Genomic DNA, 113541 nt, shown 5'->3' with positions numbered 1-113541 from the left:
GCATTATTACGTGGACAAGGCCGACCTGCTGGAACAGGTGGTGGGCGCGCGCATGGCGCTGCATGGCTGCCGTACCTGCCATGATTATCTTGCCCTGCTTGATGACGGGGCGCGGGGTGACCGGGAATGGAGGGAACTGGAATCCGCCATTACGATAGGGGAGACGTTTTTCTTCCGGTATGCCGAACAGTTTGCGGCCCTTGAACATACCATCCTGCCGCAACTGATCCGCAGGGCTGCCGCCACGCGCCGCCTGCGGATATGGAGTGTCGGCTGTTCCAACGGGGCTGAACCCTATTCCATCGCCATCCTGCTGACGCGCCTGCTGGATGAAGCGGGCATGAACCCCGCTGACTGGCATATCGAAATCCTTGGCACCGATATCAGCACCCGTGCCCTGGAACAGGCGCGCCAGGCCGAATTCAGCGCATGGACCCTGCGTGATATCGCCCCCGCGCAATGTGCCGCGTGGTTTACCCCGGTCAGTCCCCGGATATGGCGGCTGCATGAATGCTATCGCCGCATGGTCCGGTTCCGTTACAGCAATGTCCTTGACCTGCTGCGCCCTGACGGTGGGCCGCCGGGGCCATTCGACCTGATCCTGTGCCGCAACGTGCTGATCTATTTCGCGCAGGTACAGGCGCAGGCGCTGGTCCAGGCCATGGCGAAGCGGCTTGTGCCCGAAGGCTGGATACTGCTGGGGCATTCGGAACCCGTATCCTGTTTCGCGCCCTGCCTTGAAACCGTTCGCCTGCCGGGTACGCTGGCGTTTCGCCCGCCATTGCAGGGCAGGGGCGGGCAGGATGTGTCCGTCGCATCCCCCGCACCCCGGCGCAGGCCCGCACATGCGCTGGTGGCCATGCCTGAAGTGGACAGCGCGCCTGTCGCCGCCGAAATCCGGCAGGTGGCGGATACGGGCCGGGTTCCGCTGGCCATGCGCATGTGCCGTGATCACCTGCTTCGCCATCCCATGGACACCCGCATCCATTTCCTGTTCGCCGTGCTGGCATGGGGGGAAGGCAGCCTGCTTCAGGCCGAGGAATCGTTCCGCCGGGTCATTTACCTGTGCCGCGACCATGTCATGGCGCGCTGCTACCTTGCACGCCTGCTGGAAGATGCGGGTGGAGGGGTGGAGGCAGGCCGTATCCGCCAGCAGATGATGGAACTGGTGCGCCGCTGTCCGCCTGATACCGTGCTGCCGGATGGGGATGGCATGACGGCGGGCGGCCTGCTGCGCCTGGCCCGTCAGGCCAGTGAGGCACCGGCCATCCGCCATGCGCAGGTGACATCGTGATGACGGAAGGGGACACCACGTCGCCTTCGGGCCGGGACGCCTTCGCCCGGCGGGTACTGCATGAACGTGCGCGTATCATGGCCGCGCGCGGGCAGGAGCACGCGGCAGGTGCCGCGGGGCGGCCGCTGGTCATGCTGGACCTTGCGGGACAGGCCTGCGGGGTGGACCTGCATGCGGTGCTGCGGGTGACCGACCCGGTCTGGAGTGATATGCCCCGCAGGCCCGACTGTCCGCCCGGCGTACGCGGTGTGCATGGATATCAGGCCGACCTGTACACCGTATTCGACCTTTCGGTGCTGCTGGGTGGTGTCCCGCTGAAAGATCCGGGCGTGATGCTGCTGCTGCGCTCGGTTTCCAGCATTCCGCTGGGGCGCATAGCCCTTCTGGCCAGTGGGGCGGCGGGCACCGTGGAAATCACGGGCACGCCCACGCCGCTGACCCCTTCGGGTTTTCCACAGGCCAGCCTGCCCGATGGGCGCAGCCTGACCGTCATTGATCCCGCCCGCCTGTTTTCTTCCCGTTATGTCGGAGTGTGAAGTACCGTGACAATCGCCAATCGCCTGCTGTTCGGCTTCATGGTCGGTGTCCTGCTGATGGTATCGCTGGGTATCTACGCGCTGGGACAGATCCGGGAGGTGCGTGATGAGATGACGATCATCGTCACCCGCGACCTGTCAGTCTACCGTGAACTGACGCATATCCGCGCCAATGAAAATGATCTGGTCGCCCGCAGGCTCGCGATCCTTGCGCATTATTACGCACATGATTTTGAAACGGCCCCCACCATGCTGGAAGACGCGATTGCCGGATGGGATGAAAAGGCGCGTGACGCAGACAGGCTGCTGGCGGGCGTGCTGTCGCGCGCGGAAGAAGGCGGCAGGCTGGCCCGCAGCGATGACCAGCGTGAGATGTTCAATACCGTCGCCAGTCAGTTGCGTGAAATTTCCGCGCAGTTCCAGATGGATACGCGTGGCGCCGCCATGCTGTTCCAGGCCATGCGCGCGGGCAATGACGCGGGCGTGCGTGAACAGGCGTCGCGTATCGACAGCCGCGAACAGTCGATAGAACTGCTGGTGGGGCGGGCCGCATCCCTGCTGGACCATGGGGTGCAGGTGGCTGAAACACAGGGGGCGGCATCGTATGACTACAGCCGCCGTTCGCTGGCCATAGGCATGGCGGGCGCGGTTGTCGTGGCCCTGATCGTGACCTTCTGGACGCGGCGGTCGATCATGGAACCGATTTCGTCCATCATGCATGTGATGGAACGCGTGGGACAGGGCGACCTTGCCACCCGCGCCAAGGTGGGCGGCATGGGCGAAGACCGTGACGAGGTCGCCCGCCTTGCCGCCGGGCTGAACCGCATGATCGACGGCCTGCGTGAAATCGCGCGGCAGAGCGGGGAGGTGACGCAGAACCTTGACGCCGCCGTGGCCGAAATCCGCGCCTCCACCCAGCAGCAGGCCGCAAGTGTGGAAGAACAGTTTGCCGCTGTGCAGGAAACGGCGGCCACCGTGGACGAAATAACCCATTCGGGTGCCCAGATCAGCAAGCGCGCGCGTGAAGTCATTTCCTCGGCGGAGGTAATCGTCCACAGTTCCGCAAGCGGGCTGGAAGCGGTGGAGGAAACGGCCCGCGCCATGGCGCATACCCATGACGGGGCCGAAGCCGTGGCGTCGAACATCGTCGCCCTGTCCGAACGGACCGAGGCGATCAGCGAAATCATCGCCTCCGTCAATGATCTGTCCGAACGCTCCCACCTGCTGGCGCTGAACGCCGCGATCGAGGCCGCGGCGGCGGGTGAGCACGGGCGGTCGTTCGCCGTGGTGGCGGCAGAAATGAAGATACTGGCCGATCAGTCGCGGGATGCGACCCAGAACGTGCGCGCCATCCTTGGTGACATCCAGCGCGGCATCAACACGTCCGTCATGCTGACGGAAGAAGCGGTCAAGCGGGTCTCGGCGGGCAAGGAACGGACTGACATCGCCTACCGCACCATCGAACGCATGACTGGCGGGATCGAGGAAGGCGTGCATGCCTTCCAGCAGATCGTGGCATCGACCAACCAGCAGCAGATCGGCATCGAACAGGTCATGACCGCACTGCAGAGCATCCGCCAGGCCAGCCAGCAGACATCGGCGGGCACCCGTAACCTGGAGGTTTCGGCCAGCAATCTTGGCAAGCTGTCAAAACAGCTGCTGACCATCTCCGCCCGTTACCAGACCTGACGACCGGGCCGTGGACACCCTTCGCGATGAACTTCTGGCGGTATTCGACGCGGAATACCGTGATCACCTGCGTGCGATCCGGGGCATCGTGGCCGCAGGCTGCCCCGATGCGCGGGGGCTGGCGGAAATCTTCCGGCGCGTCCACTCGCTCAAGGGGGCGGCGCGCGCGGTGGAACTGCCGGTGGTCGAAGGGGTGGCCCACGCACTGGAAAACCGTCTGTCAGCCCTGCAGGCGGCCCGCGCCCTGCCGGATGCGGCGGACCTGAAGGCGATTACCGACACACTTGATGAGGTGGACCTGCTCATGACATCCGCGCCATCGGGCGGGGATGTCAATGGGGGGGATGAAGATGCGCCCGGCGTGACCGCGACGGGGGAAAACCCGTCCTATGTGCAGGTGCCTGTGGCACGGCTTGATGCACTGGCCTCGGCGGTGCATGACCTCATGTCCGTGGCGGAACGGCATGAAAGGCTATGGGCGCAGGTGATGGACCTGCTGGATGAATCCCGCGCGGTCATGCACGCGCCCGAACGCATGCGCGCTGATCCCGTGGCCGAATTCGCGCGCATGACGCGCAGGCTCATGACGGTGGGTCGTGAACGGGAACTCATGTCCGGTCAGATCGACCGCGCGCTGCTGCGGCTGGGGGAGGAAGTCCATGCCGTGACCCTCGTGCCGGCCGAAAGCGTATTCGGCTCCCTCGCCGCCATGGCCCGGCGCATCGCGCGTGAACATGGCGGGCCGGATGCGGGCGTGGACGTGCACATGTATGGCATGGATGTCCAGACCGAACGCCGCGTGATGCAGGCCCTGCGCGACCCGGTGGTCCATCTTGTGCGCAACGCCATCGTGCACGGGCATGAAACCCGTGCCCAGCGGCTGAAGGAAGGCAAGTCCGAATGCCTGAACATCACCATTGCCGTCACCCTGACCGGCGTGCGGCTGCAGGTCGCGGTCAGTGATGACGGGCGTGGCCCCGACCTGCAGGCAATTGCCGCACGGGCGGCGGGGCAGGGGCTGGTCCATGCCGATGCGCCGCTGGATGCGCGGCAGCTGCTGGCGCGTGTGTTCGAACCGGGTTTTTCCACGCGTGGTCAGGCGGATACGCTGGCCGGGCGCGGGGTTGGCCTGTCGGTGGTGGCCGAAGCCGCACGCGCCCTGCATGGCACCGTGCGCATGGAACAGCGCCAGCCTGCGGGCACGACCGTCACCCTGACCGTGCCGGTGTCACAGCGCCAGCGTACCGTGCTGCTGGTGGAAAATGCGGGGCAGTCCCTCGGCCTGCCCGGGCGCGTGATCCGTCACCTGCTGCGGGTGCGGCGTGATGAGATCCGCCTGCTCAATGGTGCGCCCTTTGCCGTGGTGCCACATCCCGGCGATGGCACGTCGTCCCCCGCCAGCCCGGCCGGGAAGCAGGCCGAGGATCTGGTGCCGCTGGTGCCGCTGCGGGCCTTTGTGGGGGATGAAAACGCGCCATTGCCCGTGCGCGATGGCGCGGTCAGCGTCGTGGTGATGGAAGTGGATGGCGCATGCTGTGGCTTTGCGGTGGAACGCATGGTGGATGTGCGCACGCTGCTGGTGTCGGATGCGACTGCAGTGGGGCTGGATAGTGAACTGGTGCCCGGCATCGCCTGGCAGCGAGAGGACCAGCCAGTCTTCATCCTCAGCCCCGACCGGCTGTTCGCGCGCTGGCGGCTGCGGGGTAATGACGACGGTGTGTGCTTCAGTGACGTGGATGAAGCCGCCCCCGTCGTGCCCGTGCGCCATGCGCCGCTGGTCATGGTGGTGGATGATTCGATCACGACCCGGACACTGCAGAAAACCATCCTCCAGTCCCATGGTTACGATGTCTGCCTCGCAGTGGATGGGGAGGAAGCGCTGACGCTGCTCCAGCAGTCCTCGCGGCATGTGGATGTAGTGGTGACAGATGTTGAAATGCCACGCATGGATGGCTTTGCCCTGCTGGCGGCCATGCATGCCGACCCTCACCTGTCGGGCATACCCGTTGTCCTGATGACATCGCGTGACGAGGGGGATGACGTACGCCGTGGCATGGAAGGCGGGGCGCGCGCCTACCTGACCAAACAGAAATTCGATCAGGGTGAACTGATCGACACGATAAGGGGACTGTTGTGAACGACATGACGCCCCCCGTCCCGCGCCGGGTGCTGATCGTGGAGGATTCGGCGGTCCTGCGTCACCTGCTCATGCGCGTGGTGACGGGCGATCCGCGTCTGGAACTGGTGGAAGCCGTGGAAACGGCGGAGGAAGCGCTGCGCCTTGTCCCGCGCCTGCGTCCCGATGTGATTTCCATGGATATCTGCCTGCCCGGCATGGACGGACTGGAAGCCACCCGGCAGATCATGGCGCATTTCCCCACCCCCATCGTGATCGTCAGTGACACCGTTGGCGCGCAGGCGACGCAGGTTTCCATGAACGCGCTGCGATCGGGAGCGCTGTCGGTGATCGAGAAGCCGCAGGGGCTGTCGGGTGCCGCAGGCGCCGCCGTGGCGCAGGGGATCGCGACACAACTGTATATCATGAGCCAGGTGCCCGTGATCCGCCGTCGCCTGATGCAGGCCGAACCCTTCCGGCACAGGGGCATGTGGGCGCGGCCGCTGGATATCCGCCCGCGCATCCTTGCCCTTGCGGCCTCCACCGGGGGGCCGACGGCCTTTGCCCGGGTGCTGGGGGACCTGCCAGCCGATTTCGCGCTGCCCGTGGTGCTGGTGCAGCATATGGGCCAGCCCTTCATGGAAGGGTTCGCAGCCTGGCTGGACCAGCATGTGGCCCTGCCGGTCATGCTGGCGCAGCATGGCATGCAACTGGAACGCGGCCGGGTGCTGGTCGCACCGGGCAACCGGCACATGACGGTTGGACCGCGCGGCGATGTCCTGTTGCATGATGACGCGCTGGTGCAGGGGCAGCGGCCATCGGCCGATGTGCTGTTTTCTTCCGTGGCAAAGGTATTTGGCGCGGACAGCCTGGGCGTGCTGCTGACCGGCATGGGCGAAGATGGCGTGGAGGGACTGGGCCGCATCCGCAATGCCGGTGGCTATACCATCGTGGAGGACCGCAGCACCGCTGTCATCCACGGCATGCCCGGTGCTGCCGAACGCGCGGGGGCTGCGTGCATAAGCCTGCCTGTGCATGAAATCACCCCGCATATTCTCCGGATCATGGCGGGTGGCCAGATCCCTTCCGATGACCCCCTGGCAGGATGATGACGCCCCGATGCCACTGACCGACCAACAGGACCACGTCGATACCCTGCTGCTGGTGGAGGATTCGGACACGCAGGCCCTGCGTATCCGCCGCATGCTGGAAGGCCACGGCTTTCACGTCCACCGCGTGGCCAGTGGGGAGGCCGCGCTTGATACCCTGGACGAACGCCTGCCGGGGCTGGTGATCGCCGATTATCACCTGCCGGGCATGAATGGCGGACAGCTTGCCCGCCAGCTGCGCATGAACGCGGTCACGCGCACGATCCCCGTCCTGATTCTGACGGAGGGGATCGAGCCGGGGCTGGAACGCGAGGGGCTGGAAAGCGGGGCGGATGCCTATATCCCCAAATCATCCGATCCTGCGCTGATCGTCTTCCGTATCCGCGCGCTGCTGCGTGAACATGCGGTGCACGCGCCATCCCTCCTGCCGCAGCGCGTGTTCCGCCGTGCGCGCATCATGGTCATCGCCCCCGAACCGGCCCACCGGCGCGCGGTGCCCGAACTGATCGACCAGTTGCGGCGTGACGGGCATATCGTAACCCTGTGCCCTGACCCGTCCCGGCTTGAACCCTCCCTGCTGCATGACCCTGATCATGTGCCCGACTGCGTGGTGATCGATCTTGCATGCCGGGAATTCGACGGGCTGGCGGTCTGCCGCAGACTGGACGAATGGCGGCAGGAGGACCTGCTGTCGGGTAACGTGCCGCCGCGCATCCTTGGGGTGGATGACGCGTCACGGCCCGATGCGAAGGAGTTCTCGGCCCGGGTGTTCGAAGCGGGGACAGACGACCTTGTATCGCGCGACGTGGGGCCTGCGGCGCTGGCGCTGCGCATCCGCGTACTGGTGCGCCGCAAGCTTTTGCAGGATGACGTGCGCCGGATCGAGGTGGAACGCCAGGCGCGTGAGATCGCGGTCAAGAGCGCACGCGCGGAAGCCGCGGCCATTGCGTCGAAGGCGTCGCTGGCCGAGGCGCTGGAACAGGCCAACCGTGAACTGGCCGATGCCAACCGCAAGCTGATTGAAACACAGGGCAAGCTGGTGCAGACGGCCAAGATGGCGTCGCTGGGTGAACTGGTGGCTGGCATCGCGCATGAAATCAACAATCCGCTGGCCTTCATCCTTGCGCACAAGGATACGGTGGCGCGTGGGCTGGAGCGCGTGATCAGCATGGAAGCCGCCTGCACCGACCCCGATCATGACAACAGGGCTGCGATCCTGAACAAATGCCGCGACCGGGTGGGGTCCATGAACATGGGATTGCGGCGCATCCAGAACCTTGTGCTGAACCTGCGCAAATTCTCGCGACTGGATGAAGGACTGTTCCAGCTGATCGACGTGCCCGAGGCGCTGGAAACCGTCATGGCGCTGCTGACACAGAAACTGGGCAGCGGCATTGTGGTCAGGCGCCGGTATGAGGCCCCGGACCGGCTGTACTGTCAGGCAGCGCTGCTCAATCAGGTCATCATGAATATTATCAGCAATGCGGCCGATGCAATTCTTGCCGCCCAGCCTGATGATATGTCTGTCCGTGGCGGGATAGCGGAGGGGGAAATCGAGATCCATACGTTCCTGACCCATAACGGGGAGGGGCGGGACAGTTATGTCTTTGTCATTACCGATAGCGGCCCCGGCATTGCGCCTGATGTGCAGGAACGCATTTTCGAGCCGTTTTTCACTACCAAGCCGGTGGGTGCGGGAACCGGGCTGGGCCTTGCGATCGCCTACAGCGTGGTGCAGGCCCACCAGGGTAGCCTGTCGGTTGGCAGCGCGCCGCAGGGGGGCGCGCGCTTCACCATTTCCGTGCCATGGAACCCCGGCCCGGCGACCGAAGACCAGTCGACCACGTCCCGGCCTTTATCCGATCACGCGCGTTGAGATAGCCTGACCTTCGTGCAGGGAGTTGCAGACCAATGAATACCGACCCCGCGACGCAGCCACGCCCTGTTGTCCTGCTGGTGGATGACGAAGCCGAGATCCTTGTGGCGCTTACGGACCTGCTGGAAGATACCTTTACCGTCCTGTCCACCACATCCCCGACCGAGGCGCTGGATATCCTTGCCGCCCGCAACGATGTGGACGTGATCGTATCCGACCAGCGCATGCCCGAAATGGGCGGCGACGTAATGCTGGCGCGCGCGCGTGAATATAGCGACGCGCAGGCCATCCTGCTGACGGGATATGCCGATATCGGGGCCGTGGCGGCGGCGCTGAACCAGGGGCGGATTTCATTCTATTCGCACAAGCCATGGGATCCGGATGCCCTGCGCGCCATGATCGTGCAGGCGGCGGATTACCACCGTCTGGAACGCGAGCTGCGTACTGAGCGCATGCTGCTGCATGGCCTGCTGGACAACCTGCGTTCGGGGCTGGGGTTCATGGATGCGCAGGGCCGCTTCATCCGCATCAACCAGCAGGCCGCCGATTTCTATGGCCGCGACATCGCAGGCTGTCTTGGCCATACGGAGGAGGAACTATGTGATGCGGATCTGCTGCCCCTGATCCGTGCTGCGCATGAACGGCTGCATAATGAAGGACGCGACGAGGAAGTTGTTGAACTGCCCGCACATATCCGTGGCGGTGTGCAGGGGCGATGGCGCGAGATCACGCGCGTCGTGCTGGGGGCGCTGGGGGACGGGTCGGCGTGTTCCGTTGTCATCAACCGTGACATCACCCGCCAGCAGGAAATGGCGGCCCGCCTGCGTCAAGCGGAAAAGATGCAGGCGCTGGGTACGCTGGCCGGTGGCATCGCGCATGATTTCAACAACCTGCTGACCGCCGTCCTCGGCTCCCTTGAACTGGTGCGCGACATGGGGCCGGAAACGGGTCCGGTGGCCCGCCTGCTGGACAACGCATCCGCCGCAGCCCAGCGCGGGGCGTCATTGACGCGCAGGCTGCTCAATTTCAGCCGCCCGCGCGACCTCAGTCTTGAGCCGGTGGACGTGAACGCCCTGCTGCATGGCATGAATGACCTGCTGGCGCAGACGGTGGTGTCGCGGCAGGGGAAAAGTGGCGGTGCGCCATGCGCAATCGTGGTGGATACGGCGGCGTCGGACGGCATGCTGCCTCCGGTCTGCACTGATGCGGGGCAGCTGGAGCTTGCAGTGCTCAATCTGTGCATCAACGCTGTCGACGCCATGCCCGAAGGTGGTCTGATAAAGGTGTCCACGGCGCTGAAGCGGGTAAAGGAAATCGTGGCGGGCACGAATCTGGTGCCGGGTGAATACGTCATGGTTTCGGTAACCGATCAGGGTGTCGGCATGTCGCCCGAGACGCTGGCCCGCGTGTTTGAACCCTTTTTTACGACCAAGGACGTCGGACGCGGCACCGGGCTGGGCCTGTCCATGATCTATGGCTTCATCCGTCACGTGGGCGGGGAGGTACAGGTGCGCAGCAGGCCGGGCGAGGGCACGCGCGTTGACCTGTGCCTGCCGGTGCAGGGCGGTGGCAATGCCACGGACACCCGGGAACCGACCATGGCCACGACCCCGGCGGCGGGCACGGGCCTGCGTGCGCTGCATGTCATGGTGGTGGATGATGAACCGGGCGTGCGTGCGGTGACGGCGGGCTTTCTGCGCGCACGGGGGCATGAGGTGCTGGAATACGCCAGCGGCACCGCCGCCGTGCAGGCCATGGAGAAAGGGTTGGGGCCGATCGATCTTGTCATCGTGGATGTGATGATGCCGGGCATGGGCGGGCTGGAGACGGCCCACCACCTGCAGGCGCTGCGTCCGGGGCTGCGGGTGCTGTACCTGACGGGATACGCCACTGCCGGCGCGCTGCCCGTCGGCAGTGCCGATGTCATGCACAAGCCCTTTACCCGCGCCGATCTGGCCGCCCATATCGAACGGATCATGAACCGCGCCCCGCAGGAGGCATAGCGGAACAGGGTCATGTGTGCGGCCTTGCCCCTTGTGCTGGCGTGAGAACGTTTTATTTCTATTGATATGCAAGAATATCATTCATCACCCCATGACCCTGTCGGGTGGCATGGAACAACCATCTTATGTGTCCGGCGTGATGGCCAGGTTGCCATGGCGGGCGACGGGCAGGTGACGCTGGGCGCCACCGTGATCAAGGGGAATGCCCGCAAGGTGCGTCGCATCGGCCCCACCGGGCAGATCCTTGCCGGTTTCGCGGGGGCAACTGCGGATGCCTTCACCCTGCTGGAACGGCTGGAAAACAAGCTGGAACGCTATCCCAACCAGCTTGAACGCGCCTGCGTCGAACTGGCGAAGGACTGGCGCACGGACCGCTACCTGCGCCGGTTGGAGGCGATGATGGCCGTGGCGGATGCTGAACGTTCCTTCACCCTGACCGGCAATGGCGACGTGCTGGAACCCGAGGACGGCATCATCGCCATCGGTTCGGGCGGGAATTACGCGCTGTCGGCTGCGCGCGCGCTGCTGGGGATCGAAGGGCTACCGGCGGTCGATATCGCACGGCGGTCGATGAAGATCGCCGGTGACATCTGTGTTTACACCAACCATTCCGTCATTGTGGAGACACTGGGCGCGGATGCGCAGGACGGAGCGGCGTAATGGAAATCCCCAATCATTCCCCGCGTGAGATCGTGGCCGAGCTGGATCGCTACATCATCGGCCAGGCCGATGCGAAACGCGCCGTGGCCATTGCGCTGCGCAACCGCTGGCGGCGCGCGCAGCTGACGGATGCGATGCGTGACGAGGTCGTGCCCAAGAACATCCTGATGATCGGGCCGACGGGATGCGGAAAGACCGAAATCGCGCGCCGTCTGGCCAAACTGGCGCAGGCGCCGTTCCTGAAGGTCGAGGCCACGAAGTTTACCGAAGTCGGCTATGTCGGCCGCGATGTGGAAAGCATAGTGCGTGATCTGGTCGAGTCCTCGATCAACATGCTGCGCGACCTGCGCCGCAAGGATGTTGAAAAGAACGCCGAACAGGCGGCCGAGGATATCCTGCTCGATGCGCTGGTGGGCGAGGGGGCGTCGTCCGAGACGCGCAACAAGTTCCGCCGGATGCTGCGCGGGGGTGAGCTGGAAAACAAGGAAGTCGAGATCTCGATTGCTGAAGGGGGCAGCCCGTCACCGTCCGACATGCCAAACATGACGCCCGGCGCGGTCATCAACTTCTCTGACATGATGAAGGGCTTCATGAACCGCATGCCGCAGCAGAAGCGCATGACGGTTGCAGCAGCCCGCGCCGCCCTGATCCGGCAGGAAGCGGACAAGATGCTGGATACCGAAACCCTGACGCGTGAAGCCGTGGCCCATGCGCAGGATCATGGCATCGTCTTTCTTGATGAAATCGACAAGGTCTGTGCGCGTGCGTCCGAAGGGGGATCGCGTGGCGGTGATGTCTCGCGCGAAGGGGTGCAGCGCGACCTGCTGCCCCTGATCGAGGGGACAACCGTTTCCACCAAATATGGTCCCGTGCGCACGGACCATATCCTGTTCATCGCATCCGGTGCGTTCCATATCGCCAAGCCGTCCGACCTGCTGCCCGAACTGCAGGGGCGTCTGCCCATCCGCGTGGAACTGGCTTCGCTGACGCGTGAGGACCTGCGCCGGATACTGACCGAGCCGGAACATTCGCTGCTGCAGCAGTATGTCGCCCTGCTGGGCACGGAAAAGGTCACGCTGTCCTTTACTGATGGGGCGATTGACGCGCTGGCGGAACTGGCAGCCGACATCAATGAACGGGTCGAGAATATCGGTGCGCGGCGTCTGGCCACCGTGCTGGAACGCCTGCTGGAGGACGTATCCTTCACCGCCGCCGACCGGAGCGGGGAAGACGTGGTGATCACAGCCGAGGACGTCCAGAACCGGGTGGCCCCGCTAGCCCGCAAGGGTGATCTGAGCCGCTTTATCCTGTAGGGCAGTACCTGCCGATGCACGGGCCGCGCCAGAAGGGTGCGGCCCTTTGCGTTCCGTCCCGTTTTCCGGCCCAGTATTGAGGCCCTGCGTAACAGGAAAGATGATGACCGACCCCTTCGTAAAGCCCGAGGACGATACCGCCGCTGATGCCATCGCGGAAATTGGTGAGGAACTGGCCCTGTTTGATGACTGGATGCAGCGTTACCAGTATATCATCGAACTGGGGCGCAAGCTGCCACCATTCCCCACTGAATGGCAGGACGATGCCCACCGCGTGCCGGGCTGTCAGAGCCAGGTCTGGATGGAAGTGCAGCCGCATGATGGCCTGCTGTACCTGGCCGGTGCATCGGATGCGGCCATCGTGTCGGGACTGGTGGCGCTGCTGCTGCGGGTTTATTCGGGGCGCAGCCGGGACGAGATCCTGAATACGGACCCCCAATTCCTGCGTGACCTTGGCCTGGTGCAGGCCCTGTCCACTAACCGGGGCAACGGGGTGGAAGCCATGGCGCAGGCCATACGCAAGGCTGCCGCAGCCATGCCTGCCTGAATCTGTTGGCAAAAAAGAATAAAAGTTTTTGGATGCCGCCTTTTTCAAAAAGGCGGCGTTCCCTGAAACTTTCTGAAAAAAAGCTTCACCAGAAACTTCTTATCTTTAGCGCCTGAAGGGGCGGCCGATCAGGCCTGCCCATGCAGGTCAGTAGCCTGCGTCAAAGCCTGCATCGTCAACGGCAGCAAACAGGTCCTCGGGGTTGGTGGTGCGTCCGTCATAGGTGATGAAGGCCTTGCCCTGTTCGAGCGAGACTTCCACCATCGACACGCCGTCCACGGCTTCCAGTGCGCGCACGACTTTGGATGCACATCCATCACAGGTCATGCCGCTTATGTTCAGTGTTATTGTTTCCATGATCTGATCGCCTTTAGCACCTGCTGGCAGCCTGTATGGGTGCCTGTGGTTGAGAACCGGCGCAATTACACCAGATAAGAGCATTTAACGCCATCACCTCAACTTAATAAGGCTGTCTAAAAATAACCAATTGACAAAAAACAATAAAATTTGGGGGGTATCGCCTTTTTTCAAAAATAGCGGCGTTTTCTGAAGTTTTTTGAAAAAAAGCTCATCCAAAACGTCCTTCTGATTGCAGGATGTTTCCCAGGCTGACTTTTCAAACAGTCCCTGTATTCCATGAAGGCAGAACCACAGGCGCATCATGGGCACGATCAATGCTGTCGCATGGCCTGGATGGACAGGGCTGGAACCGTATCGGTTTGGCGCATATTGATGATGTAAGATATTATCGTCTGTAATAAAATTGATATGGATTGTTTTTGAGGCAAACGGCGCATGATCCATGTGCGCCGCAAATCGTTTCATGGCTTTCCGGGGGGCTGCGGAAAGGCTCATGCTGTCCCATTGGCGGCGGTATCTATATGTTCCCAACCGGTCCGCCATCGGCCTGCTGCGGCGGTCCCTGCGTTCTGGCAGGGGCTGTGGCCGCGTGTGTAGGATCATGTGGTGTCAGGGCACAAAAAAGGCCGGTGCATGAAGCAACCGGCCTTTCGGGTTATGGATGCGGTGAGGCGTGGCTGTTCAGTCAACCGTGCTCATGCGGGTTTCATCCACAAACTTTTCCGTATCATCATCCAGCTTGCGCGATTTGCGCCCGGCAGGACCATGAACATACAGCGTCTTGCGATCCACTTTCTGGTCGGTGCCTTCCGGCTTCAGCGGCATTTCATATTCCGGCTTCTGCGCGTGGTCAGCCATCTGCAGGTCGGGATTGAAGACGGAGTTGAACTTCCAGATCATGGTCAGGAAGTTGGTCTGTCCACGCAACGCAAGGCGCAGGGCAATGCCCAGCGTATCCTTGATCGCGCTCCAGCCCAGATGCTTGTTGTTCAGGATCTGCTGGGTCTTGACCAGTTCTTCATAGAACTCACGCAGCGGCAGCGTGGTGGGCATGACCGCGTGCTGGATGTCAAACAGGCGATAGTCACGCGTGGTCAGCTTGCGTGACTCGCTTTCCCAGATTTCCGTGCCAGGGTAGGGGGTGGTGACGGAAATGTTCACGATGTCCGGTATTTCCAGGCACCACTGGCGAATTACCTCGAAACGCTCGCGGTCCCATGACGGGTCGGCGATCAGGTTGATGGCGACGATCAGGTCCAGCGAACGGGCATAGTCCAGTGCTTCGAAGTTGCGGTCCATCGATACGCGCTTGCGGAATCGCTTCAGTCCTTCCGCATCGACCGCTTCCAGCCCCAGGAAGATGTAGCTCAGGCCGATTTCCTTCCAGACCGCGAACACTTCCTTGTTGCGCATAAGCACGTCGGCACGGGTCTCGAGGTAGTATTCCTTCTGGATATTGCGGCGCTTGATCTCATCGGCGATGGCAAGGCCATGCTCGGCATGGACGAAGGCCACGTCATCGACGATGAAAATGCCGGGTTCCTTGATTTCCTGCAGTTCCTCGCCAATTACCTTGGCGCTGGCGGTGCGGTAGGACCGGCCATAGAAGGTCCATGCACTACAGAACGTGCAGTCCCACGGACAGCCACGGGCGAATTCGATCGACGCTGCCGGGTCCAGCGTGCCGATGAAGTACTTGCGGCGGTGGCGCAGCAGGTCACGTGCGGGGCGGACTTCATCAAGGGATTCGATGAAGATCGGCGGCGGGCCGTCGCCTTCCATGGTGACGACACCTGGCACGGTCAGCAGGTCCTTGCCCTGTTCCCAGGCTTCCAGCAGCAGGCCGACGGTTGCGTCGCCCTCCCCCTTCAGCACGCAGTTGATGGCCCCGTCAGACAGTGCCAGCACGTCACGCGCGATGAACGAGATCGAGTGCCCGCCAATGAACAGGAACACGTTGGGCAGGCGCTTGCGCGTTTCCTTGCACAGGTCAATGATCTCGGGGACATTGGCCAGGTAGTTGCCGGAAAAGCAGATGGCGTGGGGGCGGAATCGCTCGATGCGTTCCCAGTAATCGGGATGCTTCTCGACCTGCAGGTCGATGATTTCCACATCATGTCCCTTGTTGCGCGCAGCACCGGCAACCAGTTCAAGCCCCAGCGGTTCAAGACGCAGGAAGACCTTCGTGTACATGAGCGAGCTTGGATGAACGGCCAGTAATCTCATTCTTTTACCTCAGGGCATCGATGGGGACGGTGTCACAGCACGGCAGTGCATACGCAATCCGGTAACAAATTTACAGCCGGACCAACGCTGTATTTGTATTTTTTATATATCAGACACGATTTAGAAAAAATAAGAATAATGACAGAGGGTGGCAATATAAGTGTGATCTGTCATCCAATTCACGGTAATATCACCTATGCATGCAGTTAATGCCTGCGTACCCTTTGCTGTATTTCATGGGCTGGTATGTTTTTCTTTCATGCTCGGCTTCAGGGGTAGGGGACCTATGCGCTGCGAACGCAGCAGCGCGCCGGTGGCCTTCATGTCCCCTATCGCAGGGGGCACTTTCGTGGCAGTGTCGGCTCCGCTTAAGCGACGGGGTCGAAATGAAGCTGAAAATCGTGGAAAAAATGTCCGCCCGCCTCGGGCTTCTGGCATGCGGGCTGGTTATGGTAGGCGGCTGTACCGCTGAAATCGGGCGCAAGCCCTTCGAAAGCGATGTGAAGTGCCTGCGCGAACAGATGGGCACCACCATGCAGCTCAGTTTTCCCATCGCGGCGAATACCTGCCAGCGGATGAGCGACCATAACTTCGTCTTCAGCAGGAATCACAAGCACGCCGAGCCGCTGCCGCTGAAGCTGCGTGGCGCACCTGACCTGCAGAAGATGGCGGACGAATATGGTTACAGCTATACAAAATAACGTGTCGGGGCCTGTGCCCCGGTCCGCTCAGTTTTCCAGTTCGGTATCCCAGTACAGATAGTCGCGCCAGCTTTCATGCAGGTAGTTGGGTGGAAAGGCGCGGCCGTTTTCCTGCAGCCTGCGGCTGGTGGGGCGTGCGGGCGTGCGGTCGGGATACATGCGGATCTGGTGCGGCATGTATGATCCCTTTATCAGGTTGCACGGGCTGCATGCGGTCACAACATTTTCCCAGCTTGTCCGTCCGCCCTTGCTGCGTGGGATGACGTGGTCGAACGTCAGTTCCTGTGTCGGGAAGCGGGTGTTGCAGTACTGGCAGGAAAAATTATCCCGCAAAAAGACGTTGAAGCGGGTGAAGGCGGGCTTGCGGGCGGAAGGGATATAGTCCTTCAGCGCGATGACGCTGGGCAGGCGCAGGCTGTGGGTGGGGGAGCGTACGACGGTGTCATATTCGCTCAGCACCGATACGCGGTCCAGCCAGACGGCGCGGATGGCGTCCTGCCATGACCACAGGGAAAGCGGGAAGTAGGAAAGCGGCCTGAAATCTGCATTCAGGACCAGGGCAGGCAGGTATTGACTGTCACAGGGCACGGACGCATTCCTTTCCGAATGCCGCGCACAATGCTCAGGCGTATTCTGTAGCGAAGCGAACGCCTGTGGTTGTGCGTCGTCGTCAGATAACTGTAGGAATCTATTGCAGACCCCGCATGGCGTGGCAAGTCGCGCGCGTGGGGCCGTTGGGTGCCCTTCATGCATAGAGGAAAGCAGGAAAGTCGCGGATTTTTCCGCTATCTTGCTGTTTTGGTTCGATAATGGCAGTCACGACCCGTTTTGCCCCCAGCCCTACGGGGCACCTGCACCTTGGTCATGTCGCGTCGGCCCTGCATGGCTGGCGCAGGGCTGTGGAGTCGGGTGGCACCTTCCTTCTGCGGGTGGAAGACATCGACACTGTCCGCTGTCGCCCCGAATTCATCACTGACCTGTACGAGGACCTCGGCTGGCTTGGGCTGTCATGGCCACAGCCGGTGCGCAGGCAGTCGCAGCATATGCCGGACTACCGCCGCGTTCTGGACGCCTTGGGCGCACGTGGCCTGCTGTATCCGTGCTTCTGCACCCGGCGTGACATTGCCGAGGCCGCAGGCGCCCCCCACCACGCCCCCGATGGTAACCAGGTCTATCCCGGCACGTGCCGCCACATGGATCCCATGCAGCGGGCGGACTGGCTTGCTGCGGGGGTGCCCCATGCGCTGCGGCTGGATATGGCGGCGGCCATGCTGCTGTCCGGTGCGCGGGACCTGACATGGCATGAACTGGGTCACGGGGATTACCCGTGCCAGCCGCAGCGTTTTGGTGATGTAGTGCTGGCGCGCAAGGACGTGCCCGCGTCCTACCACCTGTGTGTCACGCATGATGATGCATTGCAGGGCGTGACCCTTGTGACGCGGGGGGAAGACCTTATGGCCGCCACCGCGCTGCACCGCCTGCTGCAGCATGTCATGGGCTGGCCCGCGCCGTGTTACAGCCACCACAGGCTGTTATGTGATGACACGGGCAGGCGGCTGGCCAAGCGCGACGGCGCGGTGTCCATCCGGGCCATGCGCGCGGCGGGCATGACGCCACAACAGGTATGCGCCGCAGCAGTGCAGCCCGATCACATATCTGCTGTTTCCACCGCTGCGTGTTCGCACTAGGCTACGCGCCCGTTGCCCGGCAGCGTGCCGGCCTGTCTTTAATTCACTGTTGATGGATCTTGATATCATGGATCTTACCGCCGCCCGGCTGGACCGGATCAGCCCCAGCCAGACGATCGCCATCTCAACCAAGGCGCGTGCGCTCAAGGCGGCGGGAAAGGACATTATCAGCCTTTCCGCCGGTGAGCCGGATTTCGATACCCCGGACACGATCAAGAAGGCGGCCATGCAGGCCATCGCGGCGGGTGAGACCAAATATACCGATGTCGCGGGCACGCCCGCCCTGCGCCGGGCCATTGCCGAGCGGTTCCGCGCCGATAGCGGTCTGGACTATACGTGGGATGAGGTGATCGTCTCCAACGGCGGCAAGCAGATCATCTATAACGCCATGGTGGCGACCATAAATCCGGGGGATGAGGCGATCATTCCCGCGCCGTGCTGGGTGTCGTATCCCGATATCGTCTCGCTGGCCGAAGGCACGCCGGTCATCGTGCCGTGCAGTGCGGAAAACGGCTTCAAGCTGCAGCCTGCCGATCTGGAAGCCGCGATCACCCCGCGCACGCGCTGGCTGCTGCTCAACTCTCCCAACAACCCGACGGGGGCCGCCTATTCCGCCGCGGAAATGCGTGGCCTGTGTGACGTGCTGCTGCGTCATCCCGATGTGTGGATACTGACGGACGACATCTACAACAAGCTGGTGTATGATGGCTTCCACGCGCCGACGGTGGTGGAGGTGGAACCCCGGCTTCGTGACCGTACGGTGACCATGAACGGCGTGTCGAAAGCCTATGCCATGACCGGCTGGCGCATCGGCTATTCCGCAGCCCCCGTGCAGATGACGCGCGCAATGAACAAGCTGCAGAGCCAGTCCACATCCGGCCCCTGTTCGATCAGTCAGGCGGCGGCGGTGGAAGCCCTGACCGGGCCGCAGGATTTCATCGGCACCATGGTCAGCACCTATCAGGCGCGGCGTGACCTTGTGGTGGGCATGCTGAACGAGACCCGCGGCCTGCACTGCCCGGTGCCGGAAGGGGCGTTCTATGTCTTTCCGTCACTGGTCGGCTGTCTTGGCAAGACCAGCGCGGGGGGCACGCTGATTGACACGGATGAGGCCTTTGTCACCGCATTGCTGGATGAGGAAGGTGTAGCCGCCGTGCATGGCAGCGCGTTCATGTTCGCCGGGCATTTCCGCATTTCCTACGCCACCGACACCGACAGCCTGAAGGAAGCCTGCCTGCGCATCCAGCGTTTCTGCGCCGGACTGCGTTAAGGGTGATGGACATGGATGCGGACCGGACCCATCCGCTGTTTGCACAGCGGATGGATCGCCTGACGGTACCAGCCACCATCGCCATGGCCCAGCGTGCACGCAACCTGCGTGCGAAGGGGGAGAAGGTACTGTCCCTTGCATTGGGGGAACCTGATTTCGCCACCCCCGCTGCCGTGATCGAGGCCGCACACCGCGCGGCACTGGACGGGCAGACAAAATATCCGCCCGTGGATGGCACGCCCGCGCTGAAGGCAGCCATTGCACGCAAATTCGCGCGTGAAAACGGGCTGGACTACGCGCCGGCCGAAATCATGGTGTCCAATGGCGGCAAGCAGGTCATTTTCAATGCATTCATGGCGACGGTACAGCCGGGGGATGAAGTGGTCATTCCCCGACCGTACTGGGTCAGTTACCCGCTGATCGTGCAGATGTTCGGTGGCACGCCGGTCTATGCCGACTGTCACGAGGCCGATGGTTTCCGCCTGACCGCACGGGCGCTGGAAGCGGCCATTACCTCACGCACCAAATGGCTTGTCCTCAACTTTCCCAACAACCCGACCGGCGGGACAATGGGACAGGCTGATCTGGAGGCCGTGGCCGAAGTCCTGCGCCGTCATCCCCACGTCCATGTCCTGTCGGACGAGATTTATGAACACCTGCTGTATGACGGGCTGCGGCATCATTCCCTCGCTGCCGTGGCACCTGACCTCAAGGACCGTATCCTGACGTTGAATGGCGTGTCCAAGGCCTATGCCATGACCGGCTGGCGCGTGGGGTACGTGGGTGGTCCCATACCCCTGATCCGCGCCATGACGGCCATACAGGGCAGCGCCACATCGGGCATCTGTTCCATAAGCCAGGCGGCAGCAGTGGCGGCACTTGATGGCCCGGCGGATATTATCGCGCAGATGTGCGCGGTTTATGCAGGCAGGCGGGAAATGGTGGTGTCCACATTGCGCGCCATACCGGGGCTGACCTGCGCCATGCCGCATGGGGCCTTCTATGCCTATCCCGGCATTGCGGGGTGCATGGGGCGTGTTTCGGCTGGTGGCCACAGGCTGGAAACGGATCAGGATTTCGCTATCGCCCTGCTGACGGAACAGCACGTGGCGGTAGTACACGGATCGGCCTTCGGGCACGGGCCTTACCTGCGCCTGTCATATGCCACCAGTGACGATATCCTGAAGGAAAGCTGTGCGCGGATCGCGCGGTTTGTGGACGGGCTGAACTGACGCCCGTCGTCCGGGATCAGTCCGGATCGGGTGAGGGGGGGCAGAGCATGAAAACCCCCTCCGTCACGATGGCGGGCAGCAGCGGCATGGCCAGTGGCAGCCCCGACAGGCCAATCGCCCCGGCCGATGCAACACAGGCCCCCATGTAACCCGTGCGGCCACCCAGCCGTTCGGCAATGACAAACAGGAAAACAGCGACCAGTTCCAGTATGGCGGCCCCACCCAGCCGCAGCGGGTGGGCCTGTGTCTGCATGCCCATATCCGACAGCAGGCGCAACAGGGCGGGGGACTGTCCCCCTTCGCCCCCCAGCCCGAACATGAACGAAAAGGGCAGGATCAGCACGCCCAGGATATCGCGCAGCAGGTTGACCAGCCCGCTGACCAGCGGCAGCAGGACCAGTATGGCCAGACTGGCGGAAGTACATGTCGCGACAATGACAAGTCCAACCTGACGTTGTCGCGCCGCCGGATTATGACGCGGGGCTTCCGGGGTCATGTAGTGCGCCGCCAGTGCCTAGCGCAGCCACCACTTGACGGGTTCGGGTTCATCCGCCGGTGTTTCGTCCTGCGGGTCGGTGGCCCGTGTTGGTGTGGGACGGGATTCTACTGTGCGCTGCCTTGATTTCAGGCGCGTCAGTTCTTCACGCAACTGGCTGTTTTCTTCGCGGGCATTGAACAGGTCCGCACGCACGGCCAGTAATTCCGTATCCCGCGCCGCCAGTTTGCCCTTGTGTTCTGCCGCAATGACATCGGCATGGCCAATGCGTGTGGTCAGGGAACGGATCTGTGCCTGTGCTTCCGACAGGCGCAGTTCGGCCTGTTCGCGCAGTTTCTGTTCGAACTGTACCTTGTGGCGCAGCTGTTCGATTTCGCCACGGTCTTCCTGCTGTGCATGAATGGCGCGCGGGGTGGCGCGGCCCGTGGCGAGCGAATGATGTTCGACCCGGACATCGCCATCCTGCACGAATTTACGTCGGCGCTGCGTGGGGTCGGCCTGACGGGCCGGACGGGCCTTGGGTGCTGGTGTCTTTGCGGCGCCTGCGCCACGGGGCGCGGGCTTGCCCTTGCCCAGTCGTTCAAGCGCCTGCCGGAATGCGGATTCATTTACTTCTTCCCGATGGGTGTTCTGGTCTTCTTCTTTCGGGAAGGAAAGAAAATCATTGTATGATGACACAGCGGAACTCTCGATAATTCAATGCACCATGAACGGTGTGGCTGAAATGATATTTAGGAATCTATTCCTACAACCAGTATACCAATGGTGCCTGTTTTTAGGTGATTGATTGAGTATATAATTCTTTTCCGCCAACTTGTGCAAGGGCATAAGGAACAATATAACACGATAACATATTATTTATTATTTATGACTGTTTTTGAAGTAAAATACTATTCGCTCAGTATAATAAATAATGATGGATAAATATAATTCCGCATATATTTTTAGAAGTCATTTAAATTATGTATAAAAATAACACCTTATATTCTGCCAGTATGTGCCCCTTCACAGCCTGCTCGCTTGCGTTCGGGTGGCCGGTTGGTCCAGATAAGGTCTGGTATGGGTTTTCCTGATAATATCCGACAGGACGCGGAATGTGTAACATCGACCAGCAGACGGTTTCGGTTTCCCTCTCACGCAGGCTCCGGCAGGGCAAGCAGCCACGCGTGCTGATCGTCATGGGGGTCTCGGGCTGCGGCAAGAGTACCGTGGCCCATCTTATGGCCGAACGTCTGGGCTGGCCCGTGATCGAGGGCGATGACCTGCATACCGCGCATAATATCGCCAAGATGAGCAGTGGTATCCCCCTGACGGACGAGGACCGTGCCCCATGGCTGGAGCGCATCGCGCAGCAGGTCCGTGAATGGGGGGCTGCGGGCCAGTGCGGGATCGTGACCTGTTCCTCGCTGAAGCGGAAATACCGCGAGCATATTGGCGGTGGCAGTCAAGATGTCTGTTTCGTCTACCTCAAGGGCAGCAGGGACGATATAGCCCCGCGTCTGGGGCAGCGGATGGGGCATTTCATGCCGGCCGCAATGCTGGACAGCCAGTTTGCCACGCTGGAGGAACCTGACATGGATGATGAGGTCGTCATGGCGCTGGATGTCAATGCGCCACAGGACCATCTGGCGGAACAGGCCTGTGCGCATCTGTCCGGCCTGCCAGCGTAATGCAGGCAGCCCGGCCGTTCAGGTCGGGTCGGGGGGCGGGGAGGCTGGCACCCATGTCAGGTCGGTCATCCCATTGTCATTAAGGTGGCGCCCCAGCACGAACAGATAATCCGACAGGCGGTTCATGCAGGCGGGGATATCGGTGCCGATATCATCCTGTTGCGCCAGTGTTGCCAGCCGCCGTTCCGCCCTGCGCACCACGGTGCGTGCCAGATGGGCGTGGGCGGCGGCTGACGTGCCACCGGGCAGGATGAAGCTGCGTAGCGGCGCAATGTCAGCGCGCAGGCGTTCGACCTCGTTTTCCATGGCCTGAAGGGCGGCAGCCGCATGGGGAAGCGGGCGGGGCGGGCTGACCGGCATGCAGACCGCGCCGCCGATATCGAACAGCAGCCCCTGTATCCATGCAATGAAGGTTGCGTTGCGACCAGCGGGCAGGGTGCCGCGCAGCAGGCCGATGATGGCATTGGCTTCATCCAGCGCGCCAAGGGCCTCGATCCGTGCCGAATTCTTGGGGACCCGTTCCCCATTACCCAGCGAGGTCTGCCCCCTGTCCCCGCCGCGCGTCACGATCCGGTCGATGCGAATGGTCATGAATGCTCCCGCCTGTACATCCGGTATCCTGATCTGGTGGTCATTGTTACCGGGAGGGTTTGCTGGCTCCCAGCTTCATGGCTTCGTTCAGGTGGGCCTGCAGCGTATCAGCCGTGGCGGAAGCGTAGGCTTTCAGGTCCGGGTCACTGGCTGATTCCGCTTCGTTCTGGAACATGGCCAGCGCATCGCTTGCCGCCTGGGCCTGCAGGTCAAGATAGGTGCGGTCGAATTTGGTTCCGTTCTGGGTCTTCAGGTCATCCGCGACCTCTGTTTCGTCCGAACTCATGTCCTGGTGCAGTTCCAGTCCGTGCTTCAGCGTCATGGTGGACAGGGTCTTCTGGTTCGCTGTGTGCATTTTTAGTGATTTTTCGGCGAATTCCTGCACCTTCGGGCGTTTGGCCTGTGTCGTGGCCATTTTTGAAATGGTCATTTCAAATGTATTCAGCGCGGAAACGTTTTCGGCAAAGGTGGAATCTGATTCCGTCAGCGGCGGCAGCGTCGGTTCCGCCGCACCTGCCGCCGCTGGGGCGGGCGCTGGCGCAGGGCGGGCCATGACAACGGCAGGAAGAAGGCTGACGGACGCAAAAAGGAACCAGACTGCGTAACGTTTCATATTGTCATCTTCCTAACGTGTGAAATCCAGGCGGCTTTACTGAATGTCACCCTGTTTTATCAGCTTTGGTGGGCCATACAAAGCGGCCATGCGGTATGGGAAGGGTATTGTATCGTTGGCTCCGGGCAGGGTGTGGGTAATAAACAGGGCTGTGCGTTTGTGGTTGTGGCAATAAAATTTAAGAAAATCCATAATGATGAACAATAAATTATGATTATTCATTCATAATAATAAAAAATATTGTAAATTATATGTATTGTATATCTGATATATGGATATACTTTCATACTAATTTATGAATTTTCGGAAATTTTATAGGTATGTTAAGCCTGATATGAAGTATTTTCGTTTTCTGCGGTAACGGATTCAGGTTCGTCTTAATGTTGGGAACTGACTTTGCCGGTAGGGACCCGTCGCATGCATGAATGGAATTTCATGATACCGACATCTGGCACGACAGCTTCCCGTCGGCGTGACCTATACGATTGACCCATGCGCGGAGTAGGGTGTGCCCGCCCGCGCCCGATGCGGGTTGTCACCCTGTTTTGCGGATAGACCGAATGCCTACTGTTGTCAGGTTCCTCTTGTGTTTTGCGGCGCTGGCCGCGTTTTCCAGTGTCATGGGGGGCGCACTGACCGCTCATCTGCCTGACCGTTTCTTTGCCGAAGGGGGACGGGACATGGCCCGTCAGGCCATACAGATGCAGATGTGGCACGCGCTGGCCATTATCGGCATTTCGGTCCTGATGATCCAGCAGGGATGCAGGGTGCTGGTTTCCGTTTCCGGCTGCATGATGGCGGTGGGAACCGTACTGTTCAGCGTGGGGGTTGCGCTGACGGCGTTCTGGGGCATTCATCCCGGCCCGGTCGCGCCCACGGGGGGCAGCATGCTCATGCTGGCATGGCTGCTTCTGGCCGTCGGGGTCATGCGCTCATGACCGCAACGGATATCACGCAGCCGTCGTGGACAGTGCGCAGCGCCTATCTGGCGCCACCGGGGTTTGAATCCATCATGGAGCAGGAACTGGCCCGCCGGGGGGCGGGTGACCTGTGCTGGCATGGGCGGCTGGCACTGTCCGCCAGGCCGCCGGTGGTCTGCCTGTGGGCGCTGGATATATGGGATGCGCCGGAAGAACATGCGGTCCCGTCCATCAAGGGGGCAGCGCGGATCATGCGTGCGATCCAGCGCAACTGGGCCGGATATGTGCCGACCCTGCACCGGCGCAGTGCGCTGGTGACTGACGCGCTGCCGCCGCTGCGGCCAAAACCGTTTACCTTTCCCGCAGTCGGGCCGGATGCGCATCTGGGGGCATGGACGCTGCTTTCGGCTGACCGGCTGCTGCTGTCGCGCACCAAGTCCTCGCCTTTCGTGAATGGTGAGGTCCCGTTTGTCGAAAACCGCACCGACCCGCCCTCGCGTGCCTATCTCAAGTTGTGGGAAGCATTGCTGCGTCTGGGGCAGTGGCCTGTGGCGGGGGAAAGCTGTATTGACCTTGGGGCCTGTCCCGGCGGGTGGACATGGGTTGCGGCCAGTTGCGGGGCGCATGTCACTGCGATTGACCGTTCACCCCTTGCCGAAAACGTGGCGGGGCTGCCCAACGTGACGTGCCGGTATGAAAGCGCATTCGGGCTGGACCCGGAAAGCTGTGATCCCGTGGACTGGCTGTTTTCCGATATAATCGCCTATCCCACCCGCCTGCTGGCACTGGCGCGGCGGTGGATTGCGTCGGGCAGGGCCGCACGCATCGTCATGACCATCAAGTTTCAGGGTGAAACCGATCATGACACGGCGGATGCCTTTGCCGCCATTCCCGGTGGCCGCGTGCTGCACCTGTGGCATAACAAGCATGAACTGACCTTTTTCTGGCAGCGCGACCCGTCATGATGACGCGCGGCGGCGGCTGATCAGCCTGTCCGCCACTTCCACCACCCCGATCGCCAGCAGGCAGCATATCAGGGCGACAGCCATTACGATCAGCCGTTCCTGCTCGGTCGCATCATTTGCCCCGGCCAGACGGTACAGGGCCAGCCACATGCCGGTCCCGGCCACGCGGTCGACCATGCCCGCCACGGTGGCGCTGAAACGCAGGCTGAGCATGAACAGCCCCGTCAGCACAAGTACCGCCAGTGTCTTGCACACGGTCCGGGTAATGGTGGGCATGGGGGGAGGGTTGGGAGACATGGTTTCCCCTTGGTGATGTCAGACGGTATGGGGCGCGTCAGGCGTTCAGGATATCACGCGCCGTGCGGACTGCATCGGCCAGCGTGCCCGGCTGGAAGGGTGACTTCAGTCCTGCTGAACGGACCAGCCGGGTAAAGGGTTGCGCCCCACCCTGCGCGCATAGCGCGACATAGGCCTGCAACGCGCCATCCATGTCCGTGCGGCTGCGGATCCAGAACTGCATCGCGCAGCACAGCGCCAGCGCGTAATCAATGTAATAGAAAGGCGAGCGGTAGATATGCCCCTGCGCCTGCCACCGTCCCCCCATGGCCGGGTGCGACAGCCCGCCATAGTTGCGCCATGGCAGGTAGTGCTGTTCCAGCCGCTTCCATGTGGCGTGACGTTGTGCTGGCGTCATGTCCGGGCTGGCATAGATCTCGGTCTGGAAGTGATCGACACATACCCCATAAGGCAGGAACGACAGGGAGGAAATCAGGTGCATCCGCCGGAAGCGATCGCCCTGTCCTGCCTCCACCATCAGGTCGATATGCGGCCATGTCAGGAATTCCAGCGCCATGGAATTGATTTCGGCCCCGTCCATGGTCGGCCACAGCAGGTCAACGGCGGGCAGGCTGCGGCTTTTCCAGTTCTGGTAGGCATGGCCCATTTCATGGGTAAACACGTTGATATCGTGCTGCGTGCCGTTGAAATTGGCGAATATGAACGGCATGCCCACCGTGGGGAAGGACGTGCAGAACCCGCCCCCGGCCTTGCCCGGCCGGTTGATCAGGTCCAGATAGCCACCATCGCGCATCTGTCCGAAAAACGGCCCCAGGTCACCGCCCATGCGGTTGAACATGGTCTGCGCGCGGGTCAGTAGCACATCATGGTCGCCTGCCGGGCGGGGATTGCCCTTCGGGTCGATCAGCGGTTCGTCCCATGAATACAGGACGTCCCATCCCATGGTTTCGCACCGCTGGCGCAGGATGTCATGGACCAGTGGTACGACATGTTCATGCACATCATCGCGAAAGCGCGCGACATCCGCGGGTCCGTAATCCACCCGGCGCATGCGGCGGTACGCCAGCGGAATGTAGCTGTCATATCCCAACGTTTCAGCCATGCCGTGGCGCAGGTGGACCATCTGGTCAAACAGGGTATCGAGCCGCGTGGCGTTCCGTTCAAAAAACGCCCACCTGGCCCGTTCCGCTTCGCGGCGCATGGCGCGGTCCGTGCTTTCGGCATAGGGGGCAAGGCCGGACAGGTTGACATGGGTGCCGTCAATTTCTACGCGCGCACTGGCCAGAAGGGCGGTGTATTCGCCGCTCAGCCGGGCTTCCTCCTCCAGCGCATCGGCAATGAGGGGGTCGAAGGTGGTAATGTCGGTCCGCCACAGTTCCAGCGTATGGGGGGTAACCACGTGGGCCACCGCCGCGGGGTCGGGATATTCCAGCAGCCTGCGCTTCAGCGCGACTTCATGCGCGGTGACATGTGGCGTCAGGGCGTCGGCATAATCACGGTCGGCACGGGCTTCGGGGCTGGTGGTGTCCTGTGCGAAGCGCAGGTCGACCAGCGCGGACCAGCTTTCATAATCGCGACGGATCGTATCAAACAGGCGGGCGGCGTCCGCCACGTTGCCCTGGTCCAGCAGGGTCGAGACCTGGCCAAAACGCAGCCCGAGCGCGTCGCGTGTGGGGCGTGGGAAATCAAGGCTGTCAAAATGGCACAACATGCGGGGCAGGGTGCCATGGAAACCTGGCCTGCGTCCATGCCCATGCGGGATTATCTGACGTGCTTACCGATGGTCCTGTCGCAGTTGCCTCATGCAGAACCACGCGCACAGTCCACAGAACGCACCAAGTCCCGTCAGGCTGGTGACTGTTGTATACAGGCCGGGGGGCAGCAGCGAAAGCGGGCTGTCGCGCCCGCTCAGCGCGGACAGGCTGGCCAGCACCACCCCCGTCAGGCTTTCCCCTACAATCAGGCCCGATGCGATCATGGTGCCCTGATGGCTGCCCGCACCCGCGTTCAGGCGGGTGATGACATGACCCAGGATCGCACCAATGGCCAGGGTGACGGAAACGCTCATGGGCAGGTAGATGCCAACGCCTACCGCCAGCGGGGGCAGCGCGCCCCGTCCCTTACGGCGAAGGGCTGCGTCAATCCCGATCAGCACGCAGCCCGTCCCCACGCCCAGCAGCAGCATGTTCCAGTCAAGCTGGTGCAGGAAAATGCCGGATGTAATCAGCAGAAGCAGGGCGGGTTGCGGGGCAGCCAGTGCGTGGCCTGCATCCATGCCCGCGCGTGGCATCGCGCCCACGAAACCATAGGTCTGGTACAGCACGTTCAGCACCGGCGGGATGATGATCGCGCCGGTAATGCAGCCGACCAGCAGGACGGCTTCCTGCTTCCATGGCGTCGCCCCCACCATTCTGCCGGTTTTCAGGTCCTGCAGGTTATCGTTGGCGATTGCGGCCGATGCGGTGATGGCGGTCAGGGCATACAGGCAGAAGCCAATTGCGAAATGCTGTCCTTCCATGCCTGCGAACAGCCCCAGCGCGCGCAGCAGCACGAATACGCAGGACAGACACATCGCGGCAAGGATGATGACGCCGGAAATGGGGGATGATGAAGATCCCACCAGCCCTGCCATGTACCCGCACGCCGCCGCCACGAACAGTCCGACACCCACGCAGCACGCAAGCCCCGCAAGGGTTGCCGCCAGTGCTGGCAGGGTGGCCACATAAGTACGGGCGAATATGAAAAACAGCCCTCCGATCACCATCAGCACGATACCGGCAACGGTGCGCATGGTGTGTGGCGACAGGTCGGTTTCGGTGCGGCTGGCGCAGGAGGCGCCCTGCGTGCGTTCCAGCAGGGCGCGCACGCTGGCCAGAAGCGGGCGGCCCATGCGCAGTACCGTCCATATCGCGGCGATCCCGATCAGCCCCACGCCGATGAAGCGTGCCTTGTCCTTCCACAGGCCAGTGGCGAACGTGCTGGCGGGCAGGCCCGCAGGGTTGGGCTGTACATGCGCCATGACGGGCACGATGATGTCCCATGTCAGCATCGCCCCCATCAGCATCGCGATGCCCCCTTCCAGCCCGACCAGGTAGCCCGCCCCCAGCAGTGCCGGTGAAAACCCCAGCGACAGCCGGAAGGCCGAGACCCCCCATACGGCGGTCGCCGTCATGCCGTCACCCAGCACGCGCAGGCCGGCGGTGGCGAATGTCAGGATCGCTGCCAGCACGCTGCCGTGCATCAGGGCGCGGATGCCGCCCCGGTCCTCGCGTGCCGCACCGGCGCGCAGGATCTCGGCTGCCGCTACTCCTTCGGGAAAGGGCAGGACCGGGTCCACCAGCATGACGCGGCGCAGCGGGATGGTGAACAGCACCCCGGTCATGCCGCCCGCCGCCGTCAGCAGTGCCGTCAGCATAAAGGGAAAATGCTGCCATACCCCGGCCATGATCAGGGCAGGCAGGCTGGCGAACACGCAGGACAGCGTGCCGGCGGCGGAAGCCTGTGTCTGGACCAGATTGTTTTCAAGGATCGTGCCCCCGCCCAGAAGCCGCAGCACCGCCATGGAAATGACGGCGGCGGGGATGGAGGTCGCGACGGTCAGCCCGACCCGCAGCCCCAGATAGACATTAGACGCGGTAAAAACGATGGTGATCAGCGCACCGATCACGATGCCGCGCCATGTCAGTTCGGATGGCTGGGAATGGTTGGCCAAGGCGGCCCCTTACATCTTGTGGAAGGTCGGCATGACAAGATGCGCGCGGTTGAAGTCAAGCTGCGCCTTGGTCAGCTGGAAGCCGATTTCGATATGATACTGGTCGCTGTGAATATGGCGCGACACCGGCAGGGTTATGGGAATGTTGCGCGTATGGGTCAGGTCCTGCATGCGCCCGTCATCAAACGATACATGGGCGACGAATTCCTTTTTGCTCTTGATCTCGCCATTGAACACCACGGCAACAAAATACGGGATGTTGACGAAATTCACGTTCGACGCCGGGCCGCGTTCCACATGCAGCCCGATTTTCATGTTGGTCATGACGGTACGTTTCTGTCCCGCCTCGCACGATCCGACCACGCGGGTCAGGCTGGCGCGTGCGACAAGGTGGGTCACGTCATGGTCGTTGCCGGAGTACTGGTAGTAATCGGCGGCCTCGCCGGGGATTTCCACCACGGGACAGGCCGGGGCGAAATCGATCGAATCGGATTCGCTGGAACAGCCGGCCAGCAGGGACACGACCCCCAGCATGCAGATTGTCAGGGCATTTCGTGACAGGCGTGATGGCACAAGGGCAGGAATCATGCGGGTATTCCGGGTAGGTCAGGTGTGGACGGAGGCCCGCCCCGCGGGGGACGGCCGGGGTGCAGCGCAATGCCGGCAGGGCGACGGGGGAGGACAGACATGGCACAGTACGTTAGGATCAACGGGAAAATGGCTTGCGCCATTGCCGCGGTTTGCGTAGGGCCGGGACCATCGCACGGGAGACCGGCGCCGGAACTGTAGCAGATCGCGGCCCGTATCCTATACCGCCCGCCGGATGTTTGGGGAACACCATGCCCGACCAGATGATTCATACGCCCGATAATACTGCCCCCACCGAGGCACCGCCCCGTGTCCTGAAAGTACTGCTGGCAGGCCCGCGCGGTTTCTGCGCCGGCGTCGATCGCGCCATCCGCGTGGTGGAAGAAGCCATCCGCCGCTATGGCGCGCCGGTCTATGTCCGCCACGAGATCGTCCATAACCGTACCGTGGTCGAGGCGCTGGAAGCCCAGGGCGCGATCTTTGTCGAGGAACTGGACGAAGTTCCCGCCGATGGACAGGTGGTGTTTTCCGCCCACGGCGTGCCCAAGACCGTGCCGGCCGAGGCCATGCGCCGCAACCTGCTGTATCTGGATGCGACGTGCCCGCTGGTGTCCAAGGTTCATCGTGAAGCCGAACGGCACTTTGCCGATGGCGGTCCCGAAAGCCGCCATATCCTGATGATCGGCCATGCGGGCCACCCCGAAGTGGTTGGCACGATGGGCCAGCTGCCGCCCGGCGCCGTCACCCTGATCAATGACGCCGAGGAAGCACGGACCGTCCAGCCGGCCGATCCCTCGCGTCTGGCCTTCATTACCCAGACCACCCTTTCGGTTGATGACACGGCGGAAATCGTGGACATCCTGCGCGACCGCTTCCCCCTGATCGAAGGGCCGCGGCGTGAGGACATCTGCTACGCCACCACCAACCGGCAGGAAGCGGTCAAGGCGATCGCCCCGGGCTGTGACCTGGTGATCGTGATCGGTTCGCCCAATTCGTCCAACTCGCAGCGCCTTCGCGAAGTGGCCGAGCGTTCGGGCGCACCGCGCGCGCTGCTGGTGCCGCGCCTGAACGCGCTGGACTGGTCGGCGCTGGACGGGGTTGCGACACTGGGGATCACGGCCGGTGCATCCGCGCCGGAATCGCTGGTGCAGGAAATGGTCGCGGCCCTGGCCAAGCGTTTCACGCTTGAGATCGAGGAAATCACCGTCAAGGAAGAAAACGTGGCCTTCCGCCTGCCGGCGCCACTGGGCTGAACCGTATTCCCACATGGCAGTCTATACCGAAGTGCCGGAAGATGCGCTGGCTGCGTTTCTGGAAGGCTATGACATCGGCAGGCCCGTCGCCTGCCACGGCATTGCGGAAGGTGTGGAAAACAGCAACTTCCTGCTGAAGACCACACAGGCCACCTTCATCCTGACGTTATACGAGCGTCGGGTGAACCCCGATGAACTGCCATGGTTCCTTGGGCTCATGCAGTATCTGGCGCAGCACGGGCTGTCGTGCCCCCTGCCGGTGGCTGACCGGCAGGGGCGCACGCTGCGCACGCTGTCCGGCCGTCCCGCCGCCATCACCACCTTCCTGCCCGGTCGTGGAGCGCGGGAGGTCGATGTGGACATGTGCGCACAGGTGGGTGCGGCCATGGCGCGGCTGCACCTGCTGGGTGAAGGCTACGTGGCCGAACGTCCCAATTCCATGGGACCGCAGGCATGGACGGACCTGCTGCGGGCCTGCCGGGCACGGGGGGACGAAGTCCGGCCCGGGCTGATGCGTGCGATCGCGGATACGCTGGCGCGCGTGCTGCCCGCATGGCCCGGCACGGGCAACAACCCGTCCCTGCCGCGCGGGCAGATCCATGCCGATCTTTTCCCCGACAATGTCTTTTTCCGTGATGGAAAGCTGTCGGGCATCATCGATTTCTATTTCGCCTGTACCGACTGGTATGCCTACGATCTGGCCATTACCATCAATGCGTGGTGCTTTGATGACGCTGGCCGTTTCGTGCCAACCCGTGCGCGCGCCATGGTGGAAGCCTACCGCCATGTCCGCCCGCTGGAGGATGCGGAGGAGGCGGCCCTTGCCACCCTTGCCACGGGTGCCGCCATCCGTTTCGCGCTCACCCGTCTGTATGACTGGATCAATACGCCCGCGGATGCGCTGGTGACGCGCAAGGACCCGCTGGACTATCTGGCGCGTATGGAATTCTTCGCGTCCCGCATGGATGAAGGTTTCCTGTGATGAACGAGGACGTGGCCCCTGTCGAAAACGTGGCCCCCACCACTGATCTTGTGGAAATCTGGACAGATGGCGGGTGCAAGCCCAATCCCGGCCCCGGTGGCTGGGGGGCATTGCTGTGCTGTCGCGGGCAGGAGCGTGAACTGTCGGGGGGCGAGGCGGAAACCACCAATAACCGCATGGAGCTGACCGCCGCCGCCGAGGCGCTGGAGGCGCTGAAGCGTCCCTGTCGTGTCGTGCTGCATACCGACAGCGAATATGTGCGCAATGGCATTACACGGTGGAGCACGGGCTGGGTGCGGCGCAAATGGCGCAATGCATCGGGCGACCCGGTGGCGAACATGGATCTGTGGCGGCGGCTGCTGGATGTCAGCGCGAAGCATGAAATCGAGTGGAAATGGGTCCGTGGCCATTCCGGTGACGTAAACAATGAACGCGTGGACCAGATGGCCACCGCCGCGCGTGACGCGCTTGGCATTCCCTATCCCAAGCGTGGAAAATGATGCCTGCGCCCCCTGCCATCCAGCTGGAAGGGGTGGGGCTGGATTTTGGGGCCGCACCGCTTTTCCGTAATCTGGACCTGTGCATCGGGGCCGGGATCATGACCGTGCTGCTGGGTGCCAGTGGCGTTGGCAAGACATCGCTACTGCGCATGCTGGGTGGGCTGGTTGCACCTGATCACGGGCGTGTCGCGGCGGCAGACGGGCAGTCGCTTGCCAGGCGGGTCGCGTGGATGGGACAGCAGGACCTGCTGCTGCCCTGGGCCACTGTCATGGACAATGTCATGCTGGGCGCGCGCCTGCGCGGTGACAGGGTGGACCGGGGCAGGGCGGGGCATCTGCTGGACTGTGTGGGTCTGTCGTCGCATGTGGCGGACCTTCCGGCCACGCTGTCGGGTGGCATGCGGCAGCGTGTGGCGCTGGCGCGCGTGCTGTATGAAGACCGTCCCGTTGTGCTGATGGATGAACCCTTTTCCGCGCTGGACAGTGTGACCCGGGCACGCATGCAGGATCTGGCCGGGCGGATGCTGGCAGGCCGGACCGTGGTGCTGATTACCCATGACCCGCTGGAAGCCTGCCGGCTGGCGGACCGTATGCTGCTCATGTCCGGCCATCCCGCACGGCTGGACGCCATGGATGTCCCGGCGGGCGCCGTGCCGCGTGCGGTGGATGACCCGGGCGTTCTGGCAGCGCAGTCCATGCTTCTGCGGCGGATGCTGCAATGACCGTCATGACAGGTTCGTCGGCCATGCGGCTGCTGCGCCCGCTTGTCACGCTGGCCGGCCTGGTGGCCGTGTGGGCCGCACTGGCGCGCTGGGGGCATGTGCCGCCCTATATGCTGCCCGGCCCTGACGCGGTGGCGCGGGCGGTCTGGACGCAGCGCGCGCAGCTGGCGCCAGCCGCCCTGACCACGCTGGAGGAAACGCTGCTGGGCCTTGCGCTGGGCATCGGGGCGGGCAGCGCGCTTGCCATCGGCATGGCGGTCTGGGCACCGCTGCGGCGGTGGGTCATGCCGATGGTGCTGCTCAGTCAGGCGGTGCCGGTGTTCGCGCTGGCTCCCCTGCTGGTGCTGTGGTTCGGATTCGGCATGGCGTCCAAGGTTGTCATGGCGGTACTGGTCATTTTCTTTCCTGTCACGTCGGCACTGGGCGATGGCCTGCGCCAGACCGAACCGGGCTGGATGGACCTTGCCCGCACGATGGGGGCCACGCGCTGGCGGGTGCTGGTGCATGTACGCCTGCCCGCTGCCATGCCATCCTTTGCGTCGGGCGTGCGCATGGCCACGGCCATTGCCCCGATCGGGGCGGTTGTGGGGGAATGGGTGGGCGCGTCCTCCGGCCTCGGATTCCTCATGCAGACGGCCAATACCCGTTTCCAGACGGACCTTATGTTCGCCGCACTCGCGGTGCTGGCGGCCATGACCGTGCTGTTATGGTGGGGCGTGGACAGGCTGCTGGCGCGGGCATTGTACTGGCAGCCCAGGCATGTGGATGTTGACTGAACTGTTGTAACACGCCACCACCACCGATAACCGCGCAACCCAATGCAGGACGGATGCCCATGACTCGCCCCATCATTCTTGACCTGACACCCGGCGCGCAGGGTATGGCGACCCTGCTGGCGGCCCTGCAGGTGCCCGACCATGTGCGCCCGGTGCTGGTGCTGTTCAGCGGCCAGCCTGCCGAGGTTGCTGTGGCGCTGACCCATGCACGCGACCTGCTGCACCAGTACGGGCTGGATGATGTGGGTGTGCATGCGGGATGTCCGGGGCCGCTGACCGGGGGCACGGGTCATGACGTGCCTGCAGGGCAGGATGGTCTGGGCGCGCTGAATCTGGTGCAGGCGGTACGTGCGTGCCCGGCGGACAGCGTGAGCATATGCTGTTCCGGCCCGCTGACCACGCTTGCGCTTGCGCTGGTGCAGGCTCCCGATATTGCTACGCACATGCATGGGGTGATTGTGAACGGCGGCGCGTTTTACGTTCATGGGGACGCCACGGGTGTTGCCGAACATAATATCGCGGCCGACCCGGAAGCCGCAGCTTTGGTGCTGGCGGTGGGCGTGCCGGTGACCCTTGTGCCGCTGGACTGCACGGCGCGCCTGAAGGCGGACGCGGTGTGGATGGAACAGCTTGAACCGATGGGACGTAAGCCTGCCTCCGTCGCGGGGCGGGTGCATGCCGAACTGGTGGCGGCGCGTAATGGGGGCGCGCGGGGCAGTGGCGTGGATATCACGCTGCGGCCCGTGGTTCCGCTGCTGGCGTTGCTCGGCCCCGGTCTGTTCAGTGGCCATCTGGCACATGTCGATGTGGAACGTCGGGGAGAATTTACCCGTGGCATGACCGTGGCGCGGCGCATGGGGCCGCCCGACGTGCAGCCCAACGCGCTGGTGCTGGAGCGCATGTCGGTCGAGGCCGTGCGCGGCGTGTTGCGTGACCTGCTGCTGAGCGTGCGCAAATAAGCGGTCCGGACGGTCGGAATTGCACAAAAATACAACGATCTGGTGCAAACTTGGGCCACAGGCGATCATGACGGTTGCAGAACCGCCGTTCCGTCCAGTATTGGTCCCCGCATTCCGGTGCGTCCGCGGGCGCGAATGTTGAGAACAGTGAAGCGTGTGGCGGCGCGGAGGTCTTCTGTATGGATCGGTCTGCAACATCCCCTTCAGCCCTGATGGGGGTGGCAAGGGGAAACGGTGATGCCGTATTCGCCGCCATCGTGCGTTGCGCCGCCGCCCTGATCCTGCTGGGACTTGGGGGCATGGTGGCCGTCATGGCGTGGGGTGCGCGCGGTGCGTTTGCGACATTTGGCCCTGCCTTTATCATCGACAGGGCCTGGAACCCCGTCACCCAGCATTTTGGCGCCGCCGCTCCCGTGTTCGGCACGCTGGTCACGGCCCTGCTGGCCATAGCACTGGCGGTGCCGCTGGCCTTTGGCATCGCGGTCTGGCTGACTGAAATCGCTTCGGCACGCATTGCAGGGGTCATCGGCACACTCATCCAGCTTCTGGCAGCGGTGCCGTCCATCATCTTCGGCATGTGGGGCTTTGCGGTACTGGTGCCGTTCATGGCGCATTACGTGGAACCCTTCGCCAGTCACACGCTGGGACGCATGCCAGGCATCGGCCCGCTGTTCCGTGGCGCGCCCTATGGCACCGGCTTCCTGACGGGGGGCATGATCCTTGCGGTCATGATCACGCCATTCATTTCAGCCGTCATGCGCGACGTGTTCCTGTCCATGCCCGCAGTGCTGAAGGAAAGCGCCTATGGGCTGGGCATGACGCGGTGGGAGGTGGTGCGCCGCATCATCCTGCCGTGGTCGCGCACATCCGTAGTGGGCGGGATCATGCTGGGGCTGGGCCGCGCACTGGGGGAGACGATGGCGATCACATTTGTTATCGGCAATGCCAACCATATCGGCTGGTCGCTGTTTTCCCCCGGTAACACCATCGCATCGCTGATTGCGCTGGAATTTCCCGAAAGTGCTATGGGAAGCCTGAAATTTTCATCCCTCATGGCTGCGGGTTTCCTGCTTATGCTGATTTCACTTGGAACGCTGGTCTGTTCGCGGCTGCTGCTGCGCACCCGGTCGGCGGGTCGATAAATGGCGGACAGGCAAAACGTGACGCAGGCAGTGGCCATGTCCGCCACGCCATGCACATCAGGGCGGTGGCAGGGCAACAGCCTGTCCGACATGCGCAGGCGTATGGTGGACCGGGTGGCGACGGGCCTGTGCTGGGCTGCCACGGTCCTTGTGCTGCTCATGCTGTTTTCCATCCTGTTCGTGCTGGTGCGCAACGGGGTGGGGGGACTGCGCTGGATCACCTTCGTGCATGTCACCCTGCCGCCGGGGCAGGGGGGCGGTCTTGCCAACGCCATAATGGGCAGCCTGATCCAGACCGGACTGGCCGTGCTGATCGGTGCGCCGGTGGGACTGCTGGTGGGCATTTATCTTGCGGAATTCACTGCCACCGACGGGCGGTTCATCAATCTGGTCCGGTTCATATCCGACCTGCTGCTGTCCGCGCCGTCCATTCTGGTGGGGCTGTTCATCTACATGATCGTTGTGGTGCCGACGGGGCATTTCTCCGGCATGGCTGGGGCGCTGGCGCTGTCCATGCTGGTGGTGCCGGTCGTGGTGCGGACTACGGAAGACATGCTGCGTCTTGTGCCGCTGTCCATGCGCGAAGCCGCGATCGCGCTGGGCGCGCCACGCTGGCGGGTCATCCTGTTTGTCTGCCTGCGGGCCGCGCGTGACGGAGTGGCGACGGGTATCCTGCTTGCCCTGGCCCGTGTGTCGGGCGAGACGGCGCCCCTGCTGTTCACCTCGCTTGGCAACATGAACTGGTCGGTTTCCCCCGCAGCCCCCATGGCCAGCCTGCCGGTCACCATCTACCAGTACGCCGGTGCGGCGTACGAGGACTGGACCGCGCTGGCGTGGACCGGCGCGCTGCTGATTACGGCAGGTATCCTTATGATCAACATAACCGTGCGGCTGGGGCTGGGACGTAACAGGAAATGAACATGACAGTGGCGGAAAAACAGCCGGTGCCAGCCGCGATTTCGGTGCGGAACCTTGATTTCTATTACGGTGCGAATCACGCACTGAAGAATATCTCCATCGATTTCCCGCAGGGGCAGGTGACGGGCATGATCGGCCCGTCAGGGTGTGGCAAGTCCACGCTGCTGCGCGTGCTCAACCGCATGTATGACCTCTATCCCGGGCAGCGCGCGACGGGGGAGGTCATTTTCGATGGCTGCAACATCCTTGGTCCCAGGGTGAACCTGAACGTGCTGCGCGCACGCGTTGGCATGGTGTTCCAGAAGCCCACGCCGTTCCCCATGTCGATCTATGACAACATCGCCTTTGGCGTGCGCCTGCATGAACGCCTTGACCGCGCCGCGATGGAGGCCCGGGTGGAGGATGTGCTCAAGCGCGTCGCCCTGTGGTCGGAAGTGCGCGACAGGCTGCACGATTCGGCGTCGGCACTGTCGGGTGGGCAGCAGCAGCGGCTGTGCATTGCACGTACCATCGCCACCCGGCCCGAAGTGGTGCTGCTGGATGAACCGACCAGCGCGCTTGATCCCGTATCCACCGCCCGGATCGAGGAACTGCTGGATGAACTGAAGGCGGATTTCACCATCGCCATCGTGACCCACAACCTGCAGCAGGCCGCGCGCTGCGCTGATCAGGTGGCCTTTTTCTATATGGGGGAGGTGGTGGAGGTGGACAGCGCCGACCGCATGTTCACCGCGCCGCGTGAAAACCGTACGCAGGACTATATCACGGGCCGTTTCGGTTAGGTCGGCATGCCTTACATTTTGTAGCAAGGTTTGCCCACATTGAACATCCGGGGTGTTGTAGCGTTACGTTTACAGGCCTTGCATGACCAGCCTGCGGCATGCAGGGTAGAAAACAGGTTATAACAGGAGTAGACTTGGTTCCCATGATGAAGAAAATGATTCTGGCCGCCACGATCGTTGGCGGTATGGCTGCAGGTTTCTCCGGGCAGGCGGTTGCTGCGCACCATCAGGCTCCGCCGCCGGGCGGCGGCTGTGGCATGATGGGTGGTCCCGGTGGCCCTGGCGGGTTTGGCATGCCGTTCCTTGGTAACGTGCAGCTGACATCCGCGCAGCACAAGAAGCTGAAGGCCATCCTGCAGGACAGCCATCCCGATTTCCGTGCGGACATGGACAAGGAGCACCAGCTTCACAAGCAGATCCAGGACCTGCTGGCCACGCCGGGCAAGGTTGACGAATCCCAGATCGTTGGCCTGCAGCAGCAGATCACCGCGATGCACCAGCAGCATGAAGCAGCCCGCCTGCAGACCGCCATCCGCATCCATGACATCCTGACCACGGACCAGCTGAACCAGATCCGTGAAACGCAGGACAAGGTCGCCAGCCTGCACGAGCAGCTGCGCGCGCTGACGGCGCCCCCGGCACCGGAAGATGCGAAGAAGTAAGATCGTCCGCCTGCCCTGTTGCAGGCTGAAGGTCAAGGCGGCTGCCCGGCATGGTCGGGCAGCCGTTTTTTTGTGTACGGCCCCGTAATGCTTGACATTGCAGGGGGCAGGGGATAAATCCGGCCAACAATCAGGCACGTCACTTCGCGAGGGTTCGCGCAGTGGCGCGTCCTCTTTTGGGGAAATACGTTGTTCGAGACGCTGTCAGGCAAGCTTTCCGGTGTGTTCGATGGTCTCGCCAAGCGCGGGGCATTGTCGGAAGCCGATGTTACGGAAGCCATGCGCGAAGTGCGTCTGGCCATGCTGGACGCCGACGTGGCGCTGCCTGTCGTCAAGGATTTCGTCAACAAGGTCCGTGAACGCGCCGTAGGGCATGAGGTGCTGGATAGCATCTCGCCCGGTCAGGCCGTCGCCAAGATCGTCAATGACGCGCTGATCGACGCGCTGGGTGGCGCGGGCGCGGTTCCCCTCAATCTGAACGCGGCCCCGCCCGTGCCGATCCTGATGGTCGGCCTGCAGGGTTCGGGCAAGACCACCACATCGGGCAAGATCGCGCGCCGCCTGGCGCAGCGTGAGCGCAAGAAGGTGCTGCTGGCCAGCCTTGATACCCAGCGCCCGGCCGCACAGCTGCAGCTGGCGCAGCTGGCTGAACGCGCGGGTGTCGCGTCCCTTCCGATCATCGCTGGGCAGACCCCGGTCCAGATCGCGCAGCGTGCGATGGATACGGGACGGCGTGAGGGGTATGACATCGTCATCCTCGATACCGCCGGCCGCCTGTCGATCGACGAGGCGCTGATGGAGGAGGTCCGGGCCATCCGGGCCGAAACCGACCCGGCGGAAACCCTGCTGGTGGTCGATGCCATGACCGGGCAGGACGCGGTCAATACCGCCAAGGCGTTCAACGAGGCCGTGGGTGTGACCGGCGTCGTCATGACCCGTATGGATGGTGACGCCCGTGGCGGCGCCGCCCTGTCCATGCGCGCCATTACAGGTGCGCCGATCAAGCTGACCGGCTCGGGCGAAAAGCTGGACGCGCTGGAGGAATTCCACCCCGAGCGTGTCGCGGGTCGTATCCTTGGCCTGGGCGATATCGCAGGGCTTGTGGAAAAGGCCGCCGATACCCTGGATCATGAGGAAAGCGAGAAGCTTGCCCTCAAGATGATGCAGGGCAAGTTCGATCTTGATGATTACGCGGCGCAGATCCGCCAGATCAACAAGATGGGTTCCATTTCCGGCATCCTTGGCATGCTGCCCGGCATGGGCAAGCTGAAGGATGCGCTGGGGGACAAGGAGCTTGATACCTCCGTCCTCAAGCGCCATCAGGCTATCATTTCATCCATGACCCGCAAGGAGCGGCGCACGCCCTCCATCATCAAGGCGTCGCGCAAGAAGCGCATCGCCGCAGGGTCCGGCACGACCGTGCAGGAGATCAACCGTCTGCTCAAGCAGTACGACGCGATGGCCTCCATGATGAAACGGTTCAGCAAATTGGGGGTGAAGGGCCTGATGCGTCAGGGCCTGTCCGCCCTCATGCCCAATGGGGGGCGCCCCCCCGGCGGCGGCGGGCGTCCGCCTTTCGGCTGATCCCATAACGTCGTTTCCGTTTTCTCTTTTGTTTTTTTCTGTCTGGAGAAGTCTTAAATGAGCCTCAAGATCCGTCTCGCCCGCGCTGGTGCGAAGAAGCGTCCTTACTACCACATCGTCGTGGCTGACAGCCGCTCCCCGCGTGATGGCCGCTTCATCGAGCGCGTTGGTTCCTATAACCCGATGCTGCCGTCCGACCACGCCGACCGCGTGCGTCTGGTCGCAGAACGCATCACTCACTGGCTGTCCAACGGCGCGCTGCCGACCGACCGCGTAGCCCGTTTCCTTGGCAACGCCGGCCTGGCGCCGAAGCCGACCTGGAACGAGCAGCCGAAGAAGTCCGCACCCAAGAAGCGTGCGCAGGAACGTGCCGCTGCCGCAGCTGAAGCAGCGGCAGCGTAAGTCTGCTGACGCGATAGACAGGCAGGAAAGGCAGGCAGTCATCCCATGAACCGCGATCATGTCCTGATGGGTGTGGTGGGTCGTCCGCATGGCGTGCGGGGGCTTGTGCACGTGCACAGCTACACCGCCGTGGCGGAAGACCTGGCCACCTATGCCGGACTGGTCGATGACCTTGGTCGTCCATGGCGGCTGTCATGGCATGGCAATGGTGTGGCCCGGCTGCATGACGCGGCAGGCAATGCGATTGACAGCCGTGAGGCTGCTCAGCAGATGGTCAACCGCAAGCTGTACGTGCCCCGCGCCAGCCTGCCCGAACCCGATGCGGACGAATTCTATTTCGCCGATCTGGTCGGGCTGGAAGCGCGCGAACACGGCACGGAGCGTGTGATTGGGCGTGTGGCGGCAGTCCATGACTATGGTGCAGGCACCAGCCTTGAAATTGACGGCGCGGGTGGCAACATCCTGCTGCCATTCACCGAAGCCTGCGTGCCGGTGGTGAATGTCGGCGCGGGATGGATTGCCATCTGCCAGCCCGATGAGATCGAGGTCCCCGTCGAATGCTTTCCCGGCACGGCGGGGCAGAGGGACGCACCATGACGTGGCAGGCAACGGTGTTGACGCTGTTTCCCGACATGTTTCCCGGCACGCTGGGGCATTCGCTGGCCGGGCGCGCGCTGGAACGCGGCATCTGGTCAGTGGATGCGCGCGACATGCGTGAATACGGGCTGGGGCGGCACCGTGTGGTGGATGATACGCCGTTTGGCGGCGGGGCAGGCATGGTCATGCGTCCCGATGTCGTAGCGAGCGCCATTGCCGATATTGACCTGGCGGGACGACCGCTGGTCTATCCCACGCCGCGCGGACGGCGGCTGATGCAGGCGGATATCCGCCGGTATGCGGCGGGTCCGGGTGTCGTGGTGCTGTGTGGGCGGTACGAAGGGGTGGATGAGCGCGTGCTCGAAGCCTCGGGTGCTGAACAGGTCTCGATAGGGGATTATATCCTGTCGGGCGGGGAAGTGGCGGCGACGGTGCTGCTGGATGCCTGCGTGCGGCTGCTGCCGGGCGTAATGGGATCGGGCGAAAGTGCGGTCGAGGAAAGCTTTTCCGACGGTCTGCTTGAATATCCGCTTTATACCAAGCCGGCACAATGGGACGGGCGTGACGTGCCTGAAGTCCTGCTGTCCGGTCATCATGCCGCAATCGCCAAATGGCGGCGCGCGGCATCCGAGACGGTGACGCAGGCGCGTCGGCCGGACCTGTGGGCCGCCTACCGGGCGGATGCAGGTCAAGACATTTCCCGGACCGCTGGCACCCGTGCCGACGCGGACCGGCTGAACTGAACATGAAATCCTATCGAACGAGGACCGGATCATGAACATCATCCAGAAGTACGAGGCGGAAGAGATCGCCCGCCTGACCGCCATCCGCGCCGTGCCGGAATTTGCACCGGGTGACACCGTGCGCGTTGGCGTGGAAGTGGTCGAAGGCACCCGCAAGCGCGTGCAGAACTACGAAGGCGTTGTGATCGCCCGCTCCAACAAGGGCCTGAACAGCAACTTCACCGTGCGCAAGATTTCCAACGGTGAAGGCGTGGAACGTGTGTTCCCGCTGTATTCCCCCACCATTGCGGACATCACCGTTGTCCGTCGCGGTGTGGTCCGTCGCGCGAAGCTGTATTACCTGCGTGGCCGTCGCGGCAAGTCCGCCCGTATTGCCGAGCGCAAGCGTGAAGTTGCGGCACCCGCAGCTACTGCCGCAGCCGAGTAACATGCGACCCTTCGCCCGTTTTTCGCCGTGACTGGTGGAAACGGGCGAACCGTTTTTATGCAAGATTTTGTGGCTGCCTGTTGCGTGCGTATCCTGCGCGTGATGGCGGCCTGTTTCCGTCCGGGAGAGGAATAGCAAGATGGCCCCGCGCACATTGTTCGACAAGATATGGGACAGCCATGTGGTCGAAACCCTCCCGGACAGTACGGCCATCCTCTATATCGACCGTCACCTCGTGCACGAGGTCACAAGCCCGCAGGCGTTCGAGGGGCTGCGCCTGAGCGGCCGCCGTCTGCGCCACCCCGATGCGACGATCGCGGTGGTGGACCATAACGTGCCCACATCCGATCGCACCCTGCCGATCGAGGAAGCGGACAGTCGCAACCAGATCGAGACGCTGGAACGCAACGTGAAGGAATTCGGCGTGCCGTATTTCCCGCTGCTGTCCGCGCGTCAGGGCATCGTGCATGTGGTGGGACCGGAGCAGGGGATTTCCCTGCCGGGCATGACCATCGTGTGCGGTGACAGCCATACCTCCACCCACGGTGCGATGGGTGCGCTGGCATTCGGTATCGGCACGTCCGAAGTCGAGCATGTGATGGCGACCCAGACCATCCTGCAGAAGCCCGCGAAGAACATGAAGGTCGTGGTCGAGGGGCAGGTTGGCCCCGGTGTGACCGCCAAGGACATCATGCTGGCGATCATCGGGCATATCGGCACGGCGGGTGGCACGGGGCATGTGATCGAATTCGCGGGTTCCGCCATCCGTGAACTCGACATGGCGGGCCGCATGACGCTGTGTAACATGTCGATCGAAGCGGGCGCCCGCGCGGGTCTGGTGGCCCCGGACGAGACCACATTCGAATACGTGCGCGGTCGGCCCTTCGCCCCAAAAGGGGAGGCGTTTGACGAAGCTGTCGCCTACTGGAAGACGCTGGCGTCCGACGAGGGTGCGCATTACGACCGCGTGGTGGAACTGCGTGCGGAAGACATCACGCCCGTGCTGACATGGGGCACCAGCCCCGAAACCGTCATTCCCGTGACCGGCAACGTGCCCGACCCGGCAGCCGAGGCCGATCCGGCGCGGCGCAGGCAGATGCAGCGCATGCTGGACTACATGGGACTGGAAGCAGGACAGAAGATCGCGGGTACGCCGGTTGATGTCGTGTTCATAGGCTCTTGCACCAACAGCCGGATCGAGGATCTGCGGGCGGCAGCCAGCATTGCGGCAGGGCGGAAAGTCGCCCCCGGCGTGCGGGCGATGATCGTACCCGGGTCAGGCATCGTAAAGGCGCAGGCGGAAGAGGAAGGACTGGACAAGGTCTTCCTGGAAGCCGGGTTCGAGTGGCGTGAGGCCGGGTGTTCCATGTGTCTGGGCATGAACCCTGACCGGCTGACGCCGGGCCAGCGCTGTGCCTCCACCTCCAACCGTAATTTCGAGGGCAGGCAGGGGCCGGGTGGCCGTACGCACCTGCTGTCCCCCGCCATGGCTGCCGCCGCCGCCGTGACCGGAACCCTGACTGATGTGCGGGAGCTGATCTGACAATGGATAAATTCACCGTTCTCACGGCCGTCGCCGCCCCCCTGCCGGAAGAAAACATTGATACCGACAAGATCATTCCGGCGCGGTTCCTCAAGACCACCAAGCGGTCCGGCCTTGGCGTGCATGCGTTCGACAGCATGCGCTACCGGCCCGATGGCACGGAAAACCCTGATTTCGTGCTGAATCAGGAACCGTACCGCAAGGCCGAAATCCTGATTACGTATGACAACCTTGGCTGCGGTTCGTCGCGTGAACATGCGCCGTGGGCACTGCTGGATTTTGGCATCCGCTGTGTGATCGCGCCGTCATTTGCCGATATTTTCAATAATAACTGCTTCAAGAACGGCATCCTGCCCATCGCGCTGCCGCGTGAAGTGTGCACCCAACTGATGGATGATGCCCGTCAGGGTGCGAATTCCCGCCTTACGGTTGATCTGGCGCGGCAGGTGATTATCCGCCCGGATGGTCAGGAAGTGCCGTTTGATGTTGATCCGCTGCGCAAGCAGCTGCTGCTGGAAGGGCTGGATGATATTGGCCAGACGCTGCAGCATGAAAAGGCGATCACGACATTCGAGCAGCGTCGCGCACAGGCACAGCCGTGGATTCCGCACATCGTCCTTGACTGAGGGCGTGCGCCGTACACCAGCCAATCATTCATAAACAGATTATCCGGATGGGAGACGTCATGTCCGCACCCAAGAAGCTTCTGATCCTGCCTGGCGATGGCATCGGTCCCGAAATCATGCGGGAAGCACAGCGCATCATGGACTGGATGGCGCAGGCGCGCGGCATCCGTTTTGATATCAGCGAGGATCTGGTGGGGGGCGCGTCGCTTGCAGTGCATGGCCAGCCGATCACGCAGCAGGTGATCGACGCGGCGCGGGCGGCGGATGCGGTGCTGTTTGGTTCTGTGGGGGACCCGAAATGGGCGTCGGCGGGGTTTGAGCGTCGGCCTGAAATCGCGATCCTCAAGCTGCGTCAGGAACTGGGGCTGTTTGCCAACCTGCGCCCGGCCAAGGTGTTCGATTCGCTGGTGGACGCCAGCACGCTCAAGCCTGATGTCATCCGCGGCCTGGATATCATGATCGTGCGTGAAACGGTGGGCGGCATCTATTTCGGCACCCCACGCGGGATCGAGACCCTGCCCGACGGGTCGCGTCGTGGCATCAACACCGAGGTTTACACCACGGCGGAAATCGAGCGCGTGGCCCGTGTCGCCTTCGACCTGGCGCGCAAGCGCGACAACCGCGTGTGCTCGGTCGAAAAGTGCAACGTGATGGAAAGTGGCCTGCTGTGGAAAGAGGTCGTGACCGCACTGCATGACAGCGAATACAGGGATGTGGAACTGAGCCACATGCTGGCTGATAACTGTGCCATGCAGATGGTGCGTAACCCGCGTCAGTTTGATGTGATCGTGACGGGTAACCTGTTTGGTGACCTGCTGTCCGACCTCGCTTCCATGCTGACCGGCAGCCTTGGCATGCTGCCTTCGGCAACCCTGGGGGCAAAGGGCGAAGATGGTCGCATGCCTGCGCTGTATGAACCGATCCATGGCAGCGCGCCCGACATTGCAGGGCAGGGCAAGGCGAACCCGCTGGCGCAGATCCTTTCGTTTGCCATGCTGCTGCGGTATTCCTTCGATATGAAGGAAGACGCCGCGATGATTGAACAGGCGGTTTCCAACGTGCTGGACCGTGGCCTGCGTACGCCGGACATCATGAGTGCGGGCAGGACGGAAGTGAACACTGCAGGAATGGGTGAGGCTGTGGTGGCCGAACTGGATCGGCTGAACAGGACACCCTGACCCGTCCGGGTTTATGGCTTCAATGTGAAACGGGCCGGCATGATATCCATGCTGGCCCGTTTTTTGTTCTGGGGAGCGTTGTAAAAGTCCCTTCCGCAATACGCTGCGGATCATAAGAAATTTTTTGGTGAATTTTCAGAAAGTTTCTTTGGAAAAGGTAGCACCCCCAAAACTTTATTTTTTACAGACCCGGCTTCAGCACATAGCCCTTGCCGCGCACTGTCTGCAGGAAGCGTGGTTCACGCGGGTCGGGTTCGATCCGGCGGCGCAGGCGCGTAACCTGCACATCCACCGCGCGTTCCCCGATTTCTTCCATATCCAGCGTGGTGGCGATGTCTGTGCGCGACAGGATTTCGTTGGGATGGCGTGCAAGAACCGATAGCAACGCCGATTCGCCGCCCGTCAGGTGCACGATTCCCTGTGTATTGGACAACAGGCCGCGCACGGGGTCGAATTCCAGATCCCCCAGCCGTACGATCCGCAGGTTGCTGCTGGGTGCGGGGGGAACAAAGCGGCGCAGGTGCGCCTTGAGCCGCAGCAGAAGCTCGCGCGGTTCAAACGGTTTGGCCAGATAGTCATCGGCCCCGGCTTCCAGCCCGATGATCCGGTCTTCCGGCTCACCACGCGCGGTCAGCAGCAAAATGGGGAAATCCAGCTTTTCCCGCCGCAGTTCGCGTGTCAGTTCCAGCCCGTTTTCCCCCGGCATGGTGATGTCCAGTACCAGTGCGTCCGGCTGCATGAAGCCCAGCACCTGACGGGCTTCATGCGCGGATGACGCGGCACTGACACGGAATCCCTGCTCGCTCAGGTAGCGTTGCAGCAGGCGGCGCAGGCGGGGGTCATCATCCACCACGACCACATGTGCATCCACGATCATGCTGTCGCGGGGCAGGGAGGAGTCGCAGGCCGTCTGGATCATGGGGAACTCCGGTCGGGAGGGTGGGGGGCATCGGTGGATACGCCGGACGTATCCGATTCGTCTATCAGCCCGTGCATGACGCGGCGAAAGCCATCAACTGCCTTGCCGCCCGCGTTGCGGTACACACGCAGCAGGACCTCACGTTGCAGGGAAAACAGATGGTTTTCAATCTCGCTCCCACGTACGGTCAGGTGCAGTTCCCGCCGCCGTCTGTCTTCTGCGGCCGTTTCCTGCCGCACAAGGTCCATGGACAGCAGTTCGCCCAGCGCACGGCTCATGCTCTGCTTGGTAATGCCCAGCGTGTCCAGCAGGGTACCCACGGCCATGCCGGGCTGCAGGGCCACAGCCTGCATGATGCGGTAATGGGCATGGCCCAGACCGTAGGCATGCAGGGCGTCGTCTATGATGGCCGTAAACGACCGGCAGGCGAGCATGAGCAGGTCCTGCGCCTGTCGCATGTCCTCATCGCGCAGGAAAAGCAGTTCCACCCCCGCGCCAGCGGGTGCATGGCGGGTGGATGGCGGGCGGGCAGGGGCTGTCACGTCCAGGAAACCGGTCAGGCGATGCGACCGGTCAGGCGGTTGCGCAGGCGGGTGATGCGGCCGACTTCCGACAGGCGGCGATCAAGGAATTCCTCCACCGAGGCGGGGTTGCCCCCACGTGTCAGCCAGAACAGAAGGGTGGAGACATAGACACCACTGAGCGTGATGCGCTTGGTCACATAGGTGAAGCCGGTGGAGGTATCCCCTGCCGCCTGCCATATCGCGTTCACGCTACGCCCCAGCGCGCGGGCAAGGGCGCGGGCATGGGTCGGTACCATCAGCACGGCCAGCGCCTGCCGGATGGCGGCACGGTGCGGGGCGGCATGATCCAGCCTGAACAGAACGGCAGCGCGGATACGGCGGCTGATCTTGCGGCTGCGGAAGCTGTTGGTGGCGGCCAGCATGTCGCGGTCCATGAGGTCGAAACACGACTCGGCCACCTGCGCCATGCCGTCAGGGAACAGCAGATCCGCGTCCTCTCCCACGCATTGTCGCAGCAGGGCCGTCGTCCACGGCTGGCTGCCCGCGCGCGGGTCGGCCAGGAAACGGCGCAGCAGCGCGTCACTTTGCGGTGAATTCTGGAGCGCGGGCGGTTCCAGCGCGGATGTCGCGGCGGCAGCCAGGGCGGAAGGGGTCATGGGCGCTCTCCGTAACGTGCCATTTCGGTATCAAATCCCATCCGGCCAAGGTCGGTCATGCGCATGGGATAGAGGATTCCGTTCAGGTGATCGTATTCATGCTGGAATACATTGGCTAAAAAGCCTGATGCAATGCCGTGGGTTTCCTGCCCGTCCGCATTCAGGCCACGCCAGGCGATGCGGCGGTAACGCGGCACCCAGCCCCGCAGGCCGGGAATGGACAGGCAGCCCTCCATCCGGTCCACCATGTCGTCATCAACCGGTTCCAGCACCGGGTTTATCAGGACGGCGGGCAGGCGGGGGGGATCGTCCTCGCCCATGCTGCGGGTTTCGGGCACGCGATAGACGAACAGCCGCAGGCCCTGGTGCACCTGGGGTGCAGCCAGTCCCACGCCGCCCGCATCCAGCATGGTTTCGATCATGTCGGCCACCAGCGTGCGGATTGCGGGGGCCTGCGGGTCGGTGACCGGTTGCGCTGGCTGCAGCAGCACCGGATGGCCCATGCGGGCGATCTTGAGCAGCGTCATGGACACAAAGACCCTTCCTGTTTCGGGGAACATGTATATGACAGCGTTGGCGCGCAAAGCGGAGCACGAAAATCATCTGTCCCGGATGCGGGAATGATTTGTGTTGCCGTGCGCGAGTGTGATATAGGTGCGGCCCGTTTGGGAATCGCACGAAGGGAATGGCCTCGGGCGGACGTTCCCCAAGTTTCAGTTTCATGGATCATCCATACCGGATGGCAGATCAGGAGTTGACGACCCAGTGCAGGTTCTCGTTCGTGACAACAATGTTGATCAGGCCCTCAAGGCCCTCAAGAAGAAAATGCAGCGCGAAGGCATCTTCCGTGAAATGAAGCTGCGTCGTCATTATGAAAAGCCGTCCGAGCGCAAGGCGCGCGAGGCTGCCGAAGCCGTGCGCCGCGCCCGCAAGATGGAGCGCAAGCGTCTGGAGCGTGAAGGCTTCTAAGCCGACCGTTATCGGAATATGGGTCTGACCCACAAAAAAACCGGCCCCAGAAGGGAGCCGGTTTTTTTGTGTCCGCAGTCAAGGTAAAGCCATGGATATGGAGTCGCATCCCGGCACCGAACGCATGCCCCCCGTACAGGGCTGGCGCAGGGTGCGTGAACGCCTGATCCGGCGGGTCCTGCCACGGTCGCTGCTGGGGCGTATGCTGCTGATTGGGTTCATTCCGCTGCTGGCCACGCAGGCCATCTCGCTGGAACTGTTTTACGGAAATTACCTGCAGATCGTCTCCCGCCGCCTGTCAGGCGACATGGCTACCACCATCGCCATGACGCTGGACCTTCTGGAACGCTATCCATCGCCCGCCGACAGGCAGTGGATACTGGATGATGCCGGGCGGCGCGCCGGCCTGGCCATGACATTGCATGAAGGGGAAAGCCTGGACCGGCGCGGTTCCAACCATGTGCTTGGCCCGATTGACGACGATCTGGTTCGCGACCTGCGGGCGAATGTGCGCTGGCCCAGCTTCGTGGACTGGAAACAGGCGCATCATCGTGTGGTGATCCGTGTGCAGACGCCCAGCGGGGTGCTGCAGGTCGTGACCCTGCGCAAACGGCTGGACGTGGCGCCGGTATGGCTGTTCGTGGCATGGGCGTCGGGCAGCGCGCTGGTGCTGTTCCTGATCGCGGCACTGTTCATGCGCAACCAGGTCCGCGCCATACGCAGGCTGGCGCGCGCGGCGCAACTGTTCGGGCTGGGGCGTGACACCGTACCCATCATGCCCGAGGGCGCGCAGGAGATCCGCAAGGCGGCCATTGCCTTCAACCGCATGCGTGACCGCATCAACCGCTTTGTGGAGCAGCGCACGACCGTCCTGGCCGGTGTATCGCATGACCTGCGCACGCCATTGACGCGGCTGCGGCTGTCGCTGGCCATGCTTCCGCGTACGGGCACGGTCAACGCAGCGGAACTGCAGCCCGATATTGCCGACATGATCGGCGATATCGTGGAAATGGAGCATATGATCGAAGGCTACCTGTCGTTTGCGCGGGGCGAGGGGGCGGAAAAACCCGTTGTCATCCGCGTGGAAGACCTGTTCGAGGAAATCGTCGTCGCCCTGCGTCGCATGGGCGCGCAGGCCAGTATCGGTTCCATTACGCCCGCAGGGCTGAGCGTGACCGGGCGGGGCAATGCCCTGCGTCGCGTCCTGAATAATGTGGTGGAAAATGCCCGCAGGCATGCCACCCGCATCGAACTGTCAGCCGAACGCGGGCGCAGGGAAGTCATCCTGTATATTGATGATAATGGGTGCGGTGTGGATGAAGCGCGGCGTGAAAGCGTGTTCCGCCCGTTCGAAAGTGGCAAGGAGGGCGGAACCGGCCTGGGCCTTGCGATCGCGCGTGACATCATTCACGCCCATGGCGGCCATATCGGACTGGAAGCCGGGCCGCTGGGTGGTGCGCGGGTCAGGATCGTACTGCCGAAATGACAGGTCCGGCAGGTCAGGACATCAGGGCAGGGAGTTGCCCGACCCGCCATGGCCGGGACCGCCGTTCATGCTGTTCATCGGGCCGGTGCTGCCGCCGTAGGTGCTGCTCATCTGGCTGAGCGGGTTGTAGCGGCCCACATTGCCCAGGATCTGCTGCATGATGTTTATCTTGGTGCCTGGCGTGGGGGTCTTGCCGGGTGCCATGGAGACGTAGCGCGCGTCGTCCTTGTGCAGCGTGCGCATGTTGCGCAGGATGCCGTCCTGGTCAAACGTCAGCACCACCATGTCCTGCTTGCGCACGCGGGGGAAGCTTATGGGAACGATGACCTGCTTCATGGACATGTACAGCCATGTATTGTCGTCGAACGTAGCGCGCCCCGTGGGGGAGCCCAGCGCGTCCATCACGTCAGAGCGCGTAGTCTCGCCGATCTTCAGTTTCTTGTAATCATCCTCTTCGACCAGGGAACCACGCTGGATGGTGCTGGGCTTGAACACCGAACATCCCGACAGCGCGATCCCTGCCCCGATGACAGCGCATGAAAACAGGCGTAATGAACGGGAACGGGGCGGGGTGTCCTGTGGTGACCTCATGGTCCGGAAAATATCCTGAAATAAGGGCATGGCGCGAAAACGCGGTTCGTCTTTCCGGTGCCCGATTGGGAAAATGAAGTCAATCACAGATCGCCCCGGCGGTGGAAAAACACGAAAGTCATGGCCATATTTCCACCATGTGGGCATCACGGCGCCGGTCCCGTGAACAGACGCGCAGGAGTAGTACGACATGGATGCAGAATTTTCCCGCCCGCTTGCCGTGGGTCGCATCCCGGCCCGTGGCATGGAAACGGTGGTCGAGGCATCGGATGAGGAATGCCGCAGGCTGGCGCGCCGGTTCGGGATTCCCGGCCTGCGGAACCTGTCCTGCCGTTACCGGCTGGTGCCGGGACAGGATGGGGAAGTGCTGGCCGAAGGCTGGCTGACCGCGCATGTGACACAGGAATGTGTCGTAAGCCTTGAGGCGTTCGAGGACGTGCTGGCGGAATCGTTCACCGTACGCTGCATCCCGGCGGAACGTTTCCGCGAGGATGACGAGATCGATCCCTTTTCCATCGATGAAATTCCCTATGACCGTGACAGCATCGATCTTGGTGAACTGGCGGCGGAGGAACTTTCGCTGGCGCTGGATCCGTATCCGCACAAGCCCGGATGCGAGATTCCGGCCGAATTCGCGGGCAAGGAAGAGGCAGAACCCGAAGAAACCGTGCGCAGGCAGCCTTTTTCCGCTCTGGCCGAGTTGAAAAAAAAGCAGAACTGACGCAAAGGAAGGGGCAGGTAACGGGGGGCGTGGATTGCACGCCTTGCGCATCATCTCTTGCGCAAGTGCGAATGATCTGTTAGAGCGCCCCCCTCAATTATTGATAACTGACCGGTGTATCGCCACGATGGTGTGCCTGCCGGTTGTGATCCAGATCGGAGGGGCCCAGGCCCATGGCTGTACCCAAGAGAAAAACCTCGCCGTCCCGTCGTGGCATGCGTCGCAGCCACGCGGCACTCAGTGTTCCGGCGCACGCGGAATGCTCCAACTGTGGCGAACTCAAGCGTCCGCATCACGTCTGCAGCCACTGCGGGCATTATGACGGTCGCGAAGTCGCTTCCGCCGGCAAGGCGCTGAAGACGGCGGTCCGCGCCTGATAACAGGGCGCTGCTGGCGTCATTAACCCGGTCAGGGGCGCGGTCTGCATGGACCGCGCCTATGGGCGTGCCTGGTGGCCGTCCCGTCCGGGCCGCACGGGAAAGGGGGGTGCCAAAGTTGTACTCCCTGATCTTGCGCGTTCCTTTCTTACCCGGCACAAGACGAGCATGAGCGAGACAGGTTCCTCCTTTTCCGAGACTGGGTCCTATACCCTGGCCATAGATGGCATGGGTGGGGATGGTGGTCCGGAAGTTGTAGTGGCCGGACTGGCAATTGCAGCAGACCGACATCCTTCAGCCAGAATCCTTCTGGTAGGGGATGAGGCAAAGTTGTCCGGCCTTCTGAGCCGCCATCCGCGCGCGGCCGATATCTGCACAATCCTTCCGGCCGGTTCGGCAATCCCGATGGACATGAAGCCCACGGCGGCGTTGCGTGTGCGCGATTCCTCCATGCGGCTGGCCATGGATGCGGTGGCCAAGGGTGCGGCACAGGGCGTTGTATCCGCTGGCAACAGCGGGGCGATGCTGGCGCTGGCCAAGATCGTGGTCAAGACACTTCCCGGCATAAGCCGTCCGGCCATGGCGGCACTCAGCCCCACGACACGTGGCGACGTGGTCATGCTTGACCTTGGCGCGAATGTGTCGTGCGACTGGCGTAACCTGGTGGAATTCGCCATCATGGGCGAAGCCTTCGCCAAGGCGGTGCTGGGCCTGCCCGCGCCCACGATCGGCCTGCTGAATGTCGGGTCGGAGGAGCTGAAGGGCGACGAACGCCTGCGTCAGGCGGCCGAAGTGCTGCGTGGCAGCGCGCTGGCCAGACAGTTCCACGGCTTTGTCGAAGGGCACGACATCACGGCAGGTACGACCGACGTGGTGGTGACAGACGGCTTTACTGGCAATGTGGCCCTGAAAACCGGGGAAGGCGCGCTGAAAATGGCGTTTACCCTTCTGCGGCAGGTCTTTACTTCCAGCCTGCTGGGCCGGATCGGCTATCTTCTGGTGCGCCCGGGACTGGAACGGATGAAGGAATGGCTGGATCCTCGCCGCTACAATGGCGCGGTGTTTGTCGGCCTGAATGGTGTCGTGGTCAAATCGCATGGCGGCACGGATGCCGAAGGGTTTGCCGCTGCGGTCGATGTGGCCATGGACATGGTCACGCACCGCTTTACCGACGGCATACGTGACCGCCTTGCGCATATGGAAAAGCTGACATCCGTCAAGGCGGTTCCGGACCAGCAGCAGGCGGTTCCTGCATCCTGACCCTGTAACATCCGGTGTGGCGGGCAGGCTGTCATGGCTGTTCCCACCCGTGCATGTAAGATGAGATTGGTGGAAAAACAGGTATGACGGCGAAACGCTCGCTTCTGTCCGGGTTTGGCGGTTATCTGCCTGAGCGGATCGTTACCAATGACGAGCTGGCATCCCGGCTCGATACATCCGATGAATGGATTCGTGGTCGTACCGGCATTTGCCAGCGTCATATCGCCGGTGAAAATGATACCGCCGTATCCATGGCGGCGCAGGCCGCACGTCGGGCACTTGAATACGCAGGTGCGACGCCGGCTGATGCCGATGCTGTGATCGTCGCGACCAGCACGCCGGACCAGGCATTTCCTTCCACCGCCGTGCGTGTGCAGGCCGAGCTGGGCATGACATCCGGATTCGGATTCGATCTTGCCGCGGCGTGTTCGGGTTTCATCTATGCCCTGTCGATGGCCGATTCGCTGATTCGCAGCGGACAGGCCCGTTCCGCGCTGGTGATCGGCAGCGAAGTCTATTCGCGTATCCTTGACTGGTCGGACCGGGGGACATGCGTGCTGTTTGGTGATGGGGCTGGGGCCGTGTTCCTGACCGCCGCGGGGCCGCAGGATGGTGATGCCGGCATCCTGTCCACCCACCTGCATTCCGATGGCCAGTACGGTGACCTGCTGTATGTGGATGGCGCCACCGGGCAGCATGATAAACCCGCCCACCTGCGCATGAACGGGCGCGAGGTGTTCCGCCATGCGGTGGGCAAGCTGTCTTCCTCGGTTGATGAGGCGCTGGCGGCCAATAACCTGACACATTCGGATGTGAACTGGCTGGTGCCACACCAGGCCAATCTGCGCATTATCGACGGTGTGGCGCGCAAGCTTGCGCTTCCGGCGGACCGGGTGGTGGTGACGGTGGACCGGCATGCCAATACGTCGGCGGCCTCCATCCCGCTGGCGCTAAACGAAGCGGTCCGGGACGGGCGCATCCGTAAGGGCGATCTGGTGCTGATGGAAGCACTGGGTGGTGGCCTGACATGGGGCTCGGCGCTGGTGCGTCTGTGATGTCGTTTCGGTACCACATTGAAATGGGCGCGCAATAAACCGTCCCTTCATTGAATACATTCAATTGACGATGATGACGCGCATGCATAACGTTTACGCATGAGCACCGTGACGCGCGCCACTCTGGCAGAACAGATATATGATCAGGTCGGGCTGTCCCGCCATGAATCCGCCGATATTCTGGAAGATATTCTGGAACGGATGGCACGGACACTTGAGACCGGCGATACCCTGAAAATAAGCGGGTTTGGCACATTCTCTGTCCGGCAGAAGGGACAGCGTACGGGCCGTAACCCCAAAACAGGCGTGGAAGTTCCGATTCTTCCCCGTTCTGTGCTGGTGTTTCGCCCCAGCCAGCTGCTTCGTGCCCATGTCAATGGACAGTCCGGTGGTGAAATCCCGCCGGAAGGAGACGAGGAATGAGCATGCAGCATGACCTGGCCAGTACCGCGCCCCCCACGCACGACATGACACAGCCGGGCGAGGACAGCCTGCCCATTTATGAAGTCGCGCGTGAACTCGGTCTGGCACAGCATGTCATGCGCATGTGGGAATCCCGCTTTCCGCAACTGCAGCCATTGCGGGGGCAGGTAGGGCGGCGGTACTACCGCCCGCAGGATATTGCCGTGCTGCGGCAGATTGCCGATCTGCTGTATGTCCGCAAGCTGTCAATCGCACAGGCACAGGCCGAAATGGGGCAGGTTGCCCTTGCCTTGGACCCGTCACCTGCAATCGTGGCCACGCCAGCCACGCCAGCCACGCCAGCCACGCCAGCCACGCCCGTGGCGGTAGAAGTTCCTGTTGCACACGCTGCGCCTGACGCAACGGTGGCATCGGTTCCTCCGGTAGCGGATGCGCAGGCTGCGGCTGACGAACCGTTTGACACGTCCGCACCGGAACACACGCAACCGGTCGAGGCCGGCACGGTTATCGAACAGGTCACGATTATCGAGGAGACCATACAGGTCACCGATACGACCCCGGCTGTATCCCCGGAATCCCGGCCGGAGGCTCCGGTCACGGACGATGCCCCGACTACCGCAGCAACGGCGCCAGAAGCCATGGTACCGCCCGAAGATGAGGTGGTGGATGAAGAAGAAATGCCGCTGGAGCAGATCGTGATGATCGAGCTTGAGCGCCTGCAGGCGGAAAATACCGTACTGCGAGACAGCCTGCGTGGCGTGCTGGTGGAACTGCAGGCCCTGCGGGAAATGGTGCCGGTCTGATTTATCCGGTTTTTTTCATTTTTGCGCAGATCGTGGCTTGCCGTCCCCCTATTGGCCTGCTACATCCTGCGCATCGCAGACAGGCGGGCAGTAGCGCAGCCTGGTAGCGCATCAGTCTGGGGGACTGGGGGTCGTGGGTTCGAATCCCGCCTGCCCGATATCCCTGTCTGCGATCGAATATTTTGGGCGGATGCCCCGATGAAAGCACCTCTAACAGGGTGCTTTTTTTGTATCTGCCACAAGCGCGCTAGTAACGCGCGCGGCTCCAGTTCAGCCATAGCATGTGCAGCACCGCCATGATGGCCGGCCCGACAAACAGCCCCAGCAGGCTCCAGCTTTCCGCCCCGCCCAGAATGCCCGTCAGCACCCACAGGAAGGGTAGCTGGGTTGAACCGCCGATCAGGGCAGGGCGTACCAGATGGTCCGCCAGCAGGATCACGGCAATGCCAAACAGAATGATGGCAATGGCCGTCAGCACTGCCCCGGTATTGATGACCAGCAGTATGGCGACGGCGCTGATGGCAATCAGGGCGCAGAAAGGGATCATGGCCGCAATGGCCGTTATCACCCCAAACAGGAACGGGTGGGGCGCGCCTGCGACCAGATAGGCAAGGCCCATCAGCATGCCCTCGCCAATACCGACCAGCACCAGTCCGGATACCGACCCATGGACGGATGCGATGATCTGCAACGCAATCCGCTCCCCCCTTTTGCCAAAGGCGCGGCGGGATACGTTAAGGGACTGGCGGATGACCGCATCCCCATCCTTGAGCAGGAAAAACAGCGTCAGTATGGCGAAGGCGAACAGCAGGACGCGGTGCAGCACCTGCGATCCAAGCTGCTGCGTGACCTTTACGCCCTGTCCAATATTCATGGACCCGAGCAGGGCGGAGACATCGGCGGGATTTTTCAGGTGGTCGTTCCACCATGTTTCAACCGTCTGCTGTCCATAGGGCAGGCGGCTGACCCATGGTGGGATGGGAATGCCGGAATGGCGGGCATCATTCAGCAGCCTGAGCACGCTTTCCGCCTCACGCCCCGCTTCCAGCCCGAACAGCGCCAGTGGCCCGAGGAAGATCAGGGCAATGGCCAGCGTGAACAGGACCGGCAGCAGGGTCTGATGCGCGCGTGAATGCCACCGCCTGCGTGCCCGTGCGTATAGTGGCCACGAGGCAATCGCGAATATGCAGCCCCAGATCAGAGATGGCAGGAAACCGCGCACGGTGTACAGCGCCAGCAGGACAAAAAACAGTGCCAGCCCCGCACGCGCCATGCGCTGCGTACGCTGGGTTTCGCTGAATGACCGGAAGGTGCGCATCGTGGAGGCAGGATCCATGCGGTGGCCCGGCATGGGGGCACCTGCCTGCTCCTGATCCGCGTTGTAGGGATCCGTCATGGTCATTCCTCTGGAAAACGGGCTGTGTCGATACGGGTGCTGGTGTTAACGGGATCGTTCCAGCAAAGACATTAATCCTATGTCGGGGGCGTCGTTTCAACGGCCCACAGGGCAAAAGCATGAATCAGGGCGGCTTCTTTCAGGGAATCGAAGCGTCCCGTCGCCCCCCGGTGCCCCGCTTCCATATTCGTGCGCAGCATGATGGGCCGGTCCGATCGGTTGTGGTCGCGCAGGCGCGCGACCCATTTCGCCGGTTCCCAGTATGTGACGCGCGGGTCGGTCAGGCCGCCCAGGGCCAGAATGGCGGGGTAGGCGCGCGGGGCCACCTGTTCATACGCGGCGTAGCTTGCGATCAGGTCATAGGCATCTGCATCTTCCAGCGGGTTGCCCCATTCGGGCCATTCCGGTGGGGTCAGGGGCAGTGTGTCATCGGACATGGTATTCAGTTCATCCACGAATGGTACCACCGCCACAATGCCCGCGAACAGGTCGGGCCGCATGTTGGCGATCGCTCCCATCACCATGCCACCTGCCGAACGCCCATCCGCCACGATCCGTCCCGGCGCGCCAAAGCCCGCATCGGTCAGGGAGGTGGCGCAGGCGATGAAGTCGCTGAAGGTATTGGGCTTGTTGCGCCCCCGACCGCCAAGGAACCAGTTCCAGCCCTTTTCCGACCCGCCGCGGACATGGGCAATGGCATAGAACCACCCCCGGTCCACAAGGCTGAGCACGCGGGTGGAAAATACCGGGTCGATGGCATGGCCATAGGACCCGTAACCGTAAAGCAGCAGCGGGGCGGAGCCATCTATGGGCGTGTCATGGCGGCCCAGCACGGTTATGGGCACCTGCTCCCCATCCGGGGCCTGCGCCATAAGCCGCCAGCAGCGGTACTGCGCCGGGTCGTGGCCCGAGGGCACGGATTGCCGCTTGAGCACCCGGTCGGCACGCGTCGTCATGTCCTGCGCATGCCACTGCCGTGGCGTGGTGGGGGACTGGTAGATATAGCGCAGTTCGGTCGTGTCGTATTCATAACCGCCCGCGAATGTCAGGTCATAGGCCGCTTCATCGGGTTCCAGCGCATGGGTACGGCCCTGCAGGTCACGGATGACGATGCGGGTGTTCGCATCCCGGCGTTCGCGCCATGCGATATGGCCCGACCAGACCATGCAGTCGGTAATGTAGCGCCCGGGTTCATGCCCGATCAGGTCATGCCAGTTTTCACGTCCCGGCGCGCTGTCGGGTGTGGTCATGATCTTGAAATCATATGCGCCGCCGGCATTGGTCAGGATGATGAAATGCTGGCCCTGATGGTACAGTCCGTACATCAGTCCGGGTTGACGGGGTGCGGCGCAGACGGGTGCAGCCTGCGGGTCATGACCAGGGATCAGCCAGGATTCGGATGTGTCGTGGTTGCCGGTGGAGATGATGATCCATCCGCCTGAACGCGTCGCGTCCACGCCCACGAAGAAACCGGGATCGGGTTCCTCATATACCACCGTATCCGTATCTTCCCCGATACGGCGGCGGTAGACGCGGGCCGGGCGGCCATGTTCGTCCCGCCAGACCCAGAACAGGAACTGGCTGTCGGGCGAGAAAACGAAGGCTCCGCTGCAGTTGTCAACGGGCGGCAGGGCCGTACCGGTCGTATCCGCAAGCCTGCGGATGTGGATGCGGTAGATTTCGGAACCCTGCGTATCCTCGGCATAGGCGAACAGGGCATGGTCGGGGCTGTGACTGGCGGTGGCGACGGCGTAATAGTCGTGTCCATGGGCTGCCGCGTTGACATCCAGCAGCACCTCTTCCGCCTGCGGCCGGTCGGTGGGATAACGTCTGTAGACAGGGTACTGCGCGCCTGCGTCGTAACCGGTCTGGTAGGAAAACGGCCCGTGGGGCACGGCGGGATAGGTATCGTCAGGCTGGATCCGTCCCTTCATTTCCGCCACAAGCTGCTCCTGCAGGGCTTCCGTTCCCGACAGGACGGATTGCGTATAGGCGTTTTCCGCCCGCAGGTGTCCGGCAATGTCAGGGCGCAGCAGGGACGGGTCACGCAGCACGTTCTGCCAGTTGTCGTCCTTCATCCACGCATATTCGTCCTGCCGTGTGCGGCCAAGCTGCGTGATGGTGCGGGGTATCTTGCGGGGAACGGGGGGGAGGGTCATCGCATGGTCCTTGCGCGCGGGCGGTGGATCAGTCGGTTTTCGGGGCGTGCCAGCCGGTCAGGCCATGGCGCAGGCGCTGGCCTTCGGGACTGGTGGGGTCAATCATGCCCGTGCGCAGGAACAGGTCGATCAGCACAAGGTTCACGTTGAACTTGAACTCATCGGTATCACGGACCAGCGCATAGGCTTCCTCCACCGGGATCAGGCGGAATTCCTCCACCTCCCCATCGGCGGGGGTGGGGATGAAATCGATCGGCAGTTCCAGTTCGAAACAGTGCAGCACGTCGCGGCGCAGCCCCTCCGGGCGATCCAGCGCGTAACGGATGTCCGCCGTGGGGCGGGCGTGGGCCACCAGTTCGGGCGGCAGGCTGGCTTCCTCTGCCGCTTCCTTGACCAGCGCCTGTGCCGCCGTGTGCCCCGCCGGGATGCCACCCGCAACCAGATGGTCCAGCTTGCCGGGGTCCAGCCGTTTGGTCATGGACCGCCGGGCGATCCACAGATACAGCCCGTCGGGCCGTCGCACCAGGCCATTGAGGTGCACGCCCGCCGCCATCAGGCCAAACAGCGGCAGCGCGCCCCGGTCAATGCGGGCGACCGGCGGCCGGCCCATGTCGGTCCAGACGTCAAACAGTTCATGGTGGGAGCGGTACACCCCCTCGCGTGCCATGGCCCCGCCTATCTGTTCCAGCCGCGCGGGGTCATCCAGGGTGACGCTGTCCCCCGCATGCGTCATGCCATGGCGCAGCAGGACCGGCAGCAGGTCAGGCTGCACCCACCCCGCGGGCTGCGTGCCCAGCCGGAATTCCAGCCGCCCACCGGGCAGCACCGCCGTGTTGCAGGCGGCGATATGACGAAAAAAACCATCGAGGTTACGTGACATGATCCATCCCTGTCCTTCGGGCCATGGCTGGCATACCGGCTGCCCCCGGGGCTGACAATCCTTCGGGCGCGCCGGAATGACAGGGAGATATGGGTTGCAAAACCCGTAACGTATGCCACATGCCGTGCATATGGCTGTTTCCCACAAGACCCGGCAGGACCTGCCGGAACGTTCCGCCGCCGCCACCCTGCGCGGCCTTCTGCCCTATCTGTGGCCCCGCCATGACCTGCGCACCCGGCTGCGCGTGGTGGGGGTATGCATCCTGCTGATCGCGGCCAAGGTCGCCACCATTGGCGTGCCCTATGCCTACAGCCGGGTGATTGACGCCCTGCAGCCCGTAGCGGGGCATGCGGCCATGATGCCGCTGGTGCTGATTGTGGGTTACGGCCTGCTGCGCATGGCGGCGGCGGGGCTGGGGGAACTGCGCGATGCCCTGTTCGCCCCGCTGCGTTACCGTATCAGTCGGATCGCGGCCATGCGCAGCTTCACGCATATGCACCAGCTGTCACTGCGCTTTCACCTCAACCGCCAGTCGGGCGGGGTGACGCGTGCCATTGCGCGCGGGACGGAAGCGATCGAGACCCTGCTGCGTGTGGGTGTGTTCAACGTGGTGCCGACCCTGATCGAGGCACTGATGGTCATTATCGTGATCTGGCGGCTGTTCGACTGGCGGTACGCGGTGGTTATGCTGGTGGCGGTGGCGGCTTACGTGGTGTTCACCATCCAGTTCACGTCATGGCGGATCGGGTTGCGGCGCCAGATGAACGACATCAACAGCGAGGCCAGCTGGAAAGCACTGGACAGCCTGCTGAATTATGAAACGGTCAAATATTTCGGCAACGAGGAACACGAACGCAAACGCTACGAGGACGCCCAGCGGCGTTATGAGGCCGCCGCCATCCGCACCCAGATTTCGCTCAATGGCCTGAATTTCGGGCAGGCCGCGATCATTGCCACCGCCCTGATCGCCGTCATGCTGATGGCCGGGCGGGATGTGGAGGCAGGCCGCATGACGGTGGGGCATTTCGTGCTGGTCAACACTTACCTCATGCAGCTCTACCTGCCGCTGAACTTCCTGGGCAGCGTCTATTCCTCGCTGCGCAATTCGCTGGTGGATCTTGAACACATGTTCGCCCTGATGGATGAACAGGCCGATATCACCGATTCCGCGGACGCGGTCAGCCTGCCCGCGCGGCTGGATGAAGCGCCTGCCGCCGACATCCGTTTCGAGGGCGTGCATTTCAGCTACCGTCCCGACCGCGAGATCCTGCGCGGGGTCAGCTTCCATGTCCCGGCGGGCCACCGGGTGGCCATTGTCGGGCCGACGGGGGCGGGCAAGTCCACCATCAGCCGCCTGCTGTTCCGCTTCTATGACGTGACATCGGGCCGCATCCTGATCGACGGGCATGACATCCGTGACTGTGCGCAGGCGGCCCTGCGCGGGGCCGTGGGCGTCGTGCCGCAGGACACCATCCTGTTCAACGACACGATCGGCTACAACATCGCCTATGGTCGCCTGGGCGCCACGCAGGCGGAGGTGGAGCATGCGGCGAAGCTGGCCTGCATCCATGACTTCATCATGACCCTGCCCGAAGGCTACGCCACGCGGGTGGGTGAACGCGGGCTGAAGCTGTCGGGTGGTGAAAAGCAGCGCGTGGCGATTGCCCGCACCATCCTGAAGAATCCGCGCGTCCTGCTGCTGGATGAGGCGACAAGCGCGCTGGATACTCGCACCGAGCAGGAAATCCAGACCGCGCTGCACACGGTGGCCGCCAACCGCACGACCATCATCATCGCCCACCGCCTGTCCACCATCGTTGATGTGGATGAAATCCTTGTGATGGGGCAGGGGCGGATACTGGAGCGCGGAACCCATCGCGCCCTGCTGGAACGCGGCGGCCTGTATGCCGAAATGTGGGCGATACAGGCCGAGGAGGAAGCCGCCGGGGTCTGACCCGCTCATGCGCGACGGAGGCACGCGCATGACCGCCCCGCACTGGTCAGCGGCGGCAAGGAAGTACATATCAGGAAGAACGCTAGAAGGAGCCGTGACATGACGGACACGAACAACCAGCCCCCCGAAGGGGACGCCATCCCCCCCGAACTGAGCCATTGCGGCGCGGTGGTGGACAAGGCCATCGAATACATGCTGGGTGAAAACCTGCCGCCGGTGGCCATTGCCTCCGCACTGCTGGGCGGCTCACTGGGGCTTCTGTCGCGCACCATGGGGCGCGAGACCATGCAGGCCATGCTGGAAAACGCGCTGCACAGCGTGCAGGCGGGTGAACTGCACCCCGACCACGACCAGAAGGCAGGCTGAGCCCTCAGGGGGAAAAGTGGGGACGAAATGCCACGCTTTGTCCCCCATGCCGGACAAAAAATGCCGAATCATGCTTATGCATCTTGACTGTTGGCGGTGGTTTGGCGATAAGCCGCGCCTAATCTAGACGATCCTTGCCGGGCATTTATGCCTCGGCCACAGCTATATCCGAGGATGATAAAATGTCTCGCCGCTGCCAGATCACAGGCAAGGGCGTGCTGACGGGCAACAACGTCAGCCACGCCAACAACAAGTCCCGTCGTCGCTTCCTGCCCAACCTGCAGGAAACCTCGCTGCTGTCCGATATTCTCGGCACGGCGGTTCCCATGCGCATGACCACCAACGGCATCCGCACGGTCGAACACAATGGCGGCCTGGACGCGTTCCTGCTGTCCACCCCGAACCGCAAGCTGACGCCGGAAGCCATGACGGTGAAGCGCCGTATCCTGCGCGTTCAGGAAAAAAAGGCCGCTGTGGCCTGATATGCGACCGGGCCGGCCATCACCCTGCAGTGACGGGGTGGCGGTCGGCCCGTCTGTCGTAGATGAAGCCTGACTGAAGTCTGGTGCATTGTTCCGCTGTGCCGGTCTGCGTCGTCCATGTTGAAAAAGACTGAGGGCGGAAGCAGCTTACGGTTCCGGCAGGCGCGAAAGGGAAAGGTTCCCGTTCGCGCCCGTGTTGTCTTGTGGAGGTTCCCCCGTGTCCGCCAAGTCTGATCTGTCCCTGATTCGCAATATCGGTATTACCGCGCACATCGATGCCGGCAAGACCACCACCACCGAGCGTATCCTGTACTACACCGGTGTGTCTCATAAGATCGGTGAGGTGCACGAAGGCAACACCACCACCGACTACATGGCGCAGGAGCGTGAGCGCGGCATCACGATCACCTCGGCTGCCGTGACGTGTGAGTGGGAAGGCCGCCGCATCAACATCATCGACACCCCGGGCCACATTGACTTCAACATCGAAGTCAACCGCTCGCTGCGTGTGCTTGATGGCGCGATCTTCATCATCGAAGGCGTTGCCGGCGTGCAGCCGCAGTCCGAGACCAACTGGCGTCTGGCTGACCGCTACAACGTGCCCCGCATCATCTTCATCAACAAGCTGGACCGTACCGGCGCCGACTTCTACTACGCCTTCAGCACGCTGAAGGAGAAGCTGGACATTGTCGCGATCCCGCTGCAGCTGCCCATCGGCGCCGAAGAAAACTTCGTTGGCGTGGTGGATCTGATCGAGATGCGCGCCATCGTCTGGGAAGGCGGTGAGCTGGGTGCGAAGTTCCATTACGAGGAAATTCCCGCCGACCTGAAGGAAAAGGCCGCCGAAGCGCGCCAGAACCTTCTGGACACCGCGCTGTCGGTTGATGACGCGGCGATGGAAGAATACTTCGACAAGGGCGACGTGGACGTCGCGACGCTGAAGCGCTGCATCAAGAAGGGCACCATCGCTGGTGACTTCCGTCCCGTCCTGTGCGGCACGGCCTTCAAGAACAAGGGTGTCCAGCCGCTGCTCGACGCCGTGATCGACTTCCTGCCCGCGCCGAACGACGTGGAAGGCATCCGTATCGCCCCGCCGGAAGACGAGGAAGTGGACGAGAACAAGCTGCCGATCATCCCGGTTGACCCGGATGGCAAGTTTGCTGGTCTCGCATTCAAGATCATCAACGACAAATACGGCACGCTGACCTTCGTGCGCGTCTATCGTGGCGTGCTGAAGACCGGTGATACCGTGCTGAACACGACCAAGGGTCACAAGGAGCGTATCGGCCGCATCTACCAGATGCATGCTGACAAGCGCGAGGAACTGTCCGAAGTCCACGCAGGCGACATTGCCGCCTTTGTCGGCCTGAAGGACAGCCAGACCGGCGACACGCTGGCCGATCCGGCCGATCCCGTGGTGCTGGAACGCATGAGCTTCCCGATCCCCGTCATCGATATCTCCGTCGAACCGAAGACGAAGGACGGCGTGGAAAAGATGACGCTGGCGCTGCAGAAGCTGTCCGGTGAAGATCCCTCCCTGCGCCTGAAGACCGATCAGGAAACGGGCCAGACCATCCTGTCGGGCATGGGTGAACTGCACCTCGACATCATTATCGACCGCCTGCGTCGTGAATATGGCGTAGATGCGAACATCGGCGCGCCGCAGGTTGCGTATCGTGAAACGATCACCAAGGCGCATACCGAAACCTATACCCACAAGAAGCAGTCGGGTGGTTCGGGCCAGTTCGCGGAAGTGAAGATCGAGTTCGCGCCGGTTGAGCGTAACGAAGGCATCTCCTTCGAGAACAAGGTCGTCGGCGGCACCGTGCCGAAGGAATACATCCCGGCGGTGGACAAGGGCATCCAGGCGCAGGCCACGACCGGCGTGCTGGCCGGGTTCCCCACCGTGGACTTCAAGTTCACGCTGCTGGACGGCAAATACCATGATGTCGACTCCTCGGCACTGGCGTTCGAAATCGCGGCCAAGGCCTGCTTCCGTGAAGGCATGAAGAAGGCCGGTCCGGTTATTCTTGAGCCGATCATGGACGTGGAAGTGACCACCCCGAACGATCATGTTGGTGACGTGGTGGGTGACCTTAACCGTCGCCGTGGCATGATCCAGAGCCAGGAAACCGCTGGTTCCACCGTCATGGTCCGCGCGGCCGTGCCGCTGAAGGAAATGTTCGGCTACATTTCGCACCTGCGTTCGATGACCAAGGGCCGTGCATCCTTCACGATGCAGTTCCATCATTACGATCCGGTGCCCCGCAACGTTGCGGAAGAGATCATGGCGCAGTCTGCCTGATCTTTCTCGAAAGAGAGCATCAAAAGAAACCGGCTCCCGAAAGGGGCCGGTTTTTTTGTATCATGAGGCGGCCGATTGAATGGCAGCCGGGTAAAATCATGTAGACAGGTGGTCTGTACTCAGGATTACGGCAGGGAAAGGATAGCTTCGCCTGCTTCTGTAATGAAATATCTGAACTGTCCAGAATAGCCGTATGTCACATGATATGATGGCACCCTTTGAAAGCATACTTGCTGCAAGGGGTATGCTGGATTGAGGTGCTTGATGTCTTCCGGTTATCAAACACGCATGAAAATATATTCCGTCGTGGTAAAATAAATCCGTGACGCGATGGTGGATAACGCCATCAGGGCATGGTCTTCGCCCATTGATCCCCATCCAGAATCACGTGACCATCATGTGCCAGCTTTTCCAGGTGGGCATGAAGGTTCAGCCGGGCTGCGCGGCGCAGGCCGGGGCGCAGGTTGTGGTACATGCTGTCCACGATTTCATCCAGCGTGCGGGGTTCAGGCGGCAGCAGCGCCAGAATGCTGTCCTCACGTGCGCGGCGGTGGGCGACCAGTCCTTCGATACAGGCTTTCACATGCGGTATGGCCGGGCCGTGCGCGGGCAACAGCAGGTGGCTGTCGCGTCGCAGCAGGTAGTCCATGCTGTCCAGAAACTGCTGGACCGATCCATGCGGGGCAGGGGGCACCATGGTGGTGGACCAGCCCATGACATGATCGCCGGTGAAGATGATGCCATCCGGCGTTTCAAGACAGATATGGTCGCTGGCATGGCCCGGTGTGTACAGCACCCGCAGCCCCGCGATTTCATCTCCGTCGCGCAATCCGATATCGGGGATGAAGTCGGGTTCTGCACTGGCATGAAAACCGCAGACCGGAATGCCCAGCCGTGTTCCAAGCGGGCGGGCGCCAGCCAGGTGGTCCGCATGGGTATGGGTCAGGATGATATGGGTAACTGGCCGGTTGCCCGCAGCCATGACCAGTGCGTCAAGATGGGCGGGATCGGTGCTGCCGGGGTCAATGATCACGCAGCCCCCATCATGGTCCGCCAGCCAGCTATTGGTGCCGTTGCCGGTCATGGGACCGGGATTGTTCGCCACCACGCGCCGTATGGCAGGGGTCTGTGGCAACGCCACGCCATAGGGCGGTGGCGGTTCGCTGATCCGCCACCCGTTGCGTGATGTTTTTGGGGAATTAGCCAAAGGCGCCGACATGGTGCATCACCCCGGTGCTGATTTCGCGCACCATCTGGAACAGGCGCTGCATCGGTTCGAAAATCTCGGTGTATTCGCGGTGATAGGTACCTTCCTGTCGGGGACCGTGCGGTTCATGGAAATCAAGATCGAAACTGCCATCCGAACGGTAGGGGAATATCTGTTCCAGTTCCGCCAGGACACCGGGGATTTCAAGGCACAATACCTTCAGCGTCAGTACATCGCGCGAAAACGCATGGCGGGGCGAGAAATAGGGTACCTGTGTGGACAGCAGCCAGATCTGTTCAATGATCGCGATGCGGATGGCATGCAGCAGCAGTTCATCGGGCCGCATGCGCGGGGCGTCGGGCCATGCGCGCCGCAGGGCGAGGTGATCGGACTGTATGCGCCGGAACATGGCCTGCGTGCTGGCCCAGAAATCCAGGTTTTCCAGTCCGTGCATAAGCGACAGGCAGGCTTCCTGCCGTGCCGGGTCTTTCTGCGCCGTGGCGCGTTCCAGCCACATATCCGGGTCCAGCAGGCGGATGACGCCGCGCAGCACGCCGTGGTCTGAATGGGCCAGCGCGTGGGCGGCAAAATCCATGGCGCGGCGGAACCGGGGGCTTTCCGCCAGGTATTTCTCGAACGTTTCTGGGTGGCGGGCCGCCGCCGTGCCCAGTCCCTGCAATGTATTCGCGCACCATGCCAGCTGCTGCAGGATGGCGTTGTTGGGAATGGCGCGCAACTGGCTGGGGTGCTTGATGCGGGTCACGGTCGATGCCGCGTCGCTCTGCCGCGCGGACGGGCGCGACCCGGTCTTGTCAATCAGCGACGGGCCAAACGCGCCCAGCAGGGCGGCATAGCCGGGATCTTCCACCAGCCCGGTCATGCCATTGGCGATGGTGGCGAAGAAATCGGCCGAGAAATCGGGTTCATCATATACCGGGTCACGGTCCAGCGTGGTGGTGGCGAAGGCATGTTCGGCAATGATGCTGACGGTTGCATCCGCCAGAGCCTGCGTACCGAACAGAAGATAGCCGTCACCACCCTGAAACGCGGTTTCCTCACGCATCTGAATCCCCGCGCGTGCAAAGCGGGCGCGCGCATGCGGCGGGGACAGGTAATCGAAGCGGTCCGCCAGTCTGTATGGGTGCGCGCCCCGGCCAATGCTTTCGCCATGGGTGTCGAACAGAATGACCTCGACACAGGCCAGGTCCCACTTGCGCAGCAGGTCGCATACCTTGATGCGGAGCCGTTCGATCAGGTAGGTCGCGGCCAGCTGCCCCACGTAACGTCCGGAGTCGGAAAAGCCGAACTGCAGGCTGAGCTTGCGCGTGCGCTGCAGGTAGGCGCGCCAGTGGGGGGAGCGCAGGGCTTCCTCGATGACCTGTTCGCCGTTTTCCAGCGCTTCCTGCGTCTCGAACAGGGGCGAGATCTCGATCATGTCCTCCACCCCATACAGCCGCGCCAGCCACAGCGCGGTCAGCAGGGTGTAGCCGGTCTCGGTCTCGGCGATCAGGAAGCGAATGGGGCTGGTGCGGTCGATATGGCGCAGGATCTGGCGCACCGTCATCATCAGCCGCCCCGCGCTGGCCTGTTCCATCAGCAGCGATCCGAAATCAATATCGACCGGCTGGACTGCTTCCAGCGCATCGTTCATGCGGCTGATCAGCGCGCGCCGCTGGGCCGGGACATCCGGGCTGTCGGTAATGCCCAGGCGCTGGCGGGCGATGTTGTGCAACTGTGTCGCGTTCAGGCGCGTATGCGTATGCGCCGCCGACAGGCCATGCGCCATGAAACCCGCGCGTGCTACCGCCAGCGTCATCCTGTCTTCGGGTGTCGCAGCGTCGATCGCCTCGCTGAAGGCGGCGTTCAGGTCGTTGGTGCTGGTCAGCGCGTCGGTGCTGCGGGTAATCAGCGCATCGGCAAAACGCGATACCGCTTCAGGTTCCGGCCCGGTGGGGCAGGCGGCGATCTGTGCCGCCACGGTTTCCAGCGCGGTCTGGACGCGCGGCAGCAGGTCGTTGGCGCAACTGGTTACGGGGGTGATCTGGTCATGCAGGCGGGCAAGCTGCATCTGCTTCATGCGCAGCCGCAGGCGCAGCGTGTCCCACCAGCCGATATCGGTCCGGCCATCGGTGTCATAGCCGACCCAGCTGGTCATGATGATGGGGCGCGGTGCCAGCGTGCACCATAACTGTGGCCAGTGGGTCCGCGCTTCTGACAGCAGGATGGCGTTCAGCCGGTCCAGTGCGTCGCGCCCGCGCATGATGGCCTGCGTCGCCAGCGTGAACTCCTCATCCAGCGTGGGCGGTCCCACGCGGCGGTGGGTCAGGAAGGCCGGGACATGCGCCGGAGCCTCGGCCGGATTGGTGGAGGCGAGGTCCGCCAGCGCCTCGTAGACCGGGTTGGCCAGCGCGAATGTGGGATGGGCGGTAAATACGGCGGCAAAGCGGCTGCGTTCGATGGCGGCGCGGAAACGCGCGATGGGTACGGGACTGTCATCGGGGTCCGGCTGTACGATGCGGCGGGCGACGTCACGCATGCGCGTCGCCACCACCGTGTCGTCGGGACCATCCAGATAGGCGGCGATATGGTGCGCCCGCCCGGCAAAGGCCCGGTCACGCAGCAGGCGCACGATTTCCTCCACCGTTTCCATCGACAGGGCGCCACTGCCCATCTGGCGGCCGATCTGGCGCGCCAGTACCATGACCGGGCTGCCGGTTGCAGTCTCGTCATGGCTGGCAATCAGTCGCTCCGCCTGTTGCAGCAGGTCGGAGACAGTCCGCGCGGCGGCTTCGGTCATCGTGTTGTCCTGTCATGAAAAATCGTCATGGTTTTTTCAAATCCCATGTTCGGCGACGGCCCGCAATGTCCACCATGGCATATTCACGCCTATTTGGCGCGTTACACCGAGTGTTGCTTGGGCTGGAGTGGAGACAATGGTATCAAGGACTTCATGAACGCTATTCCACAAACGGATCAGGACGCGCGGCGCACGCTGCTGCGTTACAAACGGTCTGCGACCGGCCTGCTGGCGGCCATGGCGGGGCTGACGGTAGCGGGGTACGCCCTGCCGCAGATGGGCTGGCTGGCGGATCGTCCGTGGTTGGAAATCCTGCGATCGGGCACCAAGGCCGGGGTCGTGGGGGGACTGGCTGACTGGTTTGCCGTGACCGCGCTGTTCCGCAGGCCCATGGGGCTGCCGATTCCGCATACCGCCATCCTGCCCGCGCAGAAGGAACGGCTGGCGCAGGCGCTGGGGCGGTTCGTTTCAACAAACGTGTTCACCGAGCATGAAGTCGAGGCCGCGTTCAACCGCATCGACCTGCCGTCCATCATCGGCAACATATTGCAGGAGCCGGAAACGGCGGCCATGGTCAACCGCGCGGTGCTGGGGTCCGTGCCGCACGTGCTGGACCGGCTGGAGGACGGACGGGCGAGTTCCGCCATCGCCCGCCTGCTGCCGACTCTGCTGGGGGGGGAGGAAATCGCCCCTGTCGTGACCCGCAGCCTGCGCGCGATGGTGGAAGGGGACTGCCACCAGGAAGTGCTGTCGTTTCTGCTGTCGCGACTGAAGGAAGGCATCAAGGCCAAGGAACCGGCCCTGCGCATGATGATCGAGGAACGCGTGCGCGAACAGGGCGGCCGCGTGCTGGGCTGGGCCATTGGCGGTTCGATCGCAACCAAGGTGCTGCTGGCCGCGGGGCAGGAACTGGACCGGATCGACCCGCAGAATTCAGAATTGCGTGAGGGGTTCACCACATGGGTCCGTGCCGAAATCGACCGGATCGAGCAGGACCCGGTACGTCGGCGCGAAATCACGGATGCCGTGATGGGCGTGCTGACGCATGACAGCGTGCGTGGCTGGAGCAGTGACGTATGGCGCCGCCTGCGTCGCCTGATCGAAGAAGACATGGACAAGGGGGATACCGGATGGCTGTCCTCCATTGTGCGTGACGCACTGCAGCGCCTGGCGGAACAGATGTATCATGACGCCACCATGCGCAAGCGGATCAATGACGGCGCGCGTGGCATGATCATGGGCAGCCTGCCGTTCCTGCGGGACCGGATGTCGCGGTTTATTTACTCGGTCGTCAATGGATGGGATGCGGAGAGCCTGAGTGACCGCCTTGAACTGCGGGTAGGCAAGGATCTGCAGTATATCCGGCTGAATGGCACGCTGGTCGGCTTTCTGGCCGGGTGCGGGCTGTCCGTGCTATTACAGCTGATATTCGGAACCGGGATCGGGTAGGGCAGGGCCGTATGCAACGATTGGACTTGACGACGCGTGGCTGGTAGCCCATCTGAAACTTCAGGAAACAGTACTGTTTCGGTCCAATTATGCGCGGAGACCGGAACAGGCGGGAGAGCGGAATGCTGAAACTGTCGAAACTGACCGATTATGCCGTCGTGGCTCTGGTCCGGCTGGGACAGAAGGACGAGGTCACGACCTCGCCTGTCCTGTCGCGTTCGACCGGCATTCCCGAACCCACCGTGGCCAAGGTGCTCAAGATACTCGCGACACAGGGCATCGTGACATCACAGCGCGGCGCGCGCGGCGGCTACAGGCTGGCCCGTCCGCTGGAGGAAATATCGATCGCGGCCGTGATCCAGGCGATTGATGGCCCCATATCGCTGACGACATGCGTGGATGGCGGGGATTGCGACGCCCGGTCCACCTGTGGCCTGGGCGGTCAGTGGGACATGGTCAACGCCGCCATTCGCAACGCCCTGTCCGCCATTACGCTGGCGGACATGAAAAACCACACAGTCATTGACAGACTGGACGGCCTGCGCCCGCCGTCCATGCCCGGCGGGCCCGCAGCCACGGCCTGAAACAGGGGGAGGAAAGACACATGCCGGCAGTAGCCGAAACCCGCAAGACGGTCGAAACCCTGGGGCAGAACACCTATAAATGGGGGTTCGAGACCGATATCGAAATGGATATCGCCCCCAAGGGCCTGAACGAGGACACGATCCGCCTGATCTCCAGTCGCAAGAAGGAGCCGGAATGGCTGCTGGAATGGCGGCTGAAGGCCTACAGGTCGTGGCTGGAAATGCGCGAACCCACATGGGCCAAGGTCAATCATCCGCCCATCGATTACCAGGATGTGCATTACTACGCCGCCCCGCGCAGGAAGCCCGGTCCCAAGTCGCTGGATGAGGTCGATCCCGAACTGCTGCGCACCTATGAAAAGCTGGGTATCCCGCTGCATGAACAGGCGATGCTGGCTGGCGTGGAAGTGCCCGAAGGGCAGGAAGCGCGCGCGCCCATCGCGGTTGACGCCGTGTTCGACAGCGTGTCCGTCGCCACTACTTTCCGCAAGACGTTGCAGGAAGCGGGCGTGATCTTCTGCCCCATTTCCGAAGCGGTGCAGGAACATCCCGAACTGGTGCGCAGATACCTGGGCAGCGTCGTGCCGGTTACGGACAATTTCTATGCCGCCCTGAACGCCGCCGTGTTTACCGACGGCTCCTTCGTGTTCGTGCCCAAAGGCGTGCGCTGCCCGATGGAACTGTCCACCTATTTCCGCATCAATGCGCGTAATACCGGGCAGTTCGAACGCACCCTGATCGTGGTGGAAGATGGCGCGTCCGTCTCCTACCTCGAAGGGTGCACGGCGCCCATGCGCGACGAAAACCAGCTTCATGCCGCCGTGGTCGAGCTGGTGGCGATGGAAGATGCGTCGATCAAGTATTCCACCGTGCAGAACTGGTATCCTGGTGATGAGAACGGCAAGGGTGGCATCTACAACTTCGTGACCAAGCGTGGCGCATGCCGTGGCGCGCGGTCGAAGATTTCATGGACGCAGGTGGAAACCGGGTCGGCCATCACGTGGAAATACCCGTCGTGCATCCTGCAGGGTGAGGGATCGGTGGGCGAATTCTATTCCGTTGCCGTCACCAACAATCACCAGCAGGCCGATACCGGCACCAAGATGATCCATATCGGGCGCAACACGCGTTCGACCATCATCGCCAAGACCATCAGCGCGGGTCAGTCCGACAGTACCTATCGCGGGCTGGTGCGCATGATGCCCAAGGCATCGGGCAGCCGCAACTTCACCCAGTGCGACAGCCTGCTGATCGGTGACCGTTGCGGGGCGCATACCGTGCCCTATATCGAAAGCCGCAACATGTCCGCGCGTGTGGAGCATGAGGCGACGACATCCAAGATATCGGAAGACCAGCTGTTCTACTGCCGCCAGCGTGGCCTGTCGGAAGAAGACGCGGTGGGCCTGATCGTGAACGGGTTCTGCAAGGACGTTCTGAAGGAACTGCCGATGGAATTCGCGGTGGAAGCGCAGAAGCTTCTGCAGATCAGCCTAGAAGGCAGCGTGGGCTAACAGGGATTCAAAGACGTGAGCAAGCAATTCGTAAGCATCAATGGCCTGTGCGCCCGCATTTCGGACGGGGAGACCCACAAGGAAATACTGCGTGGGGTCGATCTGGAAATCCCGGCGGGTGAAGTCCACGCCATCATGGGGCCGAATGGTTCGGGCAAGTCCACCCTGTCCTATGTGCTGGCCGGGCGCGAGGATTATGAAGTGACCGGCGGGGCCGCCACCTTCAAGGGGCAGGATCTGCTGGCGCTGGAACCGGAGGAACGTGCAGCCCTTGGCCTGTTCCTTGCGTTCCAGACGCCGGTCGAACTGCCGGGTGTGAACAACGCCAATTTCCTGCGCACCGCCGTCAACGCCGTGCGCCGCGCGCGCGGGCAGGAGGAACTGGACGCGGTGGCTTTCCTGAAAGCCGTGCGCAAGGAAACCAAGCACCTGTCCATGTCGGACGAGATGCTCAAGCGTAACGTCAATGTCGGCTTTTCCGGTGGGGAGAAGAAGCGCAACGAGGTGCTGCAGATGCGCATGCTCCAGCCATCCTTCGCCATTCTGGACGAAACGGACAGCGGACTGGACATTGATGCCCTGCGTATCGTGGCCGAAGGTGTGAACTCCCTGCGTTCGCCCGATTTTTCGGCGCTGGTCATCACCCATCACCAGCGGCTGCTGGACTATATCGTGCCCGATCGTATCCATGTAATGGCGAAGGGCCGCATCATTCACAGCGGTGGTCCCGAACTGGCCAAACAGCTTGAGGCGCAGGGTTACGCCCAGTTCCTGTCGGAGGCGGCGTGAACGCCATTGCACCGGTCGGGGTCAATGCTGCCACCTTTCTCGACCGGGGTGATGTAACGGGCAATGCCCAACGGCAGAAGGCCGCCGATTTCCTGCGCCATGTCGGCCTGCCCCGCACGGGTGTGGAGGCGTGGAAATATACATCCCTGCGGGCACTGGCTGACGTGCCGTTCACGGCCGCGCCGCAAGTGGTTGATGACAGGGCTGTCGATACCCTGCTGGCGGAGGTCGAAACCATTTCCGGTCTTGGCGCCGGGGCCAGCCGCGTCGTATTCGTGAACGGATCGTTCGATGCCGGTCGTTCGCGCCTGCCAAAAGGCGTGCGGATTTCGACCCTGGCCGCAGGCATGCTACCCGATGACGGGATCGATCCGGCGGGTGATGTCACCACCGCGCTGAATACCGTCCTTGCGCGCGACGGACTGGATCTGGTCGTGCCTGCAGGCGTGGATGGCGGCTGCCTGCTGCTGGTCAGTATTGGCCAGACGGGAGAGGCCGAGCCGGTTTCCTTCCACCCGCGCCACCGCATCGTGGTGGAAAAGGGCGGTCGTCTGGCGCTGCTGGATGCATCGGTCGGGCGGGGGCAGTACCTGCACAATCCGCTGTATGACATTACGGTGGCGGATGAAGGCTACCTGTCGCATGCCCGTATCCAGGCAGAAGGCAGGCAGGCGGTGCATCTGGCGGTCAGCCATGCCCGGGTTGCGGCGGCAGGTGTCTATGACAGTTTTACGCTTACGCTGGGGGGCAGCCTGTCACGGCATGAAGTGCATGCCGGGCTGACGCAGCCGGGGGCCAGCGTGCACGTCAATGGCGCGCAGCTTCTGTCTGGCCACCAGCATGGTGACCTGACCAGTGTGATCACCCATGCGGCACCGGACTGCGTGTCGCGCCAGACAATCAAGAATGTCCTGTCCGATCAGGCGCGTGGCGTGTTTCAGGGCAAGATCCTTGTCGAGCGTATTGCCCAGAAGACTGATGGGTACCAGATGAATCAGGCGCTTCTGCTGTCCGATGGCGCGGAAATCGACGCCAAGCCGGAACTGGAAATCTACGCTGATGACGTGAAGTGCAGCCATGGCGCCACCGTGGGCGCACTGGATGATGACCAGCTGTTTTACCTGCGCAGCCGTGGCATTCCCAATGCCGCCGCGCGCTCCATCCTGATCCGCGCCTTCCTGCATGATGTCGTGGACCAGATTGATGACCAGCGCCTGAAGGACAGCCTGAACCTTGCTGTAGAGGCATGGTGGACGCGGGAGGTCGCATGATGGACCAGACTGTAGCCAGCCGCACGGACGTCGCGGGCAGCCTGCGCCGTATCCGGGCCGATTTCCCGATCCTGTCGCAGAAGGTGCATGGCAGGGACCTTGTGTTCCTTGACAGCGCGGCTTCCGCGCAGAAGCCGCGGCAGGTCATTGACGCCATGGCCGATACCATGCGCACCCAGTACGCCAACATCCATCGCGGGCTGTACTGGATGAGCGAACGCACGACGGAAGCCTACGAAGCCGTGCGCGATCAGGTGGCGGCCTTCCTTGGCGCCAGCGCACGGGAGGAAATCGTATTCACCCGCAACAGCACCGAGGCGATCAACCTTGTCGCCCATTCATTCGGTTCCCTGCTGAAGCCGGGGCAGGTGGTTCTGGTGTCCGAAATGGAACACCATGCCAACCTCGTGCCATGGCAGATGCTGCGGGATCGCACGGGCGTTGAACTGCGCGTAACCCCCGTTACCGATGATGGCGCGCTGGACATGGACGCCCTGGCGCGCAACCTGTCCGACGGACGGGTGGCGCTGGTGGCGATCACCCACATGTCCAATGTGCTGGGTACGATCACGGATGCCCGTGCCATTGCCGACATGGCGCATGCGGCCGGTGCGAAAGTGCTGTTCGATGGCAGTCAGCTTGCCGTCCATCGTCGTGTGGACGTGCGCGCGCTGGACGCGGATTTCTACGTGGTGACCGGGCACAAGCTGTATGGCCCGACCGGCATTGGCGTGCTGTGGGCACGACGCGAGATCCTTGACGCCATGCCGCCCTTCCTTGGCGGTGGCGACATGATTTCCACCGTGTCGTTCGAACGGTCAACATGGGCCAGTGTCCCGCATAAATTCGAGGCAGGCACCCCCGCCATCATCGAGACCATTGGACTGGGCGCGGCCCTTGCCTATATCGAATCCATAGGGTTTGACGCGATCGGCGCACATGAGGAAGTCCTGACCACCCACGCGCTGCAGGCGCTGGGCAATGTCAGCGGACTGAAAGTGATCGGGACCGCGCCGGATCGTGGCGGGGTGATTTCGTTCACCATGGATGATGTCCATCCGCATGACATCGCTACCCTGCTGGACCGCAACGGCATCGCGGTGCGGGCGGGGCATCACTGTGCCGAGCCGCTCATGCACAGGCTGGGGGTTTCGGCCACCGCGCGGGCCAGTTTCGGCATCTACACCACGCCAGAGGAAATTGACTTCCTGGCCGCCACGCTGGAACAGATACGCGGCTTTTTTGTCTGATGGCGTGACAGTCATGACGCAGGATGATCTGTATCGCACCGTAGTGCTGGAACGGGCCAGAACTCCCCGGTATTCCGGCCCGCTGGCAGGTGCGCAGATGCAGGGGGAAGGGTCAAACCCCCTGTGTGGCGACCGGGTAAGGCTGCAGGCCAATGTCGATGTACAGGGCCGGGTTGCGGCATTACGGCATGAAACGCGGGGCTGCGCGATCTGTGCTGCGTCTGCGGATCTCATGGCGGAACGGGTGGTCGGGCAGGAACCTGCACACGTCAGCCAACTGCATGCGGACCTTGTTACGGCCGTTGAAACAGGTATAGCCCCCGAGGGCTTGGGTGAACTTTCGGCTTTTGCGCCATTGCACCGGCATCGTTCACGTATCCGCTGCGCGATGCTGCCATGGTCGGCGCTGATCGAAATGCTCAATGATGATAAAGACAGGTGAAAGTCCCATGGACGAGAAAAATCAGGTAGAGCCTGCCATCGGCATGGCAGAGGGAGCCGGGCATTTCTCCCTTGAGACCGAAGATACGCCCAGTCCCAAGGCCGAACCCGTATCAACGTGGACACCAGACGGGGAAAAGCCGGCTGATGCCGCAGCCAGTGGCAGCATGCCGGATGAGGACACGGTCATTGCGGCGATCGCTACGGTGTATGACCCGGAAATCCCGGTCAATATCTATGAACTTGGCCTGATTTACGCCATCGACCTGCATGAGGATGGATCGGTCAAGGTCGAGATGACACTGACAGCCCCAAATTGCCCCAGCGCGCAGGAACTGCCTGTACAGGTTAAGGAAGCGGTGGAAAAAATTGATATGGTCACCACTGCCACGGTGGAAATCGTGTGGGAGCCGCCATGGGACATGTCGCGTATGAGCGAAGATGCGCGCCTTGCCCTGAACATGTTCTGAACCCAGAAAAGGGGAACGTGCCATGACTGAACATAACGCTACGACTACTACTGCTGCCACCCCGCGCCGTGCCCTGCCGCCGCTTATGACCTTGACGGACCGGGCCGCGCAGCGGCTGGAAAAACTGTACCAGACCAATCATGCCGGACATCTGCTGCGCATTGCCATTTCAACCAAGGGCTGTTCTGGCCATGCCTATGACATGAGCTTTGTTGAACAGGCCGGTCCGGGTGACGAAGTGGTGGTGGACAAGGGAGTTACCCTGCTGGTGGACCGCAAGGCGACGCTGTTCCTGATCGGGTCGGTGATGGATTATGAGGTCAAGCAGCTTGAATCCGGCTTCACCTTCAGCAATCCCAATGAAAAGGGCCGCTGCGGCTGCGGGGAAAGTTTTCACGTCTGATATTGAAAACCAGACAGGCTTCAGGGTGCCGCCTTTTCCCAAAAAGGCGGCGTTCTTCAAAGCTTTCTGAAAAAAGCTTCCTTAAAAAATCCTGCTTTTACCGCCGGTTACGGCGGTTTTTCCCTGGCAGGGTCAGCACGCAGACTGATTCGACTTCCGCTGACCACAGGAACTGGTCAATGACCGTGATACTATCCAGCCGGTAGCCCGCTTGGCGCAATGGTGTCAGATCCCGTTGCAGGGCAACGGGATTGCAACTGACATAGATGACGCATGGTGGCTTTCCTGCCACAATCTGGGCGATCTGCGCACCGGCTCCCGCATGGGGTGGGTCCAGCACGACCGCCGCTGCCTTTGCCAGATCGGTCGCCATGACTGGCTGGCGGTTCAGGTCTCGCTGCGCAGGCAGGACGCGTGTGCCGCCACTGGCCTGTTTCAGGCAGGCAAAGGCGGCGCGATCGCCTTCATAGGCATGGACCTTGGCCTGTTCAGCCAGTGCGAAGGACAGCGTGCCGCAGCCCGCGTATAATTCGATAATACCCGCCTTCAGCCCCTTGCGTGGCAGGCCCGCAAGGACCGCCGCCTTGATAAAGGCAGCCCCCCTCCGCGCGGGTTGCAGGAAAGCGCCCGGCGGAGGCATCACGCGCACGTCATCAAAATGATGGAAGACCGGCCCGGTCAGGGCCAGTGTCTCCGGTGGGCGGGCCTGTAGTGAAATACGTGGGACGCCATGCGCCTTGCCAAACTGGGCAAGGATACGCCGGTCATTGGGGTCTGGCGTGCCGTCCATCGTAATCAGCAGATCGGGACCACTATCCAGAAGATTGATCTGGATATCACCACCCGTATGTACGGCCGGCAGCGAATGCAGCATGGCGCGCAATGGTGTCAGCAGGTTGAAAAGCGTGGGGTCGAGCAGCGTGCACTCGGTCATGTCCACAACATCGCCGCGACGGCGGTGCAGTCCCAGCACGATCTCTTTCCCGACCCGGCGGAAGGCCAGATCGACCCGGCGCCTGGCATGTGGGCTGACCTGATGGGCCTGCGGTGTGGGAATGGCGTCAAACCCAACCCGTTGCAGGGAGTCGAGCACCCGGCCCGTTTTCCAGTCCAGCAGGGCCGGTAATGCCATGTTCTGAATCCGGCAGCCACCACAACGGCCGAACAGGGAACAGGGGGCGGCCACGCGATCGACCCCGGGTATCAGCACGCGGTCAAGCGTGCCGTGCGTGCCGTTCTGGTCCACCAGCAGGATTTCATCACCCGGGACCGTGCCGGGTACGAATATCCGCCCCTCCGGGGTCTGGGCTATGCCATCCCCATCATTGCCGAGCGCCACCACCCGGATGGCATTCGCCACTGCGTTTTCCATTCCCTGTTATCGCCTGAAGGGCAGAGTACTTATTCGTCGGCCGGAATGACGGATTTTTCACGGCGCGGCAGCTGCATGAAGGCCGGCACGTCATTGCCAAAGCCAGTAACCGGCTGATCTGGCGCGGACGGTAGCAAGCCCGAGTCGCGACGCGTGGAAGTGGAGGCGCCGCCTGCATTGCCACCCTGCGTCCTGCGCGATTTGCGTGGGGCAGGAATCGCTTCCTCGGCGACCGCAGGGGGAGCAGGAACTGCCTGCTGCGGGGCAGGGGTTGCCGCATTGCCCTTGCGGGCGGACTTGCGGCGGCCATTGGCGGCGCGGGGTTCGTCCGACCATTCCAGCGTTTCCACGCCGGGGATTTCGATTCGGGGAATGGGCTTGCCTGTCAGTTTCTCGATGGCCTGGACCAGCGCTTCTTCATCCGGCGTGGCCAGGGTATAGGCATGCCCGGTACGGCCCGCGCGGCCGGTACGGCCGATTCGGTGGACGTAATCCTCAGCATGGAACGGTACGTCAAAATTGAACACATGCGACAGGCCGCCAATGTCGATCCCACGCGCCGCGATGTCGGAACAGACCAGAATCTTCAGTTCGCCGCTCTTGAATGCTTCAAGTGTCGAGAAACGCAGCGACTGCGCCAGGTCACCATGCAGGGGTCCTGCGGAAAAACCATGTTTTATCAGTGATTTGCACAGTACATCGACATCACGCTTGCGGTTGCAGAACACAATGGCGTTCTGCATGTCCGACGCACGCAGCAGCTTGCGCAGCGCGCGGCGCTTTTCCTTGGCGTCGACAATGGCCAGTCCCGTCTCGATCGTCGAGGCGACGGAGGAGGGACGGCTGACCGTAATTTCCTTGGGATTGCGCAGGAACATGTCCGCCAGCCTGCGGATTTCCGGCGCCATGGTGGCGGAGAAGAACATGGTCTGGCGCAGCGGCGACAGCATGCCCACGATCTTCTCGATATCGGGAATGAAGCCCATGTCCAGCATGCGGTCCGCTTCGTCGATCACCAGCAGCTTGGTCTGGGTCAGCAGCAGGCCTCCGCGTTCAAACAGGTCGATCAGCCGCCCGGGTGTAGCGATCAGCACGTCAACACCGCGGTTCAGCACTTCCTTCTGTTCGGCCATGCTTTCGCCGCCAATCAGCAGTGCATGGGTCAGCTTGAGGTGCTTGCCGTAATTGACGAAGTTTTCCGCGACCTGCAACGCGAGTTCACGTGTGGGTTCAAGGATGAGCGAACGCGGCATCCGTGCCCGCGCCCGTGACCCGGACAGGATTTCCAGCATGGGCAGGGTGAAGGATGCGGTCTTGCCGGTTCCGGTCTGCGCCACACCCAGAACGTCGCGCCCCATCAGTACATACGGGATGGCCTGTGCCTGGATGGGGGTGGGATGACGGTATCCCATCTCATCAATTGCCTGCTGGATGGGTTCGGACAGGCCAAGTTCGGAAAACAGGGGCTGTGCTTCCTGTTCTGCGGCGTCTGCCGGTGCAGAGGTGTCAGTGGGGGCAACCCCGTCCGTGCTTGCGGCGGAGGCTGGGGCTGCCGCCTTTTTTGCGGAGCGGGCCGGGGCGGAGGACGTTTTTTTGGCGCTCAAATTACTCTCGAACGTATCAGCAGATGAATATGGCCCCGTCCGATTGCCACCGTGTCGCGCTGTATCAGGCTGCCGTCCCTGATGTACCTGCAGCAATGCAGGGAAGGGGAGTGCGGCATGTTCGGGGTCAGACCCCTGATGTGCCACATTCCCTGTGCCTACCCATATCCGCAATGGAAATCAAGGGGACGTGAGGGGTGCGTCCATATTTTCAGAACGGATGGGCAAGGCAGCCACAGATGATGGTCAGCACGCCGATTCCGGTGTTGAGCATGACCAGCGAACGGATCGAGTCGAATGTACCCTGCTGCGGGCGCAGCGCGCGGCGCGCCTTCTGGTAGGGGCCAAAATAGATGCGGGCGAATATGCCGGCCATGATCAGTCCGAACAGCTGCATGAGGTTGATCGGCCATGGCACCACCGCAAAGCCGCCATCGTGATAAATCAGGAGCCAGCCCGTAATCAGCACCGTTGGCATGGTATGCCATACAATACGGAAAAAACGGTTGAGCGTCTGCAGGTGGACTGAGGCGCGCTGCGTTCCATCCAGCAGGCTGAGGCTGGGCTTGAGCACGAAGGCCGCATAGATCATGCCGCCGACCCAGGCCGCCATGCCAGTTATGTGGAGTGCGAGCACAAGGCTCCAGACTATGGAATAGGACATGACGCCTCCTTGCGGGGGTGGATGGGTAAAAAACGATCCGTGCCATGCGGCAGGATACGGAATGCTTGTTTCCCCATTCCTGTATCATGCGCAAGACCGGTCACGCAGCCAAAGTTGCCGAAAGGGGGAAGGACATCATGACCATGGATGAAACAGCACATAGGGACGTGCGCCACCTTCTGCTGCCCGCGCCCGATGAAATGGGGCGGATTGACGCCGCCGCTGCCCGCCACGTGCCGGTGGCCGTGCTGATGGAAAACGCGGGCCGGGCCGTGGCCCGCGCCATCAGGCGGCACATGCGTCCGTGCCGCGTGCTGGTGCTGTGTGGTCCGGGCAATAATGGTGGCGACGGTTACGTGACTGCGCGCAGGCTGGCGGAGGAAGGCTGGCCGGTATCGGTCGCGGAAATGGCGCCTCCGCATCCCGGCGGCGACGCGGCCGCTGCCGCAGCACGGTGGCGCGGGCCGGTCGTGGCGTTCACGCCTGAAAATGCCGCCGGTTTTGACCTGGTGGTCGATGCCGTGTTTGGCGCGGGGCTGAGCCGGGATATCGGCCCGGACGTGGCGGACGTGCTGAAGGCGGCTTCCCGTCTGGTTGCCATAGACATGCCAACAGGCGTGGACGGGGCGACGGGGGCGGTCCGGGGATACGCGCCACAGGTGGAAATGACGGTCACGTTCTGCAGGCTTAAGCCCGGTCATCTGCTGCTGCCGGGCCATACGCTGTGTGGCCGGACCGTGCTGACGGATATCGGTATCGGGGAAGATGCCGTGGCATCGGTGCCGATTCGTACATGGCATAACGAACCGGGCCTGTGGCGTACGCCTGCATGCGGGCCGACCAGCTATAAATACAGCCGTGGCGTTGTCAGTATATGTGGCGGGCGTGAAATGCCGGGTGCGGCCCGTCTGTCGGCAGCGGGCGCACGGGGGGCAGGTGCGGGGCTCGTGCGGCTGGCGGTGGGAGACAGCGCGGAAGTATACCGCATGACCGCGCCGCCGGGGCTGATCGTGGATTCCGGCGCGCTGGACGGGTTGCTGCAGGATTCGCGCCGACATGTATGGGTCTGTGGTCCCGGCCTGTCGGTGGATGAGGTGGCGGCAACCTTTCCCGCACTGGTGCGCGCGGGTCGGGACGTGATTGCCGATGCCGGGGCGTTCACCATGGCGGCGGGGCAGCCTGACCGGCTGAAGGGGGCTGCCATCATCACCCCGCATATCGGCGAATTTTCGCGCGTTTTCGGCAAGCCGGGGCCGGACCGCGTGGCGGCGGCGCGGCAGGCTGCGGCGCGGACAGGGGCGGTGACCGTCATGAAGGGGCCGGACACCATCATCGCCAGCCCCGACGGGCGGGTCGCGATCAACAGCCATGCCACCCCCATGCTGGGCACGGCGGGGTCGGGCGATACGCTGACGGGAATCATCGCGGCCCTGCTGGCGGCGGGCATGCCACGCTGGGATGCAGCCTGTGCAGGGGTATGGATGCATGGCGATGCGGCGCTGCATGCCGGGGAGTGGCCGGTAGCCGAGGATTTTGACCGCCATCTGGGGGCGGCAAGGGCGCGGGCGGAAGCCATGGCAAAAAAAGTTTTAGGCTGAAAACGCCATTCGGGCCGCGTGGGATATTGCCCCGTGGCCAATGGTGCGCTAAAGCCCCGCGCTTACAGCCTGGGCACAGTGCGGGCGTGGTGGAATTGGCAGACACGCCAGATTTAGGTTCTGGTGACGCAAGTCGTGGGGGTTCAAGTCCCTCCGCCCGTACCAAGATCCCGGCAAGTCGCGTTATGCGAGCAGACGTGGTGGCCAGACCGGCCTATTGCGTTCTTTGACACGTTCTGACCGAGAGGATGGCCTGGCAGATGCAGGTTACTGAAACGCTTTCCGATGGCCTGAAGCGCGGGTTTACCGTTACGGTGCCTGCTGCGGAAATCGAGAGCAAGCGCACCGCGCGCCTGAAAGAAGTTGGACAGTCCATGAAGCTGCCGGGCTTCCGCCCCGGAAAGGTGCCGATGAGCATCCTGCAGCAGCGTTTTGGTGAATCTGTTCAGGGCGAAGTCCTGGAGCAGGTTGTAAGTGAGGCAACCCGCACCCTGCTGGATGAGCGCGGCCTGCGCCCGGCCATGCAGCCCAAGGTTGACCTGGTTTCCGGCAGCGAGCCGGGCAGCAGGGAAGACCTGAAGTTCACGGTCGAGTTCGAGGTCCTGCCCGAAATCACCATCCCCGACCTGTCCGACCTGTCGCTCGTGCGTCTCAAGTCAGAAGTGAACGCCGAGACCGTGGACAAGGCCCTGACGGAAATCGCCAGCCGCCAGCGTGAGTTCGAGAAGGTCGAGGAAGACCGTCCCGCCGCCAATGGCGATGTGGCCGTCGTCGACTTCGTCGGCAAGGTCGATGGCACGGCGTTTGAAGGCGGTTCCGCCGATGACGTCAGCGTCGAACTGGGTGGCGCAGGCTTCATCCCTGGTTTTGCCGAGCAGATCGAGGGCATGAAGGCCGGTGACGAAAAGGTGATCACCGTGACCTTCCCCGCCGATTATGGCGCGGAACATCTGGCGGGCAAGGAAGCCACCTTCGACATCAAGCTCAAGGAACTCCGCCGTCCGGTCGAGGCCAAGATTGATGATGAACTGGCCAAGAAGCTGGGCTTCGACGGGCTGGAGCAGGTGCGTGAACTGATCTCCAAGCAGGTTGGTCAGGAATACGAGCAGCTGTCCCGCCTGCGCCTGAAGCGCGAACTGCTGGACAAGCTGGCGGAAAAGACCGATTTCGAAGCCCCTCCGGGCATGGTTGACGCCGAATTCGCCCAGATCTGGAACCGCATCGAGGAAGACCGCAAGGCCGGTCGCCTGGATGAGGAAGACAAGGACAAGGACGAGGACACGCTGCGCGCCGACTATCGCAAGATCGCCGAACGCCGCGTGAAGCTGGGCCTGCTGCTGGCGGAAATCGGTCGTGTGAACAACATCACCGTAACGCAGGAAGAAATCGTGCACGCGGTGCGCGCCGAAGCCTCGCGCTATCCCGGTCAGGAACAGGCCGTGTTCGAGTACTTCTCCAAGAACCCGCAGGCCGTTGACAGCCTGCGTGGCCCGATCTTTGAAAACAAGGTCATCGACTACATCGTCGAGCTTGCGAAGGTCGAGGACAAGGAAGTGACGCCGGAAGAGCTGGCTGAAATGCCGGAAGCTGACGTCTGATCCGCTTTCGCGACATAGGTAGCGCATACGGCGCGCGGAAGGGGACTTCCGCGCGCCGTATGTGTTTGCGGACAGGTGAACACGTACAGTTTGTCACCCCCGATCATGGCAAAATGACAGGGGTGGGGTGGTATCTGGCGTGTTTGTCTCTATTTTGTCATAAGTAACCGGGAAGGGTCCGGCTGCGCCCGCGTTGTCCGCGCATCTTTTGCCGGTGATCGTGCGCAGGACGGGGCCTTGCTTTTCAGGACGGGAATATGGCTATGAGGGATCGGGATCCCGTAGAGATCTTCAATAACGCTCTGGTGCCCATGGTGGTGGAGCAGACCTCCCGCGGGGAACGGGCATTCGACATCTATTCCCGCCTTCTGCAGGAACGGATCATCTTTCTGACCGGACCGGTCTATGACCAGGTTTCCGCCCTTGTGTCGGCGCAGCTGCTTTATCTGGAAAGCGTGAACCCGAGCAAGGAAATCTCGTTCTACATCAACAGCCCCGGTGGCGTGGTGTCGGCGGGACTGGCGATTTACGACACCATGCAGTACATCCGCTGCCCCGTCAGCACGGTGTGCATCGGGCAGGCGGCATCCATGGGGTCGCTGCTGCTGGCCGGTGGGGAAAAGGGGCGGCGATTCGCCCTGCCCAATTCCCGTGTCATGGTGCACCAGCCATCCGGTGGCGCGCAGGGACAGGCCAGCGACATCGAGATCCAGGCGCAGGAAATCCTGACCATTCGCAAGCGCCTGAACGAGATTTACAAGGAGCATACCGGCCGCACGCTTGAGGAAATTGAGCAGAAGCTGGAACGCGACAGCTACATGTCGGCGGAAGAAGCGCAGGCATTCGGTATTGTGGATGAAGTGGTCCGTCGTAACGTTGCATCAAAACCTGCGGAGTAATCTGCAAAAGGAAGCGCGCGCGCAGGTGCGCTTCCTGCCCCTGTGGGTGAAAATCACCTGCGGCGTGCCGTGCCCCCGTGGCCCGGCCGCAAGGTATGGAGAAGTTCCCCCGCGTGGGAATAGGAGCGGTTATGAATAACAAATCCGGCGATTCCAAAAATACGCTTTACTGCTCGTTCTGCGGCAAGTCGCAGCACGAGGTCCGCAAACTGATCGCCGGTCCCACCGTGTTCATTTGCGATGAATGCGTCGAATTGTGCATGGATATCATCCGTGAGGAACACAAGACGCATCTGGTCAAATCACGCGATGGCGTGCCAACGCCGCGGGAAATCTGCAAGATTCTGGATGACTATGTCATCGGGCAGGGACACGCGAAAAAGGTGCTGTCGGTTGCGGTGCATAACCATTACAAGCGCCTGGCCCATGCCCAGAAGAACAATGATGTCGAGATCGCGAAATCCAACATCATGCTGATCGGGCCAACGGGGTCGGGCAAGACCCTGCTGGCGCAGACGCTGGCCCGCATCCTTGACGTGCCCTTCACCATGGCCGACGCCACGACCCTGACCGAAGCCGGTTACGTGGGCGAGGACGTGGAGAACATCATTCTCAAGCTGCTGCAGGCCGCCGACTATAATGTGGAGAAGGCGCAGCGCGGCATCGTCTATATCGATGAGATCGACAAGATTTCGCGCAAGTCGGACAATCCCTCCATCACCCGCGACGTCAGTGGCGAAGGCGTGCAGCAGGCGCTGCTGAAGATCATGGAAGGCACCGTCGCCTCCGTGCCGCCGCAGGGCGGGCGCAAGCATCCGCAGCAGGAATTCCTGCAGGTCGATACCACCAACATGCTGTTCATCTGTGGCGGTGCTTTTGCTGGCCTGGACAAGATCATCAGCGCGCGTGGCAAGGGGTCGGGCATCGGGTTCGGCGCGGATGTGCAGTCGCCTGACGAACGCCGGATGGGTGCGGTGCTGCGTGACGTGGAGCCTGAGGATCTGCTGAAATTCGGGCTGATCCCCGAATTCATCGGTCGTCTGCCCGTTGTCGCGACGCTGGAGGATCTGGATGAGGCAGCCCTGATCGAGATCCTGACCAAGCCCAAGAACGCGCTGGTCAAGCAGTACGCGCGCCTGTTCCAGATGGAAGACGTGCAGTTGACCTTTACCGAAGACGCATTGCGTCAGGTGGCCCAGCGCGCCATCGCGCGGCGTACCGGTGCGCGTGGCCTGCGCGCCATTCTGGAAAGCATCCTGCTGTCGACCATGTTCGAACTTCCCGGTCTGAAAAACGTCGAGGAAATCGTGGTCAATAAGGAAGTGGCCGAAGGCAAGGCACAGCCTGTCTATGTGTATGGGAAGAATCAGCCAGCCGAACAGTCTGCCTGACGACTGGGCCGGTTTACGCCGAAATGCCATCGCCGGACTTGTGGTGATGGCGCGTCGTGACAACATGAAGTGAAGTTGTCGCATATGCGGCGCGACGGATGGGCAGGCCGCAATGTTCGGGTGCCCGTCCGGGATCGTCCATCAGGAGGTCAAAAAATAACATGTCTGAAACTGACAGGCTGAATCCCGTCCCCGACGGGACGGAAAAGACGGACAACAACATGGTAGCCAATCCGCCCCCCGCCCAGCGTGAGACGGAAGAAACGGCCAGCGCGCATGATACGATCGCGGTGCTGCCCCTGCGGGATATTGTCGTTTTCCCGCACATGATCGTGCCGCTGTTCGTGGGACGTGAAAAATCCGTGCGCGCGCTGGAAGCCGTAACGCGTAGCGACAAGCAGATCCTGCTGGTCGCGCAGAAGAACGCGGCACAGGACGACCCGACGCCCGACGATATCTATCGCTACGGCACCGTGTCCACCATCCTGCAGTTGCTCAAGCTGCCCGATGGTACGGTAAAGGTGCTGGTCGAAGGTGGCCGTCGCGCCCACATCACCGCCCTGCATGAGATCGATGGCCATTTCGAGGCCGAGATCGAGGATGTGCCGGAACAGGAAACCGACGGCAAGGAAGCCGAGGCCATTGGCCGTACGCTGATCGGCCAGTTCGAGCAGTACATCAAGCTGAACAAGAAGATCGCGCCAGAGGTGCTGGTCTCGCTCAACCAGATTGATGACCTGTCCAAGCTGGCGGATACCATTGCCAGCCATCTGAACCTGAAGATTCCCGAAAAGCAGGAAATCCTTGAAATCCAGGACGTGAACGCGCGTCTGGAGCGGGTTTTCGCGCATATGGAAGCCGAAATCGGCGTGTTGCAGGTGGAAAAGCGCATCCGCAATCGCGTGAAGCGGCAGATGGAAAAAACGCAGCGTGAGTACTACCTGAACGAACAGCTGAAGGCGATTCAGAAGGAACTGGGCGAAGGTGAGGACGGCAAGGACGAAACCGCTGAGCTTGAGGAAAAGATCGCCAAGACCAAGCTGAGCAAGGAAGCCCGCGAGAAGGCGGTGGCCGAGCTGAAGAAGCTGCGGACCATGAGCCCGATGTCCGCCGAATCGACGGTGGTGCGCAACTACCTTGACTGGATCCTTGGTATCCCGTGGAAAAAGCGTTCCAAGGTGCGCCATGATCTGTCGGAGGCCCAGAAGGTCCTCGATACCGACCATTATGGTCTGGAGAAGGTCAAGGAACGCATCATCGAATACCTGGCTGTGCAGAGTCGCGCGCAGAAGCTGAAGGGGCCGATCCTGTGTCTGGTGGGACCGCCGGGTGTGGGCAAGACCTCGCTGGCCAAATCCATCGCCAAGGCGACGGGGCGGCAGTATGTCCGCATGTCGCTGGGCGGCATGCGTGACGAAGCCGAGATCCGTGGCCATCGCCGCACCTATATCGGTTCCATGCCAGGCAAGATCATTCAGGGGATGAAGAAGGCCAAGACCTCGAATCCGCTGTTCCTGCTGGATGAAATCGACAAACTGGGTGCTGACTGGCGCGGTGATCCGTCTTCCGCCCTGCTGGAGGTGCTGGACCCGGAGCAGAATTCGACCTTTGGCGATCACTATCTGGAAGTCGATTATGACCTGTCGGATGTGATGTTCATCACGACGGCCAACAGCCTGAACATGCCCCAGCCCCTGCTGGACCGCATGGAGATCATCCGTCTGTCCGGTTATACGGAAGATGAGAAGGTCGAGATCGCCAAGCGCCACCTGCTGTCCAAGCAGACGGCAGCGAACAACCTGAAGCCCGGCGAATGGTCGGTGTCGGATGATGCACTGCGCGAACTGATCCGTAGCTACACCCGTGAAGCAGGCGTGCGTAACCTTGAACGTGAAATCGCGACCCTTGCACGCAAGGCCGTGACCGAAATCGTGACAGGCAAGGCGAAGACCGTGGAGATTACGGCTGAAAACCTTGAAAAATATGCGGGCGTGAAGCGCTTCCGCCATGGCGAGACCGAGTCGGAAGACATGGTCGGAGTCGTGACCGGGCTGGCATGGACCGAGGTGGGCGGCGAAATCCTGACCATCGAAAGTGTGATGGTGCCCGGCAAGGGCAACATCAAGCTGACCGGCAAGCTGGGCGACGTGATGAAGGAAAGTGTCGCCGCGGCCCTGTCCTATGTCCGCAGCCGCGCCGTGACGTTTGGAATCAGTCCCGACCTGTTTGAAAAGCGTGACCTGCATGTGCACGTGCCCGAAGGGGCCACGCCGAAGGACGGTCCGTCCGCCGGTATCGCCATGGCGACGTCCATCGTCAGCGTGATGACGGGCATCCCGGTGCGCCGCGATGTGGGCATGACGGGTGAAATCACGCTGCGTGGCCGTGTCCTGCCCATTGGCGGGCTTAAGGAAAAGCTGCTGGCTGCCCACCGTGCAGGTCTGACCACCATCTTCATTCCCAAGGATAACGAGAAGGACCTGGTGGATATTCCCGAAGTCGTGACACAGGCCATGACCATCCTGCCGGTCTCGCATGTGGATGAGGTGATCGGGCAGGCGCTGGTACATAAGCCCGAACCGATTGAATGGACGGAGCCTGTGGCATCTGGCACCAAGGAAGACACGGCAACCCCCGCATTGACGCATTAAGGCAGGGGTGCAGGGTCGCAAAATTGTCATGAAGGGGGGGAATGACGGAATTTCTCTGTCATTCCCCGAATTCTGTCGGTTGACGTGAGAAAAAACAGCGGCATAGTGCGTGCAGAAATGCGGCGCGACTTTTGAATGATTGCGTAGGCGCACAGTACAAAGAAAGGCGTAAAATGGAGAAGCCACTTAACAAGCAGGAACTCGTCGCTGCGGTAGCCGAGGAAGCCGATCTGGCCAAGGCAAAGGCTGGCGAAGTGGTTGATGCGGTTTTCGGTGCGATCGAAAAGGCGCTTGCAAGCAAGCAGGAAGTCCGTCTGGTTGGTTTTGGTACGTTCGTGACCGCAACCCGCAAGGCGGCCAAGGGGCGTAACCCCCGTACGGGTGAACCGCTGGACATTCCGGCTTCCACCTCCGTGCGTTTCAAGCCGGGCAAGAACCTGAAGGAAGCCGTCAGCAAGTAAGGCTGGCTACTTTTTCAGGTAAAAAAGAAGGGGCAATCCATTTTTTGGGTTGCCCCTTTTTTTGCAATCGCTTAGTAGGGTCGCGGGCGATTAGCTTAGCGGTAGAGCATCTCGTTTACACCGAGAGGGTCGGCGGTTCGATCCCGTCATCGCCCACCATACTTCCCATGCTTTCATATAAGCAGGGACATACACCACGCGGGTGTAGCTCAGTTGGTTAGAGCGCCGGCCTGTCACGCCGGAGGTCGCGGGTTCGAGCCCCGTCACTCGCGCCATTACGGCACAATCCATTATTGTCCGCACCGCGCCAGATGCAGCCGCACTGGCGTTTTTTTGTGCCCGCAGTCCACACGGAAAAATGAAAACAATATTTCGTGCCATTTAAGTAATGGTCACGCAATATTGACGGAAATGGTCCGGTATATATCCTCACAGTAATGTTCACCAAAGAACACGGTTAAGTAACTGTTCCCATCAGCACGTTGGGTCTAGCATCCCGGAAGCCATACATAAGTCGTTCAAGACATCCGATGGCGGATTAACAGGTTGGGAACACGGAAGATGCATTCCGTTATCGCTGATTATTTGCCCGTACTCATATTCGGGTGCATTGCGGTGGTGATCGCAGGCGCAATGCTGGGCAGTTCACTGCTGTTTGGCCACCAGAAGCCGTATGCCGAGAAAACGTCCGCATATGAATGTGGTTTCGAGGCATTCGACAATGCGCGTCATCGTTTTGACGTGCGGTTCTATCTGGTGGCGATCCTGTTCATCATTTTCGATCTGGAAGTCGCATTCCTGTTCCCGTGGGCGGTCAGCCTGTCGCGGATCGGGTGGTTTGGTTTCGCGTCCATGATGGGTTTCCTGGGCGTTCTGGTGGTCGGCTTCATCTATGAATGGAGCAAGGGCGCGCTGGACTGGGATTGAGCATGACAAGGGGAGGCGCGCCAATGGGTAGCAACGATACATCCGGGCCGGACCGGCCCGCGGACAGTATTGCGTGGAACCGGGAAATGCTGCCGCCGGGGCCGCAGCAGGATGCGGTCATCAAGGGCATTACCGGCGAAATCACCGAAAAGGGCTTTGTGGTCGCAAGTCTGGACAAGCTGGTGAACTGGGGGCGGACCGGCAGCCTGTGGCCCATGTCCTTCGGGCTGGCGTGCTGTGCCGTGGAAATGATCCACGCCTATATGCCGCGTTATGATCTGGACCGCATGGGCATCATCCCGCGCGGGTCACCACGCCAGTCGGACGTGATGATCGTGGCGGGCACGCTGACCAACAAGATGGCCCCGGCACTGCGCCGGGTCTATGACCAGATGGCCGAGCCGCGCTGGGTCATTTCCATGGGGTCGTGCGCCAATGGTGGCGGGTATTACCATTATTCCTATTCGGTGGTGCGCGGCTGCGACCGCATCGTGCCGGTGGATGTGTACGTGCCCGGCTGCCCCCCCACGGCGGAGGCGCTGATCTACGGCATCCTGCAACTGCAGAAGAAAATCCGCAGGACAGGGACGATCCGCCGTGGCTGATCCTGCAAACATTCCCCCCATTACCGTCGCGGCGCCGCGTGTCGTGTCGGGATCGCTGGGCGTAATCGCCTTCCGTCTGTCCACCGCTGTTCCGGGTATTATTTCAGCCGGGATCGAGAAGGGGGAGCTGGTGGTGCGCACCACGCGCCATCGCCTGCTCGACCTTATGACCATGCTGCGTGATGACCCGCGTTATGCCTGCCAGCAGGTGATGGATATCTGCGGCGTGGACTTTCCCGAACGGGCCGAACGGTTCGATGTGGTCTATAATCTGCTGTCGGTTACCCATAACCATCGCATCCGCGTGATCGTGACCACGGATGAAACATCGCCCGTGCCGTCCGTCCATCAGCTCTGGCCCGCTGCTACATGGTGGGAACGCGAATGCTATGACCTGTTCGGCGTACTGTTCACGGACCAGCCGGATCTGCGCCGCATCCTGACCGATTACGGGTTTGAAGGGCATCCGCTGCGCAAGGACTTCCCCCTGACCGGTTATGTCGAGCTGCATTACGACGAGGAACGCCGTCAGGTGGTCTATGGGCCGGTCGATCTGGTGCAGGATTTCCGCAATTTCGATTTTGAGTCCCCATGGGAAGGCATCCTTACCCTACCGGGCGATGAAAAGGCGCATGCCGACCGCCAGGACATGAAACGACAGGGATAGGCGACAGATGAGCGACGTAACCCTTCGTAGTGATACGGATATTCCCGACAGCATGCTGCCGGAGGACAGTGATGGCGAGGTCAAACGCCATGTGGTGGAAATTGATTCCCACGCACTGAACTTCGGGCCCCAGCATCCGTCCGCCCATGGCGTGCTGCGGCTGGTACTGGAAATGGAGGGCGAGGTCGTCGCCCGCGCCATTCCCCATGTCGGGCTGCTGCATCGCGGCACGGAAAAGCTGATTGAGTACAAGACATATCCCAAGGCGCTGCCGTATTTTGACCGCCTCGATTACGTCTCGCCGATGTGTGAGGAACAGGCCTTCGCGCTGGCGGTGGAAAAACTGCTGAATATCGAAGCCCCGGAACGCGCGAGGTGGATCCGGGTCATGTTTGCCGAGATCACGCGCATCCTGAACCATATCCTCAATCTGACCTCCTTCGGGCTGGACTGCGGCGCGCTTACGCCCGCGCTGTGGGGGTATGAGGAACGCGAAAAGCTGATCGAGTTCTATGAGGCCGCGTCCGGTGCGCGTTTTCACGCCAATTACGTCCGCCCCGGTGGTGTCGCGCGCGACCTGCCCGCGGGGCTGGAGGAACGCATTGCCGACTGGGCGCGGACCTTTCCCAAATGGATCGATGATCTGGAATCGCTGCTGACCAGTAACCGCATCTGGAAACAGCGTACGGTGGGTATCGGCGTGTTCACGACCGAACAGGCCCTGGCCTGGGGCTTCAGCGGCCCGTGCCTGCGCGCATCGGGGGTGCCGTGGGACCTGCGCCGCAGCCAGCCCTATGACAATTACGACAAGGTCGAATTCAACGTGCCCGTGGGGCGGCAGGGCGACTGTTATGACCGTTACCTGATCCGTGTCGCGGAAATGCGCGAGAGCGTAAGGATCATCAACCAGTGCCTTGAACAGATCCGTCCTGGCCCGATCAAGGTGCGCGATCACAAGATCACGCCTCCGCCGCGGCGCGAGATGAAGCGGTCGATGGAAGCGCTGATCCATCACTTCAAGCTGTTTACCGAAGGCTATCACGTGCCACCGGGGGCCACTTACACCGTGACCGAAACGCCCAAGGGGGAATTCGGCGTGTATCTGGTGGCCGATGGCAGTAACCGGCCGTATCGCTGCAAGATTCGGCCTACGGGTTTTTCCCATCTCCAGGCAATCGACGAGATGTCGCGCCGGCACATGCTGGCGGATGCCGTGGCCATTATCGGGTCGCTCGACCTGGTGTTTGGCGAGATTGACAGGTGACCGACATGTCCGTCCAGCCCAACGCGCCCGAGGGCGCGGAACCGACCCAGTTCGCATTCGATGCCGAAAGCGAGCAGCAGATTGCGACCATCCTCGCCAAGTATCCGCCTGAACGTAAGGCAAGTGGCGTGCTGCCGCTGCTGTATGTCGTGCAAAAGCAGATGGGGCGCCAGACCGGCAGCGCGTGGATCCCCCGCGTGGCCATGGATGTGGTGGCCGAACGTCTGGAAATGGCTCCGATCCGGGTTTACGAGGTCGCAACCTTCTACCTCATGTTTAACACCAAACCGATTGGCCGGTACCACCTGCAGGTGTGCACCACCACATCGTGCTGGCTGCGTGGTTCGGATGACGTGACGGCGGCATGCAAGGCGGCGACGGGCATCAGGGCGTTTGGTGAGACCAGTGGCGACGGCCTGTTCACCCTGACGGAGGTCGAATGCCTTGGTGCCTGCGCCAATGCCCCGATCCTGCAGGTCGATGATGATTACTACGAAGATCTGGACGGTCCGCGCACCCTTGAACTGATCGAGGCGCTGAAGCGTGGCGAACGGCCCACGCCCGGTCCCACCATAGACCGCCTGAACTCCGCCCCCGCCGGTGGGCGCAAGGTGCTGGTGGAAGACGCGGCGCAAAAGCCGCAGGGGCAGGGGTAAGGAACATGCTGCAGGACAAGGATCGCATCTTCACCAACCTGTATGGCCAGAATGACTGGACGCTGGCTGGCGCGCGCGCACGGGGCGACTGGGACGGCACGGCGGAAATACTGGCGCGCGGGCGCGATGCCATCATTAACGAGATGAAGGCATCCGGCCTGCGTGGGCGCGGTGGCGCGGGTTTTCCCACTGGCGTCAAATGGTCGTTCATGCCCAGGAAGAATGACGGGCGGCCGCATTACCTCGTCATCAATGGCGATGAATCGGAACCCGGCACCTGCAAGGACCGCGAGATCCTGCGCCATGACCCGCACAAGCTGGTGGAAAGCGCGCTGATTGCCTCCTTCGCCATGGGGGCGCACGCGGCCTATATCTACATTCGTGGCGAGTTCCATAACGAGGCCATGCACCTGCAGCACGCCATTGACGAGGCGTATGCGGCGGGACTGATCGGCAGGAATGCCTGCGGGTCGGGCTGGGACTTCGATTTCTACATCCACCGGGGTGCCGGTGCGTACATATGTGGTGAGGAAACCGCCCTGCTGGAAAGCCTGGAGGGCAAGAAGGGGCAGCCGCGCATGAAGCCGCCGTTCCCGGCGGCCATGGGCCTGTATGGCTGCCCCACCACGGTCAACAATGTGGAAAGCATTGCCGTTTCCGCCACCATCCTGCGCCGGGGGGCTGCGTGGTTCTCCGGGTTGGGGCGGCCCAACAACGCGGGCACCAAGCTCATGGCCATATCGGGCCACGTCAACACGCCCTGCGTGTTTGAAGAAGAGCTGGGCGTGCCCATGAAGGACCTGATCGAAAAGCATGGCGGTGGCGTGCGGGGCGGGTGGGACAACCTGCTGGCGGTTATTCCCGGTGGCTGTTCGGTGCCCATGCTGCCGCGCGATGTGTGTGACACCGTACTGATGGATTACGACAGCCTGCGCGCCGAAGGCTCCGGCCTTGGCACCGGCTGCATGATCGTAATGGACAAATCCACCGACATCATCGCGGCCATCGCCCGCTTCTCGAAATTCTTCAAGCATGAAAGCTGCGGCCAGTGTACCCCGTGCCGCGAGGGCACGGGATGGATGATGCGCATCATGGAACGCATGGTCGAAGGCCGCGCCGAAATCGAGGAAATCGACATGCTGGAACAGGTCACCCGGCAGGTGGAAGGGCACACCATCTGCGCGCTGGGCGATGCGGCGGCATGGCCGATACAGGGGCTGATCCGCCGGTTCCGGCCCGTCATGGAAGAACGCATTCATGCCTACAAGGCAGCCCATGGCGGCACGCGGTCCGTGCAGGTGCCTGCAGGCCTGGTTGAAGCTGCGGAGTAGGAACAGTGGTAAAAGTAACCGTTGACGGTATTCCGGTTGAAGTCCCCGCAGGTTCCTCCGCGCTTCAGGCGTGTGAGGCGGCGGGCAAGGAAATCCCGCGTTTCTGTTATCATGAACGCCTGTCAGTCGCGGGCAATTGCCGGATGTGCCTGGTCGAGGTATCGGGCGGGCGCAAGCCGGTGGCCTCATGCGGTTTCCCGATTGGTGACGGGATGCAGATCTTCACCGATACCGAGGTCGTGCGCCGCGCCCGCCGCGCGGTGATGGAATTCCTGCTGATAAACCACCCGCTGGACTGCCCCATCTGTGACCAGGGTGGAGAATGCGACCTGCAGGACCAGGCCTTCGGCTATGGCGCGGATCATTCCCGCTATCGCGAAAACAAGCGCGCGGTGACCGATAAATATCTTGGCCCACTGGTCAAGACGGTCATGACGCGCTGCATCCAGTGTACGCGCTGCATCCGCTTTTCGACCGAAATCGCGGGCGTGCCCGAACTGGGCGGGATTTCACGCGGTGAAAACCTTGAAATCACCAATTATGTTGAAAAGGCCCTGACATCCGAACTGTCGGGAAACCTGATCGACATCTGTCCCGTGGGCGCGCTGACATCGCAGCCGTACGCGTTTACCGCCCGGTCATGGGAACTCAGGCGCACGGATTCCATCGACGTATGTGACGCGGTGGGGACCAATATCGTCATGCATGCACGCGGGGCGGCAGTACTGCGCATCGTGCCGCGCATCAATGACGAGGTGAACGAGGAATGGCTGTCGGACAAGGGACGGTTCGTGGTCGATGGTTTCCGCCGTCGGCGCCTTGACCGGCCATGGGTGCGGGTGGATGGCAGATTGCAGCCCGCAGGCTGGCAGGATGCCTTTGCCACCATCGCGACACGGCTGAAAAGCGTGCCGGGTGAGCGCATCGGCGCGATTGCGGGCGACATGTGTGATGCTGAAAGCATGATGGCGCTGAAGGATCTTATGGGAACACTGGGGTCCAGCAATATCGACTGCCGGCAGGACGGGGCGAAATACGATATGTCGCGCCGTGACTTCTATACCTTCAACAGTGGCATTGCCGGTATCGAGGATGCGGACGCGCTGCTGATCGTAGGCTCCATTCCCCGGCAGGAAGCGCCCGTGCTGAATGCGCGTATCCGCAAGCGTTTCCTTGCGGCCGGGCGGGGTGGTTTTCCCATCGGCATGATTGGCGCGCCCAATGCCGACCCGACCTACACGGCCGAGGTACTGGGTGCTGGGCCGGATACGCTGGCTGAACTGGCAGACGGGAAGCTGGCGTTTGCCGATGTGCTGAAAAACGCGGAAAAGCCCATGGTCATTCTCGGTCATGGCGCACTGACGCGGCCCGACGGACAGGCAATTGCAAAGGCATGCTGGGATCTGGCGGTGCAGGTCGGGGCCATTACGCCTGACTGGCATGGATTCAACGTGCTGCACACGGCCGCCAGCCGCGTTGCCGGGCTGGACCTTGGCCTTGTGCCCGGACCAAAAGGCCGTGACGTGGCGGGCATGCTGGATGGCGGGGTGGACGTGCTGTGGCTGCTGGGTGCGGATGAATTCGCAACCGACCGCATCGGGCCGGAAACCTTTGTCATCTATCAGGGCCATCATGGCGACGCGGGGGCCGCGCGGGCGGACGTGATCCTGCCCGGCACGCTATATGCCGAAAAGCCCGGTACCTACACCAATACCGAAGGGCGGGTGCAGGAAGCATTCCGCGCCATCATGCCGCCCGGTGATGCGCGCGAGGACTGGCGGATATTACGCGCCTTTTCCGAAGTTGTGGGGCGCAAGCTGCCCTACGACACGATCGAGGCCCTGCGCACACGCATGGTGCGGGCCAACCCGGCATTCGGGGCTGCGTGGGCCCGCCATGGCACATCGGACATGACGCCGCCGCAGGCAGGAACGGTCATCATGTCCAGTGATCCGTTCCATCCGGTCATTGCTGATTATTACCTGACCCATGCCATGTGCCGCGCCAGTCCCACCATGGAAACCTGTTCTGGGATTTACGTGCGTCCCGCAATCGCGGCGGAGTAGGCAAGATGGCAGATTTCTTCTTTCACACCACGCTGGGCCAGCTTCTGCTGATCGTGCTGGAAACGCTGGCGGTACTGGTGCCGCTGCTGCTTGGGGTCGCATACCTGACGCTGGCCGAACGTAAGGTGATGGCCGCCATGCAATTGCGCAAGGGGCCGAACGTGAACGGCCCGTTTGGCGTGCTGCAGGCCTTTGCCGACGCGATCAAGATGCTCACGAAGGAGACGGTGATCCCGTCGGGTGCGAACCGGATGCTGTTCCTGTTCGCGCCGTTCCTGACATTTTCGCTGGCGATGGTGGCATGGGCGGTGATCCCTACGGGCAACGGGCTGGCCATCGCCAACATCAATGTGGGCGTGCTGTACCTGCTGGCGATTTCATCGCTGGGTGTTTACGGCATCCTGATCGCGGGGTGGGCGTCCAATTCCAAATATGCCTTTCTTGGTGGCCTGCGGTCGGCCGCACAGATGGTGTCCTACGAAGTGTCCATCGGGCTGGTGATCGTGTCGGTCCTGCTGGCGGTGGGCAGCCTCAACCTGAATGACATCGTGCTGGCGCAGCGCAACGTATGGTTCTGCCTGCCCATGTTCCCGATGTTCATCGTGTTTTTCATCTCGGCACTGGCCGAGACCAACCGCGCGCCATTCGATCTGCCGGAAGGCGAGAGCGAACTGGTGGCGGGCTTCTTCGTCGAATATTCCGCGCTCGCCTTCGGTCTGTTCTTTCTTGGTGAATACGCGAACATGTTCCTCATGTCTGGCATGGTCAGCATCCTGTTCCTGGGTGGATGGCTGCCGCCGCTGGGGATCGCGCCCTTTACATGGATACCGGGGCCGCTGTGGCTGATCGCGAAGATCCTGTTCTGCCTGTTTGTCTTCATCTGGGTGCGCGCGACATTCCCCCGCTATCGCTATGACCAGCTCATGCGGCTGGGCTGGAAAGTGTTCCTGCCGTTCTCGCTGGCGTGGATGGTGCTGAGCGCGGGATTCCTGATGGTAACGGGCCTTCTGCCCGGAGGAGCAGGCTGATGGGTACCTTAAGCAAAGCCGCCCGGTCCATGCTTCTGTCCGAACTGGTGACGGGCATGAGCGTGACACTGAAGGCGTTTTTCAAACCAAAGGCCACGATCAACTACCCTTATGAAAAGGGCGTGCTGTCACCGCGCTTTCGTGGCGAACACGCGCTGCGTCGTTACCCCAACGGGGAAGAACGCTGCATTGCGTGCAAGCTGTGCGAGGCGACGTGTCCGGCGGAAGCCATCACCATCGAGGCCGAACCGCGTGATGACGGTTCCCGCCGGACCACACGCTACGACATTGACATGACCAAGTGCATTTATTGCGGCCTGTGCGAGGAAGCATGTCCGGTCGATGCGATTGTCGAAGGCCCGAATTATGAGTTCGCGACCGAAACCCGCGAAGAACTTATGTACGACAAGGACAAGCTGCTGGCCAATGGCGACCGCTGGGAAAGCGTCCTTGCCCGCAGGCTCGAACTTGATGCCCCGTACCGCTGACATCGCACGGCGGGCGCAGCACCGGCCAGCCCCGTCATGCCAGCAGGAGGAAACATCCATGCTGCAGGAAGCTCACCCATGATGACCCAGATTGTCTTTTACGTTTTTGCGGCGGTTCTGGTCCTGTCCGCCACCATGGTGGTGTGCGCGCGCAACCCCGTGCATTCGGTACTGTTCCTCATCCTTGCATTCTTCAATGCGGCGGGGCTGTTCCTGATTGCGGGGGCCGAATTCCTCGCGATGACGCTGGTGATTGTCTATGTCGGCGCGGTCGCGGTCCTGTTCCTGTTCGTAGTCATGATGCTGGATGTCAATTTCGCGCGGATGCGTGAAGGCGTACAGCGCTACGCGCCCATTGGTGGCGTGGTTGGCGGCGTGCTGCTGGTTGAACTGATCATGGCGTTCACCCGCTGGCGCGTGGCGTCCAATATTGATCAGGTCGGGCACATTGTTCCGTCGTCGCCCACGCGTACCAATACGGCGGCGCTGGGGGACGTGCTTTATACCCACTACATCTTTCTGTTCCAGTCCTGCGCACTGGTGCTGCTGGTGGCCATGATCGGCGCAATCGTACTGACGCTGCGTGACCGGCCGACCGGACGTCGCCAGAACATCGACCGCCAGCATGACCGCACGCCCGCCGACAGCCTGGAAATGCTGCAGGTTCCGCTGGGCGTGGGTGTTGCGGCACAGGGCGGCTTCCTGCGTCCACATACGTCATACGACGTGGCGTCCGTCCCCGGCAGCTATGGCACGCAGGCGTGGCGTGAACAGGAAATGGAAGAAGAAACACAAACCGCGCTGGTGGTCATTACCCCTGCGGCAGGCACGAAAGGACAGGACAATGCATAGCGCGATTGAGGGGATTGGTCTTGGGCCATACCTGAGCATTGGCGCGATCCTGCTGGTTCTGGGCGTGTTCGGCATTTTCGTGAACCGCAAGAACGTCATCATCATTCTGATGTCGATCGAACTGATCCTGCTTTCGGCCAATATCAATTTCGTGGCGTTTTCGGCTGCTACCGGCGACCTGTCGGGGCAGGTGATGACCCTGTTCGTGCTGACCATCGCGGCGGCGGAATCCGCCATCGGGCTGGCCATTGTCACGGTCTATTTCCGTAATCGCGGCTCGATCGAAGTCGATGATATCACGATGATGAAGGGGTAAGGGAAATGCAGACGGCATCCTTCCTTTTTGAAGTGGCGGTGTTCGCGCCCCTTATCGGCTTCCTGGTGGCGGGCTGTTTCGGTCACCTGATGGGTGACGGGGCGGCGCGGCTGACCACGATCGGCCTCATGACCTGTTCGGCGCTGGCGGCCATTGGTGTGCTGGGGTTCGAGATGGGCGATGTGGGCACGTTTGTCGTGCCGGTGGCCGACTGGGTCCATGCCGCGGGTTTCCGTGCCGACTGGCAGCTGCGCATGGACATGCTTTCGGTCAGCGTGGTGGCCATGGTTACCGTTGTTTCCCTGCTGGTGCATGTGTACAGCGTGGGCTACATGGCTCATGAAGCGCGACCGGTGTACCGCTTCTTCTCCTACCTGTCGCTGTTCACGTTCGCCATGCTCATGCTGGTGACGTCGGACAACCTGCTGCAGCTGTTCTTTGGCTGGGAAGGGGTGGGTCTGGCCAGTTACCTGCTGATTGGCTACTGGTACGACCGGCCATCCGCCTGTGCCGCCGCGATCAAGGCGTTTGTGGTCAACCGTGTGGCGGACCTGTTTTTTCTTGTCGGAATTTCGCTGATCTTCATCCGGCTGGGCAGTGTGTCGTATGAGGAAATCTTTGCCGCCATTCCCTACCATGTGAATGACACGTTCGTGCTGTTCGGCACGCATCCGCTGTATGAAGTCATTGCCACGCTGCTGTTCATCGGGGCCATGGGCAAGTCGGCGCAGCTGTTCCTGCACACATGGCTGCCTGATGCGATGGAGGGGCCAACCCCGGTTTCCGCCCTGATCCATGCGGCAACCATGGTCACGGCGGGCATCTTTCTTATGGTGCGCATGTCGCCGCTGGTGGAACTGGCCCCGGTAACGCGCGACCTGATCGTGCTGGTTGGGGGCACCACCAGCTTCTTTGCCGCGACCGTGGGGCTGGTGCAGCCCGACATCAAGCGCACCATTGCCTATTCCACCTGTTCGCAGCTGGGCTACATGTTCGTGGCCGTTGGTGTCGGGGCGTATCAGGCGTCCATGTTTCACCTGACCACGCATGCATTTTTCAAGGCGCTGCTGTTCCTTGGCGCGGGCTGCGTGATCCATGCCGTACATGATGAACAGGACATGTTCCGCATGGGCGGGCTGTGGCGGAAAATCCCTTTCACCTATGCCGCCATGTGGATCGGCAGCCTTGCACTGGCCGGTATCTTCCCCTTTGCCGGTTACTGGTCAAAGGATGCGATCCTGGAGGCCGCATGGATGTCGGACAGCACCATGGGCCATTATGGCTGGGTCATGGGGTGCATCACCGCATTCCTGACTGCGCTGTACAGCTGGCGCCTGATCTTCCTTGTGTTCCATGGCAAGCCGCGTGAGGCGCACCTGCATGACGGCGCGCATGAAAGCCCGGCGTCCATGCTGCTGCCGGTGGGGCTGCTGTCCGTGGGTGCGGTGATTGCGGGTATCGTGCTGGAACCGTTCTATATCGGCAGCCACCAGGCAGCGTTCTGGAACGGGGCGATTGCCGCAATTCCCGGTCATGACGTGATTGAACGTCTTGAACAGACGCCCGGCTTCATAGCACTGGTGCCGACATTCGCCGCCGTATTCGGCATCGTCGTGGCCTATGTCTGCTATGTCGCAAGCCCCGGCATTCCGGCCGCACTCGCGCGCAGCCTGCGTCCGCTTTACCTGTTCCTGCTGAACAAATGGTATTTCGATGAACTGTATGACGTGGTCATCATCCGCCCCTATCGCGCGGTTGCGCGTCTGTTGTGGAAGGGCGTGGATGAAGATGTGGTCGAAGGCATACCCGAAGGGCTGGCCCGCCTGACCGCAGGCAGTGCGGGGCAGGCCGTGCGCATCCAGACCGGGTCGATGGCGGTCTATGCCTTTTCCATGCTGATCGGGCTGGTGGTGCTGCTGACCACCATGCTGTTCTTCCGCTAACCCCAGGCATGTCAGGGCCAATACCAATGAACTGGACACTTGCGCTGCCCGAAATCGTGCTGGCCCTGTCGGGGCTGGTCATCCTGCTTGCCGGGGTGATGCAACGGCGCGGGCAGGCCTTCTTTTCCTGTGCGATGATGACGCTGCTGGCTCTGGTGGTCACGGGCATCCTTGTCGTGTTTTCGCCCGATGGCACCGGGTACAACCACATCTTCATCAATGACGGCTTCGCCCGTTTCATGAAGGTGCTGAGCCTGACAGGGGCCGCCCTTTCAGTCGTGCTGAGCGTAGGGTACGCGCGGGAAATGGAAATCGACAAGTTCGAATTCCCTGTCCTGATCGCGTTTTCCACGCTGGGCACGATGATCATGGCGTCATCGGGAAATCTCATGACGCTGTTTGTCGGGCTGGAACTGTCTTCGCTGTCTATCTACATCCTGTGCGCTTTTGCCCGTGACCGGGTAACGGCGGCGGAAGCGGGGCTGAAGTATTTCGTGCTGGGATCGCTGGCGTCGGGGCTGCTGCTGTATGGCATCTCGCTGGCATACGGTTTTGCCGGAACGATGGAATATGCCGGCCTGCAGCAGGCCGTGCGCGGTAGTGCGGTGCTGCCCGCGGGGCTTATGGTGGGCATCGTGTTCGTGCTGGTGGGACTGTGTTTCAAGCTGTCCATGGTGCCGTTCCATATGTGGACGCCCGATGTGTACCAGGGTGCGCCCACGTCGGTCACCGCCTATATGGCCGGTGCACCCAAGATCGCGGCATTCGCGGTGCTGCTGCGCGTCATGGCCGGTCCCTTTGGCAGCATGACGCCGCAGTGGCAGTTGCTGATTGAAATCGTCTCCGCCGCGTCCATGGTGTTCGGGTCGCTTGCGGCCATTCCGCAGGGCAATATCAAGCGGCTCATGGCGTATTCCTCCATCGGGCACATGGGTTACGCCATGATCGGCATGGCGGCCGGCACGGCAGAGGGCACGCGCGGTACGCTGGTCTATCTGGTGACCTACCTGTTCATGAATGTCGGTGCGTTCGCGGGCATTGTCGCCATGCGCCGCAAGGGGCATGCGGTCAGCCGGATCAGCGACCTGTCCGGTCTGGGCCGCACGGATCCGGGCATGGCACTGGCCATGGCGGTGTTCATGTTCTCCATGGCGGGCGCGCCGCCGCTGGCCGGGTTCTTTGGCAAGCTTATGGTATTCTACGCCGCGATCAACGCGCATCTTTACGGGCTTGCGGCAATCGGTATCATCAGCAGCGTGATCGGGGCGTATTACTATATCCGGATCGTCAAGATCATGTTTTTCGATGCCGCCGCCCCGGCGCTGGACCGCTCGCCTGTTTCCGTGTCGTTCGTATCGGTGGGGATGGGGCTGGTGACCACATTCTTCGTGGTGGGGCTTGGTCCTGTCGCAACAGCGGCACAGGCGGCGGCGAGCGCATTGTTCAGGTAACGCATGACCCAGCCCGCCCGCCGTCCGTCCATTGTCCCGATCCCCCGTGGCGGCGGGGCCGCATGGCGGATGGAGGTGCATGACAGGCTGGGATCAACATCCGACCTGTGCAAGGCCCGGCTTGAGGCGGGCGAAAGGGAGGATGGTGTTGCCATACTCGCGCTGGAACAGACGGCGGGACGTGGCAGCCGGGGGCGCGAATGGAACGATCCCGGTGGCAATCTCGCCCTGTCGGTCATGCTGGTGGGGCAGGGGGCGGACGTGCCGGTGGGGCTATGGCCCTTCATTGCGGGACTTGCACTGTATGACGCCATTACAGGTTACGTGCCCGCCGGTCATACGCTGGAACTGAAATGGCCCAATGACCTGCTGCTGGATGGGGGCAAGATGGCCGGTATCCTGATCGAAACCGGGATCGGGGCCGGGGTGTCGTGGCAGGTGATCGGCATTGGGGCCAACCTGCGCGCCAGACCCGATATCGCAGGCCGCACGCTGTCCTGCCTGGCGGACTGCCGGGCCGATGTGCCAGCGGCACCCGACGTGGCGTACAGGCTTCTGCACCATCTGGACCTGTGGCTGTCGCGTTACCGGGCCCATGGATTTGGCGCCATCCGTGCGGCGTGGCTGGAACGCGGGCACGCGATCGGCACACCCATACGGGTTACGGCAGGAAACCAGCAGTTTACCGGCACGTTTGCAGGGTTGGGGGATGACGGTATCCTGTTGCTGCGCACGTCCGAAGGGGTGCGGCGCGTGGTGACGGGGGAAGTGCTGCTGGCCCCTGCGAACCCAGAATAATCGGCCCCAGCCAAGGAAAGAGATTTAAGTTGGCGGGATTACATGATAATCCCATGCGTGATTTTATGGCGAAAGGTGTCGAGCGCCGTTCCCCCATACCGGGCGGGATGGGCTGCTCCACCCGACGTCACCAGGGCAGGCGGACCGGCGACAGGCTGGCGCCGGACAGGATTTTGGCCCCGACCGGGCTGACAGCAGGGCACGTACAACGGCACGGAACGGGCGTTCCTGTGCCATTTTTCAAACGCATCTGAAACCATGGTAACTGATACAGGATTTATTGATGAATGATATGACAGGCGTTTCATTCCTTCCGTTAGGCGGGACAGGCGAAATCGGCATGAACCTCAACCTGTACCGGCAGGGTGAGGCATGGCTTGCGGTGGATTGTGGCATCGGCTTCAGCGGCAATGACACGCCGGAAGCGGAAATCATCCTGCCAGACCCGGTTTTCATTGCCGAACGCAGGGACAGGCTGACCGGGCTGGTGGTCACCCACGCGCATGAAGACCATCTGGGCGCGATCGCCCATCTGTGGCCGCAGCTTGGCTGCCCGGTCTATGTCACGCCGTTTGCAGCCGCCGTGCTGCGCCGCAAGCTGGGGGAAGCCGGGCTGTTGCAGCAGGTGCCCATTCATGTGGTCGCCCCCGGCAGCGCCTTTACGGTCGGGCCGTTTGACCTGCGCTTCGTCTCGGTCACGCATTCGGTGCCGGAATCGCAGTCGCTGGTGCTGCGCACGCCGCAGGGCATCATTGTCCATACCGGTGACTGGAAGATCGATCCCGATCCGCAGGTGGGGCCGCCGACCGACCTTGAAACCTTTGCTGAACTGGGGCGTGAGGGCGTGCTGGCCATGGTGTGCGACAGCACCAATGTCCGCACCGAAGGCCCGTCTGCATCCGAAGCCGACGTGCGGCGCGAGATGACGCGTCTCATCGCCTCGCTTGAGGGGCGGATCGCGGTGACCTGCTTCGCCAGTAACGTCGCCCGCGTGGAAACGCTGGCCATGGCGGCAAAGGCCGCTGGCCGCCGCGTGGCCGTGGTCGGGCGCAGCCTGCGCAACCTTGAGGTCGCAGCGCGTGAATGCGGTTACCTGTCGGATGTGCCGCATTTCCTGTCGGAACAGGACGCCAATTCCATCCCCGACAACCAGATCCTGCTGATCGTGACCGGCAGCCAGGGCGAACCCCGTTCCGCCCTGTCGCGCATCGCGGCCGACACCCACCCCAACATTGCGCTGGGTGAAGGGGATACGGTCATTTACAGCAGCCGCATGATCCCCGGTAACGAGCAGGCCGTGATTCAGGTGCAGGACAGCCTGACCCGTCGCGGCGTGCATGTGATTACTGACAAGGATCACCTTGTGCACGTATCGGGCCACGCCACGGGTGGTGACGTGCGCAGGCTGTATGACCTTGTGCGCCCGCGTTTCCTGATCCCGGTGCATGGTGAATGGCGTCACCTGACAGCCAATGCCGCCATTGCGCAGGAACTCAATATCGAGCCCGTGCTGCTGGAAGATGGCGATATCCTCGACATCCGCGCCGATGGGGTCGAAATTGGTGATACCGCTCCCACCGGGCGTCTGGTGCTGGATGGCGGACGTATTCTGCCCATGAATGGTGGCGTGCTGTCGGCGCGGCGGCGGATGCTGTTCAACGGCATGGTGCTTGGCAGCTTCGCTGTGGATGACGACGGCTACCTGATCGGCGACCCGAAGGTCAGCGCGCCCGGCCTGCTGGATGCCGAAGACCCCGAAACACAGCGCGTGACCGAAGAATTCGGCAATGCGCTGGACGAAATCCCTGATGAACTGCGTGAAAATGACACCACCTTCCGCGAAGCGGCCAAGACCGCCCTGCGTCGTGCGCTGGGTCGCAAGCTGCAGAAGCGTCCGCTGGTCGATGTGCATCTGCTGCGGGTATAGTTGATGGAAGTTTCTGGTAACCACCTTTTTCAAAAACGGCGGCGTTCTTTGGAAGCTTTTTGAAAAAAGCTTTACCAAAAACTTCTTTAAATGATTATGGCAGGGAACGGACGGACCGTTTCCTGCCATTATTTTTTTGGTACGTTTTCCCTAAACCCGGCGTCTTGTGTGCAACCAGATTTGCCTGCGCAGCTTAGCTCCGGGGCGGGGTTGCCGCCATGCCTCCTCACGTGGATGTTTACGCCCTATCGGGCTTTGGCCATCACGCTTCGGTGTGGCCGGGGGGGATATCACACATATGCCCCATTCCACGGGCGTTGTGATTGGTCTAGGGTCCGCAGCATTATCGGTTCTCATACTTCAAGGTTCATACGGATATGCGTCTGTCCCGCAGTTTTCTGCCGACCCTCAAGGAAAATCCGGCCGAGGCCCAGATCACGTCACACCGGCTCATGCTGCGTGCGGGCATGATTCGCCAGACAGCCGCAGGCATCTATGCCTGGCTGCCGACCGGCCTGCGGGTGCTGCGCCATATCGCGAATATCGTACGCCACGAACAGGATGCCGTGGGCGCGCAGGAACTGCTGATGCCCACCATGCAGTCGGCTGATCTGTGGAAGCGTTCAGGCCGGTATGACGCCTACGGGCCGGAAATGCTGCGCATCCGTGACCGCCATGAACGTGACATGCTGTTCGGGCCGACCAACGAGGAAATGATCACTGACCTGTTCGGACAGGCGGTCAAGTCCTACAAGGAACTGCCGCAGGTCCTGTACCAGATCCAGTGGAAGTTCCGTGACGAGGTGCGTCCCCGCTTCGGCGTGATGCGCGGGCGCGAATTCTACATGAAGGACGCCTACAGTTTCGACCTTGATCATGCATCCGCTGTCGATACCTATCGCCGCATGATGCTGGCCTATCTGCGCACGTTCCAGCGTCTGGGCGTGCGCGCGATCCCGATGCGCGCCGATACCGGGCCAATTGGCGGGGAACTGAGCCACGAATTCCTGATCCTTGCCCCGACAGGGGAAAGTGGCGTGTTCTTTGACAGCGCACTGGAGGACCAGGACTGGCTGGGCGAGAACGTTGACCTCAATGACCGGGCATCGCTTGAAAAGTTCTTTACCGGCATGACGTCGTTCTATGCCGCGACGGATGAGATGCATGACGCGGATGCATGGGCAAAAGTGCCAGCCGAACGCCAGCGTGAGGGCCGTGGCATCGAGGTCGGGCATATCTTCAACTTCGGGCGCAAATATACCCGGTCCATGGATATTGCCGTAAGCGGTCCTGACGGCGCGCCGCTGTATCCGGAAATGGGTTCTTACGGCATTGGCGTGTCGCGCCTTGTCGCCGCGATCATTGAAGCCAGCCATGATGACAACGGCATTATCTGGCCCGCTTCCGTCGCCCCCTTCCGGGCTGCCATCATCAACCTGAAGAATGGCGACGCGCAGTGCGACGCCATTTGTGAAAAGCTGTATGCGGCTGCCCCTGACGACCTGCTGTATGACGACCGCGCCGAACGCGCGGGGGCCAAGTTTGCTGATGCCGACCTGCTGGGTCATCCGTGGCAGCTGATTGTCGGTCCGCGCGGGGCGAAGGATGGTAAGGTGGAAGTGAAGAACCGCCGCACGGGTGAGCGCACCGAGGAAACGGTGGATGCGGCGCTGGCCCTTATCGCGAAAATACGCGCCTGATGTTTGGCCCCTTCGAGCGGATGGTCGCCGGGCGGTACCTGCATGCCCGGCGGGGGGAGCGGTTCGTTTCCGTCATCGCGATCTTCTCGCTTGTGGGGATCGCGCTGGGTGTCGCCACGCTGATTATCGTCATGTCGGTCATGAACGGGTTCAAGGCCGACCTGCTGGGTCGTATCCTCGGCCTGAATGGAGATCTCAGCGTATTTGGCGTGACACGCACCATCAGTGATTATGATGATGTGGCGGCCCGGGTGCGCAGGGTGCCGGGTGTTGTCTCGGCGGCGCCTCTGGTTGAATCGCAGGTGCTGCTCAATTCCGGCAGCTACAATGCGGGCGGACTGGTGCGCGGCATGACGCGGGCCGACCTGCTGGCGCTGCATGAAGTCAGCGACAACCTTGTCGCGGGGTCCGTGGACGACTTTGGCGCGGATGACACCATCATCGTCGGCACCACGCTGGCGGAACGCGCGGGACTGACGATCGGCGGCAGGCTGACGCTGGTTTCCCCGCAGGGGGCGGCGACCGCATTTGGCACCATGCCGCGCGTGCGTGCCTATCGCGTGGTGGCCATATTCGATGCCGGGGTGAATGACTATAATGCCAGCTATGTCTTCCTGCCGCTGCATGCGGCTCAGGTGTATTTCCAGCTACCGGGGCAGGTGACGCAGGTGCAGGTCATGACCCGGGACGCGGAAAATGTCAGCCCCATCCGTCAGGCGATCGAGAAGGTCATGGATGGCAATGTGCGCGTCATGGACTGGACGCAGAGCAACAATGCCTTCTTCGGCGCGGTGCAGGTGGAACAGAACGTGATGTTCCTGATCCTGACGCTGATCATCCTTGTCGCCGCCTTCAACGTGATTTCATCGCTGATCATGATGGTCAAGGACAAGGGCGCGGATATTGCCGTACTGCGCACCCTTGGGGCCACGCGCGGGGCGATCATGCGTATCTTCCTCATGTGCGGGGCGTCAGTGGGGGTGACCGGCACGTTTGTGGGTACCGGGCTGGGCATCGTGTTCTGCCTGAATATCGAACATATCCGCCAGCTTCTGCAGCGCATCACGGGCACCAACCTGTTCAATCCCGAGGTTTATTATCTGGAACATCTGCCCGCCAGGCTGATCTGGTCGCAGGTGATCGAAGTGATCGTGATGGCGCTGGTGCTGTCGCTGCTGGCGACGCTGTATCCGTCATGGCGGGCTGCGAAAACCGACCCGGTGGAGGCCCTGCGCCATGAGTGATGTCCCGAATGCCGCCCCACCGCTACGCATGGATGGTGTCGTGCGCCGTTATGTCAGTGGAGAGGAAACGCTGGATGTGCTGCGCGGCGCGGATCTGACGCTGCACGCCGGTGAGATCGTGGCCCTTGTCGCACCGTCGGGCACGGGTAAGTCCACGCTGCTGCATCTGGCGGGGCTGCTGGAAAAGCCGGATGCGGGCTGTGTCATGGTGGCGGGGCAGGATGCGGGTGCGCTGATGGATGCCCGGCGCACCGAAATCAGGCGCGACCGGATCGGGTTCGTGTACCAGTTCCATCACCTGCTGGCTGAATTCAGCGCGCGTGAAAACGTCATGCTACCGCAGATGATCGCGGGCATTGCGCGCAGGGCCGCACGTGCGCGGGCGGATGAACTGCTGTCCATTTTCGGGCTGGCGCACCGGCTGGATCACCTGCCGGGCAAGCTGTCGGGAGGGGAAAAGCAGCGCGTGGCCATTGCACGCGCACTGGCCAACCGTCCGCATGTCCTGCTGGCTGACGAGCCGACGGGCAACCTGGATGTGAATACGTCTGATGCGGTGTTCGACGCGCTGCTGGAAACCGTGCGGGCCCACGGGGTCGCCGCCCTGATCGCAACCCATAACATGGACCTTGCACGCCGCATGGACCGTATCGTGACCCTTCGTGACGGGCTGGTTGTGCCGGTGGAAAACACGGCGGCCTGATTTCGGTCGCCGCAGGCACCAGCAGGTACCTGTCCTGTTCACAGGATATGGGGCAGCGTACGGCGCGCTCCGATCGCCTCGTACCGTTGTGCAGGAAAATGGATTAAAGCAAAGTTTCATGCGGCGACCTGACCTTCTGCCTGTCAGAAGGTCAGGTACACGCCATCTTCGTCTTCCATGCCATTCTGATCAAGTGACCCGCTTCGCCATTGCGTCTGCATGCGGGATGGGGAGTGCACATTGAAGGTGGAGTGCGGTAGAATGACCGTATGTCCCATGCCGATTTCGTCCACCTGCGTGTCCACTCCGCCTATTCCCTCAGCCAGGGGGCCATCCGCGTGCCTGAACTGGTGGCGCTGGCGCATGACATGCGCATGCCTGCCGTCGCCATTACCGATACGGGCAACATGTTCGGCGCGCTGGAATTCTCGCAATATTGCGGGAAAAAGGGCGTGCAGCCCATTATCGGCTGCCAGGTGGGCCTGCCGTCACGCAGTGACAAGCCCGGCAGCCCGGCGGAACCCGTGGTGCTGCTGGCGCGCAATGCGGAGGGGCTGGCCAATTTGCAGTTCCTGTCCTCGGCGGGGTTCCTGCAACACGAAACGGACGAACCGACCGTTACGCTCGACCTGCTATGCGAACGCGCGGCCGGGCTGTTCCTGCTGACGGGCGGTAGCCGGGGGCCATTGTTCCACATGCTGGCCGAAGGGCAGGAGCGGGAGGCCGCGCGCCTCATGGACCGGCTGCATGAAGCCTATGGCAGCCACATGGCGGTGGAACTGCACCGGCATGGGCAGGCGGCGGAACGTGCTGTGGAACCGGGCATGATCGCCATGGCCGACCGTATGGGCCTGCCGCTGGTGGCCACCAATGAATGCTTCTTTCCCAAGCCGGACATGTATGAGGCGCATGATGCGCTGCTGTGTATCGCACAGGGCCGCACCATGGCCGAACGCGACCGCTGGCGGGTAACGCCCGAACACTGGTTCAAGCCGCCGGAGGTCATGCGCGAACTGTTCGCCGACCTGCCCGAAGCCTGCGACAACACGCTGGATATCGCGCGCTGCTGCGCCATAGCGGTGGAAACGCGCAAGCCCCTGCTGCCGGTCTGCCCCAAGGTGGAAGAAGGCCAGACCGAAGAACAGACCTTGCGGCACATGGCCGTGACCGGCCTGAAAAACCGTCTGTCGCGCATGACTGTCGATGACGAGACCCGGACGAAATACGAGGAACGCCTGGCATTCGAACTCGATATCATCGCCCAGATGGGTTTTCCCGGTTATTTCATGATCGTGGCCGACTTCATCCAGTGGGCCAAGGCGCATGACATACCCGTGGGGCCAGGGCGCGGGTCGGGTGCGGGGTCGCTGGCGGCATGGGCGCTGACCATTACCGATATCGACCCCATTCCCTTCAACCTGCTGTTCGAACGGTTTCTGAACCCCGAACGTGTGTCGATGCCTGACTTCGATATCGATTTCTGTCAGGACCGGCGTGATGAGGTCATTCGCTACGTCCGTAACGAATACGGCCCCGACCGCGTGGCCCAGATCATCACGTTTGGTAAATTGCAGGCGCGTGCGGCGGTACGTGACGTGGGGCGCGTACTGGGCCTGCCATTCGGCATGGTCAACCGCGTGGCTGAACTGATCCCCAATAACCCGGCCCAGCCGGTCACCCTGAAACAGGCGATCGAGGGGGAGCCGCGGCTGCAGGAAATGCGTGACGAGGACGAGGCCATCCGCCGGCTGATGGAAATCGGCCAGCAACTGGAGGGCCTGTTCCGCCATGCCAGTACCCATGCTGCCGGTGTTGTGATTGGCGACCGCGAACTGGTGGAACTGGTGCCGCTGTACCGTGACCCCAAGAGTGATATGCTGGTCACGCAGTACAACATGAAATTCGTGGAGCAGGCGGGGCTGGTCAAATTCGACTTCCTTGGCCTGACCACGCTGACCATCCTGCAACGTGCGGTGCAGTTCCTGCACGGCATGGGGGTCGAGGTCGATCTGTCGGCCCTGCCACTGGATGACGAACTGACCTACGACATGCTGGCGCGCGGCGATACCGGCGGCGTATTCCAGTTCGAAGGCGCTGGCATGCGCGACGTGCTCAAGCAGATGCGCCCGACCCGGCTGGAAGACCTGATTGCCGCCGTGGCGCTGTACCGTCCCGGTCCCATGGCCAACATTCCCGATTACTGCAGGCGCAAGCATGGTGAGCCGTGGGAGCCGCCGCACGAGGAAATCCGCGATATCCTGGAAGAGACCTACGGTATCATGGTCTATCAGGAACAGGTCATGCAGATTGCCCAGAAAATGGCGGGCTACAGCCTGGGCGGGGCCGACCTGCTGCGGCGCGCCATGGGCAAGAAGATCCGCGCGGAAATGGACCGCCAGCGCGTGATCTTTACCGAAGGGGCGATGAAGCGCGGGATCGAGCGCGAAAAGGCTGCCGAGGTGTTCGACCTCATGGCCAAGTTCGCCGATTACGGGTTCAACAAATCCCATGCCGCCGCCTACGCGCTGGTATCGTACCAGACGGCGTGGATGAAGGCGAACCATCCCGTCGCCTTCATTGCGGCCTGCATGTCGCTTGCGCGTGAAAAGACCGACAAGCTGGCGGGCCTGCGACAGGAAGCCGACCGGCTGGGCATTCCCATCCTGCCGCCTGACATCAATGCCTCTGGCCCCGATTTTACGGTGGAAAAACTGCCCGATGGCAAAGGCTATGGCATCCGCTACGCGCTGGCCGCGGTAAAAAAGGTCGGTCTGAGCGCCATGCAGTCGCTGGTGGCGGTGCGCGGTGACAGGCCCTTTACCGACCTTGAGGATCTGGCAGCCCGTCTTGACCCTAAACAGGTCAACAAGATGCAGTTGGAAAACCTTGCCCGCGCGGGGGCATTTGACACCATCCTGCCAAACCGCGCACAGGCCTGCGGGGGGGCTGAAACCGTGATGCGGCGCGCGCAGGCCAATGCGCAGGAAGCCGCCAGCGGCCAGATCGGGCTGTTCGGCGGCAGTGCCAGCACGCCGGCGCAGCGTGAACCGCTGCGCCTGCCACGCTGCGCCGACTGGCCTGAATTCGAACGGCTGAACATGGAAGCCGACGCCATCGGTTTCCACCTGACCGGGCATCCGCTGGATTCCTACGGCCCGCTCATGCGCAGGCTGGGGGCGGTCAGGGCCACGGGGCTGGAGGCGGCAGCGCAGGCGGGTATCGGTCGCGTCAAGATCGCGGGCTGTGTGGTGGACCGCAAGGAGCGCCCCACGCGCACGGGTAACAAGATGGCGTGGGTGCGCCTGTCCGATGCGTCGGGTGGGTGTGAGATTACCTTCTTTTCAGAAGTGCTGTCACGGTCGCGTGAAATCCTTGTGGCGGGCAATGCGGTGGTGGTTACGGCGGACCTGAAGCTGGAAGGCGAGGCGCTGCGTATCACGGCATCCGACGTGATGGAGCTGGAGCAGGCTGCGGCGGAGGCCGCGGCGGAACTGCGCATCTGGTTCGACCGGGCGGACGCGCTGGAACCGATCCGTGACGTGTTGCAGGACAATGGCAACGGGCGGGGCCG

Annotated in this window: 106 protein-coding genes and 4 tRNA genes (2 of these 110 only partly in view); 85 read left to right on the top strand and 25 right to left on the bottom strand. The window is 62.2% G+C overall.

Annotated elements, in window-relative coordinates; all coding sequences use genetic code 11:
* From ACE2AA_RS07640 to ACE2AA_RS07595, 10 genes are all read left to right on the top strand, one after another.
* A protein-coding gene (locus ACE2AA_RS07640; protein ID WP_141260593.1) for a protein-glutamate O-methyltransferase CheR crosses the window boundary here: on the top strand, window positions 1-1294 show its 3' portion. 74 nt of this gene lie to the left of the window's left edge; the window shows 1294 of its 1368 coding nt (coding positions 75-1368); its start codon lies off the left edge, out of view; the stop codon is at window positions 1292-1294.
* The gene (locus tag ACE2AA_RS07635) at window positions 1294-1830 is read left to right on the top strand and encodes a chemotaxis protein CheW (RefSeq protein ID WP_141300554.1); all 537 of its coding nucleotides are present in this window, start codon (window positions 1294-1296) and stop codon (window positions 1828-1830) included. Before ACE2AA_RS07640 ends, ACE2AA_RS07635 begins: the two co-directional genes overlap by 1 nt.
* A gap of 6 nt (window positions 1831-1836) precedes the next feature.
* Window positions 1837-3519: a methyl-accepting chemotaxis protein gene (locus ACE2AA_RS07630; protein ID WP_141260592.1), complete on the top strand. Its 1683-nt coding sequence runs from the start codon at window positions 1837-1839 to the stop codon at window positions 3517-3519.
* 10 nt (window positions 3520-3529) lie between these two features.
* Complete coding sequence (locus ACE2AA_RS07625) at window positions 3530-5656, top strand: response regulator (protein WP_395371970.1); 2127 nt, start codon at window positions 3530-3532, stop codon at window positions 5654-5656.
* Window positions 5653-6744 (top strand): chemotaxis-specific protein-glutamate methyltransferase CheB, encoded by a 1092-nt coding sequence (gene cheB / locus ACE2AA_RS07620; protein WP_395371969.1) that lies wholly within the window; start codon window positions 5653-5655, stop codon window positions 6742-6744. Before ACE2AA_RS07625 ends, cheB begins: the two co-directional genes overlap by 4 nt.
* Window positions 6745-6754: 10 nt before the next feature.
* Window positions 6755-8620, top strand: a complete 1866-nt coding sequence (locus tag ACE2AA_RS07615) for a response regulator (protein WP_141300755.1) — start codon at window positions 6755-6757, stop codon at window positions 8618-8620.
* 35 nt (window positions 8621-8655) lie between these two features.
* Window positions 8656-10623, top strand: a complete 1968-nt coding sequence (locus ACE2AA_RS07610) for a response regulator (RefSeq protein ID WP_395371967.1) — start codon at window positions 8656-8658, stop codon at window positions 10621-10623.
* A gap of 66 nt (window positions 10624-10689) precedes the next feature.
* Window positions 10690-11283, top strand: a complete 594-nt coding sequence (hslV, locus tag ACE2AA_RS07605; RefSeq protein WP_141260588.1) for an ATP-dependent protease subunit HslV — start codon at window positions 10690-10692, stop codon at window positions 11281-11283.
* On the top strand, window positions 11283-12596 hold the full coding sequence (gene hslU, locus ACE2AA_RS07600) for an ATP-dependent protease ATPase subunit HslU (RefSeq protein WP_141260587.1): 1314 nt from the start codon (window positions 11283-11285) through the stop codon (window positions 12594-12596). The genes hslV and hslU overlap by 1 nt, the downstream gene beginning before the upstream one ends.
* A gap of 103 nt (window positions 12597-12699) precedes the next feature.
* Window positions 12700-13143: a SufE family protein gene (locus ACE2AA_RS07595; RefSeq protein ID WP_193557650.1), complete on the top strand. Its 444-nt coding sequence runs from the start codon at window positions 12700-12702 to the stop codon at window positions 13141-13143.
* Between the two features lie 147 nt (window positions 13144-13290).
* Here the strand turns inward: ACE2AA_RS07595 and ACE2AA_RS07590 are convergent, their stop codons facing one another.
* From ACE2AA_RS07590 to hpnR, 3 genes are all read right to left on the bottom strand, one after another.
* Window positions 13291-13500, bottom strand: a complete 210-nt coding sequence (locus ACE2AA_RS07590; RefSeq protein WP_141260585.1) for a heavy-metal-associated domain-containing protein — start codon at window positions 13498-13500, stop codon at window positions 13291-13293.
* Window positions 13501-13593: 93 nt separating this feature from the next.
* On the bottom strand, window positions 13594-13998 hold the full coding sequence (locus ACE2AA_RS07585) for a hypothetical protein (RefSeq protein ID WP_395371965.1): 405 nt from the start codon (window positions 13996-13998) through the stop codon (window positions 13594-13596).
* A gap of 186 nt (window positions 13999-14184) precedes the next feature.
* Window positions 14185-15729: a hopanoid C-3 methylase HpnR gene (hpnR, locus tag ACE2AA_RS07580; RefSeq protein WP_395371963.1), complete on the bottom strand. Its 1545-nt coding sequence runs from the start codon at window positions 15727-15729 to the stop codon at window positions 14185-14187.
* A 386-nt stretch (window positions 15730-16115) separates the two neighbouring features.
* Between hpnR and ACE2AA_RS07575 the strand changes: the two genes are divergently transcribed.
* A complete protein-coding gene (locus tag ACE2AA_RS07575) occupies window positions 16116-16430 on the top strand; it encodes a hypothetical protein (RefSeq protein ID WP_141260582.1) in 315 nt (104 codons plus the stop codon).
* Window positions 16431-16457: 27 nt separating this feature from the next.
* On the opposite strand, the gene ACE2AA_RS07570 is transcribed toward ACE2AA_RS07575, so the two are convergent.
* A complete protein-coding gene (locus ACE2AA_RS07570) occupies window positions 16458-17018 on the bottom strand; it encodes an HNH endonuclease (RefSeq protein ID WP_141260581.1) in 561 nt (186 codons plus the stop codon).
* A 221-nt stretch (window positions 17019-17239) separates the two neighbouring features.
* Here ACE2AA_RS07570 and gluQRS point away from each other — a divergent pair, with 221 nt between their 5' ends.
* The 3 genes from gluQRS to ACE2AA_RS07555 all read left to right on the top strand — a co-directional run bounded on the left by gluQRS (window position 17240) and on the right by ACE2AA_RS07555 (window position 20620).
* Window positions 17240-18118, top strand: a complete 879-nt coding sequence (gene gluQRS / locus ACE2AA_RS07565; RefSeq protein ID WP_395371961.1) for a tRNA glutamyl-Q(34) synthetase GluQRS — start codon at window positions 17240-17242, stop codon at window positions 18116-18118.
* A gap of 67 nt (window positions 18119-18185) precedes the next feature.
* A complete protein-coding gene (locus ACE2AA_RS07560; protein WP_162851927.1) occupies window positions 18186-19388 on the top strand; it encodes a pyridoxal phosphate-dependent aminotransferase in 1203 nt (400 codons plus the stop codon).
* A gap of 5 nt (window positions 19389-19393) precedes the next feature.
* A complete protein-coding gene (locus tag ACE2AA_RS07555; protein WP_395372156.1) occupies window positions 19394-20620 on the top strand; it encodes a pyridoxal phosphate-dependent aminotransferase in 1227 nt (408 codons plus the stop codon).
* Window positions 20621-20636: 16 nt separating this feature from the next.
* On the opposite strand, the gene ACE2AA_RS07550 is transcribed toward ACE2AA_RS07555, so the two are convergent.
* Window positions 20637-21116, bottom strand: coding sequence for a hypothetical protein (locus ACE2AA_RS07550; RefSeq protein ID WP_141260578.1), 480 nt, complete (start codon window positions 21114-21116; stop codon window positions 20637-20639).
* An 18-nt stretch (window positions 21117-21134) separates the two neighbouring features.
* Entirely contained in the window at window positions 21135-21794 is a 660-nt protein-coding gene (locus ACE2AA_RS07545; protein WP_141260577.1) for a hypothetical protein, read from the bottom strand.
* Between the two features lie 416 nt (window positions 21795-22210).
* On the opposite strand from ACE2AA_RS07545, the gene ACE2AA_RS07540 reads away from it, so the two are divergent.
* A complete protein-coding gene (locus ACE2AA_RS07540) occupies window positions 22211-22786 on the top strand; it encodes a gluconokinase (RefSeq protein ID WP_395371959.1) in 576 nt (191 codons plus the stop codon).
* Between the two features lie 18 nt (window positions 22787-22804).
* Here the strand turns inward: ACE2AA_RS07540 and ACE2AA_RS07535 are convergent, their stop codons facing one another.
* Window positions 22805-23377 carry a cob(I)yrinic acid a,c-diamide adenosyltransferase gene (locus ACE2AA_RS07535; RefSeq protein ID WP_141260575.1) on the bottom strand — a complete coding sequence of 191 codons (573 nt, stop codon included), beginning with the start codon at window positions 23375-23377 and terminating at the stop codon, window positions 22805-22807.
* 46 nt (window positions 23378-23423) lie between these two features.
* The gene (locus ACE2AA_RS07530; RefSeq protein WP_141260574.1) at window positions 23424-23990 is read right to left on the bottom strand and encodes a DUF4142 domain-containing protein; all 567 of its coding nucleotides are present in this window, start codon (window positions 23988-23990) and stop codon (window positions 23424-23426) included.
* Window positions 23991-24550: 560 nt separating this feature from the next.
* Here ACE2AA_RS07530 and ACE2AA_RS07525 point away from each other — a divergent pair.
* Both ACE2AA_RS07525 and ACE2AA_RS07520 read left to right on the top strand, forming a co-directional pair.
* The gene (locus ACE2AA_RS07525; protein ID WP_141260573.1) at window positions 24551-24928 is read left to right on the top strand and encodes a DUF423 domain-containing protein; all 378 of its coding nucleotides are present in this window, start codon (window positions 24551-24553) and stop codon (window positions 24926-24928) included.
* A complete protein-coding gene (locus ACE2AA_RS07520) occupies window positions 24925-25875 on the top strand; it encodes an SAM-dependent methyltransferase (protein ID WP_395371957.1) in 951 nt (316 codons plus the stop codon). The genes ACE2AA_RS07525 and ACE2AA_RS07520 overlap by 4 nt, the downstream gene beginning before the upstream one ends.
* Here ACE2AA_RS07520 and ACE2AA_RS07515 read toward each other — a convergent pair.
* The 4 genes from ACE2AA_RS07515 to ACE2AA_RS07500 form a co-directional block, all read right to left on the bottom strand.
* Complete coding sequence (locus ACE2AA_RS07515) at window positions 25870-26172, bottom strand: hypothetical protein (protein ID WP_141260571.1); 303 nt, start codon at window positions 26170-26172, stop codon at window positions 25870-25872. The two genes, ACE2AA_RS07520 and ACE2AA_RS07515, sit on opposite strands and share 6 nt — an antisense overlap.
* A gap of 37 nt (window positions 26173-26209) precedes the next feature.
* Window positions 26210-27883, bottom strand: a complete 1674-nt coding sequence (locus ACE2AA_RS07510; RefSeq protein WP_395371956.1) for a M3 family oligoendopeptidase — start codon at window positions 27881-27883, stop codon at window positions 26210-26212.
* A gap of 63 nt (window positions 27884-27946) precedes the next feature.
* Complete coding sequence (locus ACE2AA_RS07505; protein ID WP_395371955.1) at window positions 27947-29884, bottom strand: OPT family oligopeptide transporter; 1938 nt, start codon at window positions 29882-29884, stop codon at window positions 27947-27949.
* Between the two features lie 9 nt (window positions 29885-29893).
* Window positions 29894-30472: a hypothetical protein gene (locus ACE2AA_RS07500; RefSeq protein ID WP_141260568.1), complete on the bottom strand. Its 579-nt coding sequence runs from the start codon at window positions 30470-30472 to the stop codon at window positions 29894-29896.
* A 263-nt stretch (window positions 30473-30735) separates the two neighbouring features.
* Between ACE2AA_RS07500 and ispH the strand changes: the two genes are divergently transcribed.
* From ispH to leuB, 18 genes are all read left to right on the top strand, one after another.
* Window positions 30736-31725 (top strand): 4-hydroxy-3-methylbut-2-enyl diphosphate reductase, encoded by a 990-nt coding sequence (ispH, locus tag ACE2AA_RS07495; RefSeq protein ID WP_227000882.1) that lies wholly within the window; start codon window positions 30736-30738, stop codon window positions 31723-31725.
* A 13-nt stretch (window positions 31726-31738) separates the two neighbouring features.
* Window positions 31739-32707 carry a homoserine kinase gene (locus tag ACE2AA_RS07490; protein ID WP_141260566.1) on the top strand — a complete coding sequence of 323 codons (969 nt, stop codon included), beginning with the start codon at window positions 31739-31741 and terminating at the stop codon, window positions 32705-32707.
* On the top strand, window positions 32707-33207 hold the full coding sequence (gene rnhA, locus ACE2AA_RS07485) for a ribonuclease HI (RefSeq protein ID WP_141260565.1): 501 nt from the start codon (window positions 32707-32709) through the stop codon (window positions 33205-33207). Before ACE2AA_RS07490 ends, rnhA begins: the two co-directional genes overlap by 1 nt.
* The gene (locus ACE2AA_RS07480) at window positions 33204-33929 is read left to right on the top strand and encodes an ABC transporter ATP-binding protein (RefSeq protein WP_395371953.1); all 726 of its coding nucleotides are present in this window, start codon (window positions 33204-33206) and stop codon (window positions 33927-33929) included. The genes rnhA and ACE2AA_RS07480 overlap by 4 nt, the downstream gene beginning before the upstream one ends.
* On the top strand, window positions 33926-34705 hold the full coding sequence (locus tag ACE2AA_RS07475; protein WP_370685913.1) for an ABC transporter permease: 780 nt from the start codon (window positions 33926-33928) through the stop codon (window positions 34703-34705). Before ACE2AA_RS07480 ends, ACE2AA_RS07475 begins: the two co-directional genes overlap by 4 nt.
* A 59-nt stretch (window positions 34706-34764) precedes the next feature.
* On the top strand, window positions 34765-35664 hold the full coding sequence (locus tag ACE2AA_RS07470; RefSeq protein WP_395371951.1) for a nucleoside hydrolase: 900 nt from the start codon (window positions 34765-34767) through the stop codon (window positions 35662-35664).
* Window positions 35665-35843: 179 nt separating this feature from the next.
* Window positions 35844-36806, top strand: coding sequence for a phosphate ABC transporter permease subunit PstC (gene pstC, locus ACE2AA_RS07465; RefSeq protein ID WP_395371950.1), 963 nt, complete (start codon window positions 35844-35846; stop codon window positions 36804-36806).
* The gene (pstA, locus tag ACE2AA_RS07460) at window positions 36807-37724 is read left to right on the top strand and encodes a phosphate ABC transporter permease PstA (RefSeq protein ID WP_141260561.1); all 918 of its coding nucleotides are present in this window, start codon (window positions 36807-36809) and stop codon (window positions 37722-37724) included.
* Complete coding sequence (gene pstB, locus ACE2AA_RS07455; protein WP_141300535.1) at window positions 37721-38506, top strand: phosphate ABC transporter ATP-binding protein PstB; 786 nt, start codon at window positions 37721-37723, stop codon at window positions 38504-38506. Before pstA ends, pstB begins: the two co-directional genes overlap by 4 nt.
* 143 nt (window positions 38507-38649) lie before the next feature.
* Complete coding sequence (locus tag ACE2AA_RS07450) at window positions 38650-39168, top strand: Spy/CpxP family protein refolding chaperone (protein ID WP_395371949.1); 519 nt, start codon at window positions 38650-38652, stop codon at window positions 39166-39168.
* Window positions 39169-39357: 189 nt separating this feature from the next.
* Entirely contained in the window at window positions 39358-40752 is a 1395-nt protein-coding gene (ffh, locus tag ACE2AA_RS07445; RefSeq protein WP_141260558.1) for a signal recognition particle protein, read from the top strand.
* A gap of 57 nt (window positions 40753-40809) precedes the next feature.
* On the top strand, window positions 40810-41154 hold the full coding sequence (gene rpsP, locus ACE2AA_RS07440) for a 30S ribosomal protein S16 (protein ID WP_010506467.1): 345 nt from the start codon (window positions 40810-40812) through the stop codon (window positions 41152-41154).
* A 45-nt stretch (window positions 41155-41199) separates the two neighbouring features.
* On the top strand, window positions 41200-41751 hold the full coding sequence (gene rimM, locus ACE2AA_RS07435; protein WP_395371946.1) for a ribosome maturation factor RimM: 552 nt from the start codon (window positions 41200-41202) through the stop codon (window positions 41749-41751).
* Window positions 41748-42494: a tRNA (guanosine(37)-N1)-methyltransferase TrmD gene (gene trmD, locus ACE2AA_RS07430; protein ID WP_141260556.1), complete on the top strand. Its 747-nt coding sequence runs from the start codon at window positions 41748-41750 to the stop codon at window positions 42492-42494. Before rimM ends, trmD begins: the two co-directional genes overlap by 4 nt.
* Before the next feature lie 31 nt (window positions 42495-42525).
* Window positions 42526-42921 (top strand): 50S ribosomal protein L19, encoded by a 396-nt coding sequence (gene rplS / locus ACE2AA_RS07425; RefSeq protein ID WP_048855707.1) that lies wholly within the window; start codon window positions 42526-42528, stop codon window positions 42919-42921.
* Between the two features lie 139 nt (window positions 42922-43060).
* Window positions 43061-44464 (top strand): 3-isopropylmalate dehydratase large subunit, encoded by a 1404-nt coding sequence (gene leuC / locus ACE2AA_RS07420; RefSeq protein WP_141260555.1) that lies wholly within the window; start codon window positions 43061-43063, stop codon window positions 44462-44464.
* A gap of 2 nt (window positions 44465-44466) precedes the next feature.
* Window positions 44467-45090: a 3-isopropylmalate dehydratase small subunit gene (leuD, locus tag ACE2AA_RS07415; RefSeq protein ID WP_141260554.1), complete on the top strand. Its 624-nt coding sequence runs from the start codon at window positions 44467-44469 to the stop codon at window positions 45088-45090.
* A 59-nt stretch (window positions 45091-45149) separates the two neighbouring features.
* The gene (gene leuB / locus ACE2AA_RS07410; RefSeq protein WP_395371945.1) at window positions 45150-46268 is read left to right on the top strand and encodes a 3-isopropylmalate dehydrogenase; all 1119 of its coding nucleotides are present in this window, start codon (window positions 45150-45152) and stop codon (window positions 46266-46268) included.
* A 181-nt stretch (window positions 46269-46449) separates the two neighbouring features.
* Here the strand turns inward: leuB and ACE2AA_RS07405 are convergent, their stop codons facing one another.
* The 4 genes from ACE2AA_RS07405 to def are packed head-to-tail and all read right to left on the bottom strand — an operon-like array spanning window position 46450 to window position 48894.
* Window positions 46450-47187: a response regulator gene (locus ACE2AA_RS07405; RefSeq protein WP_141260552.1), complete on the bottom strand. Its 738-nt coding sequence runs from the start codon at window positions 47185-47187 to the stop codon at window positions 46450-46452.
* Entirely contained in the window at window positions 47184-47729 is a 546-nt protein-coding gene (locus ACE2AA_RS07400) for a MarR family winged helix-turn-helix transcriptional regulator (protein ID WP_395371943.1), read from the bottom strand. Before ACE2AA_RS07400 ends, ACE2AA_RS07405 begins: the two co-directional genes overlap by 4 nt.
* Window positions 47730-47743: 14 nt before the next feature.
* Complete coding sequence (locus ACE2AA_RS07395) at window positions 47744-48367, bottom strand: COQ9 family protein (protein ID WP_141260551.1); 624 nt, start codon at window positions 48365-48367, stop codon at window positions 47744-47746.
* On the bottom strand, window positions 48364-48894 hold the full coding sequence (gene def, locus ACE2AA_RS07390; RefSeq protein ID WP_395371940.1) for a peptide deformylase: 531 nt from the start codon (window positions 48892-48894) through the stop codon (window positions 48364-48366). The genes ACE2AA_RS07395 and def overlap by 4 nt, the downstream gene beginning before the upstream one ends.
* Before the next feature lie 238 nt (window positions 48895-49132).
* Between def and rpsU the strand changes: the two genes are divergently transcribed.
* Both rpsU and ACE2AA_RS07380 read left to right on the top strand, forming a co-directional pair.
* Window positions 49133-49336 (top strand): 30S ribosomal protein S21, encoded by a 204-nt coding sequence (rpsU, locus tag ACE2AA_RS07385; protein ID WP_010506446.1) that lies wholly within the window; start codon window positions 49133-49135, stop codon window positions 49334-49336.
* A 91-nt stretch (window positions 49337-49427) separates the two neighbouring features.
* On the top strand, window positions 49428-50822 hold the full coding sequence (locus ACE2AA_RS07380; RefSeq protein ID WP_141260549.1) for a HAMP domain-containing sensor histidine kinase: 1395 nt from the start codon (window positions 49428-49430) through the stop codon (window positions 50820-50822).
* Between the two features lie 21 nt (window positions 50823-50843).
* Here the strand turns inward: ACE2AA_RS07380 and ACE2AA_RS07375 are convergent, their stop codons facing one another.
* The gene (locus ACE2AA_RS07375) at window positions 50844-51413 is read right to left on the bottom strand and encodes an outer membrane protein assembly factor BamE (protein ID WP_141260548.1); all 570 of its coding nucleotides are present in this window, start codon (window positions 51411-51413) and stop codon (window positions 50844-50846) included.
* 190 nt (window positions 51414-51603) lie between these two features.
* Here ACE2AA_RS07375 and ACE2AA_RS07370 point away from each other — a divergent pair, with 190 nt between their 5' ends.
* From ACE2AA_RS07370 to ACE2AA_RS07340, 7 genes are all read left to right on the top strand, one after another.
* On the top strand, window positions 51604-52134 hold the full coding sequence (locus ACE2AA_RS07370; RefSeq protein WP_141260547.1) for a DUF177 domain-containing protein: 531 nt from the start codon (window positions 51604-51606) through the stop codon (window positions 52132-52134).
* Window positions 52135-52307: 173 nt separating this feature from the next.
* A complete protein-coding gene (rpmF, locus tag ACE2AA_RS07365; RefSeq protein ID WP_010506434.1) occupies window positions 52308-52511 on the top strand; it encodes a 50S ribosomal protein L32 in 204 nt (67 codons plus the stop codon).
* A 168-nt stretch (window positions 52512-52679) separates the two neighbouring features.
* Complete coding sequence (plsX, locus tag ACE2AA_RS07360; protein WP_141260546.1) at window positions 52680-53771, top strand: phosphate acyltransferase PlsX; 1092 nt, start codon at window positions 52680-52682, stop codon at window positions 53769-53771.
* An 83-nt stretch (window positions 53772-53854) separates the two neighbouring features.
* The gene (locus ACE2AA_RS07355) at window positions 53855-54826 is read left to right on the top strand and encodes a beta-ketoacyl-ACP synthase III (RefSeq protein ID WP_395371935.1); all 972 of its coding nucleotides are present in this window, start codon (window positions 53855-53857) and stop codon (window positions 54824-54826) included.
* 99 nt (window positions 54827-54925) lie between these two features.
* A complete protein-coding gene (locus ACE2AA_RS07350) occupies window positions 54926-55249 on the top strand; it encodes an integration host factor subunit alpha (RefSeq protein ID WP_141260544.1) in 324 nt (107 codons plus the stop codon).
* Complete coding sequence (locus tag ACE2AA_RS07345; RefSeq protein ID WP_395371933.1) at window positions 55246-56052, top strand: MerR family transcriptional regulator; 807 nt, start codon at window positions 55246-55248, stop codon at window positions 56050-56052. Before ACE2AA_RS07350 ends, ACE2AA_RS07345 begins: the two co-directional genes overlap by 4 nt.
* An 84-nt stretch (window positions 56053-56136) precedes the next feature.
* Window positions 56137-56210 (top strand) — tRNA-Pro (locus tag ACE2AA_RS07340).
* 89 nt (window positions 56211-56299) lie between these two features.
* On the opposite strand, the gene ACE2AA_RS07335 is transcribed toward ACE2AA_RS07340, so the two are convergent.
* The 3 genes from ACE2AA_RS07335 to ACE2AA_RS07325 form a co-directional block, all read right to left on the bottom strand.
* Window positions 56300-57454: an AI-2E family transporter gene (locus ACE2AA_RS07335; protein WP_141260542.1), complete on the bottom strand. Its 1155-nt coding sequence runs from the start codon at window positions 57452-57454 to the stop codon at window positions 56300-56302.
* Window positions 57455-57525: 71 nt separating this feature from the next.
* Window positions 57526-59607 (bottom strand): S9 family peptidase, encoded by a 2082-nt coding sequence (locus ACE2AA_RS07330; RefSeq protein ID WP_395371931.1) that lies wholly within the window; start codon window positions 59605-59607, stop codon window positions 57526-57528.
* Between the two features lie 28 nt (window positions 59608-59635).
* Window positions 59636-60487, bottom strand: a complete 852-nt coding sequence (locus ACE2AA_RS07325) for an NUDIX hydrolase family protein (protein ID WP_141260540.1) — start codon at window positions 60485-60487, stop codon at window positions 59636-59638.
* A gap of 112 nt (window positions 60488-60599) precedes the next feature.
* Between ACE2AA_RS07325 and ACE2AA_RS07320 the strand changes: the two genes are divergently transcribed.
* From ACE2AA_RS07320 to fusA, 4 genes are all read left to right on the top strand, one after another.
* Entirely contained in the window at window positions 60600-62441 is a 1842-nt protein-coding gene (locus ACE2AA_RS07320; RefSeq protein WP_141260539.1) for an ABC transporter ATP-binding protein/permease, read from the top strand.
* A gap of 99 nt (window positions 62442-62540) precedes the next feature.
* Window positions 62541-62807: a hypothetical protein gene (locus ACE2AA_RS07315; protein ID WP_010512913.1), complete on the top strand. Its 267-nt coding sequence runs from the start codon at window positions 62541-62543 to the stop codon at window positions 62805-62807.
* Window positions 62808-62989: 182 nt separating this feature from the next.
* Window positions 62990-63289 carry a 50S ribosomal protein L28 gene (rpmB, locus tag ACE2AA_RS07310; RefSeq protein ID WP_010506414.1) on the top strand — a complete coding sequence of 100 codons (300 nt, stop codon included), beginning with the start codon at window positions 62990-62992 and terminating at the stop codon, window positions 63287-63289.
* 217 nt (window positions 63290-63506) lie between these two features.
* Complete coding sequence (gene fusA, locus ACE2AA_RS07305; RefSeq protein ID WP_141260538.1) at window positions 63507-65594, top strand: elongation factor G; 2088 nt, start codon at window positions 63507-63509, stop codon at window positions 65592-65594.
* A gap of 346 nt (window positions 65595-65940) precedes the next feature.
* Here fusA and ACE2AA_RS07300 read toward each other — a convergent pair whose 3' ends face one another.
* Entirely contained in the window at window positions 65941-66813 is an 873-nt protein-coding gene (locus tag ACE2AA_RS07300) for an MBL fold metallo-hydrolase (protein WP_141300515.1), read from the bottom strand.
* Complete coding sequence (locus ACE2AA_RS07295) at window positions 66794-69598, bottom strand: phosphoenolpyruvate carboxylase (RefSeq protein ID WP_395371928.1); 2805 nt, start codon at window positions 69596-69598, stop codon at window positions 66794-66796. The genes ACE2AA_RS07300 and ACE2AA_RS07295 overlap by 20 nt, the downstream gene beginning before the upstream one ends.
* Window positions 69599-69751: 153 nt before the next feature.
* Here ACE2AA_RS07295 and ACE2AA_RS07290 point away from each other — a divergent pair, with 153 nt between their 5' ends.
* The 9 genes from ACE2AA_RS07290 (at window position 69752) to ACE2AA_RS07250 (ending at window position 77766) form a co-directional block, all read left to right on the top strand.
* Entirely contained in the window at window positions 69752-71047 is a 1296-nt protein-coding gene (locus ACE2AA_RS07290) for a DUF445 domain-containing protein (RefSeq protein WP_141260535.1), read from the top strand.
* Between the two features lie 122 nt (window positions 71048-71169).
* Window positions 71170-71631 carry an SUF system Fe-S cluster assembly regulator gene (locus ACE2AA_RS07285; protein ID WP_141260534.1) on the top strand — a complete coding sequence of 154 codons (462 nt, stop codon included), beginning with the start codon at window positions 71170-71172 and terminating at the stop codon, window positions 71629-71631.
* 20 nt (window positions 71632-71651) lie between these two features.
* Window positions 71652-73142: a Fe-S cluster assembly protein SufB gene (gene sufB, locus ACE2AA_RS07280; protein WP_141260533.1), complete on the top strand. Its 1491-nt coding sequence runs from the start codon at window positions 71652-71654 to the stop codon at window positions 73140-73142.
* Window positions 73143-73157: 15 nt separating this feature from the next.
* Window positions 73158-73931 (top strand): Fe-S cluster assembly ATPase SufC, encoded by a 774-nt coding sequence (sufC, locus tag ACE2AA_RS07275; protein ID WP_141260532.1) that lies wholly within the window; start codon window positions 73158-73160, stop codon window positions 73929-73931.
* Window positions 73928-75202: a Fe-S cluster assembly protein SufD gene (gene sufD / locus ACE2AA_RS07270; RefSeq protein WP_395371925.1), complete on the top strand. Its 1275-nt coding sequence runs from the start codon at window positions 73928-73930 to the stop codon at window positions 75200-75202. Before sufC ends, sufD begins: the two co-directional genes overlap by 4 nt.
* Window positions 75202-76452 (top strand): aminotransferase class V-fold PLP-dependent enzyme, encoded by a 1251-nt coding sequence (locus tag ACE2AA_RS07265; protein WP_395372154.1) that lies wholly within the window; start codon window positions 75202-75204, stop codon window positions 76450-76452. The genes sufD and ACE2AA_RS07265 overlap by 1 nt, the downstream gene beginning before the upstream one ends.
* A gap of 13 nt (window positions 76453-76465) precedes the next feature.
* Window positions 76466-76894: a Fe-S cluster assembly sulfur transfer protein SufU gene (gene sufU / locus ACE2AA_RS07260; RefSeq protein ID WP_395371923.1), complete on the top strand. Its 429-nt coding sequence runs from the start codon at window positions 76466-76468 to the stop codon at window positions 76892-76894.
* Between the two features lie 7 nt (window positions 76895-76901).
* Window positions 76902-77363, top strand: coding sequence for an SUF system Fe-S cluster assembly protein (locus tag ACE2AA_RS07255; RefSeq protein ID WP_141260529.1), 462 nt, complete (start codon window positions 76902-76904; stop codon window positions 77361-77363).
* A gap of 22 nt (window positions 77364-77385) precedes the next feature.
* On the top strand, window positions 77386-77766 hold the full coding sequence (locus tag ACE2AA_RS07250; RefSeq protein WP_141260528.1) for an iron-sulfur cluster assembly accessory protein: 381 nt from the start codon (window positions 77386-77388) through the stop codon (window positions 77764-77766).
* A gap of 97 nt (window positions 77767-77863) precedes the next feature.
* On the opposite strand, the gene ACE2AA_RS07245 is transcribed toward ACE2AA_RS07250, so the two are convergent.
* From ACE2AA_RS07245 to ACE2AA_RS07235, 3 genes are all read right to left on the bottom strand, one after another.
* Entirely contained in the window at window positions 77864-79138 is a 1275-nt protein-coding gene (locus tag ACE2AA_RS07245; protein ID WP_395371922.1) for a class I SAM-dependent RNA methyltransferase, read from the bottom strand.
* A gap of 29 nt (window positions 79139-79167) precedes the next feature.
* On the bottom strand, window positions 79168-80742 hold the full coding sequence (locus tag ACE2AA_RS07240; protein ID WP_395371921.1) for a DEAD/DEAH box helicase: 1575 nt from the start codon (window positions 80740-80742) through the stop codon (window positions 79168-79170).
* A gap of 211 nt (window positions 80743-80953) precedes the next feature.
* The gene (locus ACE2AA_RS07235) at window positions 80954-81406 is read right to left on the bottom strand and encodes a CopD family protein (protein ID WP_141260525.1); all 453 of its coding nucleotides are present in this window, start codon (window positions 81404-81406) and stop codon (window positions 80954-80956) included.
* Between the two features lie 137 nt (window positions 81407-81543).
* Between ACE2AA_RS07235 and ACE2AA_RS07230 the strand changes: the two genes are divergently transcribed.
* The 28 genes from ACE2AA_RS07230 to dnaE form a co-directional block, all read left to right on the top strand.
* Entirely contained in the window at window positions 81544-83004 is a 1461-nt protein-coding gene (locus ACE2AA_RS07230) for an NAD(P)H-hydrate dehydratase (protein WP_395371919.1), read from the top strand.
* An 80-nt stretch (window positions 83005-83084) separates the two neighbouring features.
* Window positions 83085-83169: transfer RNA gene (locus tag ACE2AA_RS07225), tRNA-Leu, on the top strand.
* Between the two features lie 95 nt (window positions 83170-83264).
* Entirely contained in the window at window positions 83265-84602 is a 1338-nt protein-coding gene (gene tig / locus ACE2AA_RS07220; protein ID WP_141260523.1) for a trigger factor, read from the top strand.
* Window positions 84603-84865: 263 nt separating this feature from the next.
* Window positions 84866-85501: an ATP-dependent Clp protease proteolytic subunit gene (locus tag ACE2AA_RS07215; RefSeq protein ID WP_010506376.1), complete on the top strand. Its 636-nt coding sequence runs from the start codon at window positions 84866-84868 to the stop codon at window positions 85499-85501.
* Between the two features lie 131 nt (window positions 85502-85632).
* Window positions 85633-86892 (top strand): ATP-dependent Clp protease ATP-binding subunit ClpX, encoded by a 1260-nt coding sequence (clpX, locus tag ACE2AA_RS07210; protein ID WP_025438914.1) that lies wholly within the window; start codon window positions 85633-85635, stop codon window positions 86890-86892.
* Between the two features lie 221 nt (window positions 86893-87113).
* Complete coding sequence (lon, locus tag ACE2AA_RS07205) at window positions 87114-89543, top strand: endopeptidase La (RefSeq protein ID WP_264371842.1); 2430 nt, start codon at window positions 87114-87116, stop codon at window positions 89541-89543.
* A 173-nt stretch (window positions 89544-89716) separates the two neighbouring features.
* A complete protein-coding gene (locus tag ACE2AA_RS07200) occupies window positions 89717-90004 on the top strand; it encodes an HU family DNA-binding protein (protein ID WP_007399823.1) in 288 nt (95 codons plus the stop codon).
* Between the two features lie 84 nt (window positions 90005-90088).
* A tRNA-Val gene (locus ACE2AA_RS07195) sits at window positions 90089-90163 on the top strand.
* 39 nt (window positions 90164-90202) lie between these two features.
* Window positions 90203-90279: transfer RNA gene (locus ACE2AA_RS07190), tRNA-Asp, on the top strand.
* 286 nt (window positions 90280-90565) lie between these two features.
* Window positions 90566-90931: an NADH-quinone oxidoreductase subunit A gene (locus ACE2AA_RS07185; RefSeq protein WP_010506373.1), complete on the top strand. Its 366-nt coding sequence runs from the start codon at window positions 90566-90568 to the stop codon at window positions 90929-90931.
* A gap of 23 nt (window positions 90932-90954) precedes the next feature.
* Window positions 90955-91536: an NADH-quinone oxidoreductase subunit B family protein gene (locus ACE2AA_RS07180; RefSeq protein ID WP_141260759.1), complete on the top strand. Its 582-nt coding sequence runs from the start codon at window positions 90955-90957 to the stop codon at window positions 91534-91536.
* A complete protein-coding gene (locus ACE2AA_RS07175) occupies window positions 91529-92203 on the top strand; it encodes an NADH-quinone oxidoreductase subunit C (RefSeq protein WP_141300502.1) in 675 nt (224 codons plus the stop codon). The genes ACE2AA_RS07180 and ACE2AA_RS07175 overlap by 8 nt, the downstream gene beginning before the upstream one ends.
* Window positions 92204-92210: 7 nt before the next feature.
* The gene (locus tag ACE2AA_RS07170) at window positions 92211-93467 is read left to right on the top strand and encodes an NADH-quinone oxidoreductase subunit D (protein ID WP_141300500.1); all 1257 of its coding nucleotides are present in this window, start codon (window positions 92211-92213) and stop codon (window positions 93465-93467) included.
* A gap of 5 nt (window positions 93468-93472) precedes the next feature.
* Window positions 93473-94123, top strand: coding sequence for a complex I 24 kDa subunit family protein (locus ACE2AA_RS07165; protein ID WP_395371915.1), 651 nt, complete (start codon window positions 93473-93475; stop codon window positions 94121-94123).
* Between the two features lie 5 nt (window positions 94124-94128).
* Complete coding sequence (nuoF, locus tag ACE2AA_RS07160) at window positions 94129-95454, top strand: NADH-quinone oxidoreductase subunit NuoF (protein WP_141260518.1); 1326 nt, start codon at window positions 94129-94131, stop codon at window positions 95452-95454.
* A gap of 5 nt (window positions 95455-95459) precedes the next feature.
* Complete coding sequence (gene nuoG, locus ACE2AA_RS07155; protein ID WP_395371913.1) at window positions 95460-97520, top strand: NADH-quinone oxidoreductase subunit NuoG; 2061 nt, start codon at window positions 95460-95462, stop codon at window positions 97518-97520.
* Window positions 97521-97525: 5 nt separating this feature from the next.
* Window positions 97526-98548, top strand: a complete 1023-nt coding sequence (nuoH, locus tag ACE2AA_RS07150; RefSeq protein WP_141260516.1) for an NADH-quinone oxidoreductase subunit NuoH — start codon at window positions 97526-97528, stop codon at window positions 98546-98548.
* Window positions 98548-99036, top strand: a complete 489-nt coding sequence (gene nuoI, locus ACE2AA_RS07145) for an NADH-quinone oxidoreductase subunit NuoI (protein ID WP_141260515.1) — start codon at window positions 98548-98550, stop codon at window positions 99034-99036. Before nuoH ends, nuoI begins: the two co-directional genes overlap by 1 nt.
* A 78-nt stretch (window positions 99037-99114) precedes the next feature.
* Window positions 99115-99888, top strand: coding sequence for an NADH-quinone oxidoreductase subunit J (locus ACE2AA_RS07140; protein WP_141260514.1), 774 nt, complete (start codon window positions 99115-99117; stop codon window positions 99886-99888).
* On the top strand, window positions 99881-100204 hold the full coding sequence (gene nuoK / locus ACE2AA_RS07135) for an NADH-quinone oxidoreductase subunit NuoK (protein ID WP_038508161.1): 324 nt from the start codon (window positions 99881-99883) through the stop codon (window positions 100202-100204). Before ACE2AA_RS07140 ends, nuoK begins: the two co-directional genes overlap by 8 nt.
* A 5-nt stretch (window positions 100205-100209) precedes the next feature.
* Complete coding sequence (gene nuoL / locus ACE2AA_RS07130; protein ID WP_395371910.1) at window positions 100210-102147, top strand: NADH-quinone oxidoreductase subunit L; 1938 nt, start codon at window positions 100210-100212, stop codon at window positions 102145-102147.
* Between the two features lie 26 nt (window positions 102148-102173).
* Window positions 102174-103598 (top strand): NADH-quinone oxidoreductase subunit NuoN, encoded by a 1425-nt coding sequence (gene nuoN / locus ACE2AA_RS07125; protein WP_141260512.1) that lies wholly within the window; start codon window positions 102174-102176, stop codon window positions 103596-103598.
* Between the two features lie 3 nt (window positions 103599-103601).
* Window positions 103602-104396 carry a biotin--[acetyl-CoA-carboxylase] ligase gene (locus ACE2AA_RS07120; RefSeq protein ID WP_141300491.1) on the top strand — a complete coding sequence of 265 codons (795 nt, stop codon included), beginning with the start codon at window positions 103602-103604 and terminating at the stop codon, window positions 104394-104396.
* Between the two features lie 283 nt (window positions 104397-104679).
* Window positions 104680-106323, top strand: a complete 1644-nt coding sequence (locus ACE2AA_RS07115) for a ribonuclease J (RefSeq protein WP_395371908.1) — start codon at window positions 104680-104682, stop codon at window positions 106321-106323.
* A 377-nt stretch (window positions 106324-106700) separates the two neighbouring features.
* Window positions 106701-108023: a proline--tRNA ligase gene (proS, locus tag ACE2AA_RS07110; RefSeq protein WP_141260509.1), complete on the top strand. Its 1323-nt coding sequence runs from the start codon at window positions 106701-106703 to the stop codon at window positions 108021-108023.
* Window positions 108023-109267 carry a lipoprotein-releasing ABC transporter permease subunit gene (locus ACE2AA_RS07105; RefSeq protein ID WP_141300490.1) on the top strand — a complete coding sequence of 415 codons (1245 nt, stop codon included), beginning with the start codon at window positions 108023-108025 and terminating at the stop codon, window positions 109265-109267. Before proS ends, ACE2AA_RS07105 begins: the two co-directional genes overlap by 1 nt.
* Entirely contained in the window at window positions 109260-109970 is a 711-nt protein-coding gene (locus ACE2AA_RS07100) for an ABC transporter ATP-binding protein (RefSeq protein WP_395371904.1), read from the top strand. The genes ACE2AA_RS07105 and ACE2AA_RS07100 overlap by 8 nt, the downstream gene beginning before the upstream one ends.
* Window positions 109971-110239: 269 nt before the next feature.
* Window positions 110240-113541, top strand: partial view of a DNA polymerase III subunit alpha gene (gene dnaE / locus ACE2AA_RS07095; RefSeq protein ID WP_395371903.1) — the 5' portion only. It continues 133 nt past the right edge of the window; the window shows 3302 of its 3435 coding nt (coding positions 1-3302); the start codon lies at window positions 110240-110242; its stop codon lies off the right edge, out of view.

This window comes from Komagataeibacter diospyri, from assembly GCF_043995075.1.
Lineage (GTDB): Bacteria > Pseudomonadota > Alphaproteobacteria > Acetobacterales > Acetobacteraceae > Komagataeibacter > Komagataeibacter diospyri.
The sequence above is the reverse complement of the archived record's forward strand: the minus strand, read 5'-3'. Positions and strand labels throughout refer to the sequence as shown.

Excerpts from the sequence above, each read along its gene's own strand:
- ACE2AA_RS07635 (WP_141300554.1), top strand. The coding sequence starts at position 1,294 with ATGACGGAAGGGGACACCACGTCGCCTTCGGGCCGGGACGCCTTCGCC.
- ACE2AA_RS07615 (WP_141300755.1), top strand. The coding sequence starts at position 6,755 with ATGCCACTGACCGACCAACAGGACCACGTCGATACCCTGCTGCTGGTG.
- ACE2AA_RS07610 (WP_395371967.1), top strand. The coding sequence starts at position 8,656 with ATGAATACCGACCCCGCGACGCAGCCACGCCCTGTTGTCCTGCTGGTG.
- hslV (WP_141260588.1), top strand. The coding sequence starts at position 10,690 with ATGCAAGAATATCATTCATCACCCCATGACCCTGTCGGGTGGCATGGA.
- hslU (WP_141260587.1), top strand. The coding sequence starts at position 11,283 with ATGGAAATCCCCAATCATTCCCCGCGTGAGATCGTGGCCGAGCTGGAT.
- ACE2AA_RS07595 (WP_193557650.1), top strand. The coding sequence starts at position 12,700 with ATGACCGACCCCTTCGTAAAGCCCGAGGACGATACCGCCGCTGATGCC.
- ACE2AA_RS07590 (WP_141260585.1), bottom strand. The coding sequence starts at position 13,500 with ATGGAAACAATAACACTGAACATAAGCGGCATGACCTGTGATGGATGT.
- ACE2AA_RS07585 (WP_395371965.1), bottom strand. The coding sequence starts at position 13,998 with ATGAGCCTTTCCGCAGCCCCCCGGAAAGCCATGAAACGATTTGCGGCG.
- hpnR (WP_395371963.1), bottom strand. The coding sequence starts at position 15,729 with ATGAGATTACTGGCCGTTCATCCAAGCTCGCTCATGTACACGAAGGTC.
- ACE2AA_RS07575 (WP_141260582.1), top strand. The coding sequence starts at position 16,116 with ATGAAGCTGAAAATCGTGGAAAAAATGTCCGCCCGCCTCGGGCTTCTG.
- gluQRS (WP_395371961.1), top strand. The coding sequence starts at position 17,240 with ATGGCAGTCACGACCCGTTTTGCCCCCAGCCCTACGGGGCACCTGCAC.
- ACE2AA_RS07560 (WP_162851927.1), top strand. The coding sequence starts at position 18,186 with ATGGATCTTACCGCCGCCCGGCTGGACCGGATCAGCCCCAGCCAGACG.
- ACE2AA_RS07555 (WP_395372156.1), top strand. The coding sequence starts at position 19,394 with ATGGACATGGATGCGGACCGGACCCATCCGCTGTTTGCACAGCGGATG.
- ACE2AA_RS07550 (WP_141260578.1), bottom strand. The coding sequence starts at position 21,116 with ATGACCCCGGAAGCCCCGCGTCATAATCCGGCGGCGCGACAACGTCAG.
- ACE2AA_RS07540 (WP_395371959.1), top strand. The coding sequence starts at position 22,211 with ATGTGTAACATCGACCAGCAGACGGTTTCGGTTTCCCTCTCACGCAGG.
- ACE2AA_RS07535 (WP_141260575.1), bottom strand. The coding sequence starts at position 23,377 with ATGACCATTCGCATCGACCGGATCGTGACGCGCGGCGGGGACAGGGGG.
- ACE2AA_RS07530 (WP_141260574.1), bottom strand. The coding sequence starts at position 23,990 with ATGAAACGTTACGCAGTCTGGTTCCTTTTTGCGTCCGTCAGCCTTCTT.
- ACE2AA_RS07525 (WP_141260573.1), top strand. The coding sequence starts at position 24,551 with ATGCCTACTGTTGTCAGGTTCCTCTTGTGTTTTGCGGCGCTGGCCGCG.
- ACE2AA_RS07520 (WP_395371957.1), top strand. The coding sequence starts at position 24,925 with ATGACCGCAACGGATATCACGCAGCCGTCGTGGACAGTGCGCAGCGCC.
- ACE2AA_RS07515 (WP_141260571.1), bottom strand. The coding sequence starts at position 26,172 with ATGTCTCCCAACCCTCCCCCCATGCCCACCATTACCCGGACCGTGTGC.
- ACE2AA_RS07510 (WP_395371956.1), bottom strand. The coding sequence starts at position 27,883 with ATGTTGTGCCATTTTGACAGCCTTGATTTCCCACGCCCCACACGCGAC.
- ACE2AA_RS07500 (WP_141260568.1), bottom strand. The coding sequence starts at position 30,472 with ATGATTCCTGCCCTTGTGCCATCACGCCTGTCACGAAATGCCCTGACA.
- ispH (WP_227000882.1), top strand. The coding sequence starts at position 30,736 with ATGATTCATACGCCCGATAATACTGCCCCCACCGAGGCACCGCCCCGT.
- ACE2AA_RS07490 (WP_141260566.1), top strand. The coding sequence starts at position 31,739 with ATGGCAGTCTATACCGAAGTGCCGGAAGATGCGCTGGCTGCGTTTCTG.
- rnhA (WP_141260565.1), top strand. The coding sequence starts at position 32,707 with ATGAACGAGGACGTGGCCCCTGTCGAAAACGTGGCCCCCACCACTGAT.
- ACE2AA_RS07480 (WP_395371953.1), top strand. The coding sequence starts at position 33,204 with ATGATGCCTGCGCCCCCTGCCATCCAGCTGGAAGGGGTGGGGCTGGAT.
- ACE2AA_RS07475 (WP_370685913.1), top strand. The coding sequence starts at position 33,926 with ATGACCGTCATGACAGGTTCGTCGGCCATGCGGCTGCTGCGCCCGCTT.
- ACE2AA_RS07470 (WP_395371951.1), top strand. The coding sequence starts at position 34,765 with ATGACTCGCCCCATCATTCTTGACCTGACACCCGGCGCGCAGGGTATG.
- pstC (WP_395371950.1), top strand. The coding sequence starts at position 35,844 with ATGGATCGGTCTGCAACATCCCCTTCAGCCCTGATGGGGGTGGCAAGG.
- pstA (WP_141260561.1), top strand. The coding sequence starts at position 36,807 with ATGGCGGACAGGCAAAACGTGACGCAGGCAGTGGCCATGTCCGCCACG.
- pstB (WP_141300535.1), top strand. The coding sequence starts at position 37,721 with ATGAACATGACAGTGGCGGAAAAACAGCCGGTGCCAGCCGCGATTTCG.
- ACE2AA_RS07450 (WP_395371949.1), top strand. The coding sequence starts at position 38,650 with ATGATGAAGAAAATGATTCTGGCCGCCACGATCGTTGGCGGTATGGCT.
- rpsP (WP_010506467.1), top strand. The coding sequence starts at position 40,810 with ATGAGCCTCAAGATCCGTCTCGCCCGCGCTGGTGCGAAGAAGCGTCCT.
- rimM (WP_395371946.1), top strand. The coding sequence starts at position 41,200 with ATGAACCGCGATCATGTCCTGATGGGTGTGGTGGGTCGTCCGCATGGC.
- trmD (WP_141260556.1), top strand. The coding sequence starts at position 41,748 with ATGACGTGGCAGGCAACGGTGTTGACGCTGTTTCCCGACATGTTTCCC.
- rplS (WP_048855707.1), top strand. The coding sequence starts at position 42,526 with ATGAACATCATCCAGAAGTACGAGGCGGAAGAGATCGCCCGCCTGACC.
- leuC (WP_141260555.1), top strand. The coding sequence starts at position 43,061 with ATGGCCCCGCGCACATTGTTCGACAAGATATGGGACAGCCATGTGGTC.
- leuD (WP_141260554.1), top strand. The coding sequence starts at position 44,467 with ATGGATAAATTCACCGTTCTCACGGCCGTCGCCGCCCCCCTGCCGGAA.
- leuB (WP_395371945.1), top strand. The coding sequence starts at position 45,150 with ATGTCCGCACCCAAGAAGCTTCTGATCCTGCCTGGCGATGGCATCGGT.
- ACE2AA_RS07405 (WP_141260552.1), bottom strand. The coding sequence starts at position 47,187 with ATGATCCAGACGGCCTGCGACTCCTCCCTGCCCCGCGACAGCATGATC.
- ACE2AA_RS07395 (WP_141260551.1), bottom strand. The coding sequence starts at position 48,367 with ATGACCCCTTCCGCCCTGGCTGCCGCCGCGACATCCGCGCTGGAACCG.
- def (WP_395371940.1), bottom strand. The coding sequence starts at position 48,894 with ATGACGCTGCTCAAGATCGCCCGCATGGGCCATCCGGTGCTGCTGCAG.
- ACE2AA_RS07380 (WP_141260549.1), top strand. The coding sequence starts at position 49,428 with ATGGATATGGAGTCGCATCCCGGCACCGAACGCATGCCCCCCGTACAG.
- ACE2AA_RS07375 (WP_141260548.1), bottom strand. The coding sequence starts at position 51,413 with ATGAGGTCACCACAGGACACCCCGCCCCGTTCCCGTTCATTACGCCTG.
- ACE2AA_RS07370 (WP_141260547.1), top strand. The coding sequence starts at position 51,604 with ATGGATGCAGAATTTTCCCGCCCGCTTGCCGTGGGTCGCATCCCGGCC.
- rpmF (WP_010506434.1), top strand. The coding sequence starts at position 52,308 with ATGGCTGTACCCAAGAGAAAAACCTCGCCGTCCCGTCGTGGCATGCGT.
- plsX (WP_141260546.1), top strand. The coding sequence starts at position 52,680 with ATGAGCGAGACAGGTTCCTCCTTTTCCGAGACTGGGTCCTATACCCTG.
- ACE2AA_RS07355 (WP_395371935.1), top strand. The coding sequence starts at position 53,855 with ATGACGGCGAAACGCTCGCTTCTGTCCGGGTTTGGCGGTTATCTGCCT.
- ACE2AA_RS07350 (WP_141260544.1), top strand. The coding sequence starts at position 54,926 with ATGAGCACCGTGACGCGCGCCACTCTGGCAGAACAGATATATGATCAG.
- ACE2AA_RS07345 (WP_395371933.1), top strand. The coding sequence starts at position 55,246 with ATGAGCATGCAGCATGACCTGGCCAGTACCGCGCCCCCCACGCACGAC.
- ACE2AA_RS07335 (WP_141260542.1), bottom strand. The coding sequence starts at position 57,454 with ATGACCATGACGGATCCCTACAACGCGGATCAGGAGCAGGCAGGTGCC.
- ACE2AA_RS07330 (WP_395371931.1), bottom strand. The coding sequence starts at position 59,607 with ATGACCCTCCCCCCCGTTCCCCGCAAGATACCCCGCACCATCACGCAG.
- ACE2AA_RS07325 (WP_141260540.1), bottom strand. The coding sequence starts at position 60,487 with ATGTCACGTAACCTCGATGGTTTTTTTCGTCATATCGCCGCCTGCAAC.
- ACE2AA_RS07320 (WP_141260539.1), top strand. The coding sequence starts at position 60,600 with ATGCCACATGCCGTGCATATGGCTGTTTCCCACAAGACCCGGCAGGAC.
- ACE2AA_RS07315 (WP_010512913.1), top strand. The coding sequence starts at position 62,541 with ATGACGGACACGAACAACCAGCCCCCCGAAGGGGACGCCATCCCCCCC.
- rpmB (WP_010506414.1), top strand. The coding sequence starts at position 62,990 with ATGTCTCGCCGCTGCCAGATCACAGGCAAGGGCGTGCTGACGGGCAAC.
- ACE2AA_RS07300 (WP_141300515.1), bottom strand. The coding sequence starts at position 66,813 with ATGTCGGCGCCTTTGGCTAATTCCCCAAAAACATCACGCAACGGGTGG.
- ACE2AA_RS07295 (WP_395371928.1), bottom strand. The coding sequence starts at position 69,598 with ATGACCGAAGCCGCCGCGCGGACTGTCTCCGACCTGCTGCAACAGGCG.
- ACE2AA_RS07290 (WP_141260535.1), top strand. The coding sequence starts at position 69,752 with ATGAACGCTATTCCACAAACGGATCAGGACGCGCGGCGCACGCTGCTG.
- ACE2AA_RS07285 (WP_141260534.1), top strand. The coding sequence starts at position 71,170 with ATGCTGAAACTGTCGAAACTGACCGATTATGCCGTCGTGGCTCTGGTC.
- sufB (WP_141260533.1), top strand. The coding sequence starts at position 71,652 with ATGCCGGCAGTAGCCGAAACCCGCAAGACGGTCGAAACCCTGGGGCAG.
- ACE2AA_RS07265 (WP_395372154.1), top strand. The coding sequence starts at position 75,202 with ATGGACCAGACTGTAGCCAGCCGCACGGACGTCGCGGGCAGCCTGCGC.
- sufU (WP_395371923.1), top strand. The coding sequence starts at position 76,466 with ATGACGCAGGATGATCTGTATCGCACCGTAGTGCTGGAACGGGCCAGA.
- ACE2AA_RS07255 (WP_141260529.1), top strand. The coding sequence starts at position 76,902 with ATGGACGAGAAAAATCAGGTAGAGCCTGCCATCGGCATGGCAGAGGGA.
- ACE2AA_RS07250 (WP_141260528.1), top strand. The coding sequence starts at position 77,386 with ATGACTGAACATAACGCTACGACTACTACTGCTGCCACCCCGCGCCGT.
- ACE2AA_RS07245 (WP_395371922.1), bottom strand. The coding sequence starts at position 79,138 with ATGGAAAACGCAGTGGCGAATGCCATCCGGGTGGTGGCGCTCGGCAAT.
- ACE2AA_RS07235 (WP_141260525.1), bottom strand. The coding sequence starts at position 81,406 with ATGTCCTATTCCATAGTCTGGAGCCTTGTGCTCGCACTCCACATAACT.
- ACE2AA_RS07230 (WP_395371919.1), top strand. The coding sequence starts at position 81,544 with ATGACCATGGATGAAACAGCACATAGGGACGTGCGCCACCTTCTGCTG.
- tig (WP_141260523.1), top strand. The coding sequence starts at position 83,265 with ATGCAGGTTACTGAAACGCTTTCCGATGGCCTGAAGCGCGGGTTTACC.
- ACE2AA_RS07215 (WP_010506376.1), top strand. The coding sequence starts at position 84,866 with ATGAGGGATCGGGATCCCGTAGAGATCTTCAATAACGCTCTGGTGCCC.
- clpX (WP_025438914.1), top strand. The coding sequence starts at position 85,633 with ATGAATAACAAATCCGGCGATTCCAAAAATACGCTTTACTGCTCGTTC.
- lon (WP_264371842.1), top strand. The coding sequence starts at position 87,114 with ATGGTAGCCAATCCGCCCCCCGCCCAGCGTGAGACGGAAGAAACGGCC.
- ACE2AA_RS07200 (WP_007399823.1), top strand. The coding sequence starts at position 89,717 with ATGGAGAAGCCACTTAACAAGCAGGAACTCGTCGCTGCGGTAGCCGAG.
- ACE2AA_RS07185 (WP_010506373.1), top strand. The coding sequence starts at position 90,566 with ATGCATTCCGTTATCGCTGATTATTTGCCCGTACTCATATTCGGGTGC.
- ACE2AA_RS07180 (WP_141260759.1), top strand. The coding sequence starts at position 90,955 with ATGGGTAGCAACGATACATCCGGGCCGGACCGGCCCGCGGACAGTATT.
- ACE2AA_RS07170 (WP_141300500.1), top strand. The coding sequence starts at position 92,211 with ATGAGCGACGTAACCCTTCGTAGTGATACGGATATTCCCGACAGCATG.
- ACE2AA_RS07165 (WP_395371915.1), top strand. The coding sequence starts at position 93,473 with ATGTCCGTCCAGCCCAACGCGCCCGAGGGCGCGGAACCGACCCAGTTC.
- nuoF (WP_141260518.1), top strand. The coding sequence starts at position 94,129 with ATGCTGCAGGACAAGGATCGCATCTTCACCAACCTGTATGGCCAGAAT.
- nuoH (WP_141260516.1), top strand. The coding sequence starts at position 97,526 with ATGGCAGATTTCTTCTTTCACACCACGCTGGGCCAGCTTCTGCTGATC.
- nuoI (WP_141260515.1), top strand. The coding sequence starts at position 98,548 with ATGGGTACCTTAAGCAAAGCCGCCCGGTCCATGCTTCTGTCCGAACTG.
- ACE2AA_RS07140 (WP_141260514.1), top strand. The coding sequence starts at position 99,115 with ATGATGACCCAGATTGTCTTTTACGTTTTTGCGGCGGTTCTGGTCCTG.
- nuoK (WP_038508161.1), top strand. The coding sequence starts at position 99,881 with ATGCATAGCGCGATTGAGGGGATTGGTCTTGGGCCATACCTGAGCATT.
- nuoL (WP_395371910.1), top strand. The coding sequence starts at position 100,210 with ATGCAGACGGCATCCTTCCTTTTTGAAGTGGCGGTGTTCGCGCCCCTT.
- nuoN (WP_141260512.1), top strand. The coding sequence starts at position 102,174 with ATGAACTGGACACTTGCGCTGCCCGAAATCGTGCTGGCCCTGTCGGGG.
- ACE2AA_RS07120 (WP_141300491.1), top strand. The coding sequence starts at position 103,602 with ATGACCCAGCCCGCCCGCCGTCCGTCCATTGTCCCGATCCCCCGTGGC.
- ACE2AA_RS07115 (WP_395371908.1), top strand. The coding sequence starts at position 104,680 with ATGAATGATATGACAGGCGTTTCATTCCTTCCGTTAGGCGGGACAGGC.
- proS (WP_141260509.1), top strand. The coding sequence starts at position 106,701 with ATGCGTCTGTCCCGCAGTTTTCTGCCGACCCTCAAGGAAAATCCGGCC.
- ACE2AA_RS07105 (WP_141300490.1), top strand. The coding sequence starts at position 108,023 with ATGTTTGGCCCCTTCGAGCGGATGGTCGCCGGGCGGTACCTGCATGCC.
- ACE2AA_RS07100 (WP_395371904.1), top strand. The coding sequence starts at position 109,260 with ATGAGTGATGTCCCGAATGCCGCCCCACCGCTACGCATGGATGGTGTC.